The sequence below is a fragment of the Hafnia paralvei ATCC 29927 genome, assembly GCF_001655005.1.
GTDB classification, from domain to species: domain Bacteria; phylum Pseudomonadota; class Gammaproteobacteria; order Enterobacterales; family Enterobacteriaceae; genus Hafnia; species Hafnia paralvei.
This window is the reverse complement of record NZ_LXET01000046.1, coordinates 1-115,343: the sequence shown is the minus strand read 5'-3', so window position 1 is coordinate 115,343 and position 115,343 is coordinate 1. Positions and strand designations below refer to the sequence as shown.

General features: G+C 49.1%; 100 protein-coding genes, 4 tRNA genes and 1 pseudogene (1 of these 105 running past the window's edge). 63 read left to right on the top strand and 42 right to left on the bottom strand.

Annotation, left to right across the window (positions count from 1 at the left end):
- The 3 genes from nagC to nagB form a co-directional block, all read right to left on the bottom strand.
- Positions 1–710, bottom strand: partial view of a DNA-binding transcriptional regulator NagC gene (nagC, locus tag M988_RS14180; protein WP_064574643.1) — the 5' portion only. Its footprint begins 523 nt before the window's first position; only the first 710 of its 1,233 coding nucleotides appear in the window; its start codon is at positions 708–710; the stop codon falls past the left edge of the window.
- A gap of 75 nt (positions 711–785) precedes the next feature.
- On the bottom strand, positions 786–1,937 hold the full coding sequence (nagA, locus tag M988_RS14175) for an N-acetylglucosamine-6-phosphate deacetylase (protein ID WP_064574641.1): 1,152 nt from the start codon (positions 1,935–1,937) through the stop codon (positions 786–788).
- Between the two features lie 27 nt (positions 1,938–1,964).
- The gene (gene nagB, locus M988_RS14170; protein ID WP_064574639.1) at positions 1,965–2,765 is read right to left on the bottom strand and encodes a glucosamine-6-phosphate deaminase; all 801 of its coding nucleotides are present in this window, start codon (positions 2,763–2,765) and stop codon (positions 1,965–1,967) included.
- Between the two features lie 334 nt (positions 2,766–3,099).
- On the opposite strand from nagB, the gene nagE reads away from it, so the two are divergent.
- The 5 genes from nagE (at position 3,100) to M988_RS14145 (ending at position 12,080) form a co-directional block, all read left to right on the top strand.
- Positions 3,100–5,136: an N-acetylglucosamine-specific PTS transporter subunit IIBC gene (gene nagE, locus M988_RS14165; protein ID WP_174705410.1), complete on the top strand. Its 2,037-nt coding sequence runs from the start codon at positions 3,100–3,102 to the stop codon at positions 5,134–5,136.
- Between the two features lie 242 nt (positions 5,137–5,378).
- Positions 5,379–7,046: a glutamine--tRNA ligase gene (gene glnS, locus M988_RS14160; RefSeq protein ID WP_008812755.1), complete on the top strand. Its 1,668-nt coding sequence runs from the start codon at positions 5,379–5,381 to the stop codon at positions 7,044–7,046.
- A 568-nt stretch (positions 7,047–7,614) separates the two neighbouring features.
- Positions 7,615–9,000, top strand: coding sequence for a chitoporin ChiP (chiP, locus tag M988_RS14155; protein WP_064574638.1), 1,386 nt, complete (start codon positions 7,615–7,617; stop codon positions 8,998–9,000).
- Positions 9,001–9,057: 57 nt separating this feature from the next.
- The gene (gene chiQ / locus M988_RS14150) at positions 9,058–9,387 is read left to right on the top strand and encodes a ChiQ/YbfN family lipoprotein (RefSeq protein WP_008812757.1); all 330 of its coding nucleotides are present in this window, start codon (positions 9,058–9,060) and stop codon (positions 9,385–9,387) included.
- A gap of 20 nt (positions 9,388–9,407) precedes the next feature.
- A complete protein-coding gene (locus tag M988_RS14145; RefSeq protein WP_064574636.1) occupies positions 9,408–12,080 on the top strand; it encodes a beta-N-acetylhexosaminidase in 2,673 nt (890 codons plus the stop codon).
- Between the two features lie 253 nt (positions 12,081–12,333).
- Here the strand turns inward: M988_RS14145 and fur are convergent, their stop codons facing one another.
- The 4 genes from fur to ybfF form a co-directional block, all read right to left on the bottom strand.
- Positions 12,334–12,783, bottom strand: coding sequence for a ferric iron uptake transcriptional regulator (gene fur / locus M988_RS14140; protein ID WP_008812759.1), 450 nt, complete (start codon positions 12,781–12,783; stop codon positions 12,334–12,336).
- Between the two features lie 319 nt (positions 12,784–13,102).
- On the bottom strand, positions 13,103–13,630 hold the full coding sequence (fldA, locus tag M988_RS14135) for a flavodoxin FldA (protein WP_004096485.1): 528 nt from the start codon (positions 13,628–13,630) through the stop codon (positions 13,103–13,105).
- Between the two features lie 121 nt (positions 13,631–13,751).
- Positions 13,752–14,027: a LexA regulated protein gene (ybfE, locus tag M988_RS14130; protein WP_004096488.1), complete on the bottom strand. Its 276-nt coding sequence runs from the start codon at positions 14,025–14,027 to the stop codon at positions 13,752–13,754.
- A 313-nt stretch (positions 14,028–14,340) separates the two neighbouring features.
- Positions 14,341–15,111, bottom strand: coding sequence for an esterase (ybfF, locus tag M988_RS14125; RefSeq protein WP_039187119.1), 771 nt, complete (start codon positions 15,109–15,111; stop codon positions 14,341–14,343).
- A 267-nt stretch (positions 15,112–15,378) separates the two neighbouring features.
- Between ybfF and seqA the strand changes: the two genes are divergently transcribed.
- The 3 genes from seqA to M988_RS14110 all read left to right on the top strand — a co-directional run bounded on the left by seqA (position 15,379) and on the right by M988_RS14110 (position 18,100).
- Positions 15,379–15,921, top strand: a complete 543-nt coding sequence (gene seqA, locus M988_RS14120) for a replication initiation negative regulator SeqA (RefSeq protein ID WP_039187117.1) — start codon at positions 15,379–15,381, stop codon at positions 15,919–15,921.
- Positions 15,922–15,998: 77 nt separating this feature from the next.
- Positions 15,999–17,645 carry a phosphoglucomutase (alpha-D-glucose-1,6-bisphosphate-dependent) gene (gene pgm, locus M988_RS14115; RefSeq protein WP_008812762.1) on the top strand — a complete coding sequence of 549 codons (1,647 nt, stop codon included), beginning with the start codon at positions 15,999–16,001 and terminating at the stop codon, positions 17,643–17,645.
- Positions 17,646–17,779: 134 nt separating this feature from the next.
- Positions 17,780–18,100 carry a DUF3861 domain-containing protein gene (locus tag M988_RS14110; protein ID WP_064574634.1) on the top strand — a complete coding sequence of 107 codons (321 nt, stop codon included), beginning with the start codon at positions 17,780–17,782 and terminating at the stop codon, positions 18,098–18,100.
- 24 nt (positions 18,101–18,124) lie between these two features.
- On the opposite strand, the gene kdpE is transcribed toward M988_RS14110, so the two are convergent.
- The 6 genes from kdpE to kdpF form a co-directional block, all read right to left on the bottom strand.
- Positions 18,125–18,814 (bottom strand): two-component system response regulator KdpE, encoded by a 690-nt coding sequence (gene kdpE, locus M988_RS14105; protein ID WP_008812764.1) that lies wholly within the window; start codon positions 18,812–18,814, stop codon positions 18,125–18,127.
- A 10-nt stretch (positions 18,815–18,824) separates the two neighbouring features.
- The gene (gene kdpD, locus M988_RS14100; RefSeq protein ID WP_039187113.1) at positions 18,825–21,515 is read right to left on the bottom strand and encodes a two-component system sensor histidine kinase KdpD; all 2,691 of its coding nucleotides are present in this window, start codon (positions 21,513–21,515) and stop codon (positions 18,825–18,827) included.
- 23 nt (positions 21,516–21,538) lie between these two features.
- The gene (kdpC, locus tag M988_RS14095) at positions 21,539–22,135 is read right to left on the bottom strand and encodes a potassium-transporting ATPase subunit KdpC (RefSeq protein ID WP_008812766.1); all 597 of its coding nucleotides are present in this window, start codon (positions 22,133–22,135) and stop codon (positions 21,539–21,541) included.
- A 183-nt stretch (positions 22,136–22,318) separates the two neighbouring features.
- Positions 22,319–24,385, bottom strand: a complete 2,067-nt coding sequence (kdpB, locus tag M988_RS14090; protein WP_004096507.1) for a potassium-transporting ATPase subunit KdpB — start codon at positions 24,383–24,385, stop codon at positions 22,319–22,321.
- A gap of 11 nt (positions 24,386–24,396) precedes the next feature.
- The gene (gene kdpA / locus M988_RS14085; protein WP_039187111.1) at positions 24,397–26,085 is read right to left on the bottom strand and encodes a potassium-transporting ATPase subunit KdpA; all 1,689 of its coding nucleotides are present in this window, start codon (positions 26,083–26,085) and stop codon (positions 24,397–24,399) included.
- On the bottom strand, positions 26,085–26,174 hold the full coding sequence (kdpF, locus tag M988_RS14080; protein ID WP_020303872.1) for a K(+)-transporting ATPase subunit F: 90 nt from the start codon (positions 26,172–26,174) through the stop codon (positions 26,085–26,087). The genes kdpA and kdpF overlap by 1 nt, the downstream gene beginning before the upstream one ends.
- Before the next feature lie 259 nt (positions 26,175–26,433).
- Between kdpF and M988_RS14075 the strand changes: the two genes are divergently transcribed.
- From M988_RS14075 to M988_RS14050, 6 genes are all read left to right on the top strand, one after another.
- A complete protein-coding gene (locus tag M988_RS14075; RefSeq protein WP_064574632.1) occupies positions 26,434–26,925 on the top strand; it encodes a hypothetical protein in 492 nt (163 codons plus the stop codon).
- 256 nt (positions 26,926–27,181) lie between these two features.
- Complete coding sequence (locus M988_RS14070) at positions 27,182–27,382, top strand: YbfA family protein (protein ID WP_004096533.1); 201 nt, start codon at positions 27,182–27,184, stop codon at positions 27,380–27,382.
- A 200-nt stretch (positions 27,383–27,582) separates the two neighbouring features.
- Complete coding sequence (locus M988_RS14065; protein WP_061060282.1) at positions 27,583–28,530, top strand: YbgA family protein; 948 nt, start codon at positions 27,583–27,585, stop codon at positions 28,528–28,530.
- A gap of 54 nt (positions 28,531–28,584) precedes the next feature.
- A complete protein-coding gene (gene phrB / locus M988_RS14060; protein WP_064574631.1) occupies positions 28,585–30,015 on the top strand; it encodes a deoxyribodipyrimidine photo-lyase in 1,431 nt (476 codons plus the stop codon).
- 34 nt (positions 30,016–30,049) lie between these two features.
- Positions 30,050–31,033, top strand: a complete 984-nt coding sequence (locus M988_RS14055) for a 3',5'-cyclic-nucleotide phosphodiesterase (RefSeq protein WP_008812772.1) — start codon at positions 30,050–30,052, stop codon at positions 31,031–31,033.
- A gap of 31 nt (positions 31,034–31,064) precedes the next feature.
- The gene (locus M988_RS14050; protein ID WP_039187106.1) at positions 31,065–31,808 is read left to right on the top strand and encodes a type 2 GTP cyclohydrolase I; all 744 of its coding nucleotides are present in this window, start codon (positions 31,065–31,067) and stop codon (positions 31,806–31,808) included.
- Between the two features lie 57 nt (positions 31,809–31,865).
- Here the strand turns inward: M988_RS14050 and M988_RS14045 are convergent, their stop codons facing one another.
- The 4 genes from M988_RS14045 to xapA form a co-directional block, all read right to left on the bottom strand.
- Positions 31,866–32,201 (bottom strand): zinc ribbon domain-containing protein YjdM, encoded by a 336-nt coding sequence (locus M988_RS14045; protein ID WP_004096550.1) that lies wholly within the window; start codon positions 32,199–32,201, stop codon positions 31,866–31,868.
- A gap of 239 nt (positions 32,202–32,440) precedes the next feature.
- Positions 32,441–33,376, bottom strand: coding sequence for a LysR family transcriptional regulator (locus tag M988_RS14040; protein ID WP_008812774.1), 936 nt, complete (start codon positions 33,374–33,376; stop codon positions 32,441–32,443).
- A gap of 117 nt (positions 33,377–33,493) precedes the next feature.
- Positions 33,494–34,708 carry an MFS transporter TsgA gene (tsgA, locus tag M988_RS14035; RefSeq protein ID WP_039187103.1) on the bottom strand — a complete coding sequence of 405 codons (1,215 nt, stop codon included), beginning with the start codon at positions 34,706–34,708 and terminating at the stop codon, positions 33,494–33,496.
- A 196-nt stretch (positions 34,709–34,904) separates the two neighbouring features.
- The gene (gene xapA, locus M988_RS14030) at positions 34,905–35,741 is read right to left on the bottom strand and encodes a xanthosine phosphorylase (RefSeq protein ID WP_008812776.1); all 837 of its coding nucleotides are present in this window, start codon (positions 35,739–35,741) and stop codon (positions 34,905–34,907) included.
- A gap of 299 nt (positions 35,742–36,040) precedes the next feature.
- On the opposite strand from xapA, the gene pxpB reads away from it, so the two are divergent.
- The 4 genes from pxpB to nei all read left to right on the top strand — a co-directional run bounded on the left by pxpB (position 36,041) and on the right by nei (position 39,208).
- Positions 36,041–36,697, top strand: a complete 657-nt coding sequence (pxpB, locus tag M988_RS14025) for a 5-oxoprolinase subunit PxpB (RefSeq protein ID WP_008812777.1) — start codon at positions 36,041–36,043, stop codon at positions 36,695–36,697.
- Entirely contained in the window at positions 36,691–37,620 is a 930-nt protein-coding gene (pxpC, locus tag M988_RS14020; protein WP_008812778.1) for a 5-oxoprolinase subunit PxpC, read from the top strand. The genes pxpB and pxpC overlap by 7 nt, the downstream gene beginning before the upstream one ends.
- Positions 37,613–38,347 carry a 5-oxoprolinase subunit PxpA gene (gene pxpA / locus M988_RS14015; RefSeq protein ID WP_064574629.1) on the top strand — a complete coding sequence of 245 codons (735 nt, stop codon included), beginning with the start codon at positions 37,613–37,615 and terminating at the stop codon, positions 38,345–38,347. Before pxpC ends, pxpA begins: the two co-directional genes overlap by 8 nt.
- Before the next feature lie 69 nt (positions 38,348–38,416).
- A complete protein-coding gene (gene nei / locus M988_RS14010) occupies positions 38,417–39,208 on the top strand; it encodes an endonuclease VIII (RefSeq protein ID WP_064574627.1) in 792 nt (263 codons plus the stop codon).
- A gap of 69 nt (positions 39,209–39,277) precedes the next feature.
- Here nei and M988_RS14005 read toward each other — a convergent pair whose 3' ends face one another.
- Positions 39,278–40,561 carry a citrate synthase gene (locus M988_RS14005; RefSeq protein ID WP_008812781.1) on the bottom strand — a complete coding sequence of 428 codons (1,284 nt, stop codon included), beginning with the start codon at positions 40,559–40,561 and terminating at the stop codon, positions 39,278–39,280.
- An 817-nt stretch (positions 40,562–41,378) separates the two neighbouring features.
- Between M988_RS14005 and sdhC the strand changes: the two are divergent.
- From sdhC to ygjG, 26 genes and pseudogenes are all read left to right on the top strand, one after another.
- A pseudogene (sdhC, locus tag M988_RS14000) lies at positions 41,379–41,782 on the top strand (succinate dehydrogenase cytochrome b556 subunit).
- Positions 41,776–42,138, top strand: a complete 363-nt coding sequence (gene sdhD / locus M988_RS13995; RefSeq protein ID WP_004096583.1) for a succinate dehydrogenase membrane anchor subunit — start codon at positions 41,776–41,778, stop codon at positions 42,136–42,138. The pseudogene sdhC and the gene sdhD overlap by 7 nt, the downstream one beginning before the upstream one ends.
- 1 nt (position 42,139) lies before the next feature.
- Positions 42,140–43,921, top strand: coding sequence for a succinate dehydrogenase flavoprotein subunit (gene sdhA, locus M988_RS13990; protein WP_039187093.1), 1,782 nt, complete (start codon positions 42,140–42,142; stop codon positions 43,919–43,921).
- Positions 43,922–43,971: 50 nt separating this feature from the next.
- A complete protein-coding gene (locus M988_RS13985; protein ID WP_004096588.1) occupies positions 43,972–44,688 on the top strand; it encodes a succinate dehydrogenase iron-sulfur subunit in 717 nt (238 codons plus the stop codon).
- A gap of 327 nt (positions 44,689–45,015) precedes the next feature.
- On the top strand, positions 45,016–47,823 hold the full coding sequence (gene sucA / locus M988_RS13980) for a 2-oxoglutarate dehydrogenase E1 component (protein ID WP_008812783.1): 2,808 nt from the start codon (positions 45,016–45,018) through the stop codon (positions 47,821–47,823).
- A 74-nt stretch (positions 47,824–47,897) separates the two neighbouring features.
- Positions 47,898–49,112: a 2-oxoglutarate dehydrogenase complex dihydrolipoyllysine-residue succinyltransferase gene (gene odhB / locus M988_RS13975; RefSeq protein WP_004096591.1), complete on the top strand. Its 1,215-nt coding sequence runs from the start codon at positions 47,898–47,900 to the stop codon at positions 49,110–49,112.
- Positions 49,113–49,309: 197 nt separating this feature from the next.
- Positions 49,310–50,476, top strand: a complete 1,167-nt coding sequence (sucC, locus tag M988_RS13970; protein WP_004096596.1) for an ADP-forming succinate--CoA ligase subunit beta — start codon at positions 49,310–49,312, stop codon at positions 50,474–50,476.
- Positions 50,476–51,345, top strand: coding sequence for a succinate--CoA ligase subunit alpha (sucD, locus tag M988_RS13965; protein WP_004096598.1), 870 nt, complete (start codon positions 50,476–50,478; stop codon positions 51,343–51,345). Before sucC ends, sucD begins: the two co-directional genes overlap by 1 nt.
- A gap of 790 nt (positions 51,346–52,135) precedes the next feature.
- Positions 52,136–53,698 carry a cytochrome ubiquinol oxidase subunit I gene (gene cydA / locus M988_RS13960; protein ID WP_004096599.1) on the top strand — a complete coding sequence of 521 codons (1,563 nt, stop codon included), beginning with the start codon at positions 52,136–52,138 and terminating at the stop codon, positions 53,696–53,698.
- Between the two features lie 14 nt (positions 53,699–53,712).
- Complete coding sequence (cydB, locus tag M988_RS13955; RefSeq protein ID WP_004096601.1) at positions 53,713–54,852, top strand: cytochrome d ubiquinol oxidase subunit II; 1,140 nt, start codon at positions 53,713–53,715, stop codon at positions 54,850–54,852.
- A gap of 12 nt (positions 54,853–54,864) precedes the next feature.
- Positions 54,865–54,978 (top strand): cytochrome bd-I oxidase subunit CydX, encoded by a 114-nt coding sequence (gene cydX / locus M988_RS13950; RefSeq protein WP_020303871.1) that lies wholly within the window; start codon positions 54,865–54,867, stop codon positions 54,976–54,978.
- Positions 54,978–55,271, top strand: a complete 294-nt coding sequence (ybgE, locus tag M988_RS13945; RefSeq protein ID WP_004096604.1) for a cyd operon protein YbgE — start codon at positions 54,978–54,980, stop codon at positions 55,269–55,271. The genes cydX and ybgE overlap by 1 nt, the downstream gene beginning before the upstream one ends.
- 146 nt (positions 55,272–55,417) lie before the next feature.
- Positions 55,418–55,822 (top strand): tol-pal system-associated acyl-CoA thioesterase, encoded by a 405-nt coding sequence (gene ybgC, locus M988_RS13940; RefSeq protein ID WP_071603108.1) that lies wholly within the window; start codon positions 55,418–55,420, stop codon positions 55,820–55,822.
- A 5-nt stretch (positions 55,823–55,827) separates the two neighbouring features.
- Positions 55,828–56,502 (top strand): Tol-Pal system protein TolQ, encoded by a 675-nt coding sequence (gene tolQ / locus M988_RS13935; protein ID WP_202209954.1) that lies wholly within the window; start codon positions 55,828–55,830, stop codon positions 56,500–56,502.
- Between the two features lie 13 nt (positions 56,503–56,515).
- On the top strand, positions 56,516–56,938 hold the full coding sequence (tolR, locus tag M988_RS13930; RefSeq protein WP_004096609.1) for a colicin uptake protein TolR: 423 nt from the start codon (positions 56,516–56,518) through the stop codon (positions 56,936–56,938).
- Positions 56,939–57,109: 171 nt separating this feature from the next.
- A complete protein-coding gene (gene tolA / locus M988_RS13925) occupies positions 57,110–58,345 on the top strand; it encodes a cell envelope integrity protein TolA (RefSeq protein ID WP_039187085.1) in 1,236 nt (411 codons plus the stop codon).
- 181 nt (positions 58,346–58,526) lie between these two features.
- Positions 58,527–59,819, top strand: a complete 1,293-nt coding sequence (gene tolB, locus M988_RS13920; RefSeq protein ID WP_008812786.1) for a Tol-Pal system beta propeller repeat protein TolB — start codon at positions 58,527–58,529, stop codon at positions 59,817–59,819.
- Between the two features lie 48 nt (positions 59,820–59,867).
- Positions 59,868–60,383 carry a peptidoglycan-associated lipoprotein Pal gene (gene pal / locus M988_RS13915; RefSeq protein ID WP_008812787.1) on the top strand — a complete coding sequence of 172 codons (516 nt, stop codon included), beginning with the start codon at positions 59,868–59,870 and terminating at the stop codon, positions 60,381–60,383.
- 22 nt (positions 60,384–60,405) lie between these two features.
- Positions 60,406–61,209: a cell division protein CpoB gene (gene cpoB, locus M988_RS13910; protein ID WP_039187083.1), complete on the top strand. Its 804-nt coding sequence runs from the start codon at positions 60,406–60,408 to the stop codon at positions 61,207–61,209.
- 180 nt (positions 61,210–61,389) lie between these two features.
- Positions 61,390–61,465 (top strand) — tRNA-Lys (locus M988_RS13905).
- A gap of 40 nt (positions 61,466–61,505) precedes the next feature.
- Positions 61,506–61,581: transfer RNA gene (locus tag M988_RS13900), tRNA-Lys, on the top strand.
- 57 nt (positions 61,582–61,638) lie between these two features.
- Positions 61,639–61,714 (top strand) — tRNA-Lys (locus tag M988_RS13895).
- 28 nt (positions 61,715–61,742) lie between these two features.
- Positions 61,743–61,818 (top strand) — tRNA-Lys (locus tag M988_RS13890).
- 305 nt (positions 61,819–62,123) lie between these two features.
- A complete protein-coding gene (nadA, locus tag M988_RS13885) occupies positions 62,124–63,191 on the top strand; it encodes a quinolinate synthase NadA (RefSeq protein WP_039187081.1) in 1,068 nt (355 codons plus the stop codon).
- Between the two features lie 25 nt (positions 63,192–63,216).
- Positions 63,217–63,945 (top strand): nicotinamide riboside transporter PnuC, encoded by a 729-nt coding sequence (gene pnuC / locus M988_RS13880; protein WP_008812790.1) that lies wholly within the window; start codon positions 63,217–63,219, stop codon positions 63,943–63,945.
- Positions 63,946–64,288: 343 nt separating this feature from the next.
- Positions 64,289–65,689, top strand: coding sequence for a putrescine aminotransferase (gene ygjG / locus M988_RS13875; protein ID WP_008812791.1), 1,401 nt, complete (start codon positions 64,289–64,291; stop codon positions 65,687–65,689).
- An 88-nt stretch (positions 65,690–65,777) separates the two neighbouring features.
- On the opposite strand, the gene zitB is transcribed toward ygjG, so the two are convergent.
- Together zitB and M988_RS13865 are read right to left on the bottom strand one after the other, a co-directional pair.
- Entirely contained in the window at positions 65,778–66,740 is a 963-nt protein-coding gene (gene zitB / locus M988_RS13870; RefSeq protein ID WP_039187078.1) for a CDF family zinc transporter ZitB, read from the bottom strand.
- 112 nt (positions 66,741–66,852) lie between these two features.
- A complete protein-coding gene (locus M988_RS13865) occupies positions 66,853–67,365 on the bottom strand; it encodes a CPBP family intramembrane glutamic endopeptidase (RefSeq protein WP_223283636.1) in 513 nt (170 codons plus the stop codon).
- A gap of 588 nt (positions 67,366–67,953) precedes the next feature.
- On the opposite strand from M988_RS13865, the gene aroG reads away from it, so the two are divergent.
- Positions 67,954–69,006, top strand: a complete 1,053-nt coding sequence (aroG, locus tag M988_RS13860) for a 3-deoxy-7-phosphoheptulonate synthase AroG (RefSeq protein WP_039187074.1) — start codon at positions 67,954–67,956, stop codon at positions 69,004–69,006.
- Positions 69,007–69,072: 66 nt separating this feature from the next.
- Here the strand turns inward: aroG and M988_RS13855 are convergent, their stop codons facing one another.
- The 15 genes from M988_RS13855 to modE form a co-directional block, all read right to left on the bottom strand.
- Positions 69,073–69,495, bottom strand: coding sequence for a Spy/CpxP family protein refolding chaperone (locus M988_RS13855; protein WP_039187072.1), 423 nt, complete (start codon positions 69,493–69,495; stop codon positions 69,073–69,075).
- A 246-nt stretch (positions 69,496–69,741) separates the two neighbouring features.
- Positions 69,742–70,494 (bottom strand): 2,3-diphosphoglycerate-dependent phosphoglycerate mutase, encoded by a 753-nt coding sequence (gene gpmA / locus M988_RS13850; protein ID WP_004096635.1) that lies wholly within the window; start codon positions 70,492–70,494, stop codon positions 69,742–69,744.
- Positions 70,495–70,701: 207 nt separating this feature from the next.
- Positions 70,702–71,055: a PsiF family protein gene (locus M988_RS13845; protein ID WP_004096639.1), complete on the bottom strand. Its 354-nt coding sequence runs from the start codon at positions 71,053–71,055 to the stop codon at positions 70,702–70,704.
- A gap of 243 nt (positions 71,056–71,298) precedes the next feature.
- The gene (locus tag M988_RS13840) at positions 71,299–74,439 is read right to left on the bottom strand and encodes an efflux RND transporter permease subunit (RefSeq protein ID WP_064574625.1); all 3,141 of its coding nucleotides are present in this window, start codon (positions 74,437–74,439) and stop codon (positions 71,299–71,301) included.
- Complete coding sequence (locus tag M988_RS13835) at positions 74,436–75,953, bottom strand: efflux RND transporter periplasmic adaptor subunit (protein ID WP_064574623.1); 1,518 nt, start codon at positions 75,951–75,953, stop codon at positions 74,436–74,438. The genes M988_RS13840 and M988_RS13835 overlap by 4 nt, the downstream gene beginning before the upstream one ends.
- A complete protein-coding gene (locus M988_RS13830; RefSeq protein WP_008812797.1) occupies positions 75,950–77,206 on the bottom strand; it encodes a TolC family protein in 1,257 nt (418 codons plus the stop codon). The genes M988_RS13835 and M988_RS13830 overlap by 4 nt, the downstream gene beginning before the upstream one ends.
- 12 nt (positions 77,207–77,218) lie before the next feature.
- Complete coding sequence (locus M988_RS13825; protein ID WP_064574621.1) at positions 77,219–77,590, bottom strand: copper-binding protein; 372 nt, start codon at positions 77,588–77,590, stop codon at positions 77,219–77,221.
- 88 nt (positions 77,591–77,678) lie between these two features.
- Positions 77,679–78,104: a hypothetical protein gene (locus M988_RS13820; RefSeq protein WP_064574618.1), complete on the bottom strand. Its 426-nt coding sequence runs from the start codon at positions 78,102–78,104 to the stop codon at positions 77,679–77,681.
- A gap of 582 nt (positions 78,105–78,686) precedes the next feature.
- Positions 78,687–79,742, bottom strand: a complete 1,056-nt coding sequence (gene galM / locus M988_RS13815; protein WP_064574616.1) for a galactose-1-epimerase — start codon at positions 79,740–79,742, stop codon at positions 78,687–78,689.
- Positions 79,736–80,893, bottom strand: coding sequence for a galactokinase (gene galK / locus M988_RS13810; RefSeq protein ID WP_039187061.1), 1,158 nt, complete (start codon positions 80,891–80,893; stop codon positions 79,736–79,738). Before galK ends, galM begins: the two co-directional genes overlap by 7 nt.
- A 10-nt stretch (positions 80,894–80,903) precedes the next feature.
- Entirely contained in the window at positions 80,904–81,953 is a 1,050-nt protein-coding gene (gene galT / locus M988_RS13805; protein ID WP_064574614.1) for a galactose-1-phosphate uridylyltransferase, read from the bottom strand.
- 22 nt (positions 81,954–81,975) lie between these two features.
- Positions 81,976–82,992 carry a UDP-glucose 4-epimerase GalE gene (galE, locus tag M988_RS13800; protein WP_008812803.1) on the bottom strand — a complete coding sequence of 339 codons (1,017 nt, stop codon included), beginning with the start codon at positions 82,990–82,992 and terminating at the stop codon, positions 81,976–81,978.
- Between the two features lie 273 nt (positions 82,993–83,265).
- Positions 83,266–84,081 carry a CPBP family intramembrane glutamic endopeptidase gene (locus M988_RS13795; protein WP_064574613.1) on the bottom strand — a complete coding sequence of 272 codons (816 nt, stop codon included), beginning with the start codon at positions 84,079–84,081 and terminating at the stop codon, positions 83,266–83,268.
- Positions 84,082–84,188: 107 nt separating this feature from the next.
- Entirely contained in the window at positions 84,189–85,655 is a 1,467-nt protein-coding gene (modF, locus tag M988_RS13790; protein ID WP_064574611.1) for a molybdate ABC transporter ATP-binding protein ModF, read from the bottom strand.
- Between the two features lie 153 nt (positions 85,656–85,808).
- Complete coding sequence (gene modE, locus M988_RS13785) at positions 85,809–86,600, bottom strand: molybdenum-dependent transcriptional regulator (protein ID WP_064574610.1); 792 nt, start codon at positions 86,598–86,600, stop codon at positions 85,809–85,811.
- Positions 86,601–86,806: 206 nt separating this feature from the next.
- Here modE and M988_RS13780 point away from each other — a divergent pair, with 206 nt between their 5' ends.
- The 4 genes from M988_RS13780 to modC all read left to right on the top strand — a co-directional run bounded on the left by M988_RS13780 (position 86,807) and on the right by modC (position 89,682).
- On the top strand, positions 86,807–86,956 hold the full coding sequence (locus tag M988_RS13780; RefSeq protein ID WP_008812807.1) for an AcrZ family multidrug efflux pump-associated protein: 150 nt from the start codon (positions 86,807–86,809) through the stop codon (positions 86,954–86,956).
- Between the two features lie 205 nt (positions 86,957–87,161).
- Positions 87,162–87,929, top strand: coding sequence for a molybdate ABC transporter substrate-binding protein (gene modA / locus M988_RS13775; protein WP_064574608.1), 768 nt, complete (start codon positions 87,162–87,164; stop codon positions 87,927–87,929).
- Positions 87,929–88,618, top strand: a complete 690-nt coding sequence (gene modB / locus M988_RS13770) for a molybdate ABC transporter permease subunit (protein ID WP_004096300.1) — start codon at positions 87,929–87,931, stop codon at positions 88,616–88,618. The genes modA and modB overlap by 1 nt, the downstream gene beginning before the upstream one ends.
- A gap of 5 nt (positions 88,619–88,623) precedes the next feature.
- The gene (modC, locus tag M988_RS13765; RefSeq protein ID WP_008812809.1) at positions 88,624–89,682 is read left to right on the top strand and encodes a molybdenum ABC transporter ATP-binding protein ModC; all 1,059 of its coding nucleotides are present in this window, start codon (positions 88,624–88,626) and stop codon (positions 89,680–89,682) included.
- A gap of 591 nt (positions 89,683–90,273) precedes the next feature.
- Here modC and M988_RS13760 read toward each other — a convergent pair.
- The 4 genes from M988_RS13760 to bioA form a co-directional block, all read right to left on the bottom strand.
- Positions 90,274–91,092 carry a pyridoxal phosphatase gene (locus M988_RS13760; protein WP_064574606.1) on the bottom strand — a complete coding sequence of 273 codons (819 nt, stop codon included), beginning with the start codon at positions 91,090–91,092 and terminating at the stop codon, positions 90,274–90,276.
- Between the two features lie 109 nt (positions 91,093–91,201).
- The gene (locus tag M988_RS13755; RefSeq protein WP_064574604.1) at positions 91,202–94,459 is read right to left on the bottom strand and encodes a DEAD/DEAH box helicase; all 3,258 of its coding nucleotides are present in this window, start codon (positions 94,457–94,459) and stop codon (positions 91,202–91,204) included.
- Between the two features lie 186 nt (positions 94,460–94,645).
- Positions 94,646–96,394, bottom strand: coding sequence for a gamma-glutamyltransferase (gene ggt, locus M988_RS13750; protein WP_227660486.1), 1,749 nt, complete (start codon positions 96,392–96,394; stop codon positions 94,646–94,648).
- 244 nt (positions 96,395–96,638) lie between these two features.
- Positions 96,639–97,928, bottom strand: a complete 1,290-nt coding sequence (bioA, locus tag M988_RS13745) for an adenosylmethionine--8-amino-7-oxononanoate transaminase (RefSeq protein ID WP_064574602.1) — start codon at positions 97,926–97,928, stop codon at positions 96,639–96,641.
- Between the two features lie 106 nt (positions 97,929–98,034).
- On the opposite strand from bioA, the gene bioB reads away from it, so the two are divergent.
- The 8 genes from bioB to M988_RS13705 all read left to right on the top strand — a co-directional run bounded on the left by bioB (position 98,035) and on the right by M988_RS13705 (position 105,991).
- Positions 98,035–99,072, top strand: coding sequence for a biotin synthase BioB (bioB, locus tag M988_RS13740; protein WP_064574600.1), 1,038 nt, complete (start codon positions 98,035–98,037; stop codon positions 99,070–99,072).
- Between the two features lie 2 nt (positions 99,073–99,074).
- Entirely contained in the window at positions 99,075–100,229 is a 1,155-nt protein-coding gene (gene bioF, locus M988_RS13735; protein ID WP_064574831.1) for an 8-amino-7-oxononanoate synthase, read from the top strand.
- Positions 100,210–100,977, top strand: a complete 768-nt coding sequence (gene bioC, locus M988_RS13730) for a malonyl-ACP O-methyltransferase BioC (protein WP_039187039.1) — start codon at positions 100,210–100,212, stop codon at positions 100,975–100,977. The genes bioF and bioC overlap by 20 nt, the downstream gene beginning before the upstream one ends.
- Positions 100,970–101,677 (top strand): dethiobiotin synthase, encoded by a 708-nt coding sequence (gene bioD / locus M988_RS13725; RefSeq protein WP_064574599.1) that lies wholly within the window; start codon positions 100,970–100,972, stop codon positions 101,675–101,677. Before bioC ends, bioD begins: the two co-directional genes overlap by 8 nt.
- Positions 101,678–101,833: 156 nt before the next feature.
- The gene (locus tag M988_RS13720) at positions 101,834–102,088 is read left to right on the top strand and encodes a hypothetical protein (RefSeq protein ID WP_008812818.1); all 255 of its coding nucleotides are present in this window, start codon (positions 101,834–101,836) and stop codon (positions 102,086–102,088) included.
- Between the two features lie 9 nt (positions 102,089–102,097).
- Positions 102,098–102,631: a DNA-binding protein gene (locus tag M988_RS13715; protein WP_039187034.1), complete on the top strand. Its 534-nt coding sequence runs from the start codon at positions 102,098–102,100 to the stop codon at positions 102,629–102,631.
- A gap of 926 nt (positions 102,632–103,557) precedes the next feature.
- Positions 103,558–105,576 (top strand): excinuclease ABC subunit UvrB, encoded by a 2,019-nt coding sequence (gene uvrB, locus M988_RS13710; RefSeq protein ID WP_064574597.1) that lies wholly within the window; start codon positions 103,558–103,560, stop codon positions 105,574–105,576.
- A gap of 118 nt (positions 105,577–105,694) precedes the next feature.
- Complete coding sequence (locus M988_RS13705) at positions 105,695–105,991, top strand: VF530 family protein (RefSeq protein ID WP_064574595.1); 297 nt, start codon at positions 105,695–105,697, stop codon at positions 105,989–105,991.
- A 58-nt stretch (positions 105,992–106,049) separates the two neighbouring features.
- On the opposite strand, the gene M988_RS13700 is transcribed toward M988_RS13705, so the two are convergent.
- Positions 106,050–106,586, bottom strand: coding sequence for an NAD(P)H-dependent oxidoreductase (locus M988_RS13700; RefSeq protein WP_008812822.1), 537 nt, complete (start codon positions 106,584–106,586; stop codon positions 106,050–106,052).
- 104 nt (positions 106,587–106,690) lie between these two features.
- Between M988_RS13700 and M988_RS13695 the strand changes: the two genes are divergently transcribed.
- Positions 106,691–107,584 carry a LysR family transcriptional regulator gene (locus tag M988_RS13695; protein WP_008812823.1) on the top strand — a complete coding sequence of 298 codons (894 nt, stop codon included), beginning with the start codon at positions 106,691–106,693 and terminating at the stop codon, positions 107,582–107,584.
- Between the two features lie 16 nt (positions 107,585–107,600).
- On the opposite strand, the gene M988_RS13690 is transcribed toward M988_RS13695, so the two are convergent.
- Positions 107,601–108,029 carry a carboxymuconolactone decarboxylase family protein gene (locus M988_RS13690; RefSeq protein WP_008812824.1) on the bottom strand — a complete coding sequence of 143 codons (429 nt, stop codon included), beginning with the start codon at positions 108,027–108,029 and terminating at the stop codon, positions 107,601–107,603.
- A 131-nt stretch (positions 108,030–108,160) separates the two neighbouring features.
- Here M988_RS13690 and pdxR point away from each other — a divergent pair, with 131 nt between their 5' ends.
- On the top strand, positions 108,161–109,612 hold the full coding sequence (pdxR, locus tag M988_RS13685) for a MocR-like pyridoxine biosynthesis transcription factor PdxR (protein WP_064574593.1): 1,452 nt from the start codon (positions 108,161–108,163) through the stop codon (positions 109,610–109,612).
- Positions 109,613–109,669: 57 nt separating this feature from the next.
- A complete protein-coding gene (gene dusC, locus M988_RS13680; protein ID WP_064574591.1) occupies positions 109,670–110,614 on the top strand; it encodes a tRNA dihydrouridine(16) synthase DusC in 945 nt (314 codons plus the stop codon).
- A gap of 16 nt (positions 110,615–110,630) precedes the next feature.
- Here the strand turns inward: dusC and M988_RS13675 are convergent, their stop codons facing one another.
- Complete coding sequence (locus tag M988_RS13675; protein ID WP_039187021.1) at positions 110,631–111,551, bottom strand: EamA family transporter; 921 nt, start codon at positions 111,549–111,551, stop codon at positions 110,631–110,633.
- Positions 111,552–111,754: 203 nt separating this feature from the next.
- Between M988_RS13675 and tam the strand changes: the two genes are divergently transcribed.
- The 3 genes from tam to M988_RS13660 all read left to right on the top strand — a co-directional run bounded on the left by tam (position 111,755) and on the right by M988_RS13660 (position 114,925).
- Positions 111,755–112,543 (top strand): trans-aconitate 2-methyltransferase, encoded by a 789-nt coding sequence (tam, locus tag M988_RS13670; protein ID WP_008812828.1) that lies wholly within the window; start codon positions 111,755–111,757, stop codon positions 112,541–112,543.
- Between the two features lie 348 nt (positions 112,544–112,891).
- Positions 112,892–113,836 carry a D-alanyl-D-alanine endopeptidase gene (gene pbpG, locus M988_RS13665; protein ID WP_039187019.1) on the top strand — a complete coding sequence of 315 codons (945 nt, stop codon included), beginning with the start codon at positions 112,892–112,894 and terminating at the stop codon, positions 113,834–113,836.
- Between the two features lie 165 nt (positions 113,837–114,001).
- Positions 114,002–114,925: a DUF808 domain-containing protein gene (locus M988_RS13660; RefSeq protein ID WP_064574589.1), complete on the top strand. Its 924-nt coding sequence runs from the start codon at positions 114,002–114,004 to the stop codon at positions 114,923–114,925.
- Positions 114,926–115,343 lie beyond the last annotated feature (418 nt).

Genomic DNA, 115,343 nt, shown 5'->3' with positions numbered 1-115,343 from the left:
CCAAGGAAGATTTTTTCATTCACGATAATGCCCGCACCGGTGCCGCGGTGTAAGCGTACTAACATTGAGTCTTCGCAGTCGCGTGTTGCCCCAAAATAGTGTTCGGCTAAGGCAAGGCTACGGATATCGTGGCCGACAAAACTTGTCACGTTAAATCGGTCTTCCAGCACGCTAACCAATTGCCAATCGTTAACGGCAATATGGGGCATGTAGCGCACGATACCGTGTTGGGGATCGACTAGACCAGGGAGGATCACGGCGATAGCAATCAGCTCACGAATTTTGCGCTGATAGGCCAGCATGAACTGATCGATGTTATTCAGCAGTGCGTTTTCCACTGTTTCCTGAGTGCGTTCAGGTAACGGATAATGTTCTTCCGCCAATGCCTTTCCGCTCATATCATATAGGGTGATGGTGGCGTCATGGCGCCCTAAGCGGATAGCGATAGTGTTGAAAAGGCGGGTTTCGGTAACAATGGAAATGGCACGGCGGCCACCGGTAGACGCTTGCTGATCGACTTCTTTTATCAGCCCGCGTTCTAGCAGTTGGCGGGTAATTTTGGTGACGCTGGCAGGGGCAAGCTGGCTCACTTCGGCAATTTGAATGCGCGAAATAGGGCCTTGCAGGTCAATCAAACGATAAACAGCTGCACTGTTAAGCTGTTTGACCAGATCTACATTACCGATTTGTCCTTGCCCGCCTGTGGTCATCAATTTATTACCCGCGATTAAAAATAGATATCAAGTTATAAAAGAGAGCGCGCAGACTGAAGTACGTTCTCTCTATTATTTGTTTTCGTAAACAGTTTCACCGTTCACAATGGTTTTGATCACACGGTAATCTGAAGTGAAGGCCGTCAGGTTAGCGACTTTCCCCTCTTCGATACTGCCCAGTTGTGTATCAACGCCAACCGCGCGAGCAGGGTAAAGCGTAGCCATCCGCAAGGCTTCATCGAGCGCGATTCCCACGTGTTCCACGCTGTTCTGTACCGCTTCGATCATGGTGAGCGCTGAGCCACTCAGCGTGCCATTTTCATCAACCACTAAACCATTGCGGTAATATACTGTTTTTCCGGCAAAAATGAAGTGATCGATATTCGCTCCTGCGGGAGCTGTGGCATCAGTGACCAACACGAGGTGCTCGCCTTTCAGACGTTTAGCCAGACGGATGCTTGGCCAGGCAACATGATGGCCGTCGGCAATGATCCCTGCGTAAACTTCAGGGGTATCAAAAATAGCGCCCATTAGCCCTGGTGCACGGCCAGCAATGACTGGCATGGCATTATACAGGTGCGTGGCGAAGCTCATGCCTGCGGCAAAACCTTTGCGGCCTTCTTCATAAGTCGCATTAGAGTGGCCTGCAGACACCACGATACCCGCAGCTTTAAGCTGTTTGATAGACTCCGGCGTGGCGACTTCCGGTGCCATGGTCACTTTAGCGATCGCATCGGCATGCTCACACATGAAATCAATCATGTCATGATCGGGCTTACGGATGAATTTGGGATTATGGGTGCCTTTCTTTTCCAAGCTGATATAAGGGCCTTCGATATGCAGACCCAGCGCTTGGTTCTGGTGTTTAGCCAGATAGCTGCGCATCACGTCGATACCGTGCTTCATTAAGTCATCGGCACAGGTGATTAGCGTTGGTAAATAGCTAGTACAGCCTGATTTTTCATTGGCATGCTGCATGATTTCCAGCGTTTCTTCAGAAACCGCTTCGGCAGAATCATTAAACTGGACGCCACCACAGCCATTAAGCTGCAGATCGATGAAACCAGGAGCAAGGATTGCTCCGCCCAGATCGTGAGTTTCGATGCCTGACGGAAGCTCAGCGACAGGACAGATCTGTTTAATTAAGCCATTGGCGATCATTACTGCATGGTCGTCGAGAATATCGTGGCCGGTATAAATCCGACAATGGGTCAGAGCGTACATCACATCCCCCTGGTTACAGGTTGAAAATTATAAATTCTTCATATTTTCCGCTTCTAATTCGCGGAAGTACTTAACGGTTTTAACCTTCAGTTCCATCGTGGAAGGTTCATCACATACGATGACTGATTTTGGATGAAGCTGTAGGGCACTGATGGTCCACATATGGTTAACACTGCCTTCAACGGCGGCTTGCAGCGACTGAGCTTTGGTGTGACCGGTGACCAGAATCATCACTTCTTCGGCATCAAGCAGCGTACCAACACCCACGGTTAATGCGTATTTTGGCACTTTAGTCATGTCGCCATCAAAGAATCGAGAGTTAGCGATGCGCGTTTCTTCTGTCAGCGTTTTGATACGGGTGCGAGAAGCCAACGATGAGGCCGGCTCGTTAAATGCAATATGACCGTCGTTGCCTACACCGCCCATAAACAGATTGATTTTGCCGTAGGACTTAATCTTCTCTTCATAGCGGCGGCATTCAGTGTCTACGTCAGGCGCGTTGCCGTTAAGTAAGTTAATGTTTTCACGTGGGATATCTACGTGATTGAAAAAATTATTATACATGAAGCTATGGTAGCTTTCCGGATGCTCTTCCGGCAGTCCGATGTACTCGTCCATGTTGAACGTCACAACGTTTTTAAAGCTAACTTCGCCTGCTTTGTGGAGTTCGATTAGGCGTTTGTAGGTTTGTAGCGGTGTACCGCCAGTCGGCAAGCCGAGCACAAATGGACGTTCAGCCGTTGGTTTAAACGCATTGATGCGGTTAACAATATGACGAGCAGACCATAAACCTACGTCTGCAGCATTACTCAGTGGGATCAGTCTCATAGGGCACCTTTAGCTAATATAAATCTATATTAAAAACGGGGGTCCACATCGCTCTTATAAAGCGTAATGCATCTTAACCACTTCTGTGTGACCTAACGCCGCTTTGATTTTTCGAATGATAAAATAAGTTTTGTAGGATGGCTAGCAATTAGGCATATTTAGAGCCTCCTTTGGTGATATTTATCACAAAACCAGAGGTTTTAATTTGCGGAGAAAAATAATTTTTTTACACTCCAGAATGTAGTCCATACTGTCAACTTAATAATTAAGTGAGTTACGACGAGACCATGAGTAGTGCCAATTCGAGCATTGACGGGTCCAATAGGGGGAAATGGTGAGTATTTTAGGTTATTTGCAAAAAGTCGGCCGTGCGCTGATGGTACCGGTAGCTACGCTACCGGCTGCCGCAATACTGATGGGTGTCGGTTACTGGATTGACCCGGTAGGTTGGGGGGGCGATAACGCGTTAGCCGCCTTCTTCATCAAGTCGGGCTCTGCCATTATCGATAACATGTCTGTACTGTTTGCGATCGGTGTCGCATACGGTATGTCTAAAGATAAAGATGGTGCGGCCGCATTAACCGGCTTTGTAGGCTTCTTGGTATTAACCACGCTGTGTTCTCCAGCCGCGGTCGCCATGATTCAGAAGATCCCTGCGGATCAGGTTCCTGCTGCATTCGGTAAGATTAACAACCAGTTCGTTGGTATTCTGGTTGGTATTATCTCTGCTGAACTGTACAACCGTTTCAGCGGTGTGGAACTCCCGAAGGCGCTGTCTTTCTTCAGTGGCCGCCGTCTGGTTCCGATCCTAACTTCCTTCGTGATGATTCTGGTTGCATTCATCCTGATGTACATCTGGCCGTTAATTTTTGACGGATTGGTGAACTTCGGTGAACACATTCAGAAAATGGGCTCAGTGGGCGCGGGTATCTATGCGTTCTTTAACCGTCTATTAATCCCTGTTGGCCTGCATCATGCTCTGAACTCTGTGTTCTGGTTTGACGTTGCAGGTATTAACGATATTCCTAACTTCCTGGGTGGCGCACAGTCTATCGAAGCGGGTAAAGCCGTCGTGGGTATCACTGGTCGTTATCAGGCAGGTTTCTTCCCAATCATGATGTTTGGTTTACCTGGTGCGGCACTGGCGATTTACCACTGTGCTCGTCCAGAAAACAAAGCAAAAGTGGCAGGTATCATGATGGCCGCGGCATTCGCAGCCTTCTTTACGGGTATCACCGAGCCGTTGGAATTCTCCTTCATGTTCGTTGCTCCAGTTCTGTATGTTATCCATGCATTACTGACCGGTATCTCTGTATTCATCGCAGCATCTATGCACTGGATTGCCGGCTTCGGCTTCAGCGCGGGGCTGGTGGATATGGTTCTGTCCTCACGTAACCCGCTGGCAACTCACTGGTACATGTTGATCCCTCAGGGTCTCGTGTTCTTCGTGATTTACTACGTGGTATTCCGCTTCACTATCACCAAATTTAACCTGCTGACTCCTGGCCGTGAACTGGCAACTGATGCTGATGAAAGCGCTGATGGCTACGATCTGGATCTGGACAATGCGAAAGGTGGTAACGAAACGGCTAATCTGGCGCGTAACTACATTGCTGCGGTAGGCGGTTCTGCCAATATCACGGGTATTGATGCGTGTATCACTCGTCTGCGTCTGACCGTGAAAGACTCTGCGATTGTTAATGACAGTCTGGCAAAACGTTTGGGGGCATCCGGTGTTATTCGTCTGAATAAGCAGAGTGTTCAGGTCATCGTGGGGACTCGCGCAGAAGCCATTGCAACAGCAATGCGTGGCGTGATGGCTGCGGGCCCGGTTGAAGCGGCAACAGCACATGCTGCGCCAGCAGCGACTGAAGCCAAAGCACAGGCAACACCAAACGCTGCAGCCGTGGTGAAGGCAACTCTGGTTTCTCCAATTACCGGTGAAGTCGTGGCGCTGGATCAGGTTCCTGATGAAGCTTTCGCAAGCAAAGCAGTCGGTGACGGCGTTGCGGTTCGTCCAACGGATAAATTCGTTGTGTCCCCAGCGCGCGGCACGATCGTAAAAATCTTCAACACTAACCATGCATTCTGTCTGGAAACGGATGAAGGTGCGGAAGTTGTGGTTCATATGGGCATCGACACCGTTTCTCTGAATGGCCAAGGCTTTAAACGTCTGGTTGAAGAGGGCGCAGAGGTGAAAGCAGGTCAGCCAATTCTTGAAATGGATTTGGACTACTTGAATGCTAATGCACGCTCCATGATTAGTCCGGTTGTCGTCAGCAATATCGATGATTTCGGTGGACTGAAAGCGCTGGCAGCGGGTCATGTGGTGGCCGGTGAAACCAAGCTGTACGATATCACTGCGAAATAACTGACTCGTTAATACATCATTTCCAAGTGAGTAAACGGAGAGGGGGAAACCCTCTCCGTTTTTTTGTTTTTGGCGCGTGCTGATATAGAGTGGTGAGTAGTAGATCGACAACCTTTTGGCATACTTTCGAGATAACCACAGAAAAAACGCCGTGATAATGGCAACAAACGGTTGTTTCCCGCCACAGGTTGTAAGATCATTATTGGTTATGAGTCGCGTTTTTAGGCATAGAGGAATAGAAAATGAGTGAGGCTGAAGCCCGCCCAAGTAACTTTATCCGTCAGATCATCGATGAAGATCTGGCATCCGGTAAACATAATTCAGTTCATACCCGTTTTCCGCCGGAGCCAAATGGCTACCTGCACATTGGCCACGCCAAATCCATTTGCCTGAACTTTGGCATCGCCAAAGATTATCAAGGTCAGTGTAACCTGCGCTTTGATGACACCAACCCGGTGAAAGAAGACATTGAATACGTTGAGTCAATTAAACGCGACGTACAGTGGCTAGGTTTCGAGTGGAGTGGCGCAGTGCGTTATTCCTCCGACTACTTCGATCAACTGCACCAGTACGCGATAGAATTGATTACTAAGGGCTTGGCTTATGTTGATGAGCTGACTCCTGAGCAGATCCGTGAATACCGCGGCACCTTGACGTCTCCGGGTAAAAATAGCCCGTACCGTGACCGCAGCGTTGAAGAGAATCTGGCTTTGTTCGAAAAAATGCGTAACGGCGAGTTTGCCGAGGGCACAGCGTGCCTGCGCGCCAAGATCGACATGGCTTCTCCGTTCATTGTTATGCGCGATCCGGTTTTGTATCGTATCAAGTTTGCTGAACATCACCAGACGGGCAACAAATGGTGCATCTACCCGATGTACGATTTTACTCACTGCATTTCTGATGCCTTGGAAGGGATTACACATTCACTGTGTACTCTGGAGTTCCAAGACAACCGCCGTTTGTACGATTGGGTATTAGATAACATCACTATCCCAACGCATCCGCGTCAGTACGAGTTTTCTCGTCTGAATCTCGAGTATGCCATCATGTCGAAGCGTAAGCTGAACCAGTTGGTAACAGAGAAGATCGTAGAAGGCTGGGATGATCCTCGTATGCCAACGATTTCCGGCCTACGTCGCCGTGGCTATACGGCAGCCTCTATCCGCGAATTCTGCCAGCGTATCGGCGTGACTAAGCAAGACAACAACGTAGAAATGGCTGCGCTGGAATCGTGTATTCGTGACGATCTGAACGAAATTGCGCCGCGAGCCATGGCTGTGCTGGATCCGGTGAAAGTTGTCATCGAGAATATGCCTGCGGATAGCGTAGAAATGATCGCGATGCCAAATCATCCGAACAAGCCTGAAATGGGTAAGCGCGAAGTGCCATTTAGCAGCGAGATCTACATCGATCGTGCTGACTTCCGCGAAGAAGCCAACAAACAGTACAAGCGTTTGGTGTTGGGTAAAGAAGTGCGTCTGCGTAACGCCTATGTGATTAAAGCAGAACGCGTTGAGAAAGATGCAGAGGGTGAAATTACCACCATTTACTGTACCTATGACCCAGATACCTTAAGCAAAGATCCTGCTGATGGTCGTAAGGTGAAAGGCGTTATTCACTGGGTTTCTGCAAGTCATGCAGTACCGGCTGAATTCCATCTGTACGATCGTTTGTTCAGCGTGGCTAACCCAGGCGCAGCGGAAGACTTCTTGTCTACCATCAACCCTGAATCTTTGGTGATTCGCAGCGGTTTTGTTGAGCCAAGTCTGGGGGAGGCAACTTCAGACGTGACTTATCAGTTTGAGCGAGAAGGCTACTTCTGTGCCGATTGTCGCTACTCGAAGCCTGACCATTTGGTGTTTAACCGCACCGTGGGTCTGCGCGATACGTGGGCAAAAGCTGGCGTATAATGTTCAGATAGCGTTATCGTAAATTTGTTGATTCTGTGAAGCCACTCGCAATGCTGCGAGTGGCTTTTTTTATGCCTATCAGTAGCAAAGTGCTGTATCGGTATTTTCAAATTAGGTCATAAATGTAAAAAAAATAGTTTACTGATGTTATTTCTCGTCGAGCATAAATATTGCTGAAATATTCGTTTCGCGAATTAATTAGATCTAATTCCCCGATGATACTAAATGCTACTCACCTCTCTCTCCTTTTGTTTTATAAGTAAATTCCCTGATACTTACAATGGTATTACAAATATAATGCTGTTTTAAAAGGGGATTTTACGTGACCTAGACATGAAATGTGTCACATGTAACAAAACATTAAAATATGTGCACTCGGTCAAGAATTGACACAATTGTTTTACTTTTCATTTGATAATTCGCGTCGCGAAAAATAGTCTAAGAAGGTAGGTGAGCAATTGGGTTATTTACTCCACTACGAATTAACTTTTTCCCATTTTAGGGGTTTTGCGTCCTAGGCCGGTGAACGTCGAAGGTCGCGTTTTTCAAGTCAAAGAGGAATTATTCTATGGTTACGCATCGTGTGAGGCGCAATGCTCTGACGCTTGCCATAACAGGGGTGTTATTAGGCAGTGGTTTTTATGCTATGCCAGAAGCCAAAGCTGAAGGTTTTATTGATGATTCAACGCTAACGGGCGGTATCTATTACTGGCAGCGTGAGCGTGACCGTAAAGACGTCACTACGGGCAACTATGAAACCAACCTGAACCACTCAACGTGGAACGCAAACCTCGACTTCTCGTCAGGGTATGCCGCAGATATGTTCGGTATTGATATTGCCGCATTCACCGCGATTGAAATGGCTGAGAACCACGATAGCGGACACCCCAACGAAATTGCATTCTCCTCGAAAAACAAAGGCTACGACGAAGACTACTCCGGCGATAAAAGTGGCATTAGCCTTTACAAAGCGGCGGCTAAATTTAAATACGGTCCAGTTTGGGCACGCGCTGGTTACATTCAGCCAACGGGCCAAACGCTATTAGCGCCACACTGGAGCTTTATGCCAGGTACCTATCAAGGCGCTGAAGCGGGGGCCAACTTTGACTACGGTGATGCAGGGGCGTTGAGCTTCTCCTACATGTGGACGGATAAATATAAAGCGCCGTGGCACACCGAAGTGGATGGTTTCTACCAGAACGACAAAAAGACCGGCGTTTCTTATTTGCATTCTTTAGGCGCCAAGTATGACTTTAAAAATGATTTTATATTAGAAGCAGCGTTTGGACAGGCTGAAGGATATATCGATCAGTATTTCGCCAAAGGTTCCTACAAGTTTGACGTAGCGGGCAATCCGATGACGACCAGCTATCAGTTCTATGGTACCCGAGATCGTGTGCATGACGGTGGCGTGAACGATATCTACGACGGCACGGCATGGCTGCAGGCGTTGACCTTAGGTTACAAAGTGGGGCAGTTCGATTTCCGCTTAGAGGGAACCTATGTGAAAGCGGAAGGTAATCAGGGCTACTTCTTACAGCGTATGACCCCAACCTATGCCTCTTCTAACGGACGTTTGGATATCTGGTGGGATAATCGCTCCGACTTCAACGCCAACGGCGAGAAAGCCATTTTCGGCGGCGTGATGTATGACCTCAGTAAGTGGGATATGCCGGGCTTTGCGGTGGGTGGCTCTTATGTTTACGCATGGGATGCAAAGCCGAGCACGAATCCTCAATACGATCAGAGTCAGCGTGTGAAAGAGAGCGCTTACAGCTTGGATGCGATGTACACCATTCAGGATGGTCGCGCTAAAGGCACTCTGTTCAAACTGCACTTCACTCAGTACGACAACCACTCCGACAACCCGAGCTGGGGCGGTGGTTACGGCAACATGTTCCAGGATGAACGCGACGTTAAGTTCATCGTCATTGCACCGTTCACCATCTTCTAAGCCTGAGACTCTGCACGTTTAACTCCACATGCAGAGTCACTTTGACGGGATATAAATATGAAAAAAACTCTATTGGTTATTGCTGCAGTCGTGGGACTGAGCGGTTGTGTGCAGCAGTCCACTGCGCCGCAAGAAGATCTCAAGCTCAAACAGGCCTATAGCAACTGTATTAACACGGCTGAAGGTAACCCAGACAAAGTGGACGCTTGCCAGTCAGTCCTCAATGTATTGAAGCAAAGTAAACAGCATCAGGCATTTGCCGAAAAGGAAAGCGTACGCGTATTCGATTACCAGAACTGTATTCAGGCGGCCAAAACCGGCGCTGGCGACAACTACCAGCAGGCCTGTGGCAAAGTTTGGCAAGAAATTCGCAACAACAATAACTGATTCAGGATGAGGCTTTTACGATGAGTAAATTTAAGTTAAGCACGTTGGCTGTTGCAGTATCCGCACTGGGCATGCTCGGTTTCTCTACGGTAAGTCAGGCCGATCAGAACGTCGTTGATCAACTGAGTCAGCTAAAAGTTAACGTGAAAGTGACAGACAATCGCGCGGCAGAGAACGGCGTTGACTGTGCTGCACTCGGCGCGGACTGGGCTGCGTGTAACCAGTCCGTCATCACTTTAACCAGCGACAGCGATATCAAAGCAAAAGATTGGGCGATTTATTTCCATAACCCGCGCCAAGTGCTTGATGTGAAAAACGATCAGTTCAAGATTACCTTTGTAACGGGTGACTTGCATAAGATCGAACCAACAGACAAATTCAAAGGCTTCACCGCGGGGCAAGCTGTTGAGATCCCACTGATTGGCGAATATTGGCAGTTGTTTGAAAGTGATGTCATGCCGCGTTGGTATGTGACTTCCCAAGACGCCAAACCAAAAGTGATTGCGAGCACTGATACTGAAGATTTGCGTCAGTTTGTAACACCATTTGTTGGTGATTTGTGGAAGCGTACCAAGGACGACAAAAACGTCCTGATGGTGCCAGAAACCCGTTTCGACAAAAACGCCGATGTTAAGCAGTTGCCAGCCCAAAGCCTGCGTGGCCAAATTATGCCAACGCCGATGGAAGTGAAAATTCATCAGCAGGATGTGGATTTGAGCAAGGGCGTAGCATTGGATCTTACCGTGCTAAACAAAGCCACTGCGGAAGCCGCTCAGCAGCGTTTTGCTCTGTTGGGGGTGAAGGATAATGCCAACGGTTACCCCATCAAAACCACCATTGCCGCGAAATCATTCAAAGGTGACTTGGCCGTGCCTGGTGCTTATGAGCTGAAAATCGGGCCTAAGGGTACCGAAGTGATTGGTTACGATCAGGCAGGTGTATTCTATGGCCTGCAGTCCATCCTTTCTCTGGTACCGAGTGACGGTAGCATGAAGATTGCAACCTTAGATGCGAAAGATGCTCCTCGTTTCCAATACCGCGGCATCTTCTTAGATATCGGGCGTAACTTCCATTCCAAAGAAGCAGTACACCGTCTGTTAGACCAGATGGCGGCTTATAAAATGAATAAATTCCACTTCCATCTGACAGACGATGAAGGTTGGCGTATTGAGATCCCTGGCCTGCCAGAACTGATCGACGTAGGCTCTAAACGTTGTCACGATCTGAGCGAAAAAGAGTGTCTGCTGCCGCAGCTTGGCTCTGGTCCAGATGCGAACAACAACGGTACAGGGCATCTGACCCGCGATGAGTATATTGATATTGTTAAATACGCTCAGGCTCGCCAGATTGAAGTGATTCCAGAAATCGATATGCCTGCACATGCCCGTGCAGCGGTGGTTTCTATGGAAGCGCGCTATGACAAACTGAAAGCCGCTGGGGATGAGAAGGGTGCCAACGAATTCCGTTTGGTTGACCCAACGGATACCTCAAACACGACCTCTGTGCAGTTCTACGATCGCAAGAGCTATTTGAACCCTTGTTTGGATTCATCTAAGCGCTTTGTCGACAAAGTGATCGGCGAGATTGCTCAGATGCATAAAGAAGCGGGCCAACCGCTGACGACGTGGCACTTTGGCGGTGATGAAGCGAAAAATATCCGCTTAGGGCCAGGCTATCAGGATAAGAATGGCAAAATTGAGCCAGGTAAAGGCATTATCGATCAGAGCAAAGAAGATAAGCCTTGGGCTCAGTCTCAGGTTTGTCAGACGCTGATTAAGAGCGGCAAAGTCGAAGACATGGAACACTTACCAAGTCACTTTGCGATCGAAGTTAGCCAGATCGTCAATAAGCACGGTATTGAAAAAATGCAGGCGTGGCAGGATGGTCTGAAAGACGCTAAAGACTCCAAAGCGTTTGCGACCAAGCGTGTGGGCGTCAACTTCTGGGATACTCTGTATTGGGGCGGCTTCGACACCGTCAACGATTGGGCGAACAAGGGCTATGAAGTTACCGTCTCTAACCCAGACTACGTCTATATGGACTTCCCATATGAAGTGAATCCGCAGGAAAACGGCTACTACTGGGGAACTCGCTTTAATGACGAACGCAAAATCTTCAGCTTCGCGCCAAATAACATGCCACAGAATGCGGAAACCTCTGTAGACCGCGACGGCGCATTCTTTACTGCCAAGAGCGATAAGCCATGGCCGGGAGTGTATGGTCTTTCGGCTCAGCTGTGGAGTGAAACCACACGCACTGACGAAATGATGGAATACAAAATCTATCCTCGTGTAATGACTGTCGCAGAGCGTTCATGGCATCGCGCTGGTTGGGAACAGGATTACAAAGCGGGTCGTGAATACAAGGGCGGAGAAACTAATCTGGTTGATAAGAAGTCTCTGCTCAGCGACTGGCAGCGCTTCGCCAACCTGATGGGGCAGCGTGAACTCGCTAAGATGGACAAAGCCGGTATTGGCTATCGTCTACCGGTGCCTGGTGCCAAAGTTGTTGGCGGTAAACTGGAAGCGAACGTCGCTCTGCCGGGGATAGGGATTGAATATTCTGTAGATGGTGGCAAACAGTGGCAGCGTTACGACGCGAAAGCTCAGCCAACGGTTTCCGGTGATGTTCAGATTCGCTCAGTTAGCCCAGATGGCAAGCGTTACAGCCGTGCAGAACCCGTGCAGGCTTAATCTGTAGGAAAGTGTTCCCTGCTCTGCATAGGGGAGGGAACACGGAATAAAATGGTTTTATCACTGCGTTTTAATCATTGGGTCGGATAAACCTGATAACACGTTGAGCTGTGAGTTGTTTCGCCCCTTGCCTGAGGGGCTTTTTTTCGCCTGTCACTTTTGTTTGCAACCTTTGGCTACAGCGTCACTGCTGCAAATTTTAGGCAATAAAAAAGCGACCCTAAGGTCGCTTTATGCTGCTGAAAATACAGGTTTACGCTTTGCTGTCGTGCAGCGTCTCATCTTCACGGCAATCACCTTCCGAGCAGTGACCATACAGGTACAGGCTGTGGTTAGTGAGCTGAATACCATATTTTTTAGCAATTTCATGCTGACGCTTCTCGATGGAATCGTCGCTAAACTCAATCACTTTGCCACAATCCAAGCAGATCAGGTGATCATGATGATGTTGCTGAGTCAGTTCGAATACAGATTTGCCGCCTTCGAAATTGTGGCGAGTAACAATACCCGCGTCGTCAAACTGGTTTAAGACACGGTACACGGTTGCCAGACCGATTTCTTCACCCATATCGATCAGCTTCTTATACAGGTCTTCTGCGCTGACGTGGTGGCAAGTTGGATCTTGCAGAACTTCCAGAATCTTAAGACGCGGAAGCGTGACTTTAAGTCCAGCCTTCTTTAAAGCAGTATTGTTATCTGTCATTCGGATTCTGTCCCGTTACTTGGCTCGGAGACGTTTAGGATAGACTGCATTTGCTGCCAGCGTTGCCTTAATTGTCACCGAACTGAAAATATAATTGAGATTCATTATAAAGCTGATAGCGGTAAATGGGAACCGCGGCGTGTTAACAACTTGGGCGTAATTACACGGTGGAAATAAAACGTAACACACTGACAAATATGTGACTCTGCTGACTGTGGGCGTCATAGCGGGAAAAATGAGTTACATAAATGTTGCAAACTGCTTTCACCAATCGCTGAAATACCCGCAGACTTTCATGGTCTGCGGGCACAATTTCATTTTAGCCAGTAATCTCAGACAGGCTCATTTCATCAGAAATCTGTTTTACCCACGCATCAACGCGAGCTGCGGTCAGTTCAGGTTGACGGTCTTCATCGATAGCCAAACCGACGAAGGTTTTATCATCAACCAGTGCTTTAGACGCTTCGAAATGATAGCCCGCTGTTGGCCAGTGGCCTACGATAGTTGCCCCACGAGGTTCGATCAGATCGCGGATAGTCCCCATCGCGTCGCAGAAGTACTCTGCATAATCTTCTTGGTCGCCGCAGCCAAACAGAGCAACCAGTTTTCCGTTGAAGTCGATCTCTTCCAGTGAGGGGAAGAAGTCGTCCCAGTCACACTGGGCTTCACCGTAATACCACGTTGGGATGCCAAGCAGAAGAATGTCGAATGCTTCGATGTCTTCTTTGCTGCTTTTGGCAATGTCATGAACTTCAGCAACGTCTTTTCCGAGTTGCTTTTGGATCATCTTAGCGATGTTTTCCGTGTTGCCCGTGTCGCTGCCAAAGAAAATGCCTACGATTGCCATGTCGCGTTTATACCTTTTATATCAAATAATTAAACTAGATTCTTGAAAAAGACCAGTACGTACTTTACGCACTATAGCACTTTCAACCGCATTGATTTGTCGTCATTGTGTGCTGGCGGCGTTAAGATTTTAAAATTTGATCGAGCAAAATTTGTTCAATCAATTCACTGCGGCTAATATTTTGTTCCTGAGCCAGACGATTCAGCATTTCAACCGCTTCTTCGTTAATTTTCAGCTCGACACGACGCAGTCCTTTCACTTTATCGCGGCGCAGTTGGTTGCGTTTGTTAATTCTTAGCTGTTCATCCCGGGATAACGGGTTGGTTTTTGGGCGACCCGGACGACGTTCATCTGCGAACAGATCCAGAGTCGTGCGGTCCGTTTGTTCTTTGGCCATATCAGGTAGCGGTACTACAAGGAGAATTTTGAATCTGCGTAACGAATCAGATCATGATTAACATACTAGGGCCATTCACCCTTTACCGGCACTATCCTTAAACAGCAAAACAGCCTGCCAGAATAATAGCGCGCCATAATACCCTAGCCCCCCCAGCGGCGACAATCCTTAATCTTGCTTACCTTACTGACGCCAGATGGTTTTTTCTTCAGGGATGTTGGCATGAAGGGGTTTCTCTCGGCTTTTACACTTGTATTAGAGATGCAGAGAAAGTGGGGCTAGCGCAGGCTCACCCCAGATTTGAGCTAGGATTTTAGATATCAGAATCTAGAAAGCGGTGCAGCGTGCGTAACACCAGTTCGGGTTTTTCTGCATGTAGCCAGTGCCCAACGCCTGCGATGACATGGGCGCGGGCATGAGGGAACTGGCGCGCAATCGCCTCGCGATGGCTGTCCTGAATGTACGGGGAAAGCCCCCCTTTGATAAACATGACGGGGCCTTGATAAGGCGCAACGTCTTGCCAACCAACGATGTTTTCGTATTGCGCCCAAAGCGCCGGCACGTTAAATAGCCATGCACCGTCCTGAAAGGATTTCAGCAAAAACTGTATAACGCCTTCTTCCTGAAGATAGTGACGCATGACGTCTGCGGCGTCTTGGCGACGCGTTACCTGTGAGTCGGTGACGGCGTTGATGGCGGTAAAAATGGTGTCATGGCGGCGAACTTTGTAATCGACCGGTGCAATGTCCAACAATGCCAAGCGACGAATACGTTCGGGGGCGAGCGCGGCAAGCGTCATTGCCGCCTTACCCCCCATCGAATGACCGATGACGTCGAGCTGTGGAAGTGACAAATCATCGATGAGTTCTAGCAGATCTTCGGCCATCGCGGCATAGTCCATACGCTCAGAACGCGGCGAGTGACCGTGGTTACGCATATCGACCTGAATAATTTTGCGGTCGCTACGCAAGTCTCTTCCCAAAATGCCCAGATTATCAAGGCTGCCAAATAGGCCATGAATTAGAAGCGTTGGTGGGAATTGTGCCTGCTGAGAAGGTAGGTGTTCGCGGTAATTGAGTTTCATATCGTTGCGTCTATGTTTGTGCGTCTATGTTTATTGAATCGATGCGTCTAGCGATCGCTACGAAAAGAATATTGTAACAAATAGGTTACCACGGCTAATCAAGATTGTTAGCCCTAGCGCGTTATCAGCCCTAGTTTAGGGATATTATTTCTCTCTCATTGGGAAAAAACTCACTGAATTTACGACAGCATTGGGTTTACGCTATCCGCATGAGACGTTTAACTTTATAATCCTGCTGATTAAGTCGTAAACCTGTATTGGATAATGATGAAAACTATTGAAGTCGACGAGGAGCTGTACCGCTACATTGCAAGCCATACGCAAAGTATCGGTGAAAGTGCTTCTGACATATTGCGCCGCCTGCTGAAAGTCTCTGCTGAACATAAAGCGACAACTGCTCCGGTTGTGGCTCCGGTGGTAACCACTGCGCCCGCTACTGCCGTGGTTACTGCTCGTCCGGTAGATCGCGTCCGTACCATGCGTGAGCTGCTGCTTTCCGATGAGTACGCCGAGCAAAACAAAGCGGTAAATCGCTTCATGCTGGTACTTTCAACCCTATATTCCATTGATAATCAGGGATTTGCTGCTGCAACCGAATCTCTGCATGGTCGTACCCGTGTTTATTTTGCCGGCGATCAGCAAACGCTGCTGCAAAATGGCACTCATACTAAGCCTAAACACGTCGCTGGCACGCCTTATTGGGTGATCACCAACACGAACACAGGTCGCAAGCGCAGCATGATTGAACACATCATGCAGGCTATGCAGTTCCCCGCTGAACTGATTGAAAAAGTTTGCGGGACTATCTGATTTCAGAATTGCCTAAGGGAATCAGGCTAAATAGCCCCCTTAGGCACTCAATAATTTAAGCGTAGGGAGAAGTGACCATGGCAAATCACCCCCGTGCCGGGCAGCTAGCCCAGCAGAGCGATTTGATTAACGTGGCTCAACTGGTTTCTCAATACTATGTATTGACGCCAGAAGCAGGTAATACGTCTCATGCGGTAAAATTCGGCACTTCAGGTCACCGTGGAAGTGCCCAGCGCCATAGTTTCAATGAAGCACACATTTTAGCCATTGCGCAGGCGATTGCTGAAGTGCGTAAGGCGAATGGCGTTGAAGGTCCATGTTTCGTAGGCAAAGATACCCATGCGCTTTCTGAACCTGCGTTTATCAGTGTGTTGGAAGTTCTGACCGCAAACGGCGTAGACGTAGTGGTGCAGCAGGATAATGGATTTACGCCAACGCCAGCGGTTTCTCATGCGATCCTGACCCACAATAGCAACAAGAATGCAGCGCTGGCTGATGGCATCGTCATTACTCCTTCGCATAATCCGCCAGAAGATGGTGGGATTAAATACAATCCGCCAAACGGTGGCCCAGCCGATACCGATCTGACTAAAGTTATCGAGCAGCGTGCGAATGAACTGCTGAGCCTCAATTTGCAGGGCGTGAAGCGTCAGACATTAGATGCGGCGTGGAACAGTGGTTTGGTGCATGCCAAAGATTTAGTGCAGCCATATATTGAAGGTCTGGTTGATATCGTTGATATGCCAGCCATTCAACGTTCAGGTCTACATTTAGGTGTCGATCCACTGGGCGGTTCCGGCATCGAGTATTGGCAGCGTATTGGTGAGCACTACAAACTCGATCTGACATTAGTGAACGATCACGTTGATCCTTCATTCCGCTTCATGCACTTAGATCATGATGGCGTGATCCGTATGGACTGTTCATCGGAAAGCGCGATGGCAGGCTTGCTGGCGCTGCGCGATCAGTTTGATTTAGCGTTTGCCAACGACCCCGACTACGATCGCCACGGCATCGTTACCCCGTCAGGGCTAATGAACCCGAATCACTACTTAGCGGTGGCTATCAATTATCTGTTCCAGCATCGCCCACAGTGGGGCGCTGATGTTGCCGTAGGTAAAACGCTGGTATCCAGCGCCATGATTGACCGTGTCGTTAACGATTTAGGTCGCAAGCTGGTGGAAGTACCAGTGGGCTTCAAATGGTTTGTTGATGGACTATTTGACGGTAGCTTTGGATTTGGTGGTGAAGAAAGTGCGGGCGCCTCTTTCCTACGTTTCAATGGAACGCCTTGGTCAACAGATAAAGATGGCATCATCATGTGTCTGCTAGCCGCTGAAATTACCGCAGTGACGGGTGAAAACCCCCAGCAGCATTACAATAAGCTGGCTGAGCGGTTTGGTGCGCCAAGCTATAATCGTATTCAGGCTCCGGCTACGCATGCGCAGAAAGACGCGCTGTCCAAGCTCTCCCCTGAGATGGTGAAAGCTGACAAATTAGCGGGTGACCCGATTACGGCGCGTTTGACCAAAGCGCCGGGTAACAATGCTTCTATCGGTGGGCTGAAAGTCATGACCGATAACGGCTGGTTCGCGGCACGTCCATCCGGCACTGAGGAAGCATATAAAATTTATTGTGAAAGCTTCTTGGGTGCAGAGCATCGTCAGCGTATCGAGAAAGAAGCTGTAGATATTGTGAGCGCAGTGCTTGCTAGCGCTAAATAAACGTTCTCCACAGCCATATTGAATCAAGCGCCGTTTTAACGGCGCTTTTTTTATGCCGCAAAATGTAAAACGCTGAAGATTTATATATGATAAAAGTTATCATTATCAAAAAATAATCATCAGAGAAAAACACGATGCCTGGATACCGTTACCGTATTACCGTTGAACCTATCGCCGATCGCAAAGGCGAGCCGATTGATAAAGCTCCGATTAGCTTTGAAGTTGAAAACCACGATGAGATTTTATCTATCGTTGAGCGCTTGGGCGCTCGCGATGATTTGCCATTTACCGGCGATAAATCTAAGGCTTTTGCTTTAGGGCTAAAACTGTTTTCTGAGTCACTTCTTGAGAACCGCAAACATCCATTGTTTGACGATCTGCGTGACGCATTCCGCGCTTTTATGATGACGTTAAAAGGCATCAAGCGCGGAGAGAGTCAAGACGAGCAGAAATAACCGTTGAACACATACTGCGTAGGGCTACAGCATAAACCGATAGCCGACGCCGGTTTCGGTGAGTAAATGTTTAGGGCGGGCAGGTTCGGCTTCCAATTTTTGCCGTAAATGCCCCATATAAATACGCAGATAGTGACTATGTTCCACATAGTTAGGCCCCCACACCGAGCTAAGTAACTGACGTTGAGTCAGTACTTTTCCGGCGTTTGCGATAAGCTCGGTAAGCAGACGAAATTCAATCGGTGTGAGATGCAAATCCTCTCCGGCGCGGGTTACGCGCCGGTTAATCAAATCCACTTCAATATCTGAGAATTGAATGAGTGGGCTTTCCTGATTTTGTTGCGCGTGACGGCGCAGCGAAACTCGTACCCGAGCCAGTAGTTCAGCGACGCCAAAGGGTTTGCTGAGATAGTCATCAGCACCGGCATCCAACGCCAGCACTTTGTCAGACTCTTCGGCGCGGGCGGAAAGCACGATGACCGGAATTGAACTCCACTGGCGCAAATCGCGGATAAAATCGAGCCCGTCACCGTCCGGCAGCCCGAGATCAAGAATGATCAAATCCGGCTTTCTGGTGCCCGCTTCTATCAAACCACGTTGTAGGGTATCCGCGTCAAAAACGCGCCAGCCCTCATTCTCCAATGCGGATCGGACAAAACGACGGATCTCTTTTTCATCTTCAACGATGAGGATATTTATCGGAGTCTGATTCACGTTATCTCTTTTAAAACTCTTCTTCGATAGCGGGGGGAGCCTCAAGCGGTAATGTGAAATGGAAACATGCACCGCCTTGCGCAATATTTTCTGCCCATATTTTCCCGCCGTGTACTTCTATAATGGCACGACAGATGGCTAATCCCAAGCCGACGCCGGGAATTGCTGATTCTTTATCACCACGGGTGAATTTATTGAAGATAAGCTGGAGCTGTTCTGAGGGTATGCCTGCGCCACGATCTTCAATTTCGACTTCAAGCCAGTGCTCGCTGGCTTGCGCGCGGATGGTTAATGGAGACTCACTTCCAGCATATTTACCGGCGTTTTCCAGCAGATTCTGGATAACGCGTTCAATCAGGTTACCGTCGCAGTTAACGAGTGGTAGATCGGCTGGCAAATCAATATTCAGCGGATGCGAATTTAGCATGGGCTCAAGTGTATTAACGGCGCTACCGACGATTTCCTCCAGCGATTGCCATTCTTTGCGCAGGTTAAACCCGCCCGATTGGATGCGTGCCATATCCAACAGATTGTTCACCAAACGGGTGGTGTTGAGTATTTGCTGGCGTATTTGGTTAGCCTGTTGCGCGTGGGGGGATTTTTCGGCGGCGAGATCTAAGGTCAGAATCTCTGCTTGTCCAAACAGAACGGTGAGCGGCGTACGTAAATCGTGCGATAGCGCAGCCAATAAGGAGTTGCGTAGCTGCTCTCGCTCGGTGTCCAGACGCGCGCTGGCCGCTGTTTGTGCCAGATGCAAACGTTCAAGGGCGCTGGCAATCATCACAGCGTAGGTTTGCAGCAATCGCTGTTGTTCAGGCACCATCAACTGGCGCAGGTTGATGGGTTCGATGGCCAGAACGCCAAAAGCTTGCTGTGCTGTGCTCAGAGGCAGTAGCTGGTAGGGAACACCAGGAAGCGTATCGGTACCTGCCCCTGCGGGTTGTTGTTTGTCAAAGCACCAGTGAGCGATGGCGAAATCAACACCTGCAACGCCTTCCTGTGGTGGCGTGATTTGCACGAGCGGTGTGTCATCACTGGGAATAAGTACGGATGTCCGAGCGTTAAAACTGCTATTAAGGAAATAGCTCCCACTACGAGCAATGTCTTCATTGGTGATCGCATTGCTGAGCGCTTTCGACAGTTCGTACATATGACGAGCGCGCAGCTCACGGTAGCGGGCAACGCGTGCCTGATAGCGAACTCCTGCGGTCAGATTACCGATCACGATCCCGACCGTTAACATAACGCCGAAAGTGACCAAGTACTGCACATCGCTAACCGCAAACGACCACTGTGGCATTACAAAGAACAGGTCAAAGCTAGCGACGCTAACCACAGCAGAAAGTACTGATGGCCAGCGACCATAAAATAGCGCAACGACGACGACGCCCAGCAAATAGACCATCACGATATTGGCCTGATCAAAGCTTGGGAAAATAATCTTCGCGAGTAAGGTTATAAGCGCGCATAGCGCGACAGCGACGAGGCAGCCACGAATTTGTACTCGCCATTTTTCACTGAATGGGCGTGCATCTTGCTCTTTGCTGGCGGTTCGCGGCTTGTCTTCTACGGCAACGATGATTAAATCTAAATCAGGTCCCAGCTTAGCCAGACGGTCAGCAAAGCTTTCATGCCACCACCAGCGCCACTCCTTTTTATTGCGGCGGCCAATAATGATTTTCCCCAGATTATGTTCACGTGCGTAGCGTAGAATCGCTTTTTCTTCGTTGGGATCGGAGAGGGTGGTAGTTTCTGCGCCAAGCTCTTGTGCAAGCTTAACGCTACGCAAAATAGCGCGGCGCTGATTTTCCGGCAGACGATGTAGGCGCGGTGTTTCCACATAAACCGCATGCCAGATACAGCCAAGCCGAGCGGCTAGCCTTGATGCCGTTCTCACTAATTTATCGTTATCAACATGATGTCCGATGCATAACAGAATGGCATCGCGAGTGTGCCAAACTCGCTCTTTATCTTGGCTACTGCGGAACTCACGCATTTGTTCATCGACGCGGTCTGCGGTACGACGCAGTGCCAATTCACGCAGCGCAATGAGATTGCCTTTGCGGAAAAAATGTTCGATGGCGCGCTCGGCCTGACCGGGAATGTAGACTTTGCCTTCATTTAGACGCTGGCGTAAATCATCGGGGGGCAAATCGACCAGAACAATTTCACTCGCGTCATCGAAAATACGGTCAGGGACTGTTTCGCGTACACGAATACCGGTGACGGAGCCCACGATATCATTCAGGCTCTCTAAGTGCTGAACGTTAACCGTGGTAAGCACGTCAATGCCTGCGTCCAACAGTTCTTCGACATCTTGCCATCGTTTAGGATGGCGAGAGCCCGCGGCATTGCTGTGCGCCAGCTCATCCATCAGGATGAGCGCAGGATGGCGGGCAAGCGCCTGATCGAGAGCAAACTCTCGAACCTGACGCCCGCGATGATGAATGCGTTTGAGTGGCAGAACCTCTAGGCCGTCAAGCTGAGCCGCCGTTTCTGAGCGTCCGTGAGTTTCCACTACGCCAACTAATACATCAAGCCCTTGGGCGCGTAAACGCTGCGCTTCTTGTAGCATGGCGTAGGTTTTCCCTACGCCAGCGCAGGCGCCGAAAAAGACTTTCAGCTTGCCGCGAGGTTTCTCACACACCTGAGCCAATAAAGCATCAGGGTCAGGGCGGCGTAGTTCTTCATCATCTACCATGTGATTCTCTTTTTACTTGCGGCTTACGATGGGTTGCCAGTGGTATTGTGGGGCAATAACGCATCCAGTGCCATATTCAGTTCCAACACGTTCACAACCGGTTGACCAATGAAATTCGGCATGCTGCGTTTGGTATTCAAGGCAATTAATTTTTCAACGCTGGCTAGTGGTAGGTCTCGTGCTTTAGCAACGCGCTCTGCTTGATAATAGGCGGCCAGTGGAGAGATATGTGGATCTAAACCGCTGCCTGAGCTGGTCATCAGGTCGACAGGAATAGAGGCTGGCGCCAGCGGGTCAGCCTGACGTAATAATGTTGCACGTGCTTGCAGATTTTTATCCAGCTGTGGATTGGATACCGCCAGATTACTGCCGCCAGAGGCCTGTGGATTGTACGGTGTATCTGCGGTGGCTGATGGACGCCCCCAAAAATATTTCGCTTGGGTAAAGTTTTGTCCAATCAAGCGGGAACCGACGGCAACGCCTTCGTGTTCAATCACGGAACCGTTGGCCTGCGAATTGAACATCACCTGAGCCAAACCGGTGGTCAGCAACGGATAAGCGATCCCGGTGATTGCGGTTAAAATCAACATCATCATGATGGATGGACGTAGTAGCGACATTATTGATTCCTTAACATTATAGACTTTGCTAAAAACAGCCTCAGAGCGTAATCGCGCTTTCTGAAGTCTGATTTTAGGGGAGGTACACCGATGAGGTCGCAGTGGCAACGCCGCTTAAGCCTCCACGGTGTGAAATCCCCGTGTATCTCGATCTGTTAAACGCTTAGCATCAGCGAGTCTGTATTAAGCTAAACCGCAGACGGTTAGCAGCATGTCTATCAGCTTGATGCCGATGAATGGCACCAGTAATCCACCCGCCCCGTAAACCCACAGGTTACGGCGCAGCAGGGCGCTAGCGCTGAGGGGTTTATAGCTCACACCTTTAAGCGCCAGCGGGATCAGGAATACGATGATCAGGGCGTTGAAAATAACCGCTGACATAATCGCAGACGCTGGCGATGTTAAATGCATAACGTTAAGCGCATTTAACTGTGGATAGGTAGCCGCGAACGCTGCCGGAATAATGGCAAAATACTTCGCTACGTCGTTGGCAATACTGAATGTGGTTAGTGAGCCACGCGTCATCAGCATTTGTTTACCGATATGCACCACTTCAATCAGTTTGGTTGGGTTGGAGTCCAAATCAACCATGTTGCCGGCTTCTTTAGCCGCCTGAGTCCCTGAGTTCATTGCAACCGCAACATCAGCCTGTGCCAGCGCTGGCGCATCGTTGGTGCCGTCGCCGGTCATGGCGACCAAACGTCCCTCCGCTTGATACTGGCGGATGAGGGCTAATTTGGCTTCGGGAGTCGCTTCGGCTAAGAAGTCATCGACGCCAGCCTCCGCAGCGATAGCCGCGGCGGTTAAACGGTTATCACCGGTGATCATCACCGTTTTGATCCCCATACGGCGCAGTTCAGAGAAGCGCTCTTTGATACCGCCTTTCACAATATCTTTCAGCGCGACTACGCCGAGAATGCGGCCATCTTCAGCCACCACCAGCGGTGTACCGCCGGTGCGAGCCACGCTTTCTACGCGTTCATCAACGGCGCGTGGAAATTGCCCCTGATTGGATTCTACGTGGCGGCGAATGGCATCAACCGAGCCTTTGCGGATCATTCTTCCCTGAACGTTTACGCCGCTCATGCGGGTTTGCGCAGAGAAGGGCACAAAGGTGGCACCCAGCGCATGTAAATCGCGTTCACGTAAGTTAAAGCGTTGCTTGGCCAGAACGACGATGCTGCGCCCTTCAGGCGTTTCATCGGCCAGAGAAGCCAACTGTGCTGCGCTGGCGAGCTCTTCTTCGCTTACACCGGGTACCGGTAGAAATTCGGTAGCTTGGCGGTTACCCAGCGTAATCGTGCCGGTTTTGTCCAGCAGCAACACATCCACGTCACCGGCGGCTTCTACCGCACGCCCACTGGTGGCGATGACGTTAGCGCCTAGCATCCGGCTCATACCTGCCACGCCAATGGCTGATAGCAATCCGCCGATGGTGGTTGGAATTAAGCAGACTAGCAGCGCCACCAATACGGTGATCGTCACCGGAACTCCAACTTGACTCGCTTCGGCGCTGAATAGAGAGAACGGATACAGCGTCGCGGTAGCCAGCAAGAACACCAGCGTTAAAGCAATTAATAAAATGGTGAGCGCTATCTCGTTAGGGGTTTTACGGCGTTTTGCGCCTTCAACCATCGCAATCATGCGATCTAGGAATGTCTCTCCTGGATTAACCGTGCATTGGATCACCAGCCAGTCAGATAGGATGCGTGTACCGCCTGTCACAGAGGAGAAGTCACCACCGGATTCGCGGATAACCGGTGCAGACTCACCGGTGATGGCGCTTTCATCGACCGATGCCCCTCCTTCAATCACTTCGCCATCGCATGGAATGGTGTCACCTGCTTCAACCAATACAATGTCGCCTTTGCGCAGTGAATCGGCAGAAACCTTTTCCTGCGCAGCGTCGTGTTCGCTAGAGGCTAACTTTTTCGCCCAACTGGTTTTTTTTACACCTTTCAAGCTTTCGGCCTGAGCTTTGCTGCGGCCTTCAGCCAGTGCTTCGGCAAAGTTGGCAAACAGCACGGTAAACCATAGCCATATAGCTACGCTGCCGGTAAAGGCGGCGCTGCCTTCGCTTTGCCCAATAAGAATAGAGAGCCAGATGATGGTGGTGAGAATGCTGCCCAAATACACCACAAACATCACCGGGTTTCGCCACTGAATGCGTGGATCTAATTTTTTAAAGGCATCTTTGATAGCGGTACGGACCAGTTTTGGTTCGAACAACGCGCGTTGTTTACGAGTCATTATTTTATCTCTCAACGTGTTAACCAAACTTGCAGATGTTCAGCCACCGGACCTAACGCCAGAGCGGGGATAAACGTCAGTGCGCCGACCAGCAAAATTGTTCCGACTAACAAACCGATGAACAGTGCGCCCTGTGTGGGAAGCGTTCCGTTACCTGCCGGCTGGCGCTTTTTCGCTACCAGAGAACCTGCGATTGCCATAACCGGAATGATGACGCCAAAGCGACCCAAGAACATGGCAATGGCCAACAGTACGTTGTAGAACGGTGTGTTGACGCTTAACCCAGCAAAAGCACTGCCGTTGTTGTTGGCGGCAGAGGAGAGTGCGTAAAGCACCTCGCTAAACCCGTGCGCGCCGGGGTTGAGAATGCCTGCGCGTCCTGCATCGGTCATCAATGCCACCGCGCTACCTATCAGCACTAGCGCAGGGGTGACCAAAATGGCGGCGGCGGTCATCTTCATATCGAAAACTTCGATTTTTTTACCCAGATATTCCGGTGTACGGCCAATCATCAAACCCGCAATAAAGACGGTCAGGAGAACGAATAAAAGCATGCCGTAAAGGCCTGAACCGACACCGCCAAAGACGACTTCACCGATCTGCATTAGCCACATTGGCACCATGCCACCGAGAGCAGTAAAAGAGTCGTGCATAGCATTAACTGCGCCACATGAAGCCGCGGTGGTGACTACCGAATACATCGCGGTGGCCAAAATACCGAAGCGAGTCTCTTTACCTTCCATATTGAAGTTGCTGTCTGCGCCTAAGGCCGATAAGTGCGGATTTCCTTGCAACTCGGCGTACATCACGACGATCACGGCAACGATAAAAATCAGGCTCATGGCCCAAAGCAGCGTATGGCCTTGGCGGTTTTCACCCACACTCTGTCCGAATGCAAAGCAGAGCGCTGCTGGTATTAAGAAAATGGCCAGCATCTGAACCATGTTGCTGAGTGCAGTGGGGTTTTCGAATGGATGAGATGAGTTAGATCCAAAGAAACCGCCACCGTTGGTGCCGAGCAGTTTTATGGCCTCTTGTGAGGCAACCGGGCCCATAGGCAGTAACTGAGTGCTTCCCTCAAGCGTGTGGACTGTCACGTAGCCGTGCAGGTTTTGCAGTACGCCTTGGCTGACAAAAAACAACGCAATAATGATAGAGATTGGCAGCAGCACATAAACAGTGATGCGGAATATATCAACCCAAGCATTCCCTAATGTTGTCGCTGAATGACGTGCGAAACCACGAATAAGGGCAAATACAACGGCAATCCCTGTCGCAGCGGAAAGGAAGTTTTGTACGCTTAAACCGGCCATTTGGCTAAAGTAGCTGAGTGTGTTTTCGCCGCTGTATGCCTGCCAGTTAGTGTTGGTGACGAAGCTCACGGCGGTATTCAGCGCTAAGTCCCAAGATAGCCCCGGCATGTGCTGTGGATTCAGCGGTAGTACGCCTTGTGTCATCAACAGAATGAACAGAACGAATAGGCCGAGCAGGTTAAACGCCATGACGGCTAACAGATACTGTAACCACGTCATTTCTTGCGGAAGGATCCCGCAGCAGCGCCATAGGCCATTTTCGAAACGGCGCATAGCAACAAAAGGTTCGCCATCAATCAAACGCGCTAACATGCGTCCCAAAGGCAGCGCTAAGGCAAAAAGCACCACAAGAAACACGGCGATGAGCAGAAACGCAGAAGCAGCCATTAGAACTCCTCCGCGTTGAACAGTGCGTAGATTAGATAGGCCAGCAGCAATACAACAAGTATGGCGCAGGCGATCACCCCGATATTCATACAACCTCTCCCAAGGCATTTTTGATACTGCTTAGCCTAGATAATTAAGTAAATAAATAACGTAAAAAGGGCGGGGTGGGGTGTAAAAAAAGTATAAAAATGATGAAAAAACGGTCTTTATCTGGGCATTTTGCAAGCGCACTGTAATCAGAAAAAATGAGTGGAATGCTTTTCGCAAATATCACGATAGCCAGTGGAACACCTCTTTTCCGCGCATTATGGTGACGCCATCCCGTTTGAGACATAAAGGAGATAAGTCATGCTGGCGGTTTATCAGATACATACTTTTTTATATGCGTTACTACAGCAGACGCAAATTGCGCTTCAGCAGCAGGAAATCCAGAAATTTATTTGTACGTCATCTCATTCTGCAACCCAGCGGTTGATGTTAGATAGAGCGACTACGCCGTTATTGCTCTCGGCATTACTGTTTAATCGCCAGATGAATCGGCTGAAAGCCAATGAAAGTGAACAAGCGGCTCAGGTTTGGAAAACGCTATGTTTGCCATTAAAGCAGTTTCCAAGTTCAGGCCGACTTTTACTTAATGAAAAAACCAATGAGCCTGAGCTGAAAAGAAGGTTAACGCATTTAGCCGTCGGGTTAGGAGGCACAGAGCTTAGGGTGTTAAGAGGCTTTTCATGGTTGGTTTTGTATTTATTTAATGGGTATGAAGTGTGCCTGTTGTGCTTGATTGAGTCGTCACTGTTCAGTGAAGAAGTGCTGGATGCCTATTTTTCTCAGTTTTGTTAATTTAATGTATCCATAAAATAACTAATGTTAAGTTAATATTTAACTGTGTGGTAACAAAATTACATGAAGTAACAATGAAGGTGAAAAAAACACCAAATATAGTGGTCGGATGAGTAGTAAACTTTCAGCGATTGAGATAATATTTTGTTCAGATTACAGGCAAGCCTGTTTACGAAACATTTTAATTTATAACGTTCGCTGCTTTTGTTTGCTTTACCTTCCTTCAGGGAAACAGCTACGTTTTAAGGAGGAGTATATGTACCAACAGTATTCATTATCTCGAATTCTCCTGCGTCGTTGTGGAGTGGTTATTGCCGGTGTTTTGGCTCTTCCGGTCATGTTATTCCGTAGCGATCGCGCACGTTTTTATAGCTACCTTCACCGTGTCTGGTCAAAAACCAGTGACAAGCCAGTCTGGCTGGCGCAGTCTGAGCAGGTAACGGCAGATTTTTATTAATTACAGTTAGGTCAGCTTCTAACGTGAAAAAACCACCTCATCGTAGGTGGTTTTTTGTTATCTGAGATCGACAAAAGGCTTTTTCTGTTTGGTTTAGCGTTGATTGTTCATATCCCTACCTTTCCTTGGTGTAATTCATCTCTGTCAGCGCCTACACTGAAAGAGCACAATCCATAAAACATTGATAACAGAGGTGCGCGATGTCAGAAAAAATTCCAGTAGGTGTGAGTGCCTGTTTACTCGGTGAGAATGTTCGTTTCGATGGTGGGCATAAGCGCCTGCCTTTTGCCGTTGATGAGCTTGCTCCATTCGTACGCTTCGAAGCGATCTGCCCTGAGATGGCAATAGGTTTACCTTCGCCAAGACCCACTCTGCGCTTGATTAAGCAGGGAGATGATGTGGCTTTGGTCAACAGCCGTGATGGGGAAGGGGATGTTACGCAGAAAATGCGTGAGTTTTCAAAGCAGAAAGTGGCCAGCCTTGAGCATCTGTGTGGATATATCGTGTGTGCTAAATCACCAAGTTGTGGCATGGAGCGAGTTAAGGTTTATACCGAGCACGATGCGCGTAAAAGCGGGGTGGGAATCTTTACACAGCAGTTGATGGAACGGCTGCCGTGGTTACCGGTGGAAGAGGATGGGAGACTTTACGATCCCGATTTGCGTGAGAATTTTGTCGAGCGTATTTATGCCCTGCATGAGTTCAACCAGCTTTGGCAACAAGGGCTAACGCGCGGTGCTCTGGTTGCCTTCCACAGCCGTTATAAACTCTCGTTGCTGGCGCATTCGCAGCCTGAATATCGCGAGCTGGGACGTTTTGTTGCAGCCATGGAGCAGTGGGAGTCTTTAGACGAATATGCGTATGAATACCGTAACCGCTTTATGGCGTTGCTGAAGCACAAGGCTTCGCGCCGCAATCACACTAACGTTTTGCAACACGTTCAGGGTTATTTCCGTCGCCAGCTTACCAGTAGCCAGCGGCAGGAGTTGGCTGATTTAATCCTGCGTTATCGTCAAGGTACTCAGCCCTTATTAGCACCGATTACGCTTCTGCGTCACTATCTGAATGAATATCCTGACAGCTACCTTGCGGGGCAGCGTTATTTTGATCCGTATCCTGAAGTGCTGCGTCTACGTTACGGGCATTAGGATTATCTCAATGCGGTACGGATTATTTTGGATACACACCGACAAGGAAAAGTAATGACTGCCACACATGTTGTCTGGTTTCGTAATGATTTGAGGATAACCGATAACCGAGCTCTGCATGCGGCCTGCCAAGATCCGCAGGCTAAGGTTATTGCTGTGTATATCGCAACGCCTGAACAGTGGAAGCAGCATGATATGGCGCCGCGTCAGGCGGCGTTTATTCATCAGAATCTGCAGTGTTTGGTGCATGCGCTCGCAGGGAAAAACATTCCACTGTTTTATCATCAGTGCACTGACTTCACCGCGAGCGCTAAATGGTTGGTCGATTTCTGCCAAAAAAATGAAGTTACCGATCTATTTTACAACCGCCAGTATGAGCTTAATGAGCGGCGTCGCGATGATGCAGTGACCGAGCTGTTAGCCGGAGTTTGTGGGATTCACTCATTTGATGATGCTTTATTACTTCCGCCAGGCAGCGTTGTGACCGGTAGCGGAGAGATGTACAAAGTATTTACTCCCTTTCGTAACGCTTTTTTGCAACGTTTGACTCATTCGGATGTGCGATCTTTACCTGCGCCGAAAACAAGAGATCAAGCCTGTGAAATGAGTGAAATCAAACCGTTTGATTATTCCCAGCAGGGTCTAGATTCTGTGCTCTTCCCCGCTGGGGAAGAGGCTGCACTACAGAGGCTGCGTGTTTTTTGTCGCGAGCATGTTCAGGATTATGCTCAGCAGCGAGATATTCCGGCTGTTGATGGAACCAGTGTTCTTTCCCCCTATCTAGCCGTTGGTGTTTTGTCACCGCGTCAGTGCTTGAATCGTTTGTTAGCCGAGTGCCCAGATACGTTGGAAGATGGAGAGAGCGGCGCGTTTGTTTGGCTCAATGAGCTAGTTTGGCGAGAGTTTTATCGTCATTTATTGGTCGCGCATCCAAAACTGTGCCGTCATAAGCCGTTTATCGCGTGGACTGATCATGTCCATTGGAGCGGTGATATTGAACACTTGACGGCGTGGCAACAGGGAAAAACAGGCTATCCGATTGTGGATGCCGCCATGCGGCAACTGAATCACACAGGCTGGATGCATAACCGTCTGCGTATGATTGTGGCCAGTTTTTTGGTTAAGGATCTGTTGATTAACTGGCGAGCTGGTGAGCGTTATTTTATGTCGCAGTTGATAGACGGCGATCTGGCAGCCAACAACGGTGGATGGCAATGGGCCGCTTCCTCGGGAACGGATGCTGCACCTTATTTTCGCATTTTTAACCCCACGACACAGGGGGAGCGCTTTGATAAAAAAGGCGATTTCATCCGTCGCTGGCTCCCAGAGTTGGCAGATGTGCCAGACAGTGATATCCATCACCCGCATCAATGGGCGATGAAACAATGCCGCGTGTTAGACTACCCTCAACCGCTGGTGGATCACGCTCTAGCGCGTAAGCAGACTCTTCAGGCTTTTGAGGACGCTAAGCGGCGCGCAGGCTGATATTTCCAGCTTCACTGCAAGGAGCATATACCACATGCGAAAGACACTGATAGCGGTGTTGCTGGCGGGTTATTCCGCATTTACCTGGGCCGGTTTTGACGTTGTCGCCCTGGGGACTCAAGGGGGAGCATCTGGCGATAACTTAACGTCTTACCTTATTCGTACCGATGGTGATGCGCGTTATATTGCATTGGACGCAGGCAGCGTTCTCACCGGCATTGCTAAGGGCGTTGAGAAAGGCAGTTTCCCTGATGTTACGGCGGAAAAAGCGGCTCCGCTCACTCAGCAGGGTTACGTTTTCCGTGAGCAGATTAATGCTTATTTCATTAGCCATCCGCATCTCGATCATGTAGCTGGTTTAGTTCTTGGCTCCCCAGATGACAAGAAAAAAACGGTTTATAGCTTAGCCGATAGTGCCAATACGTTGCATAACCACTATTTTAACTGGAAAAGTTGGCCAAACTTTAGTGATTCGGGCAACGGTGAGCGACTAGGGACTTATCGCATTAATGCTCCGCGTGTGGGGCAGATATTTACGTTAGGGACTACGTCGATGCGGGGCGTCATCTATCCGCTAAGCCATGATGGAACTGTATCATCGATGCTGCTAATTCATTCCCCTCGTGGTGAATCGTTCGCTTATTTTGGTGATACCGGTGCGGATGCTCAGGAGAAGTCTAAAAACCTTGATGCTGTTTGGCGGGTTTTAGGACCTCTGATTCAGCAAAAATCCCTCAAGGGCATGATTATCGAAACCTCTTATGATAATCAGCAGCCTGACAAGAAACTCTTTGGGCATTTAACGCCTAAGTTGCTGCTTTCTGAGCTGACGAATCTTGAGAAATACAGCGGTGGAGAGGGGGCGCTCAAAGATTTTCCCGTTGTGGTTAGCCATATAAAATCCACGATGGTGGCGGGTAAAGATCCATTGGCGCTGATTCAACAACAGCTGAGCGAAGGAAATTCGCTCGGGGTTAATTTTATATATATGCAACAAGGCGATAAAGCCGAGTTCTAATTCTTAAATCAAATATTCGTGAATAGACGTTATGAACAATATTGAACTAGAAAAATTGCTCGATCGACATCTAAGTGCCGATGAGTTTCGTGATTATGCACCTAACGGTTTACAGGTTGAGGGCCGTCAGGAGATCAAAAAAGTGGTCACCGGAGTGACGGCCTGTCAGGCGTTGCTAGATGCGGCCGTCGCAGAGCAGGCCGATGCCATTTTAGTGCATCACGGTTATTTCTGGAAAAATGATGCCCCAACGGTGCGCGGTATGCGTCGCCATCGTTTGAAGACGCTGTTAATTAACGATATCAATCTGTATGGCTATCATCTGCCACTGGATGCACATCCGGTGCTGGGGAATAACGCTCAACTGGCACGTGCAATGAAAATCAAACCACTGGGATTGATCGATCCATTGCTGCCCTATGGCGAGTTTGAACAACCAATGAGCGCTGGTGAAGTCATTGGCCGCTTGGAGCGCAAGCTCCAGCACAGCGTATTGCATAGCGGCGATAATGCTCCGCTAGAGATCCGTCGCGTTGCTTGGTGTACCGGTGGTGGTCAGAGCTATATCGAACAGGCGGCTGAGTTTGGCGTAGATGCCTTTATCAGCGGTGAAGTTTCAGAGAAAACTATCCATATTGCGCGTGAAATGGGGCTGCATTTCTTTGCTGCAGGTCATCATGCGACCGAGCGTGGCGGAATTCGTGCATTAGGTGAGTGGTTAGCCACCGAACATGGGCTTGACGTGAAGTTTATCGATATTCCCAACCCCGCGTAAATCGGCGGGAGGATGCTCCGTTGCTGCTGACGCCCATGAGCAGCAACGGAGACTATTTTAGTTCTTTTTAACGAACTCAGATTTCAGCTTCATTTGGCCGAAACCATCGATTTTGCAATCGATGTTATGGTCACCTTCAACCAAACGGATGTTCTTCACTTTGGTGCCGATTTTCAGCATGGAAGAACTGCCTTTCACTTTTAGATCTTTGATAACGGTGACGGAATCGCCATCAACCAGCAGGTTGCCGTTAGCATCCTTTACGACAAGCTCATCGCTTTCCTCTGCGGGAGCGCTGTCATTCCACTCATAGGCACACTCAGGGCAGATGTACATATCGTTGTCCTGATAGGTGTATTCAGAGTTGCACTTCGGGCAGCTTGGTAATTGCATGATAATGTCGCCTTAAACAGAAATTAAAAAATGCAGCACTGCTATCGTGTTGATTGATCCCCAAACTTATTAGCGTTTCTTAAGCCACGTTGGGATCTAGCAGGAGGTCCGCAGGGCGGATCTGCAAAGCGCGCGATCATACAACTTTTGACCAGTATCGAAAATGATTTATGTTAAAAAGATCGCGATTAGGTGCTTTCTTATAACGTAAATATAGCATCTTGCGCAGTTTATAGTCGCTATTCGGTCATTTTGCCTAGCGCTTGTAAAAATGCATGGGCGATGGGGGATTGGTGCTCCCTAAGATAGAGCGCGTAGAGATCTGCGGGAATTTGCTGATTAAGCGGCATAAATTTGACGCCCGGCCAGTGAATCAGTGAACAGGTTTCAGGCAGCAAAGCGATACCTAGTCCTGCGCTGACCAAGGCCAGTACGGTCTGCGGTTCCATCGCCTGCTGAGCGATCAGCGGGTAGAATCCCACTTGCACGCAATAATCGTAAAGTTGCTGGGCGAAATCGCTGTGACTGAATGAAAGGGAAATAAAAGGGCGCTCGGCGAGCTGCATCAAATCGAGGCTTTCAAACTGACATAACGGATCATGTTCTAACAAAGCCACCATCACCGATTCACGAGAAATATGTTGATAGCTGATGTTTGGCGTCGATTGAATCGCTACGTTGCGATTGATGCCAATATCGATCGTGTGCTGCATGATTTGTTCAATTTGGCGCTGTTGTGGAAGTTCGTGCAGCGTCCATGTTGCATGTGGGTAGTCAACGCGGAATGCTTTCAAGGCGGGCAGTAGCGCTCCCCACAGCGCAGTGCCGATAATGCCGATGTTTAAATGCTGGTTTTCATTTCGTCCAATCTGGCGGACATAATTCAGTGAGGTTTCGGTAGCACTTAGAATGCGATCGACCTCGGTTTTAAGTACTCGTCCGGCATGGGTTAGTGCGACTTTTCTGCTGTTGCGCTCAAGGAGTTTGATCTCAAGAATATCCTCTAACTCTTTGATCTGAGTACTGAGCGGCGGCTGAGATATATTGAGCTGTGCGGCTGCGCGACCAAAATGCAGTTCATCAGCGAGCACTTGAAAATAACGTAGCATCCGTAGGCTGATGCGGCCATTGCTATGCACGTTACTGGCAAGCTGAGCGATTGGGGTATTGGGCATCACGAGCCTGAGTAGATAAAAGGAGGATAGCCGCATAATGCAGATAGCGGCAAAGGGAGTCAATCCGCAAGCCAACAATACCTCCCCTCGATGTAAAGGGGAGGCTGGATCTTAATGTTATAGGCTAGGCTCTATCGACTGAGTCTGAGCGATTTTTTCTGCTCGGCTGCATGCCATCGCGGCGAGTAGCGCAATGAGTAGCAGTGCATAAGAGATTGCCGCAGTGCCCAGCGCCCAATGAAGTCCGTAGTAAGAATTCATCAGTGAAGATACGGTTGCAAATAACAGTGTGCCCACGGTACCGCAGGTCAGTAGCGCAGAGATCAGCGTGGGTGGACTCTGGCGAACCTGAAGAGAACCATAGCTCATTAGCCCTGAGAAAAGCCCCGAATTAAAGAAGCCAAAGACACCACATGCCACCATAATCAATTGGGTATTTGCGCTGGTCGTGATGACTAAAATTGATGCCATGCCAACAACCGTACACGCTAGCAGGAAAGTGCGTAGCTTCATGAGCTTGACTGTGAACTGATTCACAAACAGTCCTGTTGCTTTCGCCCACCAATAGCATGCAGCAAACAATGCTGCATCTTGTTGCGTCATGTGGAAGCGATCTTGCAGGTAGGTTGGTGTCCACATGGTGAAAATCGGCTCAGCCAATAAGAAGGCAAAGAGCGCAAAGCACAATAAATAGACGGCGGGTCCCCATGATTCGGCAGTTGCTTTTGCGTGCTGATTCGATGTTTCTACTGGGGCTTCAGTGGTTGGGAAACGACTGCGCAGGGCGATAGATAACATCAGTGCGCCAATCGCGCCCATAATGGCATACATGGCTAACCAGTTTGCGCCGAGTTTAAACACCCATGCTAAAACGATAGAGAGCGTCGCGCCTGCTAAACTGAAGAAAAAATCAGTAAAAATCAGGCTGGAGGAGCGTTTCTTTTCTTCAGGATTGATGCGTACAACCAGATAGCTACCGATGGTCATAAACACACCACCGCACGCCCCGATAAGTGTGACTGCAACGCTGAAGACGGTCAGCGTTGGGCTTATGAATAACAATATGCTGACAATAATGGTGATAACAGACGCTACGATGAGCGGTTTTTGCAGTCCCCATTTTTTCATCAGAATGCCGCCAAGCATAATTGGCAGGAACATCCCGAGGTTCATCAGAGTAAATACTTGGCCAATGAAACTGTAGTCTTTATGAAATGCGTCGCACAGTGGGCCAAGTACGATGCCGAGCGTTGAAACTAGCGCACCGACAAAGTAGTAACTGAGGTAAGAAATCGCGTTCATATTCACGCGAGAGAAAGATGACTCTGTCATAGCGAAACTCCACATAGGAGAGCAAATGATACGGGCTTATGCTGTAACATTTTCGTTGAAGCTCGATTTACGGTGAATGGTAGGGATGGGCCATAGCCGCGTTAGCCGCCAGAACGCCTAACCCTATGCCAATCACCGTGTAGCGCGATCTCTTAAACGAGGGTATTACGCTTATCCTGCCCGCTATTTATCTGTATTAATTGGCGTAACCCGCAACGAAAGTACCGATCAGGCGAACAAAATCATCTGTCACCATCGCCGCACATTTCAGCGTTTGTTCATGAGATAGCTCGACGTCGCTGAGGCCTTCAGCCATGTTGGTGATGGCGGAAACGGCCAGCACTTTCAGTCCACAATGGCGAGCGGCAATCACTTCCGGTACCACTGACATTCCAACTACGTCGCCGCCAATCATCTGCATCATGCGGATTTCAGCGGCCGTTTCGAAATTAGGTCCTGGATAGGAAACAAATACGCCTTCGTGAAGTTTGAGATCCAAGGAGGACGCCGTTTGGTGTAGACGACCGCGTAGCTCAGCGTCATACGCATTGGCTAGACTGAAGAAACGTGGGCCAAAACGTTCATCGTTCGGTCCTACCAGCGGTGTGGATGGCATCGTGTTAATGTGATCGTTCAGTGCGACCAAGCTGCCCGCTGGGATTCCCGTGTTCAGTGAACCCGCTGCGTTAGTGCAGAACAGAAACTCGCAGCCTAAAAGTTTAAAGGTGCGAACCGCTGGGGTCATGATGCCCATGCCTTTGCCTTCGTAAAAATGGCCGCGACCTTTCATACAAACTACGTCTACGCCGCTGATAGAGCCTAAAACGAGTTCACCAGCATGGCCGACGACGGTGCTTACCGGAAAACCGGGTAGGTCTTGATACGAAATGGCGGTTTTGTTGTCGAGTTGGTCGGCAAATACGCCTAAGCCGGAGCCGAGGATCAGTGCGATACGTGGCTGAAAGTTCGGCTTGGCTGCGCGGATGATTTCGGCGGCGTGAAAGGGAAAGTTGTCACAATGAGAGAAAGACATAATCGACTCCAAGAGGAAAGGTATGCCCGCATTGTGTGTATGGCTTCGATTGGCAATCCAATTTTAAAAATGCGTTGATTGATACGAAAATCGTATTGATCGCAATTTGGCGTAATTTATATTTCAGATTCAGAGGATTGTGAGTGCGGGCGGTATGAAGCAAAGTTTTTTGTTGCCAAATCAAATTGTCGTTATGTGATCTGAATCTCACTGGCTCACGCATTGACGACAGTGCTGTCTTTGCGCATAAGTTAACGTAGTAGCTGATAATTTGGGGTTACGTCCATAGGGAGGCTGTCTTGCAAAAAGCACGGTGTTATCTGTTAGGTGAACGCGCGGCGGTGTTAGAACTTGAGCCACCATTATCGTTAGAAAGCCAGAAGCGTATTTGGTCATTAGCGACTCGGCTGCGTGAATATCCCAATGTGTCGGAAGTGATTCCCGGAATGAACAATATTACGCTGCTGCTCTCTGTGCCGGAGACTGAACCGGTTGAGGTTTTAGACAAATTGCAACAGTGGTGGGAAGAGAGCGAGTCCGTACAGCCAGAAGTGCGTCATATTGATATTCCAGTCGTTTATGGCGGCGCAGAAGGGCCTGATTTGGAAGAGGTCGCGCTGTTTCACGGACTCACCGAGCGCCAAGTGGTTGAGCTACATAGCAGTGCAGAATATGTGGTGTATTTCCTCGGATTTCAGCCCGGTTTTGGCTACCTTGGCGGTTTGCCTGAAGCCTTACACACCGCGAGACGAGGGGTGCCGCGAGTGAAGGTTCCGCAGGGATCGGTAGGTATCGGTGGTAGCCATACCGGCGTTTATCCTCTGGCCTCGCCGGGGGGCTGGCAGATTATCGGCAATACGCCACTGGCGTTATTTGATCCCCATGCATCACCTTCGACGTTATTACGTCCCGGCGATAGCGTGCGCTTTGTCCCGCAAAAGGAGGGAGTATGCTGAACATTATTCGCGCTGGATTACAAACAACGGTGCAGGATCAGGGGCGTAACGGTTTACGTGGGCAGGGCGTTAGCTTGGGCGGTGCGCTTGATGCTCCTGCGTTGTACGCCGCTAATTTACTGGTGGGAAATAGAGGTACTGATGCGGGGCTTGAAGTCACTCTCGGCGAATGCACGGTAGAATTCACCCGTGATGGTTGGATGGCGTTAACAGGGGCAGGATGCGACGCGTATTTGGATAAACAGCGTATATGGACGGGGTGGAACTACCCAGTTCGCGCGGGGCAGCGTTTAGTCTTGCATCGCCCGAAGCGTGGAATGCGCAGCTATCTTGCGGTGAGTGGCGGTATTGATGTACCCAAGGTGCTCGGCTCGCGGAGTACCGATCTGACCGGTGGTTTTGGTGGCCTAGACGGGCGAAGGCTGAAAGATGGCGATGTTTTGCCGCTTGGCGAGGTACGGCGTGTTCCGCAAAAATCGCAGGGTATTAAACAATTGCTGTTCAATAACTATATCCGTGTGCTGCCTGGTCCTGAATATCAAGAGTTTAGTCCAGAAGAGCAGGCGTTTTTCTGGCGTACACCGTGGCACCTTAGCCCCCAGAGCAACCGCATGGGATATCGCTTAAACGGCCATGCGCTCAGACGTAGTAGTTCACGTGAAATGTTTGCACATGGGCTGTTACCCGGCGTGATTCAGGTTCCACACGGTGGCCAGCCGATAGTATTAATGGCCGATGCCCAGACAACCGGTGGTTATCCACGTATTGCCTGCGTGATCGAGGCCGATCTCTATCACCTCGCCCAAATCCGTTTGGGAGAACCGATCCATTTCATTCGCTGTACGCTGGCCGAAGCACAGCAGGCCTATAAAGAACAAAAAATCTATCTGCGTCAACTTGAGAGAGGATTGCAGGGTGATTGATCTCAATGCTGATTTAGGGGAAGGCTGTGCCAATGATTACGCGCTGTTAACGTTGGTGAGCTCAGCAAATATCGCCTGTGGATATCATGCTGGTGATGATGCCACTATGCATCAATCTCTCCTCTGGGCAAAAGAGTTGGGTGTCGCGGTGGGGGCGCATCCGAGCTTTCTCGATCGGGCTAACTTTGGTCGGCGTCGGCAGACGTTGTCCCCAGACGAGGTCTATCAATTGGTGATGGAGCAACTGAACGCGCTAAACCGCCATTGCCTTGCGCTCGAGGTTAGGTTACGGCACGTAAAGCCACATGGCATGCTTTATAATCAGGCGGCGGTCGAACCTCAACTGGCTTACGCAATTGCCCATGCCGTGTTTGATTTTGATCCTGCTTTGCGTTTGGTTGGGTTAGCGGGCAGTGAGATGATCCGCGCCGGAAAGCTATTGGGGCTGACCACGTGGCAGGAAGTTTTTGCCGATCGTAACTATCAAGCCGATGGCACTCTGGTACCGCGTAGCCAGCCTGATGCGCTGATTACTGACGATCAACAGGCGTTACGTCATACTTTGATGATGGTGCAGCACAATCAGATTGTGACACCACAAGGTGATAGGGTACCAGTGCAGGCGGACACGGTTTGTTTACATGGTGATAGCATGCATGCTCTTGCTTTCGCTCAGTTACTTCGCCAGCATTTCTTGCAACAGGGTATCGAGGTGGGCGCGGGCTGAAGTTTTGACTCCGTAACCAATCGCGCTATTCTGGCGACATGTTGTCGTCTGGTGTAAGAGAGTGGAGCCATGCCTGAAGGGCCAGAAATTCGTCGTGCGGCGGACAAGTTAACGGGTGCCGTGGTGGGTAAACCGTTAACCGAAGTGTGGTTCGCATTTCCTCAGTTAAAGCATTATCAGCCTCAGTTGATTGGCGAAAAAATCGAAGATATCGAAACGCGGGGTAAAGCGCTGCTGACGCACTTTTCCAATGGTTTAACCATGTATAGTCACAATCAACTGTACGGCGTATGGAAAATTGTTGCTGCTGGAGATACGCCGAATACGAAGCGCGATCTGCGTGTGCGCCTTGAAACCGAGGATCAAGCGATCCTGCTTTATAGTGCCTCTGATATCACTATTGCGCCACGAGAGGAGATTGCTCAGCATCCGTTTTTACAACGCGTTGGGCCCGATGTTCTTGATTTACGCCTAACGGCTGAACAGGTAAAAGAGCGTTTGATGCTGCCGGCATTTCGTCGTCGTCAGTTTGGTGGGTTATTGCTGGATCAGCGCTTCTTGGCGGGGCTAGGTAACTATCTACGCGTTGAGATTTTATGGGATGCTGAATTAGCGCCGACCCATAATGCTCAATCATTGCGTCCTGAACAGTTGGAGCATTTGTCTCATGCTTTGCTGGAGATTCCACGTCTTTCGTATAACACGCGTGGCACCATGGATGAAGATGTGCATCATGGCGCGCTTTTTCAGTTCAAGGTGTTTCACCGCGCCGGTGAACCTTGTTTGCGCTGCGGGCAGATGATTGAAAAAACGATGATCTCTTCGCGGCCATTTTACTGGTGCCCGAATTGTCAGCGTTAGAATTGATATAAAAAATAACCCCACCGAATAGTAAAATGCGGTGGGGTTATAGCGTATCGATTTCTTAAATTACTTCTTCAGCTTAGACTCAAACGGACGTTTGTCATAGCCGGTATACAGCTGACGAGGACGAGCAATTTTGATGCCGTCGTCGTGCATTTCGTTCCAGTGAGCGATCCAGCCTACGGTACGTGCCATGGCAAAGATGACGGTAAACATGGAAGACGGAATACCCATCGCTTTCAAGATAATACCTGAGTAGAAATCTACGTTTGGATACAGTTTCTTCTCAATGAAGTACGGGTCGTTCAGCGCGATGTGCTCCAACTCCATCGCCACTTCCAGCAGGTCATCTTGCAGATTCAGCTCTTTTAACACTTCATGACAGGTTTCACGCATCACGGTAGCGCGTGGATCATAGTTTTTATAAACACGATGACCAAAGCCCATCAGGCGGAAAGAATCGTTCTTGTCTTTAGCTCGGCGCACAAATTCTGGGATGTGATCGACTGAGCTGATCTCTTCCAGCATTTTCAACGCGGCTTCGTTGGCTCCGCCGTGCGCTGGCCCCCAAAGAGATGCGATACCGGCTGCGATACAGGCAAATGGGTTTGCGCCAGAAGAACCGGCGGTACGCACGGTGGAGGTCGATGCGTTCTGCTCATGGTCAGCGTGCAGGATTAAAATGCGATCCATGGCGCGTTCCAGAACTGGATTCACTACATACTCTTCACACGGCGTTGAGAACATCATATTCAGGAAGTTGCCGGAATAGGAGAGGTTATTCTTTGGATAAACAAACGGTTGGCCGAGTGAATATTTGTAGCACATCGCCGCCAACGTCGGCATTTTTGATAACAGGCGATACGCTGCGATTTCACGATGACGCTCGTTGTTAACGTCCAGAGAGTCGTGATAGAACGCTGCTAAAGAGGCGGTGACGCCGCACATTACCGCCATTGGGTGAGAGTCGCGACGGAAACCGTGGAACAGACGAGTAATCTGCTCATGGATCATGGTGTGGCGCGTAACGGTGGTTTTGAACGTTTCATACTCTTCCGGTGTTGGCGCTTCGCCATACAGCAGAATGTAACAAACTTCGAGGTAGTTGGAGTTTTTGGCCAACTCGTCGATAGGGAAGCCGCGGTGCAGCAAAATGCCTTCATCACCGTCGATATAGGTGATTTTTGATTCGCAAGAGGCCGTGGATGTAAATCCTGGGTCAAACGTGAAGTAGCCTTTTGAACCCAAACTGCGAATATCAATTTCTTCGCCGCCCAATGTGCCGGAAAGCACATCAAGTTCAATCGTTTCAGAACCGTTTAGCGTTAGCGTCGCTTTCTTGTTAGCCATTACAGTCTCCTTAGCGCCTCTAGATTTAAGAACCATTAACGACCGACTCACCGATATTGGGTACTAGCCTCCCTGTTAGCGGTTCTTCGCGCCCTGCTGACCACCGTCGATTTTCGTGGCGGTCTTAAATTATAGGGTACAGAGTGCAATTTATCCTGCTAACGGCCAGTTCGTCGTTCGACGACTACTCGCTCGTCGATGTTTAGAATGTTAACGATTCGTTGGTATTCTTTATAACATAATTAATTATTGCCTACGTTAAACCTATGGGTATTCACATATTCCACTGTTGCATAACTTTGCGCTGGGGGAAAGAGTTTGCTCATCAATAGTACAACGTAGGTCTATTCGCCACTCTGTTGTAACGGAAATGTTGATTCCTTGTCAAATCATGTAATTAATTTTGTCGTATTTGTTAATTTCGTGACTCATATCACTGTTCCGGTCAAATGTCTTTATTCAGGTTGTATTCGAATTGTAATCAAAATGTGATGCTTCTATACTGCCGCCAGGTCTCCGGGACTTTCTGTTTTTCTAGGGTTGTACCCTCTAAGAAACTGCCCTGAAGTTGGAGCACCCAGCGTGAATATGGAGCGCGCCGTTTTAGCACAGTGGAAGCTGTTGGCGTGTAACGTAAAGGATTTTATACCCAAACTTATTGGGGTTGCGCAAAGGCAGCAAGCGAGAGAATCTCAGTAAACCTACCTATCGGTGCAACTGGGGAACGAACGCGGCTAACGTTGCAGCAATGCCAAGTAGGAAGGGGATACGCTGCTTGACCCCGCCCAGGCCCGGAGGAAGGAAAATAATAAGAGCTGTGTGGGCGCTATAATGATAAAAAATGTCAAAAAACAAAGACCTGTCAATCTGGATCTGCAAACGATCCGATTTCCCGTTACTGCGATAGCCTCCATATTACACCGCGCTTCAGGTGTGATTACCTTTGTTTCCATCGGTATCCTGCTTTGGCTATTGGGCCTTTCTCTTGCTTCTCCTGAAGGGTTTGCTCAAGCCGCAGCGGTCATGGATAGCTTCATCGTTAAATTCATTGTGTGGGGGATCCTCACCGCATTGGCGTACCACATCTGTGGTGGTATTCGTCACATGCTGATGGATTTTGGCTATATCGAAGAGAGTTTCGCCGCAGGTAGTCGCACAGCTTACATTTCATTTGCGATCACCGTCGTACTTTCTATTTTAGCTGGAGTCCTCGTATGGTAACCCCAAACTCAAAAAGCAGTGCATCTGCCTTAGGGCGTAATGGTGTTCATGATTGGTTACTGCTACGTGCGGCGGCCATCGTTATTACGTTATATGTCCTCTATATCCTCGGTTTTATCTTTACCGCAGACTCTCTTACTTACGAAATCTGGCGCGGATTTTTCGCATCAAACATCACTAAGGTCTTTACCGTGCTCACGTTGGTATCAATTTTGGCTCACGCTTGGATTGGTATGTGGCAAGTGTTAACGGATTACATTAAACCGCTGGCATTACGGCTGATTTTGCAGCTGGTTATCGTTGTCGCGTTAGTGGTTTATTTGGTTTATGGAACATTAGTTGTGTGGGGTGCCTAACATGAGTCAGTCAGTTAGTGGTCTTGAAGTTAGAGAGTTTGATGCAGTGGTTATTGGTGCTGGTGGTGCAGGTATGCGCGCAGCACTGCAAATTTCCCAAATGGGGCTGTCTTGTGCTCTGTTATCTAAGGTATTCCCAACCCGTTCTCATACCGTTTCCGCTCAGGGGGGCATCACGGTTGCGCTAGGTAATACTCATGAAGATAACTGGGAATGGCACATGTATGACACGGTGAAAGGTTCCGACTATATCGGTGACCAAGACGCCATTGAGTATATGTGTAAAACCGGCCCAGAAGCGATACTGGAACTGGAGCACATGGGGCTGCCGTTCTCTCGTTTGGACGATGGTCGTATTTATCAGCGCCCATTTGGCGGTCAGTCGAAAAATTTCGGTGGTGAGCAGGCGGCGCGTACCGCCGCCGCCGCTGACCGTACAGGTCATGCGCTTTTACATACGCTGTATCAGCAAAACCTGAAAAACCACACCACGATCTTCTCCGAATGGTATGCGTTGGATCTGGTGAAAAACCAAGACGGCGCGGTTGTAGGTACCACCGCCATCTGCATTGAGACGGGTGAAGTCGTTTATTTCAAAGCGAAAGCGACCATTTTGGCTACCGGTGGTGCAGGTCGTATTTATCAGTCAACGACCAATGCGCACATTAATACCGGTGACGGCGTAGGTATGGCGCTGCGTGCGGGGGTGCCGGTTCAGGACATGGAAATGTGGCAGTTCCACCCAACCGGTATTGCCGGTGCAGGGGTTCTGGTCACAGAGGGATGCCGTGGTGAAGGCGGTTATCTGCTGAACAAACACGGTGAGCGTTTCATGGAGCGCTACGCACCAAACGCGAAAGACCTGGCAGGCCGTGACGTGGTTGCGCGTTCCATCATGATTGAGATTCGTGAAGGACGTGGTTGTGATGGTCCTTGGGGGCCACACGCCAAACTGAAGCTGGATCACTTAGGTAAAGATGTACTTGAAGCGCGTCTGCCGGGGATCTTAGAACTGTCTCGTACCTTTGCTCACGTCGATCCGGTGAAAGAGCCGATCCCTGTGATCCCAACCTGCCACTACATGATGGGCGGGATCCCGACCAAAGTGACCGGTCAGGCGTTGACGGTTAATGAGAAGGGCGAAGACGTTGTCATTCCGGGGCTGTTTGCGGTTGGCGAAATTGCCTGCGTATCGGTTCACGGCGCAAACCGTTTAGGCGGTAACTCGCTGCTCGATTTGGTGGTGTTCGGTCGCTCAGCGGGTCTACACCTGCAAGAATGTTTGATGGAGCAAGGCCCAAGTCGCGATGCTAGCGAATCGGATATTGAAGCCTCTCTGGATCGTATGAACCGTTGGAACAACACTCGTAGCGGTGAAGATCCGGTGCAAATTCGTAAAGACCTGCAATCCTGCATGCAGCACAACTTCTCGGTATTCCGTGAGGGTGATGCGATGGCGAAAGGGTTGGAAGAGCTGAAAGTGATTCGTGAGCGTCTGAAAAATGCGCGTCTGGATGATACTTCTAGCGATTTCAACACTCAGCGTGTTGAGTGTCTGGAATTGGATAACCTGATGGAAACTGCTTTTGCGACCGCAGTTTCAGCGAATTTCCGTACCGAAAGCCGTGGGGCACATAGCCGCTTTGACTTCCCGGATCGTGATGACGCTAACTGGCTGTGCCACAGCCTGTATCTGCCGCAAACCGAGAGCATGACACGCCGCAGCGTGAACATGGAACCTAAGTTACGTCCGGCGTTCCCGCCGAAGATCCGTACTTACTGATTGGTTAATCAATTACTCGGTTAGTTACCCTTTTTTGCGGAGAAACGGTCATGAAAGTAGAGTTTTCAGTTTATCGCTATAACCCGGACGTCGATAACGCGCCACGGATGCAAGATTACACCCTTGAGGCCGAAGAAGGCCGCGACATGATGCTGCTAGATGCGCTGATTTTGCTCAAGGAGCAAGATCCAACGTTAGCATTCCGTCGCTCCTGCCGTGAAGGTGTATGCGGTTCTGACGGCGTGAATATGAACGGCAAGAACGGCTTAGCCTGCATTACTCCCGTCTCAACCTTGCAACGCGCGGGTAAAAAAATTGTGATCCGCCCATTACCGGGGCTGCCGGTGGTGCGTGACTTGGTTGTTGATATGGGGCAGTTCTACACCCAATACGAAAAAATTAAGCCGTATTTGCTCAATGATGGTAAGAATCCGCCTGCACGTGAACATCTGCAGATGCCAGAACAGCGCGAAAAGTTGGACGGTTTGTACGAGTGTATTCTGTGTGCATGCTGCTCAACGTCGTGCCCATCCTTCTGGTGGAACCCAGATAAGTTTATCGGTCCTGCGGGGTTGCTGGCCTCATATCGCTTCCTGATTGACAGCCGAGATACGGAAACGGATAGCCGTTTGGACGATTTAGATGACGCTTTCAGCGTATTCCGCTGCCATAGCATCATGAACTGCGTAAATGTGTGTCCAAAAGGCTTGAACCCGACCCGTGCAATTGGTCATATTAAGTCTATGCTGCTGCATCGTAGTGCATAGCACTTAAATTGTTTAAAATTCCAACGGTTAGCGTTGGATTTGTGCAAACCTCTCTCTCCTCGAAAGAGGAGGGAAGAGGGGTTGCAATAGGTAGCACCTAGACGTAAGACACATTTTTGCAACAGGTGATGTATCTTCGTCACAAAAAGCACATAGAGTCATCTGACGATAGGTGCAATTACTATAAGATGGTTACGGTAAAGTAATTACGTTGTATGTAATTACGATAAATGTTTTTAATAACACTCGGTTGGATGCGAGAAATTGTTAAAAGCATGATGTTTATCACGGCGAAAACTAAAGCTGAAAACAGCTTAAGGGATCATGATGCAGAACGGCGCAATGAAGGCCTGGCTGGATTCCTCCTATCTGGCGGGCGCAAACCAGTCCTACATAGAGCAGCTCTATGAAGACTATCTCACCGATCCTGACTCGGTGGATCTGAGCTGGAAGGAAATTTTCCAACAGTTGCCGACGATCGGCCTGAAATCGGAACAATTCCACTCCCAAACTCGAGACTACTTCCGTCGTCTGGCGAAAGACCCGTCCCGGTTTAATATCTCACTAAACGACCCTGATACGGACGCTAAGCAGGTCAAGGTGTTGCAGATGATCAACGCCTTCCGTTTCCGTGGTCATCAACAAGCCAATCTGGATCCATTAGGCTTGTGGAAACAGGATGCGGTGCCAGATCTGGAACCCTCTTTCCACAACCTGACTGAAGAAGATTTTGATCAGACTTTCAACGTGGGTTCTTTTGCCATCGGCAAAGAGACCATGAAGCTGTCCGATCTGTATCAGGCACTTAAGCAAACTTATTGTGGTTCTATCGGTGCAGAGTATATGCACATCACCAACACTGAAGAAAAACGTTGGATTCAGCAGCGCTTGGAATCAGTGGTCGGTCAGCCTTCCTTTACTCAAGAAGAAAAACAGCGTTTCCTGCGTGAACTAACCGCAGCGGAAGGGCTGGAGCGTTATTTGGGCGCTAAGTTCCCAGGCGCGAAACGCTTCTCACTGGAAGGTGGCGACGCGTTGGTACCGATGCTCAAAGAACTGATCCGTCATGCCGGTAAGAATGGCACCCGTGAAGCCGTTCTAGGGATGGCGCACCGCGGTCGTCTGAACGTGCTGATTAACGTGCTGGGTAAAAAACCGCAGGATCTGTTCGACGAGTTTGCCGGTAAACATAAAGAACACCTCGGTGCAGGCGACGTTAAGTACCATATGGGCTTCTCGTCAGACGTCGAAACCGAAGGCGGTCTAGTGCATTTAGCGCTGGCCTTTAACCCGTCACATCTGGAAATTGTCAGTCCGGTGGTTATGGGCTCTGTCCGCGCCCGTCGCGATCGTTTGGATGAAGCGCGTAGCAATATGGTTCTGCCTATTACCATCCACGGTGATGCAGCCATCGCAGGTCAAGGCATCGTGCAGGAGACGCTGAACATGTCTCAGGCACGTGGCTATGAAGTGGGCGGTACCGTTCGTATCGTGATTAATAACCAAATCGGTTTTACCACCTCTAACCCGAAAGATGCGCGATCTACTCAGTATTGTACTGACATTGCCAAAATGGTTCAGGCGCCGATCTTCCATGTGAACGCGGACGATCCTGAAGCCGTTGCCTTTGTGACGCGTCTGGCCCTCGATTTCCGTAACACCTTTAAACGTGATGTGATGATCGATCTGGTGTGCTACCGCCGCCATGGTCATAACGAAGCTGATGAGCCAAGTGCAACCCAGCCAGTGATGTACCAGAAAATCAAAAAACATCCGACCCCGCGTAAAATCTACGCTGACAAGCTGACCGAGCAGAGCGTTGCCTCTCTCGAAGATGCCACGGAAATGGTTAACCTTTATCGTGATGCGTTGGATCGCGGCGAGTGCGTGGTGGACGAATGGCGCCCAATGAACATGCACACCTTTACATGGTCTCCGTACCTGAACCATGAATGGGATGAGGTTTATCCAAGCACCGTTGAGCTCAAACGCTTACAAGATTTGGCTCGTCGCATCAGTCGTGCGCCTGAATCGGTCGAAATGCAGTCTCGTGTTGCCAAGATTTATGGTGACCGTGCCGAGATGGCAGAAGGCAACAAGCCGTTTGACTGGGGCGCGGCAGAAAATCTGGCGTACGCCACGCTGGTTGATGAAGGTGTACCAGTGCGTATTTCTGGCGAGGACTGTGGGCGTGGTACGTTCTTCCACCGTCACTCAGTGATTCATAACCAGAAAGATGGTTCGGTATATATTCCTCTGGAAAATGTACATAACGGGCAAGGCGACTTCAAAGTATGGGATTCTGTGCTGTCTGAAGCCGCTGTTCTGGCTTTTGAATATGGTTACGCCACCGCAGAGCCGCGCACGTTGACTATCTGGGAAGCGCAGTTTGGTGACTTTGCCAACGGTGCTCAGGTGGTCATCGACCAGTTCATCAGCTCTGGCGAGCAGAAGTGGGGGCGTCTGTGTGGTTTGGTTATGTTGCTGCCACATGGCTATGAAGGCCAAGGCCCTGAGCACTCTTCTGCGCGCCTAGAACGTTATCTGCAACTGTGTGCAGATCAGAATATGCAGGTCTGTATTCCGTCTACACCGGCTCAGGTTTATCACATGCTGCGTCGTCAGGCACTGCGCGGAATGCGTCGTCCTCTCATCGTGATGTCGCCTAAGTCTCTGCTGCGCCATCCGTTGGCGGTATCTTCTCTGGAGGAACTGGCAAACGGCAGCTTCCAGCCGGTCATCGGCGAGATTGATGATATCGATCCAAAAGACGTGAAACGTGTGGTGATGTGTTCCGGTAAGGTCTATTACGATCTGTTGGAACAACGTCGCAAGAATGAACAGAAAGACGTGGCGATTGTGCGTATCGAGCAGTTGTATCCATTCCCTCACCAGGCGATTCAGGATGCATTTGCACCTTATGCTCACGTACATGATTTTGTTTGGTGTCAGGAAGAACCACTGAACCAAGGTGCTTGGTACTGTAGCCAGCATAACTTCCGTGAAGTGATTCCTTTTGGAGCATCGTTGCGTTATGCGGGGCGTGCAGCATCGGCTTCGCCAGCTGTGGGTTATATGTCGGTTCACCAGAAGCAGCAACAGGATCTGGTTAACGACGCGCTGAACGTGGAATAACTAGAGCTCAAAAGAAAGTCTGGGCGCATTAGCGCCCAGTTCTGCAAAAAATTGGTTATAAAAAAGGATATAGCATGAGTAGCGTAGAAATTCTGGTCCCTGACCTACCTGAATCCGTTGCCGACGCTACGGTTGCAACGTGGCACAAAAAACCGGGCGATACCGTCGCTCGTGATGAAGTTATCGTTGAAATCGAAACCGACAAAGTTGTTCTGGAAGTGCCAGCGCCGGAAGCCGGCATTATGGATGCGATTCTGGAAGAAGAGGGTGCGACCGTGCTTTCTCGCCAGTTGTTGGGGCGCCTGCGCCCTGCGGATGTATCCGGCAAACCTACCACCGATAAAGCCCAGTCTTCTGAATCTACACCTTCATCTCGTCACACAGCGGCTCTGGAAGAAGGGAGCAGCGATGCGCAGGGGCCAGCGATTCGTCGTCTGTTGGCCGAACACTCGTTGAACGCGGCCGATATTAAAGGCACCGGCGTCGGTGGCCGTATCACCCGTGAAGACGTTGATAAGCATTTAGCTTCTGCGGCACCAAAAGCAGCCAAAGCTGCTGAGCCCGAAGTTGTTGCCGCACCGCTGGGTGCGCGTACCGAAAAACGCGTGCCGATGACCCGCCTGCGTAAGCGTGTGGCCGAACGTCTGTTGGAAGCGAAAAACAGCACCGCTATGCTGACGACGTTTAACGAAGTGAACATGAAGCCAATCATGGACATGCGTAAGCAGTATGGCGAAGCTTTCGAAAAACGCCATGGTGTGCGTCTGGGCTTTATGTCCTTCTACATCAAAGCCGTATTGGAAGCCTTGAAACGCTATCCAGAAGTGAACGCCTCTATCGACGGCGAAGACGTGGTGTACCACAACTATTTCGACGTGAGCATTGCGGTTTCTACGCCTCGTGGTCTGGTCACTCCAGTGCTGCGTAACGTTGATACGCTGGGCATGGCTGACATTGAGAAAAATATTAAAGAACTCGCAGTAAAAGGCCGTGACGGAAAACTGAAAGTTGAAGAACTGACCGGCGGTAATTTCACCATTACCAACGGCGGCGTATTTGGCTCTCTGATGTCTACACCGATCATCAACCCACCACAGAGCGCGATTCTGGGCATGCACGCTATCAAAGATCGTCCTATGGCGGTCAATGGCCAAGTGGTGATCCTACCCATGATGTATCTGGCTCTGTCTTACGATCATCGCCTGATCGACGGACGTGAATCCGTAGGCTTCTTGGTGACGGTGAAAGAGATGCTGGAAGATCCGGCTCGTCTGCTGCTGGACGTCTAAGTAACAAAATATTTGGCATTGCTATGCAATGGCCTGCTTCGGTGGGCCTCTTACCTAAAATAAGAGCCAGTCATGATAGGCGTGATGAGCGTAAGCAGTTTGCGGGCGGGCAGCGCGGAGAAATTCGAACACAGCCCAACCACAAAATGACAAGCGTAATAGCCTAGCAGGCTCGGCGACAAAATGGATAGAACATCATGAATCTACACGAATATCAGGCCAAACAACTGTTTGCTCGGTATGGTTTACCGGCACCGGTCGGTTATGCCTGCACCACACCTCGCGAAGCAGAAGAAGCAGCATCCAAAATCGGTTCAGGTCCGTGGGTGGTGAAATGTCAGGTTCACGCTGGTGGCCGCGGTAAAGCGGGCGGCGTTAAGCTGGTTAAGTCTAAAGAAGAGATCCGTGCTTTTGCAGAAAACTGGTTAGGTAAGCGTTTAGTGACTTACCAAACGGATGCGCTGGGTCAGCCGGTGCATCAGATTCTGGTTGAAGGTGCAACGGATATTGATAAAGAACTATATCTCGGTGCGGTTGTCGACCGTGGAACGCGTCGCGTTGTTTTCATGGCATCGACCGAAGGTGGTGTGGAAATTGAGAAAGTGGCCGATGAAACGCCACACTTAATCCATAAGACGGCGATAGATCCATTGACGGGTCCACAGCCTTATCAAGGCCGTGAGCTGGCATTCAAACTGGGTCTTACCGGCAAACAAGTGGGTCAATTCACCAAAATCTTTATGGGCCTGGCGACGCTGTTCCTTGAGCGCGATCTGGCTTTAGTCGAAATCAACCCGCTGGTGATCACCAAGCAGGGCGATTTGATTTGCTTGGACGGAAAACTGAGCGCGGATGGTAACGCATTGTTCCGTCAGGCGGAACTGCGTGAAATGCGTGACCCTTCTCAGGAAGATGCGCGTGAGTCTCAGGCGGCTCAGTGGGAACTGAACTACGTAGCTCTGGACGGTAACATCGGTTGCATGGTTAACGGCGCGGGTCTGGCGATGGGCACCATGGATATCGTTAAACTACATGGCGGCGAACCGGCGAACTTCCTCGACGTTGGCGGCGGTGCCACGAAAGAGCGCGTCACTGAGGCGTTTAAAATTATTCTGTCTGACGAGAAAGTGAAAGCGGTTCTGGTCAACATCTTCGGTGGTATCGTGCGTTGTGATCTGATTGCCGACGGTATCATCGGGGCGGTAGCTGAAGTTGGGGTTAATGTCCCTGTGGTCGTGCGTTTGGAAGGTAACAACGCCGAGCTGGGAGCGAAGAAACTGGCTGACAGCGGTTTGAATATTATAGCAGCGAAAAGCTTAACGGATGCTGCGCAGCAGGTTGTTGCTGCCGTGGAGGGGAAATAATGTCCATTTTAATTAATAAAGATACCAAAGTGATCTGCCAAGGTTTTACCGGCAGTCAGGGCACTTTCCACTCTGAGCAGGCGTTAGCCTACGGGACTAAATTGGTCGGCGGTGTTACGCCGGGCAAAGGAGGCACCGAACATTTGGGGCTGCCTGTATTTAACACCGTCCGTGAAGCGGTAGAAGCCACTGGTGCAACGGCATCGGTCATTTATGTTCCAGCACCTTTCTGCAAAGATTCTATTCTGGAAGCGATTGATGCTGGGATTAAACTGATCATCTGTATCACCGAAGGTATTCCAACGCTGGATATGCTGGTTGTGAAAGCGAAGCTGGAACAAAGCGACGCACGCATGATTGGGCCGAACTGTCCGGGCGTCATCACCCCAGGCGAATGTAAAATCGGTATCATGCCGGGCCATATCCACTTGCCGGGCAAGGTCGGGATCGTTTCTCGTTCTGGTACGCTGACTTATGAAGCGGTTAAGCAGACGACGGATATTGGTTTTGGTCAGTCAAGCTGTGTCGGTATCGGCGGCGACCCCATCCCTGGCTCTAACTTCATTGATATCCTGAAGCTGTTCCAAGAAGATCCACAAACTGAAGTTATCGTGATGATTGGTGAGATCGGTGGTAACGCAGAAGAAGACGCCGCGGCTTATATCAAAGATCATGTGACTAAGCCCGTTGTTGGCTACATTGCTGGTGTGACCGCGCCTAAAGGCAAACGTATGGGACATGCTGGTGCAATTATCGCTGGTGGGAAAGGTACTGCCGACGAGAAATTTGCTGCGCTAGAAGCCGCAGGTGTGAAAACCGTTCGTAGCTTGGCCGAAATTGGCAACGCGGTAAAAACAGTTTTGCGTTGAGTCTTGAGCAAGCCTGATGGTTTGTCTCCTGCGATAATTAAATGAAACATAGTGTTTCGACATATTGGGTCACTTCGGTGGCCCTTTTTTATCTGCGCTATTTTATGCTGCGCCTGTCCACCTATCTTTCCTCTTCTGTCATTAACGTCTCTCTGATTTGCGTAACCTTTCGTTCTTGTATGCTGACTATTTGTCACTCAGGTTTATTACTCTGTTATTCAAAATGAGAAGGTATGAAAATAAAAAATCACGTAAAAGAAACAGCGCATAGAATAAATAACAATCAGTTAACAATAAGTAACCATGAATGCGTTTATGATACTTTTACTTAACATAGATCAATGAAATTACTATAAAAAAATGCCAGAAATAGTGCCTTAAACAGAGTGTTTTGCTAATCTTGCTGTAGATCAATTTTGGGTGATTATAAGCATTTGCCTAAAACGTGACCTAACTACACAAATCTAATTCCTAACACGAAAATACCTATTTATTGTGTGGGAATGGCGGGGTACTATTTACCCGTCTGTAATACTGAGTCGTTTTTATTGTTATATTTGTTATCTTCCTTCGGTTTTTCGTTGCAAACGTTTTCTGAACTATGCTGATGGAGTGGATTTTGCTCAACGTCGATAGCGAAGTTTTGGAAAGCGTAGGCTGCTGGGAATTGGGGGAGGTTCCAATTTGTTGTTGAAGGGCATTCACTGCTGGTAGTTATGTGACTTCCGTACTCGAACGGAAGCCGTGTTGCCGCAAGTCGGAGTCTTCCTGCGAGGAGCAAGGAGTCAAGATGTTGGATATTGTCGAACTGTCACGGTTACAGTTTGCCTTAACGGCGATGTATCACTTCCTATTTGTGCCATTGACGCTGGGTATGGCGTTCTTATTGGCCATCATGGAAACGGTATACGTCCTGACTGGCAAGCAAGTTTATAAAGATATGACCAAGTTCTGGGGCAAGTTGTTTGGTATCAACTTTGCACTTGGGGTTGCCACGGGTCTAACCATGGAATTCCAATTCGGGACTAACTGGTCATATTATTCCCATTACGTTGGAGACATCTTCGGTGCGCCGCTGGCGATCGAGGGTCTGATGGCGTTCTTCCTTGAATCTACCTTTGTTGGTCTGTTCTTCTTTGGCTGGGATCGTCTGGGCAAAGTGCAGCACTTAGCAACAACATGGTTAGTTGCGCTGGGTTCTAACCTGTCCGCACTATGGATCTTGGTTGCTAACGGCTGGATGCAGAACCCAATCGCTTCGGATTTCAACTTCGAAACCATGCGTATGGAAATGGTGAGCTTCTCTGAGCTGGTATTAAACCCAGTTGCTCAGGTGAAATTTGTGCACACCGTTTCTGCGGGCTATGTCACTGGCGCCATGTTTATTCTAGGTATCAGCTCTTACTATCTGCTGAAAGGCCGTGACTTCGCATTTGCTAAGCGTTCCTTTGCCATTGCGGCGGCGTTTGGTCTGGCGGCATCACTGTCTGTTATCGTGCTGGGTGACGAATCCGGTTACGAAATGGGTGACGTGCAGAAAACCAAACTGGCAGCTATTGAAGCTGAGTGGGAAACTCAACCGGCTCCAGCATCATTCACTCTGTTTGGTATTCCTAATCAGGAAACCATGACGAACGAATATGCCATTCACATCCCTTACGCTCTTGGCCTGATCGCGACCCGTTCGCTCGATCAGCAAGTGACTGGCCTGAAAGAGCTGATGGCTCAGCATCAGGTTCGTATCCGTAACGGTATGAAAGCCTATGAATTGCTGCAGGAACTGCGTACCGGCAATACCGATCCAGCTGTGCGTAACGAATTCAATAAAGCCAAGCAGGACTTGGGCTACGGTATGTTGCTAAAACGCTATACCGACAACCCATCTCAGGCTAGCGAAGAGCAGATTCAGGCTGCAACTAAAGATTCTATTCCTAAAGTTGCTCCACTGTATTTCGCATTCCGTATCATGGTGGCATGTGGCTTTGCGCTGTTGCTGATTATTGCTCTGTCCTTCTGGACGGTAATTCGTGGCAACGTAGGTAAAAAACGTTGGTTGCACCGTGCGGCGCTGCTGGGTATTCCATTGCCTTGGATTGCTTGTGAAGCGGGCTGGTTTGTTGCTGAATATGGTCGTCAACCATGGGCTATCGGTGAAGTATTGCCGACTGCGGTGGCGAACTCTTCACTGACAACGGGCGATCTGCTGTTCTCCATTATTCTTATCTGCGGTCTGTACACGCTGTTCTTAGTCGCAGAAATGTATTTGATGTTCAAATTCGCTCGTCTGGGTCCAAGCAGCCTGAAGACCGGTCGTTATCATTTTGAACAGACGAATGCAGTAGAAGCGCGCTAACAGGAGTCCACGCTATGTTTGATTATGAAGTATTGCGATTTGTCTGGTGGCTGCTGGTGGGTGTGCTGCTGATTGGCTTCGCAGTCACTGACGGTTTCGATATGGGGGTAGGTGTGCTCTCTCGTATCATCGGTAAGACTGATACCGAACGCCGTATTATGATTAACGCGGTTGCCCCTCACTGGGAAGGTAACCAAGTTTGGTTGGTTACTGCTGGTGGGGCGTTGTTTGCTGCATGGCCAATGGTGTACGCGGCAGCGTTCTCCGGCTTCTATGTGGCGATGATTTTGGTTCTGGCTTCATTGTTCTTCCGTCCGGTGGGCTTTGATTACCGTTCTAAAATTGAGAGCACTCGCTGGCGTAACATGTGGGACTGGGGCATCTTTATCGGTAGCTTCGTTCCAGCGTTAGTCTTCGGTGTAGCCTTCGGTAACCTGTTGTTGGGTGTTCCGTTCCACATCGATGAATACCTACGTTTGTATTACACCGGTAACTTCTTCCAACTGCTGAATCCATTTGGTTTGTTGGCGGGTGTTGTGAGCTTGACGATGCTGCTGGCGCAGGGCGCAACCTATCTGCAGATGAAAACCACCGGCGAGATCCATTTACGTTCTCGTGCTGCGGCGCAGATCTGTTCTCTGGTGATGGCGATTGCTTTCCTGCTGGCTGGTGTATGGCTGGTTAAAGGTATTGATGGCTATGTGATTACCTCTGCGATTGATACCGCTGCGCAGTCTAACCCACTGCGTAAGGAAGTTGCTCATCAGGCTGGTGCATGGCTGTTGAACTTCAACAAGTATCCGATCCTGTGGGCTCTGCCTGCTTTAGGTGTGGTGCTGCCGTTGTTGACTACGCTGTGCTCACGCGTTGAGAAAGGGGGCTGGGCATTCCTGTTCTCTTCTCTGACAATTGCCTGTGTGATTCTGACTGCCGGTGTGACCATGTTCCCGTTCGTGATGCCTTCTATCACCAACCCAAGCATGAGTCTGACCATGTGGGATGCGACGTCTAGCTTGTTGACTCTGCAAGTGATGACCGTAGTTGCGATTATTTTTGTTCCGATTGTGCTGCTGTACACCATCTGGTGTTACTACAAGATGTTTGGCCGTCTGGACAAAAAATACATCGAAGAAAACACGCATACACTTTATTAAGGAGCGACAACCATGTGGTATTTTGCCTGGATTTTAGGAACGCTTCTGGCTTGTTTCTTCGCGATCATTACTGCGATGGCGATTGAAAACAGCGAAGCCAAGGCAACGGCGAAAGACGCCGAGTAATGGCTAACTTATCTGATAAGCTCTATCAGATCATGGACAAGGGCCCGCTTCGGGCCCTTTCACTGGTCTTAGCATTAGTGGTGGCGTTTTGTGTTTTTTGGGACCCATCGCGTTTTGCTGCAAAGACTAGCGAGCTTGAGATCTGGCAGGGACTTCTGATTATGTGGGCGGTTTGTGCTGGGGTTATTCACGGCGTCGGTTTCCGCCCCCACCGCAGTCTATGGAAAGCGGTTTTCTCTCCGTTGCCTGCTGTGATTATTTTGCTTGCCGGTTTGTTACATTTCTTCAGTTAACGTCAAGAACGGTTAGTAAATCTGCAAAATAATTATGGGTCCACGGCGGATCCATAATTATTTTCGTTCTCATCTACCTCCCCCATTCCCAACCTGTTTTCAAGTGCGTATAGTAACCGCGTTAATTTGCATTTCTGAGATGTAGAGTGAGTACTATGATGTTCCGATGGCCGGTGCGTGTATATTACGAAGACACGGACGCCGGGGGCGTGGTTTATCACGCACGATACGTCGCCTTTTATGAAAGAGCGCGCACAGAGATGCTGCGCCAACATAATTTCAGTCAGCAACAATTGCTGAGTGAGCATGTCGCTTTTGCTGTCCGTCGCATGACGGTTGAGTATCTGTCGCCTGCACGTCTGGATGACATGCTGGAGGTAGAAACCGAAATTACCGCCATACGAGGGGCTTCTCTCACGTTTGCCCAACGTATCATTAATTCGCAAGGCAAAATTTTAAGCCAAGCAGATGTGTTGGTAGCATGCATCGATCAAAACCAAATGAAGCCTATTGCGCTTCCCAAGTCTATTGTCGCGGAGTTTAAGCAGTGACTGACATGAACATGTTCGATTTATTTTTGAAGGCGAGCCTGCTGGTAAAGCTTATCATGCTGGTTCTGGTGTGCTTCTCTATCGCCTCTTGGGCCATTATCATCCAGCGTACCCGCATTTTGAATGCGGCGACGCGTGATGCTGAAGCTTTCGAAGATAAATTCTGGTCTGGGATCGAGCTATCGCGCCTTTATCAGGAAAGCCAAACTCGTCGTGATAGCTTGACTGGCTCTGAGCAAATCTTCCATTCCGGTTTTAAAGAGTTTGCGCGCTTGCACCGTGTTAACAGCCACGCAGCGGATGGCGTGATTGAAGGTGCGACTCGTGCAATGCGTATTTCATTAAATCGTGAAGTTGAAGGTTTGGAAACACATATCCCGTTCTTGGGTACCGTGGGTTCAATCAGCCCGTATATCGGTCTGTTCGGTACCGTTTGGGGGATTATGCATGCCTTTATTGGTTTGGGTGCTGTAAAACAGGCAACCCTACAAATGGTTGCTCCGGGTATCGCAGAAGCATTGATTGCAACGGCAATCGGTCTGTTTGCTGCAATCCCTGCGGTTATGGCCTACAACCGTCTGAATCAGCGTGTGAATAAGCTTGAACAGAATTACACCAATTTTATGGAAGAGTTCATTGCCATTCTGCACCGTCAGGCTTTTGCTACCGAATCTAAATAAGTAGGAGGTTAGCATGGCGAGATCAAGTGGCCGTCGCGAGCTCAAATCTGAGATCAACATTGTTCCATTGCTGGACGTGTTGTTAGTTCTAGTGCTGATTTTTATGGCAACGGCGCCAATCATCACTCAGAGCGTTGAGGTTGATCTACCGGACGCAACGGATTCAAAAACGGTAAGCACCAATGATAATCCTCCAGTTATCGTTGAGGTTTCGGGGATAGGGCAGTATGCGGTTGTTGTCGATCACAATCGTATGGAGCAACTTCCGGCAGAGCAGGTGGTTGCAGAAGCGCAATCCCAGTTGAAAGCCAACCCGAAAACGGTATTTTTGATCGGTGGAGCGAAAGATGTGCCTTATGATGAAATCATAAAAGCGTTGAATCTTTTGCATCAGGCCGGTGTAGCCTCTGTTGGCTTAATGACGCAGCCGATTTAAATACACGAAAAAAGCGTAAAATCCGTGTTGGAATTCCTGTATGAAAGCGCTAGCATGCAGCCTGTTTATAGGCTGCGTGTTGCGTTTTGCGCAGTGAGTTTTTAACACTCAATTTGTTTAACTGAGCTTTTAGAAACCGGCTCCGGGATACTGGCTCTTGGAAACTGAATCGTGGTAAACGCATCTGAGAAAAACGATAAGCTAAATCGCTCCGTCATCGTTTCAATCATTTTGCATATCGTCCTGATAGCATTATTAGTCTGGGGCTCAATGATGCAGGATTCAACGATAAGTGCTGGCGGCGGCGGTGGCGGTGGATCTGCCATTGACGCAGTCATGGTTGATTCCGGTGCAATGGTTAAAGAATATAATGATCGTCAGCAGCAACTGCAAAGTGATGCTCGCCGTGCACAACAAGAGCGTAAGAAACAAGCCGACAAGCAGGCTGAAGAATTACAACAAAAGCAGGCTGAAGAGCAACAGCGCTTAAAAGCGTTAGAGAAAGAGAGAATTCAAGCTCAGGAAGACGCTAAGAAAGCGGCCGAAGATGCCAAGAAGGCCGCAGAGGAAGCACAAAAGCAAGCTGCTGAAGAAGTAAAAAAAGCAGCGGAAGAAGCTAAGAAAGAGGCTGCTTTAGCTGCCGCTAAAGTGAAGCAGGAGGCCGCCAAAGAAGCCGCCCTCGCCGCAGCAGCTGCGAAGAAACAGGCGGAAGAGGAAGTTAAGAAAGCGGCAGCAGAGGCAAAAAAACAGGCCGAAGCTGAAGCAAAAAAACAAGCGGCTATTGATGCGAAAAAAGCCGCTGAAGAAGCCAAAAAACAGGCTGCTGCTGAGGCTAAGAAGGCGGCTGAAGACGCTAAGAAAGAGGCTGCTGCTGAAGCGAAAAAACAAGCTGCCGCAGAGGCTAAGGCTAAAGCAGATACTGAAGCTAAAGCTGCAGCTGATGCGAAAAAAGCTGCCGATGCCAAGAAAAAGGCCGATGCTGCCGCAGCGAAAGCAGCAGAGGGCGTTGACGACCTGTTTGATGGCCTCGCTGACGGCAAAAACGCACCGAAGGGTGGTGGCGCGGCTGGTGCCTCTGGGAGTGCCGGTAAAGCTGGCGCGGCAGGCAAGGGTAATAGTAAAACGAGTGGGGCTTCCGGTGCTGATATTAGTAACTATGCTGGACAGATCCAAGCGGCGATTGAAAGCAAGTTTCATACGGATCCAAGCTTCAGCGGAAAAGTATGTAACCTGCGCATTAAGCTCGCGTCAGACGGCATGCTGCTAAGCGTGGCTTCTGAAGGTGGAGACCCAGCGCTTTGTCAGGCTGCAGTTGCAGCAGCGAGAATGGCGAAATATCCTAAGCCGCCAAGTGACGCCATTTACCAGATATTTAAAAATGCGCCTGTTGATTTTAAACCGAACTGATTGTCTGGTTTTGTTTGAATAACAGTGCATTAGAAAAAGCCCAAGTAAAGCAGCATATAGTGTACGTAAAGTTTCGGAATTATATGATGGTTCTACTGGGCAATATGTAGTTTTGTGTGCGTTGGTTTGTTAAAATTCTGCTAAATTATCGTGGCCATCGGGGTCAGATAAGGGAGATATGATGAAGCAGGCGTTTCGTGTAGCGATGGGGCTGTTAATCCTGTGGGCCAGTGTGCTCCACGCGGAAGTCCGAATAGTGATTACTCAGGGTGTGGATACTGCTCGCCCAATTGGTGTAGTGCCTTTCAAATGGATGGGGCCGGGTTCTGCTCCTGAAGATATTGGTGGAATTGTGGCTGCTGATTTACGTAACAGCGGTAAATTCAATCCGATTGACACTAACCGTATGCCACAACAGCCAACGACCGTTGCTGAAGTGACTCCAGCCGCTTGGACAGCATTAGGTATTGATGCCGTCGTGGTTGGTCAGGTTCAGCCAAGCGCTGACGGTGGCTATGTGGTTTCATATCAGATGGTTGATACCTCTGGTAACCCTGGTAGCGTGCTGTCTCAGAACCAGTATAAAGTGACCAAACAGTGGTTGCGTTATGCGGCTCATACCAGCAGCGATGAAGTGTTCGAAAAGCTGACCGGTATTAAAGGTGCATTCCGCACGCGTATTGCCTATGTTGTTCAGACCAACGGCGGTCAGTTCCCATACGAACTGCGCGTTGCTGACTACGATGGTTATAACCAGTTCGTCGTTCACCGTTCACCGCAGCCGTTGATGTCTCCGGCATGGTCTCCAGACGGTAGCAAACTGGCTTACGTAACCTTCGAAAGCGGTAAATCAGCATTGGTGATTCAGACTCTTTCTAACGGAGCTATCCGTCAGGTCGCGTCGTTCCCACGCCACAATGGTGCCCCAGCGTTTTCTCCGGACGGTAGCAAACTGGCGTTTGCATTGTCGAAAAGCGGTAGTCTGAATCTGTATGTTATGGATCTGGGCTCAGGTGCTATTCGTCAGGTGACTGATGGCCGTAGCAATAACACTGAACCTTCATGGTTCCCGGACAGCCAAAATCTGGCATTTACTTCTGACCAGGGTGGACGTCCACAGATTTATAAAGTCAATATTAATGGTGGTGCGCCTGAGCGTCTGACCTGGGAAGGTTCTCAGAATCAGGATGGCGACGTAAGTTCTGACGGCAAGTTCCTTGTCATGGTTGGCACAAGCGGCGGCTCACAGCACATCACTAAACTGGATCTCGGATCGAATGCGAATCAAGTTTTGACCAGCACGTTCCTAGACGAAACGCCGAGTATCGCGCCAAATGGTACCATGGTTATCTATAGTTCTACTCAAGGACTGGGTTCCGTGTTGCAGCTAGTCTCGACCGACGGGCGTTTCAAAGCGCGTCTTCCGGCAACCGATGGTCAGGTGAAATTCCCTGCCTGGTCGCCGTATCTGTGATGCATGTATAAAAAGATATGTATAGCAAATTATAAAAGGATCAAAGAGATGCAACTGAACAAAGTTCTGAAGGGGCTGATGCTAGCACTGCCAATTATGGCCGTAGCTGCTTGTAGTTCACATAAAAATGCGAACGACGATCAATCAGCGATGGGTGCTAACGCTGGTAACGGTATGGAAAACGGCAGCAGCAACCTGTCTTCTGAAGAACAGGCTCGTCTGCAGATGCAAGAACTCCAGAAAAATAACATCGTTTACTTCGGTCTAGACAAGTACGATGTAAGCTCTGACTACGCTCAGATGCTGGACGCACACGCTGCTTTCCTGCGTAACAACCCATCTTACAAAGTGACTGTAGAAGGTCATGCGGATGAGCGCGGTACTCCTGAGTACAACATCGCCCTGGGCGAACGTCGTGCTAACGCAGTTAAGATGTACCTGCAAGGTAAAGGCGTAGGTGCTGATCAGATCTCTATCGTTTCTTACGGTAAAGAAAAACCAGCAGTACTGGGCCACGACGAAGCAGCCTATGCTAAAAACCGTCGTGCCGTACTGGTTTACTAATTGCTAGTAAAACGAGTATCGCATGAGCAGTAACTTCAGACTTCACTTGTTGAGTCTGTCGTTACTGGTTGGAATAGCGGCCCCTTGGGCCGCTATTGCCCAAGCTCCAATCAGTAGCGTCGGCTCCGGCTCGGTTGAAGATCGAGTCACCTCACTTGAGCGTATCACGAATGCTCAGGGTCAACTATTTTCTCAACTCCAGCAGCAACTCTCTGATAACCAGCGTGATATTGACACTCTCCGTGGTCAAATTCAGGAAAGTCAGTATCAACTGAATCAAGTTGTTGAGCGTCAAAAACAGATCCTTTTGCAGTTAGACAGCCAAGGCAGTGCCAGTACGGGGGCTACAGCCGCTCCGGCCGCCTCGACCTCAACAGGTTCTGACTCTAGCGCGGCAGCAGCTCCTGCGGCGGCAACCGCTTCTACAGCGGCAGAAACGCCAGCGAGTAGCGGTGATGCCAACACAGACTATAACCGTGCTGTTGATTTGGTGCTGGTGAAAAAACAAAACGATCAGGCGATTACCGCCTTCCAAAGTTTTGTTAAGCAATACCCAGATTCGACCTATCAGCCAAATGCCAACTATTGGCTAGGCCAGCTGTTTTACAACAAAGGTAAAAAAGACGATTCGGCTTATTATTTTGCTGTAGTCGTTAAAAATTACCCTAAATCACCAAAAGCGCCTGAGGCAATGTATAAGGTTGGGGTGATCATGCAAGAGAAAGGGCAGGTTGATAAAGCCAAGGCCGTCTATCAGCAGGTCATTAAGCAGTATCCAACCAGCGATTCGGCAAAGCAGGCACAAAAACGTATTGCTGCGTTATAAGCGTATTTTCAGGCTCAGAAATAGACGATCTGTTTAATTTATGGGCCTGAACGTACGAAGTGCAATCAATTGAACTGATTATTAAAATTTTTGGTTGCGCTGTCCTGATAAATGAGTAATATATGCCGCCGTTGCCCAGACAAACTGAAACAGAGTGATTTAGGCAACAAATTTTGAAATGGGTCGTTAGCTCAGTTGGTAGAGCAGTTGACTTTTAATCAATTGGTCGCAGGTTCGAATCCCGCACGACCCACCATTTCAAAACGTTTTAAAGTAGTAAAGCCAGATAAATAAATGGGTCGTTAGCTCAGTTGGTAGAGCAGTTGACTTTTAATCAATTGGTCGCAGGTTCGAATCCCGCACGACCCACCATTTATTTATTATGTTTGAACATCAAACGGTTTTTCTGCTGAAGTAGCACACTCGAATGGGTCGTTAGCTCAGTTGGTAGAGCAGTTGACTTTTAATCAATTGGTCGCAGGTTCGAATCCCGCACGACCCACCATTCGAAGAACGCTACACTCCGCTACAGCGGGTCGTTAGCTCAGTTGGTAGAGCAGTTGACTTTTAATCAATTGGTCGCAGGTTCGAATCCCGCACGACCCACCATTTCTTCAAGTATCATCTTAGTTTTAATTTCCCTACAAAAAGATATCGTGCACTTGTCGTGAACAATTTTGAGCAACGCTTGCGACGACTCGAAGGGCAAGGCTAAGCCGAGTCATCCCGCATAAAAATCATCCGCGCCACTTGCCATCCTCGATACTAAACATTTCATCGTTAATTTGTCTTTTTCCCGATCGGCTAGCCCTCGTATTTGCTAGCAATGTTTAGTATATAAAACAAAAAGCCTAATTAATGCTCACTGGTGTTAATCATTTGTTGTATACTCGCCAAACGATCAATCCTCCAATATGAGCTATAGCGCGATGTTTGACCCAAATGCTGCGGTATACCCTTTTCCACCCAAGCCCGCTCCGCTGGTTCCAGATGAAAAACGTTTTTACCGCGAGAAGATCAAAACACTGCTGAAGCAGCATAACGCGGTGCTAGTCGCCCATTACTATACCGATCCTGAAATTCAGGCTTTGGCTGAAGAGACTGGGGGATGTGTATCCGATTCGCTCGAGATGGCGCGTTTTGGGCGTGATCATCCGGCTACGACGCTACTGGTAGCGGGGGTTCGCTTTATGGGCGAAACCGCCAAGATCCTTAGCCCTGAAAAACGCGTGCTAATGCCGACGTTGCAAGCAGAATGCTCGCTTGATCTTGGGTGCCCAGTCGATGAATTCAGTGCTTTTTGTGATGCTCATCCCGACCGAACGGTTGTGGTTTATGCAAATACGTCAGCTGCGGTGAAAGCACGGGCCGATTGGGTTGTGACCTCCAGTATTGCTGTCGAATTGATTGAGCACCTTGATGGCCTTGGTGAGAAAATTATTTGGGCTCCTGATCGCCATTTGGGGCGTTATGTGCAGCGCCAGACGGGGGCTGATATTCTCTGCTGGCAAGGGGCGTGTATTGTGCATGATGAATTCAAGACACAGGCACTAGAGCAGATGAAGAGACTCTACCCTGAAGCTGCAATTCTCGTACACCCCGAATCGCCGCAGAGCATTGTTGATATGGCTGATGCTGTTGGTTCTACCAGCCAACTTATTCAGGCTGCCCAGCGGTTACCTAATCCACAAATGATAGTGGCTACCGATCGTGGTATTTTCTACAAAATGCAACAGGCTTGTCCCGATAAAGTTTTGCTGGAAGCACCGACTGCTGGCGAGGGAGCGACATGTCGTACTTGCGCCCATTGTCCTTGGATGGCGATGAATGGCCTTCACGCCATTGCTATGGGATTGGAACAGGGTGGGAGCAATCACGAGATTCATATTGATGCTGCGTTGCGTGAGCGTGCTCTGATTCCGTTGAATCGCATGTTGCAGTTTGCCAGCGATTTGAAGCTTAACATTAAAGGTAACGCCTGATTGATCTCAGGAAGGTGAGGAACATATGGATTTCTTAAGCACTTCCAACATCATGATACATATCCCGTTGGGGCAAGGTGGTTATGATCTGTCGTGGATCGAAGCCGTCGGCACGCTATTCGGATTGCTGTGTATCTGGTATGCCAGCCAAGAGAAAATCATTAACTATGCGTTTGGCCTGATTAACGTGTCGCTGTTTGCGGTGATTTTCTTCCAGATTCAGCTCTATGCGAGTCTGTTGCTACAGATTTTCTTTTTCGCAGCCAATATCTATGGCTGGTATGCATGGAGTAGACAAACCAGCGATAATCAAGCCGAGCTGAAAATCCGCTGGTTATCTCGACCAACGGCCGCTATTTGGACGACGATATCCATCGTCTGTCTGCTATTTATGACTTATAACATTGACGTCGTTTTTGCATTTTTGACCAAAATCAGTGTCTCGCTGATGCAGGCGTTGGGGCTCAATGTTGTTTTGCCTGAGTTACAGCCTGATGCATTCCCATTCTGGGATTCTGCCATGATGGTGCTGTCTATTGTGGCAATGGTGCTGATGACGCGTAAATATGTTGAGAATTGGATCCTTTGGGTCATCATTGACGTGATAAGCGTAGTGATTTTTGCTTTGCAGGGCGTCTACGTCATGGCTTTGGAATATGTGCTCCTCACCGCTATTGCACTGAATGGCGCTTGGCTTTGGATCAAAAGCGCGCGAGAAAATGGTTCGCAACCACTGTCCGTCGCGGCAGAATAAACGACTGTTATTTTGACGATGGCCTGAGAATGAAACCTCAGGCCATTTTTTTATGAATTTTTGTTTAAAGCTTGTTCAAAACGGGCAAGATTTAGAATGCACTGCTATAGTTCATGCTTGCACTGTGATGGTGAGCACACACTCCGACTGGCGATTTCACGCTAATCGACTATTTAGAGCCTCGATTTTTTCTGCCAGCAATTATTTTCTTAAACAGCGTTAATCCTGTTGGTTCTATTAAATAACTATTTTCTATCGAAATGCAGTGGCGGGCTGCATTTGGTGCAATTTGTGCAATATTTAAACTGACGTCATGTGATGTCGACGAATTCAGGAGCACATTTTGTCTCGAACAAACGTGGTACTTAACCCGCTAGAGTGTACTCAGCAGGCATTGAACTGGATTGAAAAGAAGTCGCTAACGCATGATGAAATGGTGGCTTTGAACAAAGAAGTATTGAGCAATTTTAAGGAGTACGTTAATCCTGGTTTCCTTGAATATCGGAAATCGGTTACGGCAGGCGGGGATTACGGAGCCGTAGAATGGCAAGCGAGTGGCCTTAACACGCTTGTCGACACTCAGGGGAACGAGTATATCGATTGCTTGGGTGGATTCGGTATTTTCAATGTAGGGCACCGTAATCCAAAAGTCATATCCGCCGTAGAAAGTCAGATGGCAAAGCAGCCTCTGCACAGCCAAGAACTCCTTGATCCACTGCGTTCTATGTTGGCGAAAACGCTGGCTGCTATTACGCCGGGCGATCTCAAATATACGTTCTTCTGCAATAGCGGAACGGAGTCTGTAGAGGCTGCGCTGAAGCTGGCGAAGGCTTATCAATCCCCGCATGGAAAATATACCTTTGTCGCAGCGACTGGCGCATTCCACGGTAAGTCCTTGGGTGCACTGTCAGCTACCGCGAAATCTATCTTCCGACGTCCTTTTATGCCACTGCTGCCAGGCTTTCACCATGTTCCTTTCGGAGATATTGAGGCATTACGCACCCAGTTGCACGAATGCAAGAAGACCGGCGATGATGTTGCCGCAGTACTGCTGGAGCCGATTCAAGGCGAAGGTGGGGTCATTTTGCCACCGAAAGGTTATTTGCCTGCTGTTCGAGCGCTTTGCGACGAATACGGTGCCTTGCTGATTTTCGATGAAGTGCAGACGGGTATGGGGCGCACTGGCAAGATGTTTGCCTGTGAACATGAGAATGTTACCCCAGATATTTTATGTCTGGCGAAAGCACTGGGCGGCGGCGTTATGCCTATCGGTGCTACGGTGGCGACGGAAAAGGTATTCTCGGTTCTGTTTGATAATCCTTTCCTGCATACCACCACCTTCGGCGGTAACCCTTTATCCTGTGCAGCGGCGCTCGCAACCTTCAACGTAATACTCACGGAAAATCTGCCAGCTAAAGCTACCGAGCGTGGTCAGCAATTGATGGATGGATTCCGCCGTCTAGCGGTGCAATATCCTGAGTTTATGATGGAAGTTCGCGGTCAGGGGTTGATGCAGGCCATTGAGTTTGTGAAGAGCGAAGTGGGCTATTCGTTCTCACGAGAAATGTTCCAGCGCAATGTTTTAGTTGCAGGAACGCTCAATAACTCAAAATCGATTCGTATTGAGCCACCGTTAACCATTACGGCTGAGCAATGTAAGCAAGTGCTAACTCGTGCTGAAGAAGCGTTAAAGGCTATGCGTGCATTGAGTCCCACCCATCAGCCAACGATGAGTGTGGCCTGATAGGGATGATATAACGCTAAAAAGGGAGCCTCATACTATGATGAGGCTCCCTTTTTCTTTGCAACTGAACTAGCGAGTAACTGCTTACTTATCCGTTATGTTCGTGTGTATGGCCGTGAGAGTGGTTATGTCCAGATGGCATTTTCACATGGGTCATAAGATCGCAATCATGTTCTTCGCAGCCGTTAAACTCCATCTGAATGGTTGCATGTCCAATCTGATAGTGCTCTGCGAGATAATGTTGGATCTGATCTAACAGCCCATCGTGGTCGTGAGGCGGAATAACACGCACATGCAAGGTCATCAGACGTTGTTCGCCGATTTGCCAGATATGCACATGGTGAACATTGCGGACTTCGGGAAATTCATGGCATAAATCGCGTTGTAGCTGTGGGACATCTACATCTTCAGGCGTACCTTCCAGCAATTCATTCGTACTCTCTTTCAGTAAGCCCCAAGCGCTGTGTAAAACCAGACAGGAAACGACGACGGAAAGGATTGGGTCAATTGGCGTCCATCCGGTCCACATGATAACTAATGCAGCTACAATCGCGCCGACAGAGCCTAATAAATCACCCATTACATGCAGCGCTGCGGCACGTACGTTGATATTTTTTTCTTCAGAACCGTGATGCAGTAGCCAAAAGGAGAGAATGTTGGCCAATAACCCAGCGATCGCGATCACCAACATAGTTCCCCCCATCACGGGTTCGGGCGACATAAAACGCTTTACCGCTTCCCATACAATGATGAAAACAATGACAACAAGTGCTGCTGCGTTAATGAAAGCAGCAAGCGTTGTGAAGCGTAAGAAACCGAACGAGTGTCTCAGCGTGGGAGAGCGAGTGGCAAAGCGCACAGCCATGACTGCAACGAAGAGGGCTGCAGTGTCGGTGAGCATGTGACCTGCGTCGGCGAGTAAGGCCAGCGAGCCTGAAATGAGGCCGCCGATAACTTCGACGACCATAAATATAGCAGTGACGGCTAGCGCCAGTATCAAGCGTTTACTATCGCTGCCTTGAGTTGAATGAGAATGTTGATGACCTGACATCTTTTGTCCTTAATGCACTTAGGATTTTAACTATAGTTTAAGCATAGGACGGGTGGATACGGAACATTCTGCGATGTTTTTTACCTAAAAGTGCGTCAAAAATATTTTCCATCTATCGATTTAATATAAACAATAGCGTTGCAAATGAATTGAAAATAAAATGCAGTAACATCGGAAGTAGTAATCCATTTTTGTATATTCTTGCATAGCATAATATGACAGAAAAAGTGAATAGCTCGATAAAGGTTGTCGGGGAGCTATATTGAGTATGCATAAGACTGAATAAAATCGATGTTAGTACGATTCCGCAGATTTTTGCTTTAGGCCCCCACAGAAGAAATGCATTTAGCAGAAAACCGCGAAATACGATCTCTTCATAGATGGGGGCTAAAAAACAAACGCAAATTGAAAATAGGAAAAAAGATAAGTTTGAATAAGTCGTAATCGATTCAATCCATGCTTCTGGCTTATCATAAAAAGCGGATATTACCCTTAGAATAAGGATGAATGTTATAAAAAATAGTGTGCTTTGGGTATCGATGCCGCCTATTTTTATATCGTTATAGTGAGTAGAGTATTTTCTTATGGCAATATATGATAAAGGAAGCCAAAGTGCAAAACTCATAAATGAAATAAGATATCCACTTTGATAGAGTTCTTTATAGTTATTAAGAAAAAACGCGACATAAGAAATAAAATACCAAAGCATAAAAATGCTAAAGCATATAAAAGATTGTACTATTTTATCGAGTTTCTTGCTGTCCATTGCATGATATTTTCTCTATCAGATTTGTATCTGATTATAAATGCAGCATAGAAAACTAAGCAAGCATCCAACCTTAAACCATGGCTGAATTATAAATTAATAATCCCATTAAAAATAATAATTATGAATGGGTGTGCTAAGAGTCTTTGCGCAACTGATTGTTCGTAACCGAATGAAACTATTTTATGCGGAAAAGATTTTTATGTCAGACACAAATTTTGTTGTTGGACGTGCTTTTACTCAAGCTGTTCAATATCCACTTATGCTGATTAATGTGTTTAAAATCATCATCAATGGTGGCTCATGATGAAGAGGTGACCGTGGCTAGCTAGGCTAGAGTGGGCTTAAATCAAGAAATTGTTGAACAAAGGCCGTTTACAATCGCTGCGTAAAACGGCTAGATTGGAGATTCGTCTATTAATCCCCTTCGACACCAACGGAATAGTTATGAATTACCAGAACGATGATTTACGTATTAAAGAAATTAAGGAACTCCTGCCACCTGTTGCCCTGCTAGAAAAATTTCCGGCTACAGTGTTTGCAGCAGAGACGGTGTCGCAATCTCGAGGTGCAATTCATCAGATCCTCAAAGGTAAAGACGATCGTTTGTTGGTGATTATCGGTCCATGTTCTATTCATGATGTTGAAGCTGCCAAAGAGTACGCTCAGCGTTTGCTTAGTCTGCGCCAAGAGCTGAACGGTGAGCTAGAAATTGTGATGCGAGTTTACTTTGAAAAGCCGCGTACTACGGTAGGTTGGAAGGGGCTTATCAACGACCCACATATGGATAGCAGCTATCAGATTAATGATGGGCTACGTATCGCACGTAAGCTGTTACTCGATATCAATGATATTGGATTACCGACTGCGGGCGAGTTCCTCGATATGATCACGCCACAGTATCTGGCTGATTTGATGAGCTGGGGCGCAATCGGTGCACGTACGACCGAATCTCAGGTCCATCGAGAGCTAGCTTCTGGGCTTTCCTGTCCAGTCGGGTTCAAGAATGGCACCGATGGTACTATTAAAGTTGCTATAGACGCGATTAACGCAGCAAGCGCCGCGCATTGTTTCTTATCTGTCACCAAGTGGGGCCATTCGGCTATCGTGAATACTAGCGGCAATGGTGATTGCCATATTATTTTACGTGGTGGTAAAGAGCCAAACTATAGCTCCGCCCACGTGCAGGAAGTCAAGGCAGGGCTGAAGAAAGCCGGCTTGGCCGAGCAGATCATGATTGATTTCAGCCATGCAAACAGTAGCAAGCAGTTTAAAAAACAGCTTGAAGTTTGTACCGATGTTTGCAACCAGATTAAAGCGGGCGATAAAGCGATCATGGGCGTGATGATTGAAAGCCATCTCGAAGAGGGAAACCAGAATCTGGAAGGCTCTGAGCCGCTGGTTTATGGCAAAAGTGTTACCGATGCCTGCATTGGTTGGAACGATACTGAAACGGTGCTGCGTCAACTGGCTCAGGCTGTTAAAGTGCGTCGTGGCTAAATGCCCTTCATGACGATAAAAGCCCACGTTGTGGGCTTTTTACTAAATAAAATCTGATAGCTCTGGTTATTGTTGCTGTTCCATTTCCTGAGCCAAATCGCTTTTGACCTGCGCTTTCTGTTCTGGTGTTAATACTTTGCTCAGATTAAAGAAATACTGCATACGATAGTAGCGTGCTTGCTCTTGCGCTTTACCAAATGCGGTAATTTGCTTTTTTACCGCAGCTTCGTCCCATTTCCCTGAATCAATGATATTAATCAGCAGCCCATTCTGTATATCTTTGGTATCAATAGATGCCATTTTTTGATCGGTTTCAGCACGAAGGGCCTTAATCTTCTCAACCTGAGAAGGGGTCAAATGCAGGTGCTGAATCATTGGATCTTGCTGTGCTTCCGGTTGCGAGTTTCCGCCGGTATTACTCGATGCCAATGCTAAGCTAGAAAAAACGAGAGCGGATACTGCAATTGCGGTTTTAGAGAATTTGTTCATTGATATAATCCCAAGTGTGGTCGAAAAAGAGAGTAGGCAATACTGTAATATATTAACAAGTTTGTGTTGTAATGAATTGTGTTAACTCGTAAATAGCCTAGCGTTAATAAGTTATTCAAATTATGACTTTATCAAGTTCATCATTATGGTGAATACGCTTGTTTAAATTTAATCTGAATGGCTAAATTACAGCAGACAATAAAAAAGCGCCGTGAGGCGCTTTTTTATTGTCCAGAAAAGGCGAGATTATTTCGCTTTACCCTGATTTGCAACGGCTGCAGCTTTGGCGGCAATCTCAGCGGCATCGCCAAGATAATAACGCTTCAACGGCTTCAGATTTTCATCAAACTCATACACCAACGGTACGCCAGTAGGGATATTAAGCTCAAGAATTTCATCTTCGCTTAGGTTATCTAAATATTTCACCAGCGCACGCAGAGAGTTACCATGCGCAGCAATAATTACTCGTTCGCCGCTGGCGATGCGTGGTTTAATCACATCGGTCCAGTACGGAATGACTCGGTCTATCGTGGTGGCCAAGCTTTCAGTCACTGGCAATTCTTGCTCGCTCAATTTAGCGTAGCGTGGATCGTGCCCAGGATAGCGCTCATCTTCTTTAGTCAACTCTGGAGGTGTGACCGCAAAACCACGGCGCCACAGTTTCACTTGTTCATCGCCATATTTTTGGGCAGTTTCGGCTTTGTTTAACCCCTGCAATGCACCGTAATGACGCTCATTCAATTTCCATGATTTCTCAACCGGCAGCCACTGTTGCTCCAGCTCATCAAGAACGTTCCACAGAGTATGAATGGCTCGTTTCAGCACAGATGTGTAAGCGAAGTCAAAGGAGAAACCCTGTTCTTTTAAAAGTTTACCTGCAGATTTTGCCTCTGCACGTCCTTTGTCAGACAGCTCTACGTCAGTCCAGCCGGTAAAGCGGTTTTCTTTGTTCCACTCGCTTTCACCGTGTCGTACCAAAACTAATTTCGTTACAGCCATGGGGAAACTCCTTAGAGTAATTTATTAAATGATAACTATTATCATTATATTGCCATCATCGGGTAAACAGCAATAGCTGAGTTTAAACATAGCTAATTTCGGGAGGGATGGGTATGCACAAAAAGTTATTGGTAGATTAGAAACAAAGGGAAACAGTAAAAACGCCTCGCGAGTGACGCCCACTAAAGGTGCGAGGCGTTTAGGGAATTATTTTTTCTTCAAGCAATCGCTCATGAAGGTTTGACGTTCGCCTTCTTTGAAGGTTTTGGTTTTTGCTTCGGCGTTACAGGTTTTCATTTTTTGTTGCTGAGGGGTCAGCGTGGTCGAGGTCGGGTTGGTCTCAGCTTTTAAGCAAGTGCTCATAAAGTTTTTTCGAGCATCGCCGCTCAGAGACTGGCTGCTTGCTTGCTGGCTACAGTCAGTCATTTTCTTTTGCTGGGCGAGCTGTTTCGCTGATGGGGCTTTAACTGCTTTACTCTCTGTGGATGCAGGATCGGCCGCCAGAGCACTACCAGCCAGCAGCAAACCTGCCATTAAAGGGAGAACCTTGCGCATAAACATAGATGATTCCTTATTTTTGCCGTCGTTTTGTTGCTTTAGATTAATTATTGCTGAGACATACAGCTACGTAATAAGCGTAGATGGCAATTCAAAGAAAAGGAATGAGACTTTTATAAAAGTGTCTTGAAAACAGTGAGAAACGGATAAATCTCAGGAGAATATATTCGTCTTATATCCCTAATTCAGTTGTTAGAGACGAAAAAGCACTGCCGTTTAAGGCAGTGCTTCGACGCGTGAGAGCCATCAGTCTTTAGGTGGCTGTTGCGCTTTTGCTGGGTGTAGCAATAAATATACCGCAGGGATCACCAGCATTGAGAGCAGAGGTGCGCTGACCATACCGCCAATCATCGGTGCTGCAATTCGTTGCATGACCTCAGAGCCCGTGCCGCCGCCCCACATTATAGGCAGTAAACCCGCCATAATCGTGGCTACCGTCATCACTTTCGGCCGTACTCGCAGCACGGCTCCTTCGTGTAACGCCGCCAACATTTGTTGATGAGTTAATGGTTGGTCACCTTGCTGATGTTTTTCAACGGCATGATTGAGGTAAAGCAGCATAATTACCCCAAACTCGGCTGACACACCCGCCAGAGCGATAAAGCCTACGGCACCAGCAACTGACAGATTATAACCTAGCAGATAAAGCAACCATACACCGCCGATTAGGGCGAAGGGCAGGGTGCACATAATCAGCAGGGCATCACGGATCTTGCCAAAGGTGATGTAGAGCAGGACAAAGATGATCATCAACGTAAGCGGTAATACCATTTGCAGCTTGGCGCTGGCGCGTTCCATATACTCGAATTGCCCTGACCAGCTTAACGAAACGCCTTCAGGCAATTTCACCTGTTCTGCTACCACGCTCTGCATTTCTTCGACTGCTGATTTCAGATCGCGGCCACGGAGGTCAACGTACACCCAATCAGAAAGACGCGCGTTTTCGCTTTTCAACATAGGTGGCCCTTCGCTAATGCGAACCTGAGCTAAATCCCCCAGCGCGACCTGAGCCCCGCTCGCGGTAACCACCGGTAACGCTCTTAGTTTCTCAACGGAATCGCGAATTTCACGTGGGTAGCGGATATTGATAGGGAATCGTTCTCGTCCTTCGATAGTTTCGCCAATATTTTCACCGCCGATAACGCTCGATACCAACGATTGCAGTTCTTTGACGGTCACTCCGTAGCGAGCTGCTGCGATGCGATTAATATCAATATCGATATAGCGCCCGCCGGTCATGCGCTCAGCTAGCGCAGACGTAACGCCTGGTACCTTTTGTACTACGCGTTCAATTTGTTCGGCGACGTCCCCAATCTGCTGTAGATTATTACCGTTAACCTTGATGCCCACGGGGCTTTTTATGCCAGTAGATAGCATATCCAGACGGTTACGAATCGGAGGCACCCAGACATTGGCAATCCCCGGTACCTGAACGCGAGCGTCGAGTTCGGCAATCAGCGTGTCCATGGTCATGCCTTCGCGCCACTGTTCGCGAGGTTTAAAGCGAATCGTTGTTTCCAGCATGGTGAGCGGGGCGGGATCGGTGGCGCTCTCCGCGCGGCCAGCTTTACCAAAGACGCTTTCGACTTCGGGTACGGTTTTGATTAAGCGATCGGTCAGTTGTAACAGGCGACTGGCTTCACGGGCAGAAATACCGGGCAGCGCTGAAGGCATGTACAACAAATCACCCTCGTCGAGCGATGGCATAAACTCACTGCCTAATCGACTTAGCGGATACGCAGTGGCTAACAGCAATGCGGCGGCTATCACCAACGTGGTTTTAGGACGCGCCAGCACCCAATCTAATAAAGGATGATAGGCTTTAATCAGCCAGCGGTTGATTGGATTCGCATTTTCATCAGGGATTTTTCCGCGAATAAAATAGCCCATCAGAACGGGGACTAGAGTAATACCTAAACCCGCGGAAACCGCCATGGCATACGTTTTTGTGAAGGCGAGTGGAGAGAACATTTTTCCCTCCTGCGCTTCTAGGGCGAATACTGGAATAAACGACAAAGTAATAATCAGTAAACTGCAAAACAGCGCTGGGCCCACCTCGACGGCGGCTTTTTCTGCGATCTTCCAATACTCGGCGTTGCTTGGCGTGCGATTTTCATTCTCGTGTCGCCACTGCTCGAGCACCTTATGCATGTTTTCGATCATCACGATCGCGGCATCGACCATAGCGCCAATGGCGATAGCAATACCTCCCAGCGACATGATATTAGCGTTCACCCCCTGATAATGCATGATGACGAACGCCCCCAAAATCCCCAACGGCAGACTGATAATGGCCACCAATGCCGAACGGAAATGGAATAGGAATAGCGCACAAATCACAGCAACCACGATGAACTCTTCCAGCAGTTTATGCGAAAGGGTGTCAATGGCGCGTTCAATGAGCTGAGAGCGATCGTAGGTTGTTACGATCTTCACGCCGGGAGGCAGACTTTTTTGCAATTCCTGCAGTTTGTCTTTGACGGCATTGATGGTTTCAAGGGCGTTTTTACCCGAGCGCATCACGATGATCCCACCCGCGACCTCACCCTCACCGTTGAGTTCGGCTACGCCACGGCGCATCTCCGGCCCTAAACGTAATGTTGCAACGTCAGATAGCATCACAGGCACGCCGTTACGGTTAGCGATGACGACGTTACGGAAGTCGTCTAGCGATTGCAGGTAACCAGAGGTTCGCACCATATATTCCGCTTCACCCAGTTCCAGAACCGAACCGCCGCCTTCCTGATTCGCGGATTTAATCGCGGTGGAGATTTGCTCATGGGTAACGTTAAGCGCGCGCATTTTCTCCGGCTGTAAGACAACCTGATACTGACGAACCATCCCGCCAACGCTGGCAACTTCGGAAACATTAGGCACTGTTTTTAGCTCATATTTCAGCGTCCAGTCCTGCAAGGCACGCAAATCGGCTAGGCTATATTTTCCTGTGGTATCGGTTAGCGCATATTCATAAACCCAGCCGACGCCGGTGGCATCGGGGCCTAATGATGCCTTGGCCTCTGGGGGCAGCGTAGACTGTGCCTGACTCAGGTACTCCAACACGCGTGATCGTGCCCAATAAGGATCAGTGCCGTCGTCAAACAGTACATAAACGTAAGAGTCGCCAAACATGGAGAAACCGCGCACGGTTTTAGCACCAGGCACTGATAGCATGGTGGTCGTGAGCGGATAGGTCACTAGATTTTCAACCACCTGTGGCGCTTTGCCAGGGTAGCTAACGCGAATAATGACCTGCGTATCCGAAAGGTCGGGCAGAGCATCCAGTGGTGCCTTCTGTACTGCCCATAACCCCCACACCGCAAGGCCGATAGCGGCGAGTAGCACCAGCAGGCGATTTTTGAGCGACCAGCGTATTACGGAGGCGATCATGATTGGCCTCCTGACATGTCCATTTTCATCTCTGCTGGCATGATGTGGCGGATAACAATGCCATTTTCATCCATGCTAAAGCTGAAGTTGATATGGGAGCCGAGTTGCACGCCTTCGGGCAGTTTTCCTCCTGGCAAGGTGAAGTCCATGGTCATGGGACCCCATTTCAGAGCGGGTATAGCTTCATGGCTGATTGTCACATTTTCGCCATCCACCGCTTTAATCACGCCGGTTGTTGTGTACTGAGCGGTTTGTGATATTTCGTCTGATGTCGTATCTGTGGCAGGTTTGTCATCACTAAATTGAGGTAACGCGTTACGTAGACTGGCTTCGGAATCGAGCATGAACTGGCCAGAGGTCACGACAGACTGCCCGACAGTGATGCCATCCTTGATTTCAACCCACTCACCTTGTGATTCACCGGTACGCACGGCAACCGGCGTAAAGTGTCCATTGCCGTCGCTTAACAGCAGGTGAGTATTTTCACCGGTAGTCATTAGTGCAGACTGTGGAACGGCCAATGCGCTGCGTTCATGACTGCTGATGCTGGCAACGTTTAAATACATGCCTGGTTTTAATTGCTGCTTAGGATTACTGAGTTCAATGCGCGCTTTTAGGTTACGGGTGGTTGCATCAAGTTCGGGCAACAGCTCGCTAACGCGTCCAGAGAAACTGACGCCCGGCCATGCGCTGCTAGTGGCGGTGACGCTATCGCCCAAGCGAAGCCTATCGGCCTGTGACTGCGGGTAATCAATGACAACCCATACCGGATCGAGACTGGCGAGTTCAAATAGTGGTTGAGCGGTTGCAACCTGCTGCCCTTCACGAACTTCTAGCTTAGAAACATAGCCGCTGCGCGGAGCCGCAATCGTCATACGAGGTTGTACTTTGCCGCTGCGTTCTACCGCACGGATAACGCTTTCAGGCATAAACTGCAGTGCTAAACGTTGGCGAGCAGCCTGAGTGAGCGCGTTATCACCCATTGCTCGGATTGCCAGATATTCTTGCTGAGCGCTGCTCCAACTCGGATTCCAGATGACGGCTAACGTTTCACCAGCTTTAACGCTTTGCTGCAAGGCTCTCACTTTTAACTGCTCGATAACTCCTGCGCTGGGAGCGGAGAGAGTGCTTAACGTGCGTTCATTGACCGCGACGGTGCCATAGGCTTTCAGATTACTGCTAAACGTATGGCGTTCAGCCACGGCGGTTTTTATGCCTAGATTTTGCTGCTGACGTGCGCTGATGCTGACGCCGTTATCGGATTCTGGTCCCGATTCATTGGCATAGCGCGGCACCAGCTCCATATCCATAAACGGGGATTTTCCTGGTTTATCGAATCGCTGGCCAGGAACCATGGGATCGTACCAATACAGCACTTTCCGACCATCATCTGAAGCCTGTTTAGTCGGCTCTACACCATGAGAATTGCGGGACTGTGAGCCTAACGTGTAGCCTCCCCAGCCAGCGATGATCAAGGCAGCAACAATAGCGCTTAACGTAAATTTATTTTTCATAGTGCAGCCCCTTGCGGAATGAGATAGCGGATTGAGGCCCAGATTTTGGCCATTTCACGTTCGGCAGCCACGGAGGCTAATTCGCTTTCCAAGAGGTCGCGTCGACCACTCATCACTTCGGCTAAGGAACTGCTACCTGCACGATATTGGGCTTCCAGCAGACGAATTTTTTGTTGCTGTAGCGGTACGACTTCTTGCTGTTGGCGCTGCCAACGGTTTTGCGCCGCCTGATATTGGGCAATGAGAGTATCTAGCTGAGCGCGATGATCTCGCTGAATGAGCGTGAGCTGATCGTTAGCCTCCATGCTGCGAGACACATCAGCGGCATAGTCTTTATCCTGACGTTTGGATTTAAACAGCGGCAGATCGACGGTAAACATAACGCCGGCCATATCCTCATAATCATCCCCACGTTTAGCGTAATAGACTTCTACTCCCACATCGGGCACGGCGGCGAGCGCAGTTTGCTCGGATCGGGCATGTGCAACGTCTGATTCACGTTTGGCCTGTAGCACTTCAGGATGGCGGTCGATAGCTTGAATGAGCACATCACGATCGGCAGGCAAGCGTTGATAGCGGGGCAGAGAACCCGCCGTGCGAACGTCGCTTTCGCCCGTTAGCTGCATCAGGCGAGCCTGCGCGACCTGTACATCGCGGCTGGCATCGGTGACCCGATCTTGCATCGCGGCTAAGGTGAGTTTGGCGTCAATGGCACTGCTCGGCGCACTACCGTTGGCAACGCTAGCATTTTGCAGTGGGAGTTGGCGTTGCCCTTCGCTGACCAATTTTTTGGCCTGCTCTTCGCTGCGCTGAGCTAATGCCAAATCGAGCCATGCTTGTGCGGTGTCTCGCTGTAGCTGAGCCCGAATGGCAAGCGAGTTAGCCGCTGTTTTAGCTGCTTCTGCGCGCAGGGTATCGGCCTTACGCTCTCGTTTTTCGCTGCTGACGTAGTCTTGCATAATGCCAACGCGCTGCATGGTCATCCCTTCACGCGTTAATCGTCGTCCGTTATCCCCGCCAACAGGGACGTTTTCGATACCAAACTTCAATTTTGGGTCGGGAAGTTGAGTGGCAGAGTCAGCCATGTTTTCCAGTGCATTAACCTGATGCTGGTTAGCTGAGAGCGCCGCCGAGTATTTTTGGGCGGCATTCAGGGCTTCATCCAAGCTCAGGTTTGCCGCTTGAGAAGCGGCAGGCAGGAAAAACATCGCCGCCAGCCACGCCGCAATGCGGCGCTGCTTTCGGTTTTGCATGATGTTTCTCCGTTACTGAACTGGATGAACTTCAGTTAATTGATAACCAGATTCGGTTTGAATAAAGCTGAAATTCACCTTGCTATCGGGTGCAACAGGCTTAATGGCGGAGGTTGACGGTAGAGAAAACGTCATGGTCATTGCTGGCCAATGCAGTGCTGGGATAGGTGCATGGGTTAGCGAGACGCCGTTCTCTTGGCTCCAGCTTTTCACGGTGCCAGAAGAATGATAGACGGTAGCGCTAGTGTCATGATGCTGCATGCTGTCATGCATATTGCTCATGTCATGATGTTGGGTATTGGCAAACAACGGTGTAGAAAGTGTCAATGCAGACAGAACGGCGGTTGTCACGCATAGGGCGCGGATATTGATGATATAAGACATAAAATAACTCCTGTAAAAAAGACGAAAAACCCGCTGTGCATTGGTAAAAACAGCACAGCAAAACCACATTGAGGTTTTACGTCAGGAGTTATTCTCTAAAGCGACAAAAGCGTATTTCGGCTGGAGGTCCGATGGAGGGGGGCTGACGCCATTCGACATCGGCAGGTAGCTCAACGGCAGCAAGATCTATCGCCGCAATTTCAGTACTCACGGGGATAGCATTTAACGTTAACTGCGCTTCAGCATGATCTTGCTTCATGCTGTCCGGAGAACAGTGCTTCTCGCACATGGTTTCCGACACTTGCATGTGATGCGCCACTACGGCAGGGGCACCCTGCATATGGGTCACATGCTGGATCATCGGCGCAGGGCCATCGACATTCATATTGCATTGGTGACCCGCAATAGCCAATTGCGCATTCAGTAACGCCCAACAAGCAACTAACACAGTCGCCCACACGTTTCTCACGCGTAGGTTATGCATTCGTTGCTGAAGTTTGCTGCTGATAGACATGGGAATGAACAGTCACTCAAAAATAATCGGCTTCCAGTTTAGCGTTTAGCATCAAGAGTGAACAAGGGCTAGAGGGTAAAGAACTGTCAGGAGAGGATGTTTTTTAAAATCAGTAGGTTGATTTAACTTTTTTGTTACTGATGGGTAACTTTTAGGGGCGTTGTGGTGAAAGGTTTCGTACGCCTAAAGCATCGAATATCACATAAGCCTTGTGCAGGTGTCCTTGTCGGCGAATCCTAGCCTTCATTCCTCACTTCGGCTGAAGAACAACGTGCCGGAAAAGGTCAACGTCAAAACAAAAAGCGTGGCCGGTTTTTAGTTTAAGTCTTCGTAGGGAGAGCCGGCACGACAGGGATGTCGTGACGGAGTTTGGGGCGCCCTGGATGGGCGATACCAAACCGGAGCGGAGATGGCATCTCGGATAAAAAGCGCGCGGATTGAAGGGGCGCGCTGGCGCCCCTCATCGGTCGCCTTCGCCAGCGGGTTCATGGAAACGCATTTGCTGACCGGCGAACGAAACATTTCACCGCAATCCCATAGAGGAACGCTCAGATGCCGCGAGTGTGCGCTACTGCCTAAAACTCACCCCTTCACCACAAACCAATATGTCGTTGCAGCCTGATACTTTTCACCTGGTTTTATAAAGCAATCTGGCTGCGGCCATTCAGGATGGTTAGGGGTATCAGGTAAAAACTCACTTTCTAACGCCACGCCGGCATAAGCCGCATATTGTGCGCCACGGCGATCCGGCGTTCCTGCCAAAAAATTACCGCTGTAAAGCTGCAGGGCAGGGGCATCAGTAAATACCTGCATTTCAATTTTGCCATCGGCTGCGGTGAGGATCGCGGCTGGGTGGCTGCCGTTATGGCAGGTGTCATGCAACAGATAGGCATGATCGTAGCCTTTGACGCGTTGTTGGCAGCGATCTTTCAGCAGGTCTTGTTGCAACGTTTTGGCTTGGCGGAAATCCATGCCGCTACCGGTGACGTCGGTGAGGTCTCCGCAGGGGATACCATCGCTTTCAACCGGCAGGTATTTATCAGCAAACAGCTGAAGTTTCTGCGCTAACGCATCGGTTGTTGAACCGTCGCCATCTAAATTGAAATAGGCATGGTTGGTTAAGTTTACCGGGCAGGTTTTATCTACGGTCGCCTGCCAGCTAATTTCAATACGGTTGTCTTCGGTTAAACGGTAGGTCGTTTGCACAGCAAGATGGCCAGGAAATCCCTGATCGCCATCGGCAGACTCCAACCGATAAGTGACGTGGTGAGTATCATGAGAAACGCGTTCCCAGCGGCGTTTGTCAAAACCTTCAGGACCACCGTGCAGGAGGTTTTCTCCTTGGCTTGGCTGCAAGACGATTTTCTCGCCTTGATAGACATATTGAGCCTTGGCAATACGGTTAGCATAGCGGCCAACGGTGGCACCGAAAAAAGCGCTTTGCTGAGTAAACTGTTCAGGTGTTTGGCAGCCGAGCAGTACCTCGCGCATGCTGCCATCGTTGAGTGCGATCTGACATGAGACCCAGGTAGCCCCCCAGTCCATAAAGGTTGCAACGCTACCGGACTTATTCGTCAACGTTGTGAATTGGAACGGTTCGCCATCAGGGCCTCGTGAAGATTCAGAGAAATTTAGCATACGCTGGCTCCCTGCGATGGGTAACAGACGTAGAAAGTCTCTTTAATCCCAGATTGCACCTGATATTCACGCTCAACGGTGGCACGGACTTCATCGACCAGATCCAGTGGCATCAGCGCAACAATACAGCCACCAAAACCACCGCCAGTCATACGAACGCCACCACGTTCGCCAATCACGTCTTTCACGATGTCGACTAATTTATCAATAGGCTTCACGGTGATTTCAAAATCGTCTCGCATGGAAGCGTGGGATTCAGCCATCAATGTTCCCATCAATTTGAGATCGCCCGCAGCGAGCGCTTTGGCAGCGGCTTCGGTGCGATCATTCTCCGTGATAACGTGGCGCGCACGACGAGCAACCAGAGGGTCAAGACCTGCCTGTTTGGCTTCGAATTCGGCCTGTGTAACATCACGAAGTGCTTTGACGTTGAAGTATTTTGCTGCGGCTTCGCATTGCTGGCGGCGTGTATTGTATTCGCTGTCAACAAGACCCCGTTTGACGTTGGAATTGATAATGACCACCGCAACGTCTTTTGGCATTGGTACGGAGTGGGTTTCGAGTGAACGGCAGTCAATCAATAAAGCATGCTTTTCTTCGCCTAAGGCCGAGATTAATTGATCCATAATCCCGCAGTTGCAGCCAACAAATTTGTTTTCCGCTTCTTGGCCATTTAGCGCTAGTTGCACGCCATCTAATGGTAAGTCATACAGCGCTTGAAATGCCTGCCCAACAGCAACCTCAAGCGAAGCAGAAGAACTTAATCCTGCGCCCTGTGGCACATTGCCGCTGATGACTAAATCAGCACCACCAAAGTTTGGGTTACGAATCTGCAAATATTTCACTACGCCGCGAACGTAGTTGCTCCACATTTTGGTGGGGTGGGATTCAAACGGCGCATCAAGAGAGAATTCATCTTGCTCATTATCATAGTCGGCGGCAATAACACGTACAGTACGATCGTCACGCTTGGCGCAACTAATCACCGTCTGATAATCGATGGCGCAAGGCAGTACGAAGCCATCATTATAATCTGTGTGTTCACCGATCAAATTTACACGACCCGGCGCCTGCACGGTCATTGCCGGAGCATAGCCAAAATAACGGGTAAAAATATCCTGTGTCACACTAGCAAGTTGTTGCAGACTCATTTTCGTTTCCTTATTTGGCATTGGCTTTACGGTAATGGACGTCGCTAACGGCACGCAGACGTTCGGCGGCTTGCTCTGCGGTTAAATCGCGCTGAGTTTCGGCCAGCATTTCGTAGCCGACCATAAATTTACGCACGGTTGCGGAGCGCAACAGTGGGGGATAGAAATGCGCATGCAACTGCCAGTGTACACAGTCAATCTCATGGAACGGTGCACCGTGCCAGCCCATAGAATATGGGAAGGAACACTGGAAAAGGTTGTCATAGCGACTGGTCAATTTTTTCAACGCAACCGCTAAATCAGCCCGTTGTTCTTCATTGATATCAGTCATACGCAGCAGGTGTGTTTTAGGCAGTAACAGTGTTTCGAACGGCCATGCTGCCCAGTAAGGCACAACGGCGATCCAATGCTGAGTTTCAACTACGGTGCGGCTACCATCGGCCATTTCACGCTTTGCGTAGTCCAACAGCATTGGAGAGTGATGCTCTGCGAAATAGGCTTGTTGTAAGCGATCTTCACGTGCGGCTTCATTTGGCAGGAAGCTGTTTGCCCAAATTTGACCGTGTGGATGCGGGTTTGAGCATCCCATCGCGGCACCTTTATTCTCAAAGACTTGCACCCACGGGTAGGTTTTACCTAGATCGGCGCTTTGCTGCTGCCAGGTTTTCACAATTTCTTCGAGTGCAGGCAGCGAGAGTTCAGGCAACGTTTCACTATGATCTGGCGAAAAACAGATGACGCGACTGGTGCCTCGTGCACTTTCACAGCGCATCAGTGGATCTTCATTTTGCGGAGCATCGGGCGTATCCGGCATCAGTGCGGCAAAATCATTGGTAAAAACATAGGTACCGGTGTAATTCGGATTTTTGTCTCCGGTGACACGCGTATTGCCCGCGCACAAAAAACAGTCGGGATCGTGCTGCGGTAGCTGTTGATTCGACGGTGTTTCCTGTGCACCCTGCCACGGGCGTTTAGCTCGATGCGGGGAGACCAACACCCACTGATCGGTCAATGGGTTATAACGGCGATGAGGGTGATCGACCGGATTAAATGTGGTCATTTTAGTCATGCTCCTTTGAATATTATTCTGGATAACCCTGTGGATTCTGTGACTGCCAGCGCCAAGTGTCCTGTGCCATATCGTCCAGAGTTCGAGTCACACGCCAGTCGAGGTCTTTATCTGCGCGAGTCGAGTCAGCCCAATAGGCGGCGAGATCGCCAGCGCGGCGTGGGGCAAAGTGATAATTGACTGGTTTTCCACAGGCTTTACTAAAGGCATTCACTACCTGCAAGACGCTATAACCCACACCTGCACCGAGGTTATAAATATGTACGCCAGGTTTATTGGTCATCACGTTTAGCGCGGCTAAGTGCCCATCAGCTAAATCGACAACGTGAATGTAGTCACGCACGCCGGTACCGTCTTCGGTGGGATAGTCATTGCCAAAAATAGCCAGAGAATCTCGGCGACCCACGGCAACTTGGGCAATATAGGGCATCAGGTTATTTGGAATTCCCTGTGGATCCTCCCCCATCAGGCCTGACGGATGCGCCCCAACGGGATTGAAATAGCGCAGCAGGCTGACGCTCCACTCAGGATCCGCGCGATGCAAATCCTCAAGAATTTGTTCAACCATCAATTTACTGCGTCCATACGGACTAGATGGGTTGCCAGTCGGGAAGTCTTCCACATAAGGGATTTTGGGCTGGTCGCCATAAACCGTCGCCGATGAACTGAAAATCATATTCTTAACGTTTGCCGCACGCATGGCTTCGAGTAAAACCAAGGTGCCGCTAACGTTATTATCGTAATACTCCAAAGGCTTTTGCACTGACTCGCCTACGGCTTTTAGCCCAGCAAAGTGAATAACGGAATCAACGCGGTTTTCAGCAAAAATGCGATCCAGCAATGCGCGGTCACGAATATCGCCCTGATACAGTGCGGGTGTCTTGCCGGTAAGCGTGTTGATGCGTTCCAAAACGCTGGCTTTGCTGTTGCAAAGATTGTCTAAGATGATTGGTGTATGCCCAGCGGCGATTAACTGAACACAAGTATGGCTGCCAATGTAACCGCTACCACCGGTGACTAAAACAATCATGATTCGCTCCTTTGGAACCTTCAATGTCATAAAGGTAGCATGAGAAAACCGTTAAAAAGGTGATCTATGCTAAATAAATGGAATCGTTTACACAACGATGTAAACGCCTAGTGTTAGGACTGGCATCCATTGTGAAGTGCGTAAGGTGGGTCTGCAAGCACGGATTTAGCGTCAGGAAGTGGTAACGCTTACACTTGGTCTGATTGAGCCGAGAAAAGTGTAACGCGGTCCTACAAAAAGGAGAATTCTGCAAGACCGCTGATGACGACTCACTTAAGCGTGGTACATCGGGTAGGTAAAGAACAGCAAATGGATAAGGTTAAGCCCGAAATGGAAGAGGGTTGCGACCCAGAGTCGACCGCTCCACATCCAAGCTATACCATAGATTACGCCCGCTAACCCAGCAAAAACCACCATCAGCCAACCGCCGGCATAATGAGCTAAACCGAAAATAACCGCAGTGATTAGCAGAGCCGGAAGATGGCCTAACCATCCGCTTAAACGTTGTTGTAGATAACCACGAAATAGAGCTTCTTCGGCCAGAGAGACAAAAAAGAGATTAGCCAGCGCAAATTGCCAAATCCAACTTGGCTGATGCAATTCAATGCGTAAGCCACCCAAAGCAACGGCGATAAGTAGCAAAGCAGGTACGCTGATACCCAATAGCAGCCAGTTCCAGTATGGACGAGAAGCGGTTGAGGAGGTGCGGAACAGCGTTGGCAATGCCAGCAGTAAGATAAATGGCACCAACGCTTTATCGAAATTGTAATACATTGAGAACGGCGCACTGTGCGGGCCTGCAATGACCTTATCGAGAATTTTTGGGTTATTGAAGCCAGGAACCAGATGCAGAAATAGCACGACGGCAGCCAAGACTAATAAGACTTCGCTGTTGAATCCCCCTTTTTGTTGGTTCTTCCAGCGATATCGAGCTACGCCAGCCAGAGCGACAACGGCCATAAAGCCGAGTGCATTAAAGTTTAATATGCCTTGGCTAAAAGCGAGAGCGGTGGCGGATAGGAGTAAGAAAGCGGATAGCTGTCGTTGAAACGAAAGTACGGCTAATGAAGCAGCAAGTGCACCCCACATAGGTAATTCCCTTAATATCTTATAGTTGAAGCCGAATGATAACACAGGGAAATTATTTAACTGCTCTGAGAAGCGGGCTTCGGTAAAAGAGGAAGCCCGCATGATAGTTAGATGCGATCTGTTTGATAGTGATAAGTATCGCCAGCGGGCACAAAAGTGAGACGGTGAGTAATACAATCGGGTGCATCTTCTGGATGATGGGAGACAAACAGTAATTGGCTGTTGCCATCTTTCATCAGAATATCAATCCAACGTTTGACCAACTGACGGTTGAGTGGGTCGAGCCCTTGCAATGGTTCATCCAAAATCAGCAACGCGGGATGTTTGACTAAAGCGCGGGCAATCAGCGCCAAGCGCTGCTGTCCCCAAGAAAGATCGTGAAATGGGTGATGACTTAAAGTACGCATGCCCAGTAATTCTAGCCATTGATCGGTGAGTTTTTCCTGTCGATCTGAGGTGGCTTGGTAGATACCAATCGAATCCAGAAAGCCGGACAAAATGACATTGCGCAAGCTAATGCTAACGCGATACTCCAGATGAAGATTACTGCTAACGTAACCGATGTGTTTTTTGATATCCCAAATGGTTTCACCACTGCCACGACGACGACCAAATAACGTGAGTTCGTTGCTGTAGCCTTGCGGATGATCGCCAGTAATCAAGCTTAAAAGCGTTGATTTTCCAGCGCCATTGGGTCCGACAATCTGCCAATGTTGATCGGGATCGACCTGCCAATCCAAATGATTGAGGATCGGGAGATCGTTGTACTGCACGACGCCGTCTTTGAGAATGATTCGTGGCTGATCGTCAGGTAATCGATCTTGCCTAGTGGGATCTTCAGTCTCAGGCAGCTGCATGCCATCAAGTTTTTCACTGTGGGCTAACTGAGCAACGAGCGCCTGAGAAAGTACTTCTGTGCGACTTCCCACCTGAGTGAGTTCGCATTCCGCCAAAACGCCGACGTGTTGTATAAAATCAGGAATATCGTCAAAGCGATTAAGCACTAACACGGTGGTGACGCCTTGGGCATTTAGCTCTTGTAGCATTTGTGCCAACTGGGCGCGTGAGTTGATATCCAGCCCATCAAAAGGTTCATCTAACACCAACAAATCGGGCTGTGACATCAGCGTTTGGCACAGCAGTGCTTTGCGCGTTTCACCGGTAGAAAGATACTTAAAACGTCGTGCTAGAAGTGACTCGATGCCAAACTGAGCGGCTAATTGTTCGCAGCGCTGCGCATTTTTGATATCTGATTGAATGATTTCAGCCACGGTGCGGCCAGTATCGTCTTCGCCTTCGCTGAGCATATCGGTGTTATTACGCTGCCACTCGTCGCTGAGTAGTTTTTGTAATTGCTCGAAAGAGAGCCTGATACTATGTACAAAATGCGACTCTGTTTGGCCGTTCAACAGCGGTAGTTCCTGCGTTAAAGCACGTGCTAACGCCGATTTTCCGCTGCCGTTTGCCCCGACGAAAGCCCAACTTTCACCAGAGTGGATGATCAGGCTGGGTAAAAACAGCGTGCGGGTATCGCTGAGGCGAAATCGTGCCTGTGCAAAGGTTAGCGAGGTCATACGGCTCCCAATATCGTCATTTTTTAGTTACTAGGGATAAGCAGAACGTGAGAGAGAGTCAAGGACAGAAGCGAGAGATTTTACTGATAAGCCACATAACGGAGCGATATCCCTCCGGCTAGGGAGGGAACGCTATTTTATCAAGGAGAGAACTTAGGCTAAGGTGGCTAAAATCACCTGATCGGCGTTGAATTGTGCCGTTACGGTTTTCCCTAAGCTTAATTTCAGATGCGCCATATTCTGGTTATCGACGGTCGAACACAGCGTGACGCCACCTTCGAGTTGCACTAGGACTTCGCTATTCTCAGAACCAAGCTGAATATGGCTTACTTTTCCAGTCAAATTATTGTCTGCTGCACCGGCGAGCGATTCGTCAGTGGTGAGTTTTACCCATGGTGCTTTGATCAGCACCAATACTTCTTTGCCCGGCGCTAATGCCAAACGCTCGGCGCTTTGTTCGGTAATTGCTGCACGTAATACCGTTTTGCCATCGGCAAGTTGTACGCTTAGGTGTTGCTGAACCTGCTGGTGATCGCGTTCGGTTACAGTGCCAAAAAATTGGTTACGTGCACTGGTCTGCAAAGAAAAGCGGGCAATTGCTGCTAGCAGGCTGTCCAGTGGGAGATCGTCTTTATTCAGCACATCAAAGGCTTTTTGCTGAATTTGCCCTAGCAAGTCGTACAGAGCAATCAGACGTTCGCCGTAACGAGTAATTTTTGCACCGCCGCCGCCTTTACCTCCCGTGGCGCGTTCAACCAACGTCTCTTCCGAGAGCTGATTCATTTCATTGACGGCATCCCACGCACTTTTATAGCTAATGCCAGCCAGCTTTGCCCCCTGACTGATAGAACCGGTGTGGCGTACCTGTTTGAGTAATTCGATACGACGCGGGTCGGCAAACAGGCGTTGCTGGAGTTTTAGCGTCAGTAAAATTTCGGCTTGCATAAGGTTCATCCTTCACAGGTTATCACTGTATTTTCGCTGATAACGGCCCCAAGACGCAAACCGCATTGTCTGATTAACACTAGACCGCACATTTGAGCCGTACATTTTACGCTAAGCTGTTTAATATATGCGGCGACATTCTGTATTATGAGTCAGCCTTGGAAAATGCAGCATGATTGCTGCTACCAACACTGAGTGAGGTTGTTATGTTGGAATTACTGAAAAGTCTGGTATTCGCTGCAATCATGGTTCCCGTGGTTATGGCCGCTATACTTGGCTTGATTTATGGCTTGGGAGAAGTGTTTAACATTATCTCTAGTATTGGCCATTCTGAAGAAAAACGTTCGAATCATTAAAACGTGATGCCTTTCCTGTTACGCCCAGCGATGCTGGGCGTTTCTACATTTTGCTAACGCTATTTCTGTTCGATGCGTTCTCGCTAAATTTCTCATAAATCAAACCCACCTCATGTTTACTGATATTGTCAGTGACACTTTAGAATGCAACGTCATATAATCGACTACATAACGTATGGCATAACATCATTCTATGGAGTCTGAGATGAAAGCGTGGAATAAACTGGCAGTAGGTACCCTTCTTGCCGTTGGCGTAAGCCAATTCGCCGTGGCGCAAGAGAAAGTCACCGTATTTGCCGCAGCATCGCTGACCAATGCGTTGCAAGATATTGCTGCACAGTATGAAAAAGGCAAAGACGTGAAAATTGTGTCTTCTTTTGCCTCTTCTTCTACGTTGGCGCGCCAGATTGATCAGGGTGCACCTGCCGATCTGTTTATCTCGGCCGACCAGCAGTGGATGGATTTCGCTATTGATAAAAAAGCAATGGTTGCCGATACCCGTATTACTCTGCTGGGTAATGAATTAGTGCTGGTGGCGTCTAAAGACAGCAAAATCGATAAAGTGAACATCGACAAAAAAACTGACTGGAAAGCATTGCTGAACGGTGGCCGTTTGGCGGTTGGCGATCCAGATCACGTCCCAGCAGGTATTTATGCGAAAGAAGCGCTACAGAAACTGGGCGCGTGGGACGAACTGTCTCCACAAATGGCACGCGCGAATGACGTCCGTGCCGCACTGGCGCTGGTGGAACGCGATGAGGCTCCGCTCGGAGTTGTGTACGGCTCTGATGCTGTTGCCAGTAAAAAAGTGAAGGTTGTCGGTATTTTCCCTGCCGACTCACACAAACCTGTTGAATACCCAATGGCGATAGTTAAAGACAAACAAACGCCTGCGGTTACCGCCTTCTATGATTACCTGCGTACTCCTGAAGCCGCAGCCATCTTTACTCGTTATGGATTTACTCCGCGCTAATGTTTCTGAGTGCATATGAGTGGGAAGCGGTTGTCCTTAGCCTGCAAGTGGCAGGGACGGCCGTTATCTTCAGCCTTCCTGTTGGCATTTTTACCGCATGGGTATTGGTCCGTTGCAATTTTCCTGGTAAGTCTCTGCTCGACAGTATCATCCATCTGCCATTGGTTTTACCGCCCGTGGTAATTGGATACTTACTTTTGGTTGGCATGGGGCGCAAAGGTGTTATTGGCGCTTGGCTATACGACTGGTTCGGTTTTAGCTTCAGTTTCAGTTGGCACGGAGCCGCGTTGGCGTCGGCGGTGGTTGCTTTTCCGTTAATGGTTCGTGCTATTCGTTTAGCGCTGTCTGCCGTTGATTCTAAGCTTGAACAAGCGGCGCGTACGCTCGGCGCAAATCCGTGGCGAGTTTTTTTCACTATTACGCTACCGCTATCGTTTCCGGGCATTTTAGCCGGAACCGTGCTTGCCTTTGCCCGTTCGTTAGGTGAGTTTGGTGCGACAATTACCTTTGTTTCCAATATTCCGGGTGAAACACGAACCATCCCGCTAGCCATGTATACGCTGATTGAAACCCCAGGCGCTGAAGCCGACGCCGCACGATTATGTGCTATCGCTATTGTGCTATCACTGGTTTCATTGCTGTTATCAGAATGGTTGGCGCGCTGGAGCCAGAAACGCTTGGGAGGCTAAGACGCATGTTAGAACTTGATATTCATCAGCGCCTTGGCGATCTGAATTTAGACGTTAAAGCGACCCTTCCTTCAAAGGGGATCACCGCCATTTTTGGCCTATCCGGTGCGGGAAAAACGTCGCTCATCAACGTGATTGGCGGGCTTACTCGTCCGCAGAAAGGCTCAGTTATCCTGAACGGACGAGCGCTGGTTGATTGCCAACGCCGTATCTGTCTACCGCCAGAAAAGCGTCGCATCGGTTACGTGTTTCAAGACGCGCGGTTGTTTCCACACTATCGGGTGCGTGGAAATTTGGAATATGGCATGGCTGATTCAATGCGCTCGCAGTTTGACAGTATCGTGCGATTACTGGGTATTGAGGCGTTACTAGACCGTTTTCCCTTCAGCTTATCGGGAGGCGAAAAGCAGCGTGTTGCGATTGGTCGCGCGTTACTCACAGCACCCGAAGTGATGCTGATGGATGAGCCGTTAGCTTCGCTGGATTTACCACGTAAACGCGAGCTGTTGCCCTATCTGGAGCGTTTGGCGCAGGACGTCAATATTCCGATCTTGTACGTCAGCCATAGTATGGATGAGATCCTTCAGTTAGCGGATCATGTGTTGCTGCTTGATCAAGGAAAAGTTCGGGCATTTGGTTTGCTCGAAGACGTATGGGCTAGCAGCGCCTTGCGCCCATGGCTGCAGAAAGAAGAGCAGAGCAGCGTGCTGAACGTGAGTGTGTTAAAGCACCATGAATCCTATGCGATGACGGCGCTGTCTGTGGGCTCACAGCATATTTGGGTGGGAAAATTGGATGTGCAGCCACAAACCCATTTACGTATCCGCATCAATGCCGCCGATGTTTCTTTAGTGCCTGAACCGCCTGTGGCGAGCAGTATTCGCAATATACTAGCGGCCACAGTACTTGAGTGTCTGGATGTCGATGGTCAGGTAGAAGTGAAGCTATCGGTAGGGAATGCGATTCTTTGGGCGCGTATTACACCGTGGGCTCGAGATGACTTGAATATCCACGCCGGCCAGCAGCTTTATGCGCAGATAAAAAGCGTGTCTATTAGCCGTTAAAATCAGAGAATCATAAAAACAAAAAACTCCGCATTTTAGCGGAGTTTTTTGTTATGCATTACCTGTCGGTTGGTTGCCGAAGGTAAATTATGCATGGCACGATCACCCTAACGAACAGGAGTATAACGATAGATTCACTCATTCTGCAATATGCCTGTATCTTAAGAATGATGTAAAACAATGTGAATATACAAAGATAAATAACTGTATATATAATCAGTTCTGTTAGGTGCGGATTACCATGTTAAGGGGTAATGATTTCTTAAGTCCTAGCTGATGCGGGTGGTGCTGGTCAGTGCCTTGGCTTGGAGCATGGTACGATCGCCCTAACATGTGATCTTGGTATGGCGATAGGCAGTGTGAAGGTAAACCGTGCCAGTATCATGCTCCTTGATGCAGGGAGCAAACGGGTGAGTCTACTATCAGCAATTATTGTTGTTTTAGAATTCATTGTCGCAGCGATGCGGCTGATTGACTTGCTGTTCTAGCATTTTCAGAACAGGCAGTTGAAACGTAGCTAAGGCGTGAGGGAATAACACTTCTCCCTCACCCTTAAAGAATAAGTCTGAAAATGCTGCTATCGAATTGAAACTATAGAACGTTTTGTTTTAGGAAGTCGGCAATTGAGGTTTCTTCATTTCCACCAATCACTGCTTTAGCGCGCGCTTTGACTTCATCGGCGCTGTTGCCCATAGCAACACCAAGTCCGACATTTTCTAGCATACTGATATCATTAAAGTTATCGCCAAAAGCAATCACTTCAGACATGTCAATGCCGCGTGACGCGACGTATTCGGCTAGGCGATTTCCTTTGCTGTTACCTGATTGAGCCACATCGACCTGATCGTGCCACGACCACTCGCAGGTCAGTCCCAAATCGGCTTCAACGCCGTCGGCAAAGGCGCGAAGTTTAGCGATATCGGCGTCTGAGGTCGCAAATTTCCAGATAGATTTCACATCATTAGCGGCTTGTTGCAGGCTATCGACCTGAATGAGTGTCGGACGCTGATTTTCAGGCAATGACTCGGCCCATGCATGTGAGCGAATCACATGCCCGCTGGTTTGCTGGTATAGCATGGCGTCGTCAACGTACATCAGGCCGTGGATATTCATTTGATCTAAACGATCTAAAACTTGGTGGGCTTGAGCGGGAGCCAACGGATTTGATGCTAAAACGCTGCGCGCCTGATAGTCATATAGATAGGTGCCATTACAGCAAATCGCTGGAGTTGTTAATTTCAGAGCCTGATAGAAAGGATGAATCGCAATATGGTGGCGTCCCGTAACAATCATCACTTCTAGACCCGCTTTACGTGCCAAATCTAGTGCAGCCAACGATTCTGGTAGTATCTGCTTACGACTCGTCAGCAGGGTACCGTCCAAATCAAGTGCAATCATGCGGTAGCTCATAAACGTTCCTTTAATGGGTAATAGTCATTCTGATTATAATTAGCGTGATATTTTCACCTGAATATTACACCCACACGCTAATTTGAAAAATGTAAAACTGCCGTTGAGCTTAGGGCATAGGTTCAAACAGAGCGCTAAGATCGTCGGCGGAGAATTTGGTCGTTCCACTGCTATCTTCAGATAAAATACTGTTTGCCAACGCTGCTTTTTTATCCTGCAGTGCCACGATTTTCTCTTCAATGCTGCCAGCGGCAATCAGTTTATAAACAAAGACAGGCTTATCTTGCCCCATGCGGTGTGCACGATCGGTAGCCTGATTCTCTGCGGCAGGGTTCCACCAAGGGTCGTAATGTATGACCGTATCGGCTGCGGTCAAGTTTAAGCCCACGCCACCCGCTTTCAGACTGATCAAGAACAGAGGAACTTCCCCTCGCTGGAAACGTTGCACAGGTGCATGACGATCGGCCGTTGAGCCTGTCAACGTCACATAGGCGATACCTGCTTTATCTAGCGCTTGAGAAATCAAATCGAGCATGCCGGTGAATTGAGAAAACAGCAAAATGCGGCGGCCTTCTTCAATCATTTCCGGCAAGAGTTCAAGGAGGAGCTCGAGCTTGGCTGACTCTTTGACTAAAGCCGCCTTTTCTAGATTCACCAAGCGCGGATCGCAGCATACCTGTCGCAGCTTCAGCAGGGCGTCTAAGACGATAATGTGGCTGCGTGCCATGCCTTGTGAATCTATCGCGGTGCGTACTTTCTCCTGCATGGCAGTACGTACGGTTTCGTAGAGATCGCGCTGCGAGCCTTTAAGTTCAACGGTACGTAATAGCGTAGTCTTTGGTGGCAGCTCGGTAGCGACATCATCTTTGCGACGGCGTAGCATAAATGGTCGAATGCGACGTACGAGGAGATCGCGTCTGACATTATCTCCATCCCTTTCAATAGGGACACGCCAGCGCTGATTAAACTCTTTTTGGCTACCCAAGAATCCTGGCAGCAGGAAATCGAACAACGACCATATTTCTCCTAGATGATTCTCCAACGGCGTACCGGTTAAGCACAGTCGATGACGGGCATTTAAATCCCTTAATGCCGTCGCCGCACGCGTAGTCGCGTTTTTTACATACTGTGCTTCATCAAGGATCAATAGGTGGTAATCGTGCTGGGTCAGCACTTTTTGATCGCGCCACAGTAGCGAATAGGTGGTAAGGATCAAATCAAACTGATCTATCTGATCAAAATGTTCTTTGCGCTGCGGGCCGTTGAGAACCAGTACGTTGAGGTCTGGCGTGAAGCGTGCAGCCTCTTCGCGCCAGTTATGTACCAGCGTTGTCGGCACGACGATCAGAGCAGGGCGATCGAGCCGTCCCGCTTCTTTTTCAGCAAGTATGTGCGCCAGCGTTTGTACCGTTTTTCCTAGACCCATGTCATCGGCGAGAACACCGGAAATATCGTGCTGGCGTAAGAACTGCATCCAGCTTAAACCTTGATGCTGATAGCTGCGCAGCGTTGCCTGCAATCCAAGAGGAATGGGAACCAGCTGCAATCTGGGCCCGTCCTGAAGACGTTGTGCCAACTCCTGAATCGAGGTGTCGCCGTGAAACTGCCAGCGCCCGGTATCGCTTAACGCGGCTAAACGACCCGCATCGAGAGATGAAACTTTAAGTGTTCCCGTGCCGTTGCCAAGCTGAGCAAAGAGGTCAACCAGTACACGAACGACGGGCTTCAAGCGGTTAGCGGCGATGCGTAAACGTTCACCTTGTTCTGTGCTAAGAATAATACCTTCATCGTCGGCGATATTTTCTAACTCACCGTCTAGCCAGCGACGGTCTCGTCGAAACAGATCTGCGAGCAGTGGCTCTAATCGTACGGTGCGTTCACCCACCAAAATCCCCATTTCAACGTCAAACCAACCCTCTTCAGAAGATTGCACACTGCCGCTGATATCATTGATATCAATAACATTAAAGCTAGAGTCACGCGTCATGACGATGCGCCAGCCTTTATTTTCCAGCGTTGGCAAGGTATGGCTGACAAACAGTGGCCAACTTTCTGGGCTCGGAAGACCATAAATATCGGCAGGTAACGTGGGTGGGCGGGTTTTATCACTTAATATGATGGGCTCTAGGCCGCAGTTTTTCAGCTCTTTAGCCCGTCGCTTTTCAATTTCAATACGACGCTGGATCTGAATCACGCTGCCGTCGTCAGACGGAAACAGTGTCGTGTCATGCTTCGGATCGACGCTGATCCCCTCATAATCAAAGCTGAAGGTGGCAAAATCGAGCGGCCAGTTACGATAACCATAGTTGCCAAAGCCACCCATATAGACATTTTGGGTATCGAGTTTGAGTACCGGCACCGGCTCGACATCAATCACTCGGAGATCTGATGATGTTACCGTTGGTGGCTGCGGTAGTTCAGGCGCAATTTCACCGAGCACGGCGGCAACCAAAGGTGCTTCGCCAAGCGAGATCGGTGGCATGGATAGAAATTCGTCCAACTGGGGAAATGGTTTGGCTAGCTCAGCCACTCCGGCTTCACCACTTTGCGTATCGATATACCACGGGGGAGTTGTCGGTAACACAACGGAGGCCTGTGGTTGTGTTTGCAACACGGGACGCAGGCGGTTATCGGGGAGTCTCTGCCATTGGATATCACCTGAACGAGGTTCACCGAGATATAAAGGTTCATTGGAATCACTGACAAAGAAACGGCCCGTGGCCATCATTTTACGAATAAGCTCTGAGCCGCTGTTGCCCTGAAGTTCAAATGCCGCTATACCGTTGCGCGGGCGCTCCAGCCAGAGTTCGCGCAAAATTTGAAAATCTTCAGGCGTAACAAATTTGGGGGGCTTGGATAGCGCAGGCTCAATGTTATTCCACTGCTGATCAATGCTTCGAATTGAGCCGTCTTTATCTAATTTGGCTTTAAATAAACGGATCTCATGATGCTGGCGATGTTCTGACCAGGCTAAAACATAGGCTAAGGTTTGCGTCGGCTTTTTGGCAGACGCTGGCGTTATTTGCTGTGCACGAAAGGCTTCTAACCAGCGTAAAAGTTCCGGACGCGCTCCGGTTGAGGTCGTTTCTTGTTCTTCAAGACCGGCCAATAGAACGGCAGCAACGTGCTTGCAGTTAAAGCCGACAGGGCAGGAACATTCGCCTTCAATACGTAATTGATTTTGTTTGTTGTGAAAATAGATGGCGACCGCGTAGGGGCGGCGCTCGGTTCCCTGTACCTTGGCAGTAAGCATATTACCTTGCCAGTGTAGTTGCGAAACGGCGCGAGAATAGTCTCGTGCCTTAGCTAAGGTCGCATGACCAAGCCATTGAGCAACCTGTGTCCGGTCATAGGAAACTGACGGCATTATCTTGATCTCTTCTTCATCGTTTGAAAGGAAAATGGCAGCAATTAGACGTTGAGAAGTTTTCGTCCATTGATGTTGCTGTGCACATCAGCACGAAAAAAAGAAAAGGTATTCTAACAGATAAAGCGCTATAAGGGGGCGATGCCCCTAATCTCTTAGGGGCAGAAAGCGATAATGTGGTACAGATTAATATCCGACGGCAGAACCTGATGGGCGACGGACGTCGTTTGCGCCGTAGATAAACCCTTCTCGTACTTTACCCGATACCGCAGAGTCATTGCCGGAACTCTCCGAACTTACTCCGGCTGCTCCTGGCAAACCGACCATAATCAGTTCAGCAGCGCCCCAAGGGGTTTGCTCCACTAATTTATAACCGCGTTCCTGCAGTAATTTTTGTGTATCAGGTGAAAGTCCGCGCTGTTCGAAATAAACCTCATCTGGCAGCCATTGGTGATGAATGCGTGGTGCATCTACGGCTTCCTGTGGCGCCATTCCATGATCGATAACGTTCAATACCGTTTGCAACGTGATGGTGATGATACGTGAACCGCCTGGCGAGCCTACGACCATAAACACTTTGCCATCTTTCGTTACCAGCGTTGGCGTCATGGATGACAGCGGGCGTTTACCCGGCGCGATGGCGTTGGTCGCGCCTTGTACTAACCCATACATATTTTGCTCGCCCACTTTGACGGTGAAATCATCCATTTCGTCATTGAGGAAGAAACCAGTGCCCGGTGCAATCACCACCGAACCAAAACGTCCATTAATGGTATAGGTGGTTGAAACGGCATTGCCATTGTGGTCGACAATCGAATAGTGCGTAGTTTCGGGCTTTTCATGCGGCTCCATACCCGGTTGAACCTTGCTGGAAGGTGTTGCGGTTTCGGGTTGGATCTGTTTACGGATCTCTACCGCATACTCTTTGCTCAGTAGCTTCTCCGTTGGGTTTTTGACAAATGCCGGATCGCCCAAGAACGTATTGCGATCCATATAGGCATGGCGCATTGCTTCGGTCATGGTGTGGATGGTTTGTGCTGAGTTAAAACCGGATGTCTTCAGGTCGTAGCCTTCCAGAACATTCAGGATTTCACACAGCGTTACACCCCCTGAGCTCGGCGGTGGTGCGGAAACAAATTCATATCCACGATAGGAGCAGGTAATCGGTGCTGTTTCTGCAATGCGATAATTAGCAAAGTCTTGGGCCGTGAGAATGCCGCCGCCTTTTTTCGCTGCGGTCTCAACGGCCTGCGGAATTTTTCCGTGGTAGAACGCATCCGGCCCGTTTTGAGCAATCGCTTCTAACGTGTTGGCTAAGTCGGTTTGAATCAGGCGATCGCCGGGCTGAAATGGTTCGCCGTCTTTGCGTAGAAAAATACGGGCAGCTTCCGGATCATCACGAAATTTTGCGATGGTGGTGTCTAAGATATCGGTATCGCCACGATTAAGAATAAAACCTTCACGCGCCAGCTTGATTGCGGGGGCCATTACCTGTTGGCGAGTCAGCTTACCGTATTTTCGCTGAGCGGTATCAAGTCCTAGCACGGTTCCCGGAACGCCCGAGGCCAGATAGCCATAGAGGCTAGCGCCTTTTTTCACGGCGCCTTTTTCATCGAGATACATATTGGCACTGGCTGCTGCCGGAGCAGTTTCACGGAAGTTAATAAAAGTGTTTTCGCCGTTGGCTAAGTGGATCGTCATAAACCCGCCGCCGCCGATGTTACCGCAGCAGGGGTTAACCACCGCCTGCGCATAGCCCACGGCCACGGCGGCATCAATTGCGTTGCCGCCCATTTTTAGAATATCAACACCAACCTGCGAGGCGAGATGCTGAGAACTTACTACCATCCCGTTTTTTGCTTCAACGGCGGGCATTGAGGCCGCATAGGCGCCCTGAAAGAGTGCTAAAGAGAGCGCTGATAGCGCCAGAGCCATAGGCCATTTATTCATAGTAAAACCCCTGTCTAATCTTGTTATTGGCGGTGTTGCGCTCGTGGGCGCGAACTATCGTTATCGCGAGTATGAGTAAAAGCAAAATCTAGGCCAGCATTCAGCTTGGCGAATGAGTAACCAAATAAGGATAGACGGGAATGAGAAAATATGAGGAATAAGAGCAGACATCTACTCAGCTATCCCGCAGAAGAGAACGCCGAGTAGATGTTTGAGAGCAAGGGGGGATTTAGTCGAGGAAATGCGAGCTTATATCCAGCGCTCCAGTAACAGCGCGGGTTAATTGGCTAAGCTGTTGGGGAGAAATAATGTACGGTGGCATCAGATAAATGAGCTTGCCAAATGGGCGTACCCAAACGCCTTGCTCAACGAAATAGCGTTGTAAATTTGCCATATTGACTGATTTATGCGTTTCAATCACACCAATAGCGCCCAAAACACGAGCCTGTTTCACCTGCGGATGTTCAGCAAGTGGCAACAACTGCTGCTTAAGCTGTTGCTCAATGGCATTCACCTGCGATCTCCACTCTCCGCTGGCAAGAATATCCATACTGGCTACGGCCGTCGCGCAGGCCAGAGGATTTCCCATAAACGTTGGTCCATGCATGAAGCATCCGGCTTCACCATTGCTGATGGTTTCAGCCACATTTCGTGTGGTGATCGCTGCAGATAGCGTCATATATCCCCCAGTAATGGCTTTGCCTAAACAGAGAATATCGGGAGTGATCCCTGCATGTTCGCAGGCGAATAGTTTGCCTGTGCGACCAAAGCCCGTGGCGATTTCATCAGCGATCAGCAGCACACCATGGCGCTCACAGGCTGCACGTACTAGCTTGAGGTAGCGTGGGTGATAGAAACGCATTCCGCCAGCGCCTTGCACGATAGGCTCAAGAATAACCGCTGCAATTTCTTGATGATGCGCGGCTAACAGACGAGCAAAAGGAACAAAGTCTATTTCCTTCCACTCATCATCAAAGGCACATTGCGGCGCAGGTGCGAACAGATGCTCCGGTAAATAACCTTGATACAAGCTATGCATTGAATTTTGTGGATCGCATACCGACATCGCGCCAAAGGTATCGCCGTGATAACCGTGACTAAGCGTCAAGAATCGCTGTCGTTTTTCACCCCGTGCATGCCAATACTGTAGTGCCATTTTCATTGCAACTTCGACTGCGACCGAACCGGAATCGGCAAGGAACACACATTCGAGCGCTTTCGGCGTCATATCCACTAAGCGCTGGCAGAGCGTGACGGCAGAGGGATGAGTGATCCCGCCAAACATCACGTGTGACATGGCTGATAGCTGCTGAGTGATGGCCTGATTTAGCGTTGGATGATTGTAGCCATGGATCGCCGCCCACCATGAAGACATACCGTCAACGAGCTGGCGTCCATCGTCCAAATGTAGCTCGCAGCCTTGCGCGGAGGTGACTGGATAGCACGGTAGCGGATGGGTCATAGAAGTGTACGGATGCCAGATGTGGCGGCGGTCGAACTCGATATCAGCTGGGGTCATAATAAGTATTGGTAAACTAAAATAGTGATCATTTGGTTGACAGTGTACCGCTTTTTTCTAAACTGACGACACTTTTTCCCCTCAAATTGAATAGGGAGTTGCCATTATGGCAGGTCGTCAACATTGGACATTAGAGCAAGCCCAAGCTCTGTTTGCAAAGCCGTTCCTCGAACTGATGTTTGAAGCACAGCAGGTACATCGTCAACATTTCGATCCGCGTCAAGTGCAGGTGAGCACGCTGCTTTCGATTAAAACCGGCGCATGTCCTGAAGACTGTAAATACTGTCCACAAAGTTCGCGTTATAAAACAGGGCTTGAGTCAGAGAAGCTGATGGAAGTGCAACAGGTCTTAGATTCTGCGCGGCAGGCGAAAGCCGCAGGTTCGACCCGATTCTGCATGGGGGCTGCGTGGAAAAATCCTCACGATCGCGATATGCCCTATCTTGAACAGATGGTACAGGGTGTGAAAGAGATGGGAATGGAAACCTGCATGACGCTGGGCACGCTGTCAGATCAACAGGCTAATCGCTTAGCCGATGCAGGGCTAGATTATTACAATCATAACCTAGACACGTCGCCAGAATTCTACGGCAGCATTATTACCACTCGCAGCTACCAAGAACGTTTGGACACCTTAGAGAAAGTACGAGAAGCGGGCATTAAAGTTTGTTCCGGTGGGATTGTCGGTCTGGGTGAAACGGTGCGCGACCGTGCGGGTTTACTCACCCAACTGGCTAATCTACCTAAAGCGCCGGAAAGTGTGCCCATCAATATGTTGGTGAAAGTGAAGGGTACGCCGCTGGCAGATAATGACGACGTAGATGCCTTTGATTTTATTCGCACTATCGCTGTAGCACGCATCATGATGCCAACGTCTTATGTTCGTTTGTCTGCCGGACGTGAACAGATGAACGAACAAACGCAGGCAATGTGCTTCATGGCCGGCGCTAACTCCATTTTTTATGGCTGCAAACTATTGACGACGCCTAATCCGGGTGAGGACAAAGACGTGCAGCTGTTCCGCAAATTGGGACTAAATCCTCAGTTGACGGAAACTGAACACGGCGATAATCAGCAACAACAGCATCTCACCGAACAATTGCTGCATGCTGATACAGAACAGTTCTATAACGCAGCCTTTTGATGATGAGCTTCCAACAAAGAATCGATCAACGTCTGAGTGAGCGTCGCTCTGCAGGCGCTTATCGTTCACGGACGATCAGCGAAAACGGCAGTGGACGTGAAATCAGCGTTAATGGTCGACAATATCTCAATTTCTCGTCAAATGATTATCTCGGGCTAAGCCGAGATACCGCGGTAATCCGAGCATGGCAGGAAGGGGCCGATCGCTATGGTATAGGTAGTGCTGGGTCTGGCCACGTCACCGGCTTCACATCTGCGCATGCTCAGCTTGAACAGGAGTTAGCTGAATGGTTGGGCTATCCGCGAGCGCTCATGTTTATTTCCGGCTATGCGGCGAATCAGGCTGTTATTGCTGCGCTGATGCAGAAAGGGGATTTTATTTTTGCCGATAAGCTCAGCCATGCCTCTCTCATGGAAGCATCGATGCAATCTGATGCGACGCTCAGGCGTTTTCAACACAATCAGCCTGACTCTTTAGAGAAATTGCTTAGTAAGAGCGATGGAGGGCAAGCATTGGTGGTCACCGAGGGCGTTTTTAGCATGGATGGCGATAGTGCTCCGCTATCTGCGCTAGTGGAAAAAAGCCGGCAGAGTGGGGCATGGCTTATGGTTGATGATGCACATGGCGTGGGCGTGTGCGGTGAGCAAGGACGCGGAACCAGCGATCAACAGCGCATAAAGCCAGATCTTTTGGTTGTCACCTTTGGCAAAGCATTTGGCCTGAGCGGTGCTGCGGTTTTGTGTTCCGAGTCAGTCGCAGAGTATTTTATTCAATTTGCCCGCCATTTAATTTACAGCACGAGTATGCCACCGGCGCAGGCATGTGCGTTGCGTGTGGCGCTACAGCAAGTACGTAAAGGCGATGACTTGCGTGAGCAACTGCAGCATAACGTACAGCTATTTCGGCGAGGGTTGGCAGATACTCGTTTGCAGCTTATGGCGTCAGACTCGGCAATTCAGCCTGTCATCATTGGTGAAAATCAGGCGGCGTTAGATTTAGCACAAAACCTACGTGATCAGGGAATATGGGCAAGCGCCATCCGGCCACCGACGGTACCACCAGGCACCGCGCGCTTACGTATAACCCTAAGCGCTGCGCATCAGGAACAGGATATTCAGCGCCTGCTGGAGGGATTTTATGCAGCCATCAACGCTTAGTGTCAATAAATCTGCGATAGCAGCCTCTTTCAGCCGAGCGGCTAACAGTTATGACATCGTGGCTGCTTTTCAGCGCTTATGCGGCGAAAAACTGTTGGCGCGCGTGAGTAATTACGAAGGTCTGAAGGTGCTTGATGCGGGCTGTGGAACGGGATTTTTTAGCCGCCGGTTTCGACACGCAGGAGCGCAGGTGATCGCTCTTGATCTGGCAGCAGGCATGCTGGAGAAATCTCGTGGCAATGACAGCGCAGATGAGTATGTTCTCGCCGATATAGAACACATTCCGTTGCCCGATGGCAGCGTGGATCTGTGCTTTAGCAATTTGGCGATCCAATGGTGTAGTTCTTTGCATGCGGCTCTAGCGGAAATGCATCGCGTTGTTAAACCTGGCGGTAAAGTGGTTTTTTCTTCTTTGGCTCAAGGGTCGCTTGCTGAGCTCGCTCAGGCTTGGCAGCAAGTTGATGGAAAAACACATACCAACCAGTTTCTCGCGTTTGAGGCGATAAAACTCGCCTGTGCGCCGTTTTCCCATGATTTGCAGTTAACGCAGGAAACCGAATTTTATCCTGATGTGATGACCCTGATGAAGTCTTTAAAAGGGATTGGCGCCACACATTTGCATCAAGGGCGAGATTCTGGGCTGACGAGCCGCGGCCGTTTTGAGCGGCTGGCTAGCGTTTATCCTCAACAAGAAGCCGGTTTTCCGCTGAGCTATCAGTTGGTGACAGGAGTTTTATATCGTGAATGAGCAAGAAAAAAATTTATCAAAACTAGGCGAAGCATGGTTTGTGACGGGAACGGACACGGAAGTAGGCAAAACGGTCGTCAGCGCCGCTTTACTTGAGGCCGCAGCTAACATAGGCAAAGTGACGGCTGGATATAAGCCGGTTGCTTCGGGCAGTGAATGGCGCAATGGCGAGTTGCGCAACACGGATGCGTTAGCTTTGCAGTCCGCTTCATCCATATCGCTCAGTTATGCTGAGGTGAATCCCTACACTTTCGAAGAACCAACGTCACCGCATATTATTAGCGCAGATGAAGGCAAACCTATCGCGTTTTCAGTGATGTCTGAAGGCTTACAGGCATTGCGCAAAAAAGCTGACTGGGTTTTGGTAGAAGGGGCAGGAGGATGGTACACGCCGCTGAGTGAGTCCACTTCTTTTGCGCAATGGGCTCAACAAGAACAACTGCCTGTAATTCTTGTTGTCGGGGTTAAACTTGGTTGTATTAATCACGCTTTACTCACCGCTCAGGCAGTGCAACAGTCGGGGCTAAGGCTGGGAGGATGGGTGGCCAACTGTGTCATTGAGCCTGGGCCACGACATGCGGAGTATATGGCAACGCTGAGGCGTTTATTGCCCGTAGCCTGCCTTGGTGAAATTCCTCATTTGCCACAGGCGAATGCTAGGGCGTTGGCTCGATATTTAGATCTCTCATTCTTGTACTGATGCAATTTAGCGCTGTGCCAAATTGTTTTGCGCAGCGCATTCCATTCCTGTTGATTCCCTCTATTTCGTGTTTTCAATCCATAGTATCTTTCGCTCGTTTCAATAAAGGTTGTCAATTGACAACTCGTTGTGTTTTTTTTAAGCTTGGAGCAGAAGATGAGTAGAGCGGTACATCCCAAAAAGGACATTGAGCAGGTTCTGAATTTCGTTGAGCAAAATGGGTGGCGCATTGAAGTGGGAGGGAGTCATGCATGGGGAAAAATGTATTGCCCGTACCCAAACGAAAAATGCCGCTGTGGTGAATTTTGCATCACGTGCATTTGGTCTACGCCAAAGAACGCGATGAATCACGCTCGTCAGCTCAAAAAAGTGGTGGAGCACTGTGCACATCATGAAAAGCAATCAACCTAAGGAGAAGGTATGAAGGATTACGAATTCACGCTGATTTTTTCTTTGTCGGACCAGAACGATGATCCGTCGAATTACATTGAGGCTTTAGGGGCTGCAGGGTGTACCGACGCCACCATTGGCATCGGAGTCAATGGGCGTATTGCACTGAGCTTTTGCCGTGAGGCAAAAGATGCGCGTGAGGCGATATCCAGTGCGATTAAGGATGTACTCAGCGCGATCCCAAACGCAGTGTTATCTGAAGCAGCGCCTGATTTTGTTGGGTTAACGGATATCGCGGAACGTGTGGGATTTTCTCGTCAGAATATGCGCAAATTGATGGAGCAAGGAGGAATGAGTTTCCCTGCGCCTTTACATCAGGGGAAGACCTCAATTTGGCATCTTGCTAACGTTCTGACATGGCTAAGGGATGTTAAACATTATGCCATTGATACCCGCTTGCTCGAGCTTGCAGCAGTGAATATGCAATGTAACTTGCATCGATCTCTTAACGAAGCCGATAGCCGCTACCAGCGAGAGATCACGGGCTGGTTGGAAAAGCCATGATTGTAAACTCATCATGTTTAGTGAATGCAACAAGCACAGCAAAAGTTTGTACAAAAGACTAACAATCAACAAGCATGAAAAGGTATGTCGGGTTGAGGCTGGCGTTGAAAACTAAATGTGATCTAAAACACATAAAAGCCTGAGTGATCATTGCCCATTTATTGCTCATCACGGTGGTGCTCAAAATAAGTACAGCCGCATAGTCGTCGTTCATCATGCACATAAAAGATCAAGCGCAGAATCGCCGCATGACGAAATAAGTTTTCCGAGCAAGTGCTTTTGTTAGTGCGAATAAGTATATAAAGAAGAAAAAATAGCTAAAAAATTAACTAAAAAAAGCACTCCAGAGTCGATTTGCCAACAGATTGTCATTTTTCCGTAACTCAAGCGCCAAGCGGAGTGGTGCAAGTTATCCACTATTCCTGTGGATAACCTTGTGCATTAGGTTTAGAGAACTCGTTAAAATCCAGAGCCAGAGCGGCTTGCGCCTGCATTGGTTGTTATGGTGTCTATATTTTATAATCTTTAATATTCAATGTGTTAGTTAAAATCAAGCAATAGGTTAAGAATCGTGTTGCGCAACGAATCGAGCTTGACAATCACCAGACAAAAAAGTTAATTCGCGCGGTGTCTTGGGGATAAATGTCACCACCAGGTGAAAATTGTAAAACAGATGTAATTTGTCGTTTTAAGCTGCCCCATTTCGTCGCAAACAACCGAGAGAGAATGTACAAAACGGTGCATAGATGGTTTAAAGCTGGATTTATATCCAGTATCATGAGATTTCAATCGCTGATGAATGTGCGCAAACCATTTTGTCAGTGGCAAAATTTGGCAGGACTTCCATACTCAATGCCTGATGATTCGGTATTTGAAACGGTGTAGCCCTACTAAGAGACAAATGCATTTCAGCAAGGTGTTGATCCATGAGTAAAATGTTCAAGTTGCATTCTACATTCAAGCCAGACGGCGATCAGCCAGAGGCTATTCGTCGTTTAGAGGCTGGTTTAGAGAACGGCTTGGCTCATCAGACACTGTTGGGGGTTACGGGGTCGGGTAAGACCTTTACGATTGCCAACGTAATTGCCGATCTTAACCGCCCAACCATGGTTATGGCTCCGAATAAAACCCTCGCCGCACAGCTCTACGGCGAAATGAAGCAGTTTTTCCCTGAAAATGCCGTTGAGTATTTTGTCTCTTATTACGATTACTACCAGCCTGAAGCCTATGTGCCGAGTTCTGACACCTTTATCGAGAAAGACTCCTCGGTAAACGAACATATTGAGCAAATGCGGCTTTCAGCTACCAAAGCGTTGCTTGAACGTAAAGACGTCATTGTGGTGGCTTCTGTTTCTGCCATCTATGGTTTGGGCGATCCTGATGCCTACCTCAAGATGATGTTGCATTTAACGCGTGGGATGATTATCGATCAGCGCGCCATTCTGCGTCGTTTATCTGAATTGCAATACGCGCGTAATGACCAAGCGTTTCAGCGCGGTACGTTCCGTGTTCGTGGTGAAGTGATCGACATTTTCCCCGCAGAGTCGGAAGACGTGGCGCTGCGCGTCGAGTTGTTTGACGAAGAAGTCGAACGACTATCGCTATTTGATCCTTTAACCGGCCAACTGATACAAGAAGTTCAGCGCTTTACGGTTTATCCAAAGACGCATTACGTTACGCCGCGCGAGCGTATCCTGCAGGCGATGGAAGAGATTAAGGTCGACTTAGCAGAGCGCAGGCAGGTACTGTTGGCCAACAATAAACTGCTGGAAGAGCAGCGTTTGACGCAGAGAACCCAATTTGACCTCGAAATGATGAACGAGTTGGGTTACTGCTCTGGCATCGAAAACTATTCCCGCTATCTCTCGGGTCGTAAGCCGGGCGAAGCGCCTCCTACGTTGTTTGACTATTTACCCGCCGATGGTTTGCTGGTCATCGATGAGTCCCACGTAACTATCCCACAAATTGGTGGGATGTATCGAGGTGACCGAGCGCGTAAAGAAACGCTGGTGGAATACGGTTTCCGCTTACCGTCCGCCCTAGATAACCGTCCGATGAGATTCGAAGAGTTTGAGGCGCTAGCACCGCAAACTATTTATGTATCGGCAACGCCGGGTAATTATGAGCTGGAAAAATCCGGTGGCGATATTGTTGATCAGGTCGTTCGTCCAACGGGTCTATTGGATCCGTTAATTGAAGTTCGCCCAGTAGCAACACAGGTGGATGATTTACTGTCTGAGATTCGAATTCGTGAAGCGATTAACGAGCGTGTGCTTGTGACTACGCTGACCAAGCGTATGGCTGAGGATTTAACTGAGTATCTGGATGAACACGGTGTACGAGTTCGCTATCTGCACTCTGATATTGATACCGTGGAGCGTGTGGAGATTATTCGCGATCTACGCCTTGGCGAATTTGACGTTTTGGTTGGGATCAACCTGTTACGAGAAGGGCTCGACATGCCTGAAGTCTCGCTGGTGGCTATTTTAGACGCGGATAAAGAAGGTTTCCTGCGTTCTGAACGTTCGTTGATCCAGACTATTGGCCGAGCAGCGCGTAACCTTAATGGTAAGGCGATTTTGTATGGCGATCGCATTACCAACTCGATGGAAAAAGCGATTGGCGAGACCGAACGTCGCCGAGCGAAACAGCAAGCCTATAACCTTGAGCACGGTATTACTCCTCAGGCGCTGAATAAGAAAGTCTCTGATATTCTGCAACTGGGGGAAGCATCGTCACGTAGTAAAGGAAAACATGGGCGTAGCAGCAAAGCCGCGGAGTCTTCAGCAGCGTACCAAGCTCTGTCTCCAAAACAAATTGAGCAGAGAATTCGTGATTTGGAAGCGCAGATGTATAAACATGCTCAGAACCTTGAGTTTGAGGAAGCCGCAAGCTTAAGAGACGATATTCAGGCGCTGCGCGATCAGTTTATTGCGATGTCTTAGCCTCTGGCGTGATGCTCACATCGGGCACTGTGGTGGCTTGCACTCTTTGGCCGCAGTCAGTATGGTGTGCGAAAAATTTACCAAACTCGCAACGAGTTAATCGCTGACAGGAATTTCCATGAGCGCTCAATCTTCTAAAGACCCTTTGCACGGCGTTACGCTTGAAGCTTTGCTGATATCTCTGGTAGCGCGTTATGGCTGGGCTGAACTAGCTAAAATCATCAACATCAACTGCTTTAAGAGCGATCCGAGCATTAAATCTAGCCTTAAGTTTTTGCGTCGTACCCCATGGGCGCGACAAAAAGTTGAAGAGTTATATATTGATTCACTTGCGGATGTTCCCGCGGCGGCTTCTGTCACGCCTGCAGAAAGTCCTTGGGATAAATGGAAAGGAAAGAAATTATCTGACAGTTAGATTGATAAGGCTAGCGGCCCCGCAGGCGCGAGCTCGGCTAGCCAAAATTGAGACTGTTTTAGCCTGCGTTTTGCAATTCTCTGATCCGAGTCAGTAATCCATTAACGCCATCATCAATCAACCGATCGGTAATATCGTTAGCGCCTTGAATCAGGTAAGGCTCTAGCCAATGCATTCCCACCAAATGACACATATTGTTAAATGGCAGGAGTAAATCCGCTACCGGATATCGGTTATATCCCTCGGCGGTATACGCCTGTGCATTACCGCCGGTTGAAGTCGCTATCATGAGTGATTTACCGTGTAGCGCTTTGCCTTCGCTACCGTAAGCAAAACCATAGGTTAATACCGCATCTTGCCACTCTTTCAAAATAGCCGGTGAGCTATACCAATAGAAAGGGAACAGCATAATGACAATATCGTGTTCCTTGAGCAGCTTTTGCTCACGCTCAATATCAATGGAATAGTCTGGATATTCACGCATTAGCTCATTAACGGTCACATTTTTCTGAGTTTTCAAGGCATCAATGGCGGCATGGCTTATACGTGATTGATCGGGAAAGCGGTGGGCGGCTAAAACCAAAATTTTTTTCATAGAATTTCCAGTTACGTTTATTGCGATGGCGGCATTTTTCCATTTTTATCTTTGCTGGTGTAGCCTGTAAACATGCAAATCTGTTTCAACCAAAGGTTAATAGCATGTCACTGCCAACTGATGTCTATCGATTAATTCCCGCTTTTTTGGCATCAGCCGATGCGCAAAGCTTTTCTGCTGCGGCTCGTCAATTAGGCATCAGTGCAGCCGCCGTTAGCAAGAATGTGAGAGTGCTAGAAACGCGTTTGAATATGCGCTTATTCGCACGTAATACCCATTTCGTGGTGTTAACCGAGGAGGGACGTCAATTTCGCCAGCGGATAGCACCGGTCTGGCAGGCATTAAATCAGGCATTGGACAATCGTTCTCCCTATGAAGAACCTTCAGGATTAGTGCGCGTCAGCGTGATCCCCGGCTTTGGCCGACATCGTCTCATGCCGTTGATTCCTGTTTTTCAGCAACGTTTTCCTCAGGTGCGGATCGATCTTGAAATGGAACCGCGTTTGGTTAACCTGATAGCCGAGAATATTGATGTAGCTATCGGTCAGAGAACGGCGACAGACAGTCGTCTGATTGGACGCGAACTAGGCTCCGCATCGAGTAACATGGCGGCGTCTCCGAACTATTTAGCTCGCTTTGGTATACCGCAAACCTTGGGCGATCTGGCGTCACATCGCCGTTTACTGCATCGCAATCCGGGTAACGGTAAATTACTGTGCTGGTGGGATGATGAAACTAGCGTAAGTGAAGAGCAGGCGGCTTTTATTTCCACATCGCCAGATACGCTGGTTGATGCGGCACTTTGCGATATGGGAATTGTGTGTTTGGCTGATTGGTATCTTGAAGAGCATTTTCGTAATGAGCGTCTGATACCTATTCTTAAACCATTTTGGCCGCGTCCACGCTCCATGCACATTTGGTATCCCTCGGCGGATTTGCCGCCGAGAGTGCGAGCATGGGTAGACTTTGTGTTAGCTCAGTTTCCACCCCAAGCTTAGGTATAACGGTATTTTATTACTGACGCATGCTGATGGCCATGCGATTGAAGGCGTTCATTAAGCTGATGGCGAAGGTCAAATCGGCGATTTCGGCATCGCTAAAGTGTGTTTTTAGCTCTGCAAACAGCTCATCCGAGGTTCCACAGTAGGAGATATCCGTTACCGCTTCAGCCCACGCTAACGCAGCACGCTCGCGCTCATCAAAAGGCTCAGCCATACGCCATCCGGCTAAAATATCCATTTTGTTTTGACTATAGCCCGCTTTGCGCAGCGCGGTGCTGTGCATATCTAAACAAAATGCGCAGCCGTTAATTTGCGAAATGCGTAGGTAAACTAATTCTACAATATGCCCTAGAGAGCTTTTACTTAATGCCATACTGGTTTGGATGAGGCCGTTGTAGGCTTCTGGGGATAGTTTGCCATAGGCGAGACGGAGTTGAGACATGTTGTTTTCTCCACAAATAGGTGAGTTATTGCATCATTTTGATGGTGCAGTCATTGTTTGATAGCACGACTTTACGCTGAATATGGACTAGCATATAGAGCCATATTTTGACTGTTTTTATAGGCCATAAAATGGCAGCGTCCTACGAATTCCTTTTTGTTGATCCTTCGTCCAAAGAACCCCTCTATCGTCAGATTTATCAGCGTATTAAGTCAGCGATTGCCGATGGCGTACTTTCATCGGGTGAACGATTGCCTTCGTTGCGGGGGGTAGCCAGCGATCTTAACGTGGCGCGAGGAACGGTTGAGGCTGCCTATGCGTTGCTTAGCGGTGAAGGATATATCGAAAACAGCGGTCAAGGAGGGACGCGAGTCTCCCTACGATTAATAGCACCTAAATTAACAGAGACGTCAAAAAAGCTCGCTGAAATGCCACGCCATGCAGGTATGCCGTTACCTTCTGCGCAATTACTGCCATTTCAATTGGGTATTCCGGCTTTGGATGCATTTCCGCTCGGCCAGTGGAACCGACTATTGGCGCAGTGCGCACGACATACCACCAGAGAGGAACTTTCTCATCCTGCCCCGCAAGGCTATTTGCCGTTGCGAGAGGCATTAGCGGGGTATTTACAAATTTCGCGTGGTATCCGCTGTTCGGCACCGCAAATCTTTATTGCCGCGGGGTATCGGTCAGCATTATCGCTGATTGCGCACGCTGTTTTATCACGTGATGATTCTGTTTGGCTTGAGGAGCCCTGTTTTCCTTTCCCGTGGCATGTATTGCAGAGTTTGGGGGTCAGCACCATTCCTGTGCCAGTGGATGACCAAGGGATATGCGTGGAGCAAGGGATTAAACAGTCCCCTCAGGCGCTCGCTGCCTTGGTGACTCCTGCGCACCATAGCCCATTGGGGCTGAGTTTAAGTTTGCCGCGGCGTATGCAGCTATTAGCATGGGCTCAGCATGAACAGCGCTGGATTATTGAGGATGACTATGACGGAGAATTCCATTATCAAGGGCACCCGCTACCCGCGCTGAAAAGTTTAGACCGGCTTGACCGCGTACTGTACGTTGGAACGTTGAGCAAAGTCCTTTTCCCCGGATTGCGTATCGCGTATGTAGTGGTTCCCGAGCAGTTACTCCCTCAGTTCCATCAAACTCTACGCACCTATCCTTGCGTTTGTCCCACATTGATGCAGGCTACCGCGGCGCAGTTTATTCATTCAGGTCAGTTTTACCGGCATCTTAAAAAAATGCGTAGCCTCTATGCTCAGCGCCGAATGTGGCTGGCTCAGGCGTTGAAGCAGCAAACACAATATCCATTAACGACGGAGCTTCAGGCTGGTGGGATGCATCTGTTAGTGCGGTTGCCTGACTGTTTTGACGATACTTTGGTTGAACGAGAAGCGCGTGTACAAGGGCTTGCAGTGGAAGCGCTGAGCGTCTGGTATCACGATACTGTTCACGTTTCGCAAGGGATTATTCTCGGATTCACTAACGTTGAAAGTGAAGAGATGGCGCAGCGTTGGGTTAACATCTTGCTGAATGTTTTGGCGCGCTGTTCAACCATTGCGGATAGGCGCTGAACTCAGTACCATTTGCGCCTCAATTTTTCGCCTTTGATACGGTGGTAGACCATACCCATGCAGACAGTAAAACGCGTGCTTTTAGCACCGATGGAAGGCGTTCTCGATTCTCTAGTCCGTGAATTGCTCACGGAGGTGAATGACTACGATCTATGCATCACCGAATTTGTTCGCGTGGTGGATAGCTTATTACCTGAAAAAGTGTACTACCGACTCTGCCCCGAGCTGGCACATCAGAGCCGTACGCCTTCAGGAACCGCGGTTCGCGTACAGTTATTAGGACAGTATCCGCAGTGGCTGGCAGAAAATGCCGCCCGCGCCGTGGAACTTGGTTCTTGGGGGGTGGATTTAAACTGTGGTTGCCCATCAAAGATGGTTAACGGTAGCGGTGGCGGAGCAACGTTACTGAAAGATCCTGAGATGATTTATCAGGGTGCTAAAGCAATGCGCGAGGCGGTGCCGGCACATTTGCCTGTAACGGTAAAAGTGCGTCTGGGCTGGGACTCAGGCGATCGTCAGTTTGAGATAGCAGATGCTGTTGAGCAGGCCGGAGCAACTGAAATCACTGTTCATGGCCGAACCAAAGAAGATGGCTATAAGGCTGAGAAGATCAATTGGGCGGCTATAGGCAAGATCCGTCAGCGTTTGAGCATTCCGGTGATTGCCAACGGTGAAATTTGGGACTGGCAAAGTGCGCAGGATTGCATGGCGACTACTGGCTGTGACTCGGTCATGATCGGTAGAGGGGCGCTGAATGTGCCGAATCTGAGCCGAGTGATCAAATACCATGAGCCGAAAATGCCGTGGCCTGAGGTCATGCTGCTACTTAAAAAATATGTGCGTCTGGAAAAGCAGGGCGATACCGGCTTATATCACGTTGCTCGAATTAAACAGTGGCTTGGCTATTTGCGCAAAGAATATACAGAAGCCTCGGAAGTTTTCAGTGAGATTCGGGCATTAAAAACCTCACCAGACATTGCGCGTGCGATTGAGAGGCTTTAGCCATATTTCCGCACCATTAATCTTTTTCAATAGCAGGACAATGGATTCGTTTTGTCATCATCCTTCCTCCAAAAACGTTAATCAGCAATCCCAGCATAATCAGTAACAAACCATAGATTTGCAGGCTAGCGATTTTTTCTCCTAAAATCAGTGCCCCGCTGGTGAGTCCCACTACTGGGACGAGTAGCGCAAAGGGCGTCACACGCCAGGTTTCATAGCGGGTAAGTAAACGCCCCCAGAGGCCATATCCAACGTGAGTTGAGAGAAATGCGATGTAGCAGAGTGCCAAAATTGTAGGAAGATGAATATTTGTCAGGCTGTTTTCAATGGCCGCTTGTCCCTCGAACAGCCATGAACAAAGCAGGAATGGCAGGATTGGCACTAGAGCACTCCAAACAACTAACGACATGATGCTGGTCGTGCCAGCGTTTTGCATGATGGAACGATTAGTGATATTGCCGCATGCCCATGAAAAGCCGGCTGCCAAAGTAAACAGGAGGGCGATTAGCGGAATATCGGTTAAGTTCCCCGTCATCCCACCTTTGGCAAGTACAAACATTCCAGCAGCGGCAAGCAGGATGCCCACTATTTGGCTACGTTTGACTTTTTCGCCCAGAATAAGTGCGCCTAGTAGTACGCTGAAGAAAACCTGTGATTGCAAAACGACGGAGGCAATACCAGACGGCATTCCCAGATTGATTGCGCAGAATAAAAAAGCAAATTGTGCAAAGCTGATTGTCAGGCCATAAATGACAATCCCTTTCAGCGGGATCTTTGGGCGTGGAATAAAGAAAATGGCAGGAATGACCACGAATATAAAGCGTAATGCACCAAGCAATAAAGGTGGCATACCGTGCAGGCCAACTTTGATAACGACAAAGTTTACGCCCCAAATAACCACGACGCACAGCGCTAACAGCATATCTCTAACGGACATTCTTTACTCCTTGAAGAGACGCATTTTTATTTCTGAAAGTGGCTTGAATGGGAAACTATAGCTAAAGTCTTCAGGGGGAGAAACCACGTCACTGGATATGTCTAGAATAAAGACAAAGGCCGCATCGTTCCGCTCCTCGGCTGCGCAGCAAACCGTGATATAGGGGATTCAACAGAACATTCTGCTTATTAGAGGGAAACGCCATGAGTGATTGGGATCCGGAGCTTTATTTACGTTTTGAAGCTGAAAGAACGCGGCCTGCTCGCGAGTTGCTTGCCAGAATCGATCGCCCAGATGCACAACGGGTGAGTGATTTAGGGTGTGGTCCCGGCAATAGTACTGAGCTTTTGGCTCAGTCTTGGCCACAGGCGCAGGTGACCGGTGTTGATACCTCATTGGCGATGCTGCAAAAAGCGCAAAAAAGGTTGCCGTACTGTTCCTTTGTACAATCTGATATTAGCCACTGGCAGCCAGATGAAGCACAGGATGTTATCTACGCTAACGCTGCGTTGCAGTGGGTGTTAGATCATGAAACGCTGTTGCCGCATTTAGTGTCGCAGCTGGCTGATAATGGGATCCTTGCGATCCAAATGCCGGATAATCTCAATCAACCGTCTCATGCGTTGATGCGTAAAGTGGCTTCTGAGGGGCCGTGGACGTATTTGAATGCTGAAGCAGAGTCCGTACGTAAAAAGCTTCTAACGACGGAAGAGTATTATGATCTGCTGGCTTTGCAGGGCTGCGAGGTGGATATCTGGCGCACCACTTATTATCACGTGATGCCATCTGTCTCGGCGATTATTGAGTGGCTGAGTTCCACCGGGCTGCGTCCTTTCCTTGATAAGTTGGACGAGGAACAACAACCTGAGTTTCTTCGCCGTTACTTAAATGAGCTGGAAAAGGTCTATACCCCACGCGCTGATGGAAAAGTGCTGCTCGCGTTTCCGCGGCTGTTTATTGTTGCGCGCAACGTTGAAAACGGCGCCATTTAAGAGGTTAGCGTTTTGGTTAGGTAGCAACGCTGCTGATCTTTAGGATAATCATTGGGTGGAAGCTGTAGTTAATAGACCTGTTTCCCGTAAATTCATGGTCGTTCTTCAGATGAATAATGTTATTAAGCATTAACCCAGCAAATGAATTGATGCTTGAATATCTGGCTCACAAACAGAAACATAATTCTCACATCTTCTCGTAGCTGAAATATTCACGTTAAGAGTATGATTATCGCCAGCTTGTCGGCCTGCAGCCTACGTGTGGCGTGGCAAGCCGCGTTCCGAGGATTTTTGCATACCCATTTGTGCTCCCCTCGGTGTCATCGAACATTTGATTGATATGTGATCATGCCTGTAAAACTTCGATATTCCTTATTAAGCCTGCTGCTGCTGGGCAGCAGCGTGGCTAGCGTTCCTAATGTGCTTGCAAGCGAGAACGCGCCAACAACGCACAATGCCTCATCGTTGGTATTGGCGTCAGGCAGTGCAATGGTGGTGGATTTAAAAACGCATAACGTCATTTATTCGAGTAATCCTGATGTGCAGGTGCCTATTGCCTCAATTACCAAATTAATGACGGCAATGGTTGCGTTAGATGCCAAGCCCGCCATGGATGAAGTCATTTCTGTGGATATCCACAATACCAAAGAATTAAAAGGCGTCTTTTCTCGCGTACGCGTGGGCAGTGAAGTGAGTCGTCGTCAGATGATGCTTATGGCGCTTATGTCGTCAGAAAACCGCGCAGCGGCGAGCTTGGCTCACCACTATCCTGGCGGCTACAATGCGTTTATTAAGGCGATGAATGCTAAAGCACGTTCATTAGGGATGACACATACGCGATACGTTGAACCAACGGGGCTTTCCGTCAATAATGTTTCAACCGCGCGTGATTTAACCAAGCTGTTAGCTGCTAGCAAAAATTATCCTTTGATTAGCCAGCTTAGCACCACCGAAACTCAGTCGGTGACTTTCTCGAATCCGGTCTATACCGAAACATTTAACAACACTAACCATTTGGTGCGTAATGATAAATGGGCAATTCAGTTGACCAAAACGGGGTTCACCAATCAGGCGGGACACTGTTTGGCGATGCGTACCACCATCGGTGGCCGTCAGGTGGCGTTAGTGGTTCTCGATGCCTTTGGCAAATATACCCACTTTGCTGACGCGAATCGTCTGCGTGACTGGATGCTGACCGGTAAGGCCGCACCAGTTCCTGCTGCGGCATTAAGCTACAAAAAACAAAAGGGCATACATCAAGCTGGCAGCGTACAGGTTGCTGAAAATAAATAATTTTTGATTTGAGGGTGATTCCCCTAAACGAATCAGAATTCATTCGCGGCAGAGGAAAATACCTCTGCCGCTTTTTTATGACTGCACCAAGTTCAGAGATTAACGCGACATTTTTCCCCCTTGCCCCTATGATTATCTCAGTGATTAAAGCTTAAGGATTTCAATGTGGCTGGTGGTAGTTTACTGACGTTATTAGATGATATTGCTTCGGTGCTGGATGATGTGGCGCTGATGAGCAAAATGGCTGCGCGCAAAACCGCAGGCGTTTTAGGTGATGATTTAGCGCTAAATGCGCAGCAGGTGACAGGCGTTTCAGCCGATCGAGAGTTGCCGGTAGTATGGGCGGTAGCAAAGGGATCGTTGCTTAATAAGGTGATTTTAGTCCCGCTAGCGCTGTTAATTAGCGCTTTTGCTCCGTGGGCGATTACTCCGCTACTGATGCTGGGCGGCGCTTTTCTTTGCTATGAAGGCTTTGAAAAGCTGGCACATAAAGTCATGCACGGCAAAGAGGAAAAGCACTCATCCGAATCGGAACCTGAAGAAAAAGTGCCAGACGATTTACGAGCGTACGAGAAAAGTAAGGTAAAAGGCGCAGTGCGTACCGACTTTATTCTGTCTGCAGAAATTGTCGCGATCACTCTAGGCACGGTAGCGAGTGCACCGTTTCTCCAGCAGGTGATTGTGCTCAGCGGTATTGCGTTGGTGATGACGCTGGGTGTTTACGGCATTGTGGCAGGTATCGTAAAACTGGACGATTTAGGCCTGTGGATGAGTCAAAAAAGCTCGGCGCTGCTTCAACGTGTCGGTGGCTGGATCGTGGATGCTGCCCCTTATCTGATGAAAATCCTCTCCGTCGTGGGAACGGCCGCGATGTTTATGGTCGGTGGCGGTATTATCGTGCATGGCCTACCGTGGATTCACCACTATTTTGAGCATTTAGCCGAAAGCGGAGCTGATTTGCCAACAATAGGCACCGTTATTTCTGGCATAGGTCCCACAGTGCTGAATATGGTGTTTGGCGTTATCGCTGGCGCTGTGGTTCTGCTGGTGGTCAGCGGAGTAGGGAAGTTGATTCCTAGGAAGGGGTGAGGTTTTGTTGGTATATCTCACTGGTTAATATTTTGCCATCCTGTTGTTTATGAGGCTTGAGTGAAATATTTCGTTCGCCTGTCATTGATGTGACTACTATGTAATATTCCGTCCGCCAGCTCATACTGAGCTTCATCGATACACTGATGAAGGCGTACGGGCAGAGACCACCAGCGCGTGGTCTCTGCACTCGCGCGCTTTTATCCGAGACGCCATCTCCGCTCCGGTTTGGTATCGTCCATCCAGGGCGCCCCAAACTCCGTCACGACATCCCTGTCGTGCCGGCTCTCCCAGCCAAGACTTAAACTAAAAAACCAAAAATCGTTTTGATTTTGTCTTTTGTCTTTTGTCTTTTTGGTTTTGACCTTGACCTTTTCCTGCACATTACCGGACAGCCGAGTGAATCATGCAGGTTAGG

Bases quoted from the DNA above. Each gene is read 5' to 3' on its own strand.
- nagA (WP_064574641.1), bottom strand. From the start codon at position 1,937: ATGTACGCTCTGACCCATTGTCGGATTTATACCGGCCACGATATTCTC.
- nagB (WP_064574639.1), bottom strand. From the start codon at position 2,765: ATGAGACTGATCCCACTGAGTAATGCTGCAGACGTAGGTTTATGGTCT.
- glnS (WP_008812755.1), top strand. From the start codon at position 5,379: ATGAGTGAGGCTGAAGCCCGCCCAAGTAACTTTATCCGTCAGATCATC.
- chiP (WP_064574638.1), top strand. From the start codon at position 7,615: ATGGTTACGCATCGTGTGAGGCGCAATGCTCTGACGCTTGCCATAACA.
- chiQ (WP_008812757.1), top strand. From the start codon at position 9,058: ATGAAAAAAACTCTATTGGTTATTGCTGCAGTCGTGGGACTGAGCGGT.
- M988_RS14145 (WP_064574636.1), top strand. From the start codon at position 9,408: ATGAGTAAATTTAAGTTAAGCACGTTGGCTGTTGCAGTATCCGCACTG.
- fur (WP_008812759.1), bottom strand. From the start codon at position 12,783: ATGACAGATAACAATACTGCTTTAAAGAAGGCTGGACTTAAAGTCACG.
- fldA (WP_004096485.1), bottom strand. From the start codon at position 13,630: ATGGCAATCGTAGGCATTTTCTTTGGCAGCGACACGGGCAACACGGAA.
- ybfE (WP_004096488.1), bottom strand. From the start codon at position 14,027: ATGGCCAAAGAACAAACGGACCGCACGACTCTGGATCTGTTCGCAGAT.
- ybfF (WP_039187119.1), bottom strand. From the start codon at position 15,111: ATGAAACTCAATTACCGCGAACACCTACCTTCTCAGCAGGCACAATTC.
- seqA (WP_039187117.1), top strand. From the start codon at position 15,379: ATGAAAACTATTGAAGTCGACGAGGAGCTGTACCGCTACATTGCAAGC.
- pgm (WP_008812762.1), top strand. From the start codon at position 15,999: ATGGCAAATCACCCCCGTGCCGGGCAGCTAGCCCAGCAGAGCGATTTG.
- M988_RS14110 (WP_064574634.1), top strand. From the start codon at position 17,780: ATGCCTGGATACCGTTACCGTATTACCGTTGAACCTATCGCCGATCGC.
- kdpD (WP_039187113.1), bottom strand. From the start codon at position 21,515: ATGGTAGATGATGAAGAACTACGCCGCCCTGACCCTGATGCTTTATTG.
- kdpC (WP_008812766.1), bottom strand. From the start codon at position 22,135: ATGTCGCTACTACGTCCATCCATCATGATGATGTTGATTTTAACCGCA.
- kdpB (WP_004096507.1), bottom strand. From the start codon at position 24,385: ATGACTCGTAAACAACGCGCGTTGTTCGAACCAAAACTGGTCCGTACC.
- kdpA (WP_039187111.1), bottom strand. From the start codon at position 26,085: ATGGCTGCTTCTGCGTTTCTGCTCATCGCCGTGTTTCTTGTGGTGCTT.
- kdpF (WP_020303872.1), bottom strand. From the start codon at position 26,174: ATGAATATCGGGGTGATCGCCTGCGCCATACTTGTTGTATTGCTGCTG.
- M988_RS14075 (WP_064574632.1), top strand. From the start codon at position 26,434: ATGCTGGCGGTTTATCAGATACATACTTTTTTATATGCGTTACTACAG.
- M988_RS14070 (WP_004096533.1), top strand. From the start codon at position 27,182: ATGTACCAACAGTATTCATTATCTCGAATTCTCCTGCGTCGTTGTGGA.
- M988_RS14065 (WP_061060282.1), top strand. From the start codon at position 27,583: ATGTCAGAAAAAATTCCAGTAGGTGTGAGTGCCTGTTTACTCGGTGAG.
- phrB (WP_064574631.1), top strand. From the start codon at position 28,585: ATGACTGCCACACATGTTGTCTGGTTTCGTAATGATTTGAGGATAACC.
- M988_RS14055 (WP_008812772.1), top strand. From the start codon at position 30,050: ATGCGAAAGACACTGATAGCGGTGTTGCTGGCGGGTTATTCCGCATTT.
- M988_RS14050 (WP_039187106.1), top strand. From the start codon at position 31,065: ATGAACAATATTGAACTAGAAAAATTGCTCGATCGACATCTAAGTGCC.
- M988_RS14045 (WP_004096550.1), bottom strand. From the start codon at position 32,201: ATGCAATTACCAAGCTGCCCGAAGTGCAACTCTGAATACACCTATCAG.
- M988_RS14040 (WP_008812774.1), bottom strand. From the start codon at position 33,376: ATGCCCAATACCCCAATCGCTCAGCTTGCCAGTAACGTGCATAGCAAT.
- tsgA (WP_039187103.1), bottom strand. From the start codon at position 34,708: ATGACAGAGTCATCTTTCTCTCGCGTGAATATGAACGCGATTTCTTAC.
- xapA (WP_008812776.1), bottom strand. From the start codon at position 35,741: ATGTCTTTCTCTCATTGTGACAACTTTCCCTTTCACGCCGCCGAAATC.
- pxpC (WP_008812778.1), top strand. From the start codon at position 36,691: ATGCTGAACATTATTCGCGCTGGATTACAAACAACGGTGCAGGATCAG.
- nei (WP_064574627.1), top strand. From the start codon at position 38,417: ATGCCTGAAGGGCCAGAAATTCGTCGTGCGGCGGACAAGTTAACGGGT.
- M988_RS14005 (WP_008812781.1), bottom strand. From the start codon at position 40,561: ATGGCTAACAAGAAAGCGACGCTAACGCTAAACGGTTCTGAAACGATT.
- sdhD (WP_004096583.1), top strand. From the start codon at position 41,776: ATGGTAACCCCAAACTCAAAAAGCAGTGCATCTGCCTTAGGGCGTAAT.
- sdhA (WP_039187093.1), top strand. From the start codon at position 42,140: ATGAGTCAGTCAGTTAGTGGTCTTGAAGTTAGAGAGTTTGATGCAGTG.
- M988_RS13985 (WP_004096588.1), top strand. From the start codon at position 43,972: ATGAAAGTAGAGTTTTCAGTTTATCGCTATAACCCGGACGTCGATAAC.
- sucA (WP_008812783.1), top strand. From the start codon at position 45,016: ATGCAGAACGGCGCAATGAAGGCCTGGCTGGATTCCTCCTATCTGGCG.
- odhB (WP_004096591.1), top strand. From the start codon at position 47,898: ATGAGTAGCGTAGAAATTCTGGTCCCTGACCTACCTGAATCCGTTGCC.
- sucC (WP_004096596.1), top strand. From the start codon at position 49,310: ATGAATCTACACGAATATCAGGCCAAACAACTGTTTGCTCGGTATGGT.
- sucD (WP_004096598.1), top strand. From the start codon at position 50,476: ATGTCCATTTTAATTAATAAAGATACCAAAGTGATCTGCCAAGGTTTT.
- cydA (WP_004096599.1), top strand. From the start codon at position 52,136: ATGTTGGATATTGTCGAACTGTCACGGTTACAGTTTGCCTTAACGGCG.
- cydB (WP_004096601.1), top strand. From the start codon at position 53,713: ATGTTTGATTATGAAGTATTGCGATTTGTCTGGTGGCTGCTGGTGGGT.
- cydX (WP_020303871.1), top strand. From the start codon at position 54,865: ATGTGGTATTTTGCCTGGATTTTAGGAACGCTTCTGGCTTGTTTCTTC.
- ybgE (WP_004096604.1), top strand. From the start codon at position 54,978: ATGGCTAACTTATCTGATAAGCTCTATCAGATCATGGACAAGGGCCCG.
- tolQ (WP_202209954.1), top strand. From the start codon at position 55,828: ATGAACATGTTCGATTTATTTTTGAAGGCGAGCCTGCTGGTAAAGCTT.
- tolR (WP_004096609.1), top strand. From the start codon at position 56,516: ATGGCGAGATCAAGTGGCCGTCGCGAGCTCAAATCTGAGATCAACATT.
- tolB (WP_008812786.1), top strand. From the start codon at position 58,527: ATGAAGCAGGCGTTTCGTGTAGCGATGGGGCTGTTAATCCTGTGGGCC.
- pal (WP_008812787.1), top strand. From the start codon at position 59,868: ATGCAACTGAACAAAGTTCTGAAGGGGCTGATGCTAGCACTGCCAATT.
- cpoB (WP_039187083.1), top strand. From the start codon at position 60,406: ATGAGCAGTAACTTCAGACTTCACTTGTTGAGTCTGTCGTTACTGGTT.
- nadA (WP_039187081.1), top strand. From the start codon at position 62,124: ATGAGCTATAGCGCGATGTTTGACCCAAATGCTGCGGTATACCCTTTT.
- pnuC (WP_008812790.1), top strand. From the start codon at position 63,217: ATGGATTTCTTAAGCACTTCCAACATCATGATACATATCCCGTTGGGG.
- zitB (WP_039187078.1), bottom strand. From the start codon at position 66,740: ATGTCAGGTCATCAACATTCTCATTCAACTCAAGGCAGCGATAGTAAA.
- M988_RS13865 (WP_223283636.1), bottom strand. From the start codon at position 67,365: ATGAGTTTTGCACTTTGGCTTCCTTTATCATATATTGCCATAAGAAAA.
- aroG (WP_039187074.1), top strand. From the start codon at position 67,954: ATGAATTACCAGAACGATGATTTACGTATTAAAGAAATTAAGGAACTC.
- M988_RS13855 (WP_039187072.1), bottom strand. From the start codon at position 69,495: ATGAACAAATTCTCTAAAACCGCAATTGCAGTATCCGCTCTCGTTTTT.
- gpmA (WP_004096635.1), bottom strand. From the start codon at position 70,494: ATGGCTGTAACGAAATTAGTTTTGGTACGACACGGTGAAAGCGAGTGG.
- M988_RS13845 (WP_004096639.1), bottom strand. From the start codon at position 71,055: ATGTTTATGCGCAAGGTTCTCCCTTTAATGGCAGGTTTGCTGCTGGCT.
- M988_RS13840 (WP_064574625.1), bottom strand. From the start codon at position 74,439: ATGATCGCCTCCGTAATACGCTGGTCGCTCAAAAATCGCCTGCTGGTG.
- M988_RS13835 (WP_064574623.1), bottom strand. From the start codon at position 75,953: ATGAAAAATAAATTTACGTTAAGCGCTATTGTTGCTGCCTTGATCATC.
- M988_RS13830 (WP_008812797.1), bottom strand. From the start codon at position 77,206: ATGCAAAACCGAAAGCAGCGCCGCATTGCGGCGTGGCTGGCGGCGATG.
- M988_RS13825 (WP_064574621.1), bottom strand. From the start codon at position 77,590: ATGTCTTATATCATCAATATCCGCGCCCTATGCGTGACAACCGCCGTT.
- M988_RS13820 (WP_064574618.1), bottom strand. From the start codon at position 78,104: ATGTCTATCAGCAGCAAACTTCAGCAACGAATGCATAACCTACGCGTG.
- galM (WP_064574616.1), bottom strand. From the start codon at position 79,742: ATGCTAAATTTCTCTGAATCTTCACGAGGCCCTGATGGCGAACCGTTC.
- galK (WP_039187061.1), bottom strand. From the start codon at position 80,893: ATGAGTCTGCAACAACTTGCTAGTGTGACACAGGATATTTTTACCCGT.
- galT (WP_064574614.1), bottom strand. From the start codon at position 81,953: ATGACCACATTTAATCCGGTCGATCACCCTCATCGCCGTTATAACCCA.
- galE (WP_008812803.1), bottom strand. From the start codon at position 82,992: ATGATTGTTTTAGTCACCGGTGGTAGCGGTTACATTGGCAGCCATACT.
- M988_RS13795 (WP_064574613.1), bottom strand. From the start codon at position 84,081: ATGTGGGGTGCACTTGCTGCTTCATTAGCCGTACTTTCGTTTCAACGA.
- modF (WP_064574611.1), bottom strand. From the start codon at position 85,655: ATGACCTCGCTAACCTTTGCACAGGCACGATTTCGCCTCAGCGATACC.
- modE (WP_064574610.1), bottom strand. From the start codon at position 86,600: ATGCAAGCCGAAATTTTACTGACGCTAAAACTCCAGCAACGCCTGTTT.
- M988_RS13780 (WP_008812807.1), top strand. From the start codon at position 86,807: ATGTTGGAATTACTGAAAAGTCTGGTATTCGCTGCAATCATGGTTCCC.
- modA (WP_064574608.1), top strand. From the start codon at position 87,162: ATGAAAGCGTGGAATAAACTGGCAGTAGGTACCCTTCTTGCCGTTGGC.
- modB (WP_004096300.1), top strand. From the start codon at position 87,929: ATGTTTCTGAGTGCATATGAGTGGGAAGCGGTTGTCCTTAGCCTGCAA.
- modC (WP_008812809.1), top strand. From the start codon at position 88,624: ATGTTAGAACTTGATATTCATCAGCGCCTTGGCGATCTGAATTTAGAC.
- M988_RS13760 (WP_064574606.1), bottom strand. From the start codon at position 91,092: ATGAGCTACCGCATGATTGCACTTGATTTGGACGGTACCCTGCTGACG.
- M988_RS13755 (WP_064574604.1), bottom strand. From the start codon at position 94,459: ATGCCGTCAGTTTCCTATGACCGGACACAGGTTGCTCAATGGCTTGGT.
- ggt (WP_227660486.1), bottom strand. From the start codon at position 96,394: ATGGCTCTGGCGCTATCAGCGCTCTCTTTAGCACTCTTTCAGGGCGCC.
- bioA (WP_064574602.1), bottom strand. From the start codon at position 97,928: ATGACCCCAGCTGATATCGAGTTCGACCGCCGCCACATCTGGCATCCG.
- bioB (WP_064574600.1), top strand. From the start codon at position 98,035: ATGGCAGGTCGTCAACATTGGACATTAGAGCAAGCCCAAGCTCTGTTT.
- bioF (WP_064574831.1), top strand. From the start codon at position 99,075: ATGAGCTTCCAACAAAGAATCGATCAACGTCTGAGTGAGCGTCGCTCT.
- bioC (WP_039187039.1), top strand. From the start codon at position 100,210: ATGCAGCCATCAACGCTTAGTGTCAATAAATCTGCGATAGCAGCCTCT.
- M988_RS13720 (WP_008812818.1), top strand. From the start codon at position 101,834: ATGAGTAGAGCGGTACATCCCAAAAAGGACATTGAGCAGGTTCTGAAT.
- M988_RS13715 (WP_039187034.1), top strand. From the start codon at position 102,098: ATGAAGGATTACGAATTCACGCTGATTTTTTCTTTGTCGGACCAGAAC.
- uvrB (WP_064574597.1), top strand. From the start codon at position 103,558: ATGAGTAAAATGTTCAAGTTGCATTCTACATTCAAGCCAGACGGCGAT.
- M988_RS13705 (WP_064574595.1), top strand. From the start codon at position 105,695: ATGAGCGCTCAATCTTCTAAAGACCCTTTGCACGGCGTTACGCTTGAA.
- M988_RS13700 (WP_008812822.1), bottom strand. From the start codon at position 106,586: ATGAAAAAAATTTTGGTTTTAGCCGCCCACCGCTTTCCCGATCAATCA.
- M988_RS13695 (WP_008812823.1), top strand. From the start codon at position 106,691: ATGTCACTGCCAACTGATGTCTATCGATTAATTCCCGCTTTTTTGGCA.
- M988_RS13690 (WP_008812824.1), bottom strand. From the start codon at position 108,029: ATGTCTCAACTCCGTCTCGCCTATGGCAAACTATCCCCAGAAGCCTAC.
- pdxR (WP_064574593.1), top strand. From the start codon at position 108,161: ATGGCAGCGTCCTACGAATTCCTTTTTGTTGATCCTTCGTCCAAAGAA.
- dusC (WP_064574591.1), top strand. From the start codon at position 109,670: ATGCAGACAGTAAAACGCGTGCTTTTAGCACCGATGGAAGGCGTTCTC.
- M988_RS13675 (WP_039187021.1), bottom strand. From the start codon at position 111,551: ATGTCCGTTAGAGATATGCTGTTAGCGCTGTGCGTCGTGGTTATTTGG.
- tam (WP_008812828.1), top strand. From the start codon at position 111,755: ATGAGTGATTGGGATCCGGAGCTTTATTTACGTTTTGAAGCTGAAAGA.
- pbpG (WP_039187019.1), top strand. From the start codon at position 112,892: ATGCCTGTAAAACTTCGATATTCCTTATTAAGCCTGCTGCTGCTGGGC.